Genomic DNA, 110,294 nt, shown 5'->3' with positions numbered 1-110,294 from the left:
TGACGGCCGCGCGGGACCTCGCCGCGAAGTCGGGCCTCGACGTCACCTACGTCCAGGCCAACGTGTACGACGCCGTGACGGCGCTCGAGGGCCGGCAATTCGACGTCGTCTACACCGGCAAGGGCGCCCTGTGCTACCTGCCGGACCTCGATCGGTGGGCGGACGTCGTGGCCAGGCTGCTGCGGCCGGGCGGGCGGTTGTACGTCGTGGAGTTCCACCCGCTGCTCAACGCGCTCGGCCCGACACCTGGTCCGGGTGAGGGGCCGGAGTTGCTGCTGCGCCACGACTACTTGGGCGGCTCCGGTCCGGTGCATCGGGATGCCACCTACACCTACACCGACGGCCCGGCCGTCGAGGGCGCCACGGACAGTTACGAGTGGATGCACGGCATCGGTGAGGTCGTGAACGCGTTGACGGATGCGGGAATGGGCGTCCGGCGACTGCGGGAGAGCGACGAGCTTCCCTGGCCGCGCTGGCCGCGGATGGTCCGTACGGACGCCGGCTGGTGGCGGTTGCCCGAGCCGCGGATCCCCCTTCTGTACAGCCTGCTGGCCGTTCGTTGAGCCCCCGTCCCCCGGCAGCCGTACCGTGCGAGCAGCACGCACGCTTGCCCCTGTCAGGCGCCGGTGCCGGTTCCTTGTGTGCGCATCAGGTCGGCCCTCAAGCACACGCCGAGCTCATGTTCGGCGGACTTGGGGCGAGCCGACCGGGCTTCGGTGTATTCCCGGCGGGCTCCCGGATGAACGCCGGTGCCCAGCGGCTGCGCCGGGCTTGGGGACCCGTGGGCTGCGCGGGCACGTAGACGAGGCGCCCTCAGCGGTAGCGGGCCCGGCCCGCCGCCGCGGCCACTGTCAGGGGCACGGTCAGGAGCGCCGCCAGCCAGAACAGGGGGCGGTAGTCGTGCGCTTGAGCTGTGGAGGCCGCCAGTCCGGTGGCCCCGGCGCTGCCCACGTAGAGGGCTACGCCGAACAGGGCCACGCCCGTTGCGCGGGCCGTCGGGGACAGGGCCGTCGCCCATGACTGGATCGTGGAGTGCATGAAGGACCAGCCGCCCCCGAGGAGCAGCGCGACCACGACGAGCGCCCCGGTGGACTGGCTGTAGCCGGCGAGGAGGTACGCCAGAGCCATCTGCACCCCACCGGCCACGATCAGGCGCACCGGCGACCACTGTCCGACGAGCCGTTTGACCACCTGCGCCGCCGCCATGGAACCGACCCCGTACAGGGCCGCGACCGCGCCGGCCAAGGTGGTGGGAACTCCGTGCGCCTCCAGGGCCGGGGCCAGGTAGGTCAGAAAGCCGAGAAGCACTGCTCCCTCCAGCATCGCCACGGTCATGACGAACCACTGCCACCGGGAGGACAGGACCACGCGGAAGGGCGCCAGCAGTGATCCGGAGCGGACCCGCTCGGGCTCAGGCAGACGACGCAGGACCACCGACAGATAGGCGGCGAGGACACCGGGCAGCGCGAACACCAGCCGCCAGGTGAGGTAATGCGCCAGCGCTCCGGCGACGACCGTGGCCACGGCGGTGCCGAGCGCGAACGCGGTCATCAGCTGACTGAGGGGGCGCTGGCGTGTCGCGGCCGGCACTGTGTCACCGACGTACGTCAACGAGGCGGCGATGGAGGCGGCGAAGAAGGTCCCGGCCAGGGCGCGGGCCCCGATCAGCACAGGGGCGTCGGGAGCGAGGGCCGAGGCAAAGGCGGCCGGTGCCGCGCCCGCCAGCGACACCCGCATCACCCACACACGGCCCCGGCGGTCGCTGGCCACTCCCCACACCGGCTGCATCAGCCCGTAGGCGAGGTAGTAGCCGCTCGCAGCCAGCACCACCGTGGGAAGCGGAGCTCCGAGCTGCGGACCGATGAGAACCAGCATGGGTGCGATGCAGAAGCGGTCGAAATTGCTGACGAATCCAGCGGTGCGCAGCAGGCGCAGAGAGGACGCCGGCAAGGTCGTCACCGGTGTCGACGCGGTGGTGGTCACGGGGTGGCCGCTCCCTTCCTGAAGGGTTCGACGAGAACGGGTGACAGAGAACCGCTCCTGGGCGGACGCGGTCTGTCACCAGTTCAGCACCGGGCCGTGCGGCGCACAGACCGCTGGCTATTACCATCACTCACAGCCTGCCGCTTCGGCATCGCCGCTGGTGACGGCAGCATCACAAGAGAGCGGCCGCGTTCGGGCGGACGCCCGTTGTCCTGAGGAGAGGCACGATGACGCGCGGCAGGCCGTCCCCCCGGGAGACCTGGACCTCGCCCTTTGCGGACCACGGTGCACCGCCGGCCGGGGCCGGTCGCCGGCATGGTGGACGGTGAGCGCCCTCCTCATGCCGTCGGGCGAGCCCCCCCGCCGTGAACTGGGGGCCTTTTTGCGGTCCCGCCGTGAGCGGCTGAAACCGAAGGACGTGGGCCTGCCGGAGGCCCCGGGGCGCCGGACCCCGGGGCTGCGGCGGGCCGAGGTCGCGGAACTCGCCGCCATCAGCGTCTCCTGGTACACGTGGCTGGAACAGGGCCGGGTGCGTACCTCGGAGCAGGTGCTGCGCGCGGTGTCACGGGTGCTGCGACTGGACGCCGCGGAAACCGCGCACGTGCTGTCGTTCTTGGAGGAGAGCAGGCCGCCCGCCGATGCTCCCACCTGGGTGTCACGCAACCTGCTCGGTCTGGTGCAGGCCATGACACCCCACCCGGCCGTGGTCCTCGACCCGCACTGGGACCTGCTGGCGTGGAACGCCGGGTATGCCGCCCTGCTGACCGATCCGGCGCGGCTGCACCCCAAGCAGCGCAACCTCCTCTGGCTGGTGTTCCGCTGGCCGCCGGCGCGCACCCTGCTCGCCGACTGGGAACACGAGGCCCGCGCCCTGCTCGGCCAGTTCCGGTCACGGGCCGCTCACCGGCCGAACGATCCCCGGTTCGCCGAACTGATCGGCGAGCTGCTGTCGGACGGTGACGCGGCCCGCTGGTACGAGCGCCGGGAGACAGCCGGATTCGAGCCCTCGGTCCGTCGTTTCCGGCATCCCGCCGTAGGCGAATTGCGCCTCCAGTACGTGAAACTGGCCGCTGTGGACGAGCCCGGCCACCACTTCCTGGCCTACCTGCCCGACGACCAGGACTCCGAGGTAGCCCTGCGCCGTCTGCAGGCAAGCGAGTGAGCCCGCGGTCCCGGACGTTCCGGGACCCGGACCCGCGGGGCTCACCTCGGTGTGCCGGCCGCGCGTTGCGGCACGCAGGCTGCCCTTCCTCGCCGCCTTTGTGTCCTCACCGGCGTCCTCAGACGCCCTGCGCTCGCGTGCCGAGCGCCTGGTGAAGCGCCTCGAGCCGCAGATGGAGAGGCACCCGGACATCGCCGAAATGCGTGAGCGCCACGAGGTGGCCGAGCGGGCAACCAGCACACCACGGGCAGGCCGTCGGGACGCTGGCGTTCCTCACGTGAACAACGTCATCGCCTGAGCGCTAGGCGCCGCTGGAGCTGCCCCCGCGAGTTCCGCCGGAGTGGGCCCGGGCCGCCAGGATGCGGCGACACCGTGGTGAGACCCGCCCGTTCCGCGCCCTGCAGAGCCCTCGATGAGCGAACGCCGGCCACCGCCGCCGACACCGCCCGGCAGCAGCTGGACCCCACGGCCGCCGACGCCGTACGCGCGTACGCCGCCCGCCCTCGGGCCACCGCTGACCAGTTCGCCGGCGCCCTGGAGCACATCGGCCTTCATCAGCGGCCCAGCAGATCCCGCGATTGCAGCCGTCAGGCGGAGGAGTGCACACGGACCACCCCTGTCCGAGGAGGCTGGTCCGTCGCTGGTGTCGTGGGCTCAGCCCACCTGAGGTCGGGCCAGGCCGTGGTCGTAGGCGAAGATCACCGCTTGGATGCGGTCGCGGGCGCCGATCTTGGACAGGACGCGGCCGACATGCGTCTTCACCGTGGACTCCGACAGGACGAAGCGCGTGGCGATCTCGCCGTTGGACCAGCCCTTGCCGATGGCCACGAGGATCTCTCGTTCGCGGTCGGTGAGGGAGGCCAAGCGTGGATTCTCCGCAGAGCCGTTGCCTCCGGAGGGTACGAGACGGGCGAACTCGTGCAGCAGGCGGCGGGTGAGAGCGGGTGCGATCACCGCGTCGCCCACCGCCACGGCCCGGATGCCGGCGAGGAGTTCTTCGGGGCGGGCGTCCTTGAGGAGGAACCCGCTGGCTCCGGCGCGCAGGGCCGCGTACACGTACTCGTCGATGTCGAAGGTGGTCAGGACGAGGACGCGGGAGCGATCGCCGGCGGCGACAATCCGGCGGGTGGCCTCGATGCCGTCCATGCCGGGCATTCGTACGTCCATGAGGACGACGTCGGGACGCAGCTCGGCCGCCATGCGCACCGCCTCCGCTCCGTGCCCGGCTTCACCGACCACGTCCGTCTCGGGCACGGAGTCCAGCAGCATGCGGAAGCCGTACCTTTGGAGCGGCTGGTCGTCCACGATCAGCACGGTGGTCACCGGGCACCGTCCTGGGGGGTGAGGTCGAGGTCGGCCCGCACCGTCCAGCCGGCGCCCGCGGGGTTCGCGCTGACGTGCCCTCCGTAGAGCGCCGCTCGTTCTCGCATGCCCACCAGGCCGTGTCCTTCCTCGTTCGCGGTACGCGGGCGGCCGGCCGGGACGGGCGGGCCGGTGTCCTGGACGGTGACGGTCAGCCGGGTGTCCTCCAGGACGATCGCCACGTTCGCACGCGCCCCGGTCCCGGCGTGTTTCAGGGTGTTCGTCAGGGCCTCCTGCACGATGCGGTAGACCGTGAGCTGCACCCCGCTGTCCAGGGCGTCGATGTCTCCGGCCGTACGGTAGACGACCTCCAGGCCGGCGGCGCGCACTCCCTCGCACAGCGCGTCGATGTCCGTAAGACCGGGCTGCGGGCTCAGCTCGGGCTCGGCCGGCGGACCGTCGGCCTCGCGCAGGACGCCGAGCACCCGGCGCAGTTCGCCCAGGGCCTGGCGGCCGGTGTCCCCGATGAGGTGCAGCGCCTCCTTGCCCCGTTCCGGAGCGACGCCGGCGGCGTAGGCCCCGGCGTCGGCGAGGGTGATGATGACGGACAGGTTGTGCCCGACGATGTCGTGCATCTCCCGAGCCACCCGGGCCCGTTCGGCGGCGACGGCGAGTCTGCCGCGCTGGTCGCGTTCGATCTCCAGCCGAGCCGCGCGGTCTCGCAGCCCGGCCAGCTGGGCCCGCCGGATGCGGATCACCAGGCCGAGTGCGAGGGCCGCGGTCGCCGTGCTGAGCAGGAAGAACAGTGCGTCCCCGACCGACACCGCTGCCGACACCCGCGCCGCGACCAGGCCCAGCACGCCCGCGCTGATCGCGCAGGCCCAGGGCAGCTGCCGCAGCCGGCCGTGCAGGGCGAGGCTGTACAAGGCGACGAAGAGGGCGACGTCCGCACGGAGGGCGGCGCCGAGGGACCACTGGAGGACGAACACCGCGGCGACGGCGCCGAAGGCGACCGCGGGCGCCCGGCGGCGCCACAGCAGGGGCAGCACCAGCCCGGCCTGCAGGGCGAGCATGCCCGTCACCGGCAACCGGGTGAACACGCCGCGGAGGCGGTGCGGGCCGTCGCCGTCACCGTCCCCGCCGGTCACGCCCATCGCGTGCAGGAGGTCCGGCAGACAGAACAGCAGGAAGACCCCGGCCACCACCGCGCTGTCCAGCACCCACGGTCGCGCCCGGTCGGCATGCCGGAACCGCTGGCCGGCCCGGCCGAGCCGGGCGACCAGCTGTCCCGTTCCGCTGAGATCTTCGGTGGTCATGGAGGTCACCGGACCATGATGCGGGTGGCTGCCGCTCAGACGTCGCTGCGCAGCAGCCGGTACGCCGCACCGGCCAGCGCCAGCGCCGTCCAGCCGAGGAAGACCAGCAGCCCGGCGCCCGGTGACAAGGTGGTCGAGTCATGGGTCAGGGCGAAGATCGACTCGCCCGCGTTGCTGGGGAGGTAGGGGCTGATGTCGCCCTGCCAGGAGCTGGGCAGCAGGGAGACCAGCCCGGGGACGAGCATGAGCGCGGCCACCAGGACCGAGATGCCACCGGCCACCGACCGCAGCAGCGCGCCCAGGGCGGTGCCGATCACCCCGACCAAGCCCAGGTACAGCCCGGCGCCCAGCAGACTGCGGACGACGCCGGCGTGGCCGAGGCCCATGGCGGCGGGCGTGCCGGAGACGATCCGGCTGCCGATGAGGAAGGCGACGAACGCGCCCACGGTCGCGATCACCAGCGCGACCAGCCCGTACACCGCCGCCTTGGACCACAGCACGGGCAGTCGGCGCGGCACGGCGGCCAGCGTCGAGCGGATCATGCCGGTGGAGTACTCACCCGCCGTGACCAGAACGCCGAGCACACCGAGGGCGAGCTGGGCGAAGTTCGTGCCGAAGAGGGACAGGCTCGCGGCGGTCGCGGTGGCGAAGTCGCGGTCCATGTGACGGCCGGAGCCGAGATTGGACTTGTAGTGGCTCGCGGCGATGACGCCGAAGGCCACGAGGAACACCAGGCCCAGGCCGAGGGTGATCCAGGTGGAGCGCAGGGACCAGAGCTTGGCCCACTCCGAGGCCAGCACGCGCCGTCCGGTCACCCGGTGGACGGGCCGTGACGCGGCCGGGGCGGTCTCGGGGGTCTCAGGGGTCTTCGGAGTTGCCGTGAGGGTGCTCATGCCGCGCTCCCGGAGGTCTCAGTGCCGGTCGTGGAGCCGTGGTACTCCACGGCGTCCCGGGTCAGTTCCATGAACGCCTCCTCGAGCGACACCGCCTTGGTGGTGAGCTCGAACAGGGGGATGCCGTGCTCGGCCGCCTTCAGGCCGATCTCCCGAGCGGGGACGCCGGTCACCTGCAGTTCCTCCGAGCCGATGCGCCCGGTGATCTCCACGCCCGGCCCCGCCAGCACGTCCCGCAGTCGCGCGGGGTCGTTCGTCGCGACGCGCACGGTGTCGCCGCCGGCCTCGCGGACCAGGTCCTGCACGGTGGTGTCGGCCAGCAGCCGCCCCCGTCCGACGACGATGAGGTGATCGGCCACCAGCGCCACCTCGCTCATCAGATGCGAGGAGACGAAGACCGTGCGTCCCTCGGCCGCGAGGGAGGTGAGCAGGTTGCGGATCCACAGGACGCCCTCGGGATCCAGTCCGTTGACGGGTTCGTCCAGCATCACGGTCTGCGGGTCGCCGAGCAGGGCGGCCGCGATGCCCAGCCGCTGGCCCATGCCGAGCGAGAAGGCACCGGCCCGCTTCTTCGCGACGCTGCCGAGACCGGCGAGTTCGACGACCTCGTCGACCCGGCGGCGCGGGATGCCATGGGTGAGCGCCAGGGCACGCAGGTGGTTGTGGGCCGAGCGGCCGGGGTGGACCGACTTCGCCTCCAGCAGCGCGCCCACCTCCTGCAACGGCGCCTTGTGGCGGGCGTAGCGCTGCCCGTTCACCGTCACGGAGCCGCCGGTCGGCGTGTCCAGTCCGACGATCATGCGCATCGTCGTGGACTTGCCCGCACCGTTGGGACCCAGGAATCCGGTCACCGTGCCCGGCTTCACGGTGAAATCCAGCCCGTCGACGGCTGTCTTCTCCCCGTACCTCTTGGTGAGCTGCTGTGCCTCGATCATTCGCGTTCTCTCCCTCGGACCCGGCGCCCGGACGCCCGACGCCTCCCTTCTCACGCTAGGGCCGTGACCTGCCGTTTCCGGTGGTACCAGGGGGCTGAACACCACCGGTCAGGTGGTACCGGGGTACTACGACCCGGCGGTGCGCACGGCGCGCCTGTGGTGCTGTGCTGCGGCCGGGCTGAGCCGGGGGGCTTGCCGAGCCTGTGGGTCAGGCCGGCTTGTAGCGGTCGATGATGGCGCGGGGCCGCTCGCGCACAACGGTCAGGGGGAGGCGCGCGGCCCGCCCGCTTCGACTTCGGCGGTGAGCTGGCCTGCCTACATTCCCTCGGATGCCGTCCGGGGTCCGCGGCGGCGCGGATGAGCTGGCGAAGGGCGCCGACGTAGACCTCGTGGTCGACGACGGCGGGCAGGACGGCGCCGAGCCATCTCCAGCTCGTACCGGCCGTCCCTGGACTCCGTGCGCGTGGCGATGGCGGCCTGCTTCGCCGCAGACGCCGTACGGCAGTCACGCCACTGCACCTCGTACTCCTCGCCGAGGAGGCCGGCGAGCTTCGCGCGCACCTGCACTTCACCTACTCGTCTTCGATGGGTCGCAGGGCGCCGGGGTCACCGAACACGATCATGGTGTCGCCGGCCTGCACGGCGGTCTCGGGATCGGGGTTGGGTTCCAGGGCGCCGTCGGCGCGGCGGATCAGCAGGGGCAGCGCTCCGCCGCAAGCCTGTCGCAGGGGCCGGCCCACGAGGTGGGAGCCGGCATCGAAGCGGATCTCCTCGATCCGGACGTCGGAGCTACCGGCCCGGGTGAACTCCAGGAAGTCCACCACGTGCGGGCGGACGGCCAGCAGAGCCATCCGCCGGCCGCTGGTGATGTAGGGAGAGACCACGCTCCTCGCGCCGGCGTGGGTGAGGCGTTCGGCCGACGCCGCCTCCGAGGCGCGCGAGACGATGGCGAGCGAGGGGTTGAGGGAGTGGGCGATCAGGGTGATGTAGACGTTCTCGGCGTCCGAGTCGACCGCGCAGACCAGGCCGCGGGCGTGCGTGATGCCCGCGCGGCGCAGCACCTGCTCGGAGGCGGCGTTGCCGATCAGGTAGGGCGCGCGCTCACGCTGCAGCTGCTCTTCCAGGGCGGCCTTGCTCTCGATGACGACGAAGGGGACGCCCTCGGCCTCGAACTCGCGGGCCACGGCCTGGCCGACCCGCCCGTAGGCGCAGACGATGAAGTGGTCGCGCAGCGTGTCGATGCGGTGCTGCATGCGCCGCCTCCTTCCCGCGGGCCCGAACCGCCCCTCCACCAGTGCTGTCCCGATCAGCCCCAGGGCCGCGACGAAGACCGCGACCCCCACCACCGCCAGCGCGGCGGTGAAGAGCTTGCCGGCCTCGGTGAGCCGGTCGGCGCCGGAGAACCCTTCCGTGGTCAGCGTCATCACCGTCATGTAGACGGCGTCGGGCAGCGAGAACCCGAGCAGCGCATACCCGCCGACGCCGGCTACGAGCAGCGCCAGGAGGGCGAACGCCGCCAGGAGCACCCGCCGGCCTGTGCGTGGCGGCCACACAGCGCCTCCTGACCCTTCGCCTTTGTCTTCAGTGTCCTCGCCGGGCATCGGGGAGCAACACGGAAGCGGTGCGGCGCCGTGGGGGTGGGCGGGGTACGCCGGATGCGCGGTGGACGTACGCCGGGTGGACGCGAAGGGGGCGAAAGGGGCCTGTTCAGTGCAGGATGCTGACGGCCCGCGCGATCACGAGGAGCGAGGTCAGGAGCGCGGAGATGCTCTGGATGGCCATCAGGATCTTGGCACGGGTCGACAGCGGCATGGTGTCGGTCGGGCTGAAGGCGGTGGAGTTGGTGGTGGACACGTACAGGTAGTCCATCAGGGTGGGGACCCAGTCCGAGGTGGCACTCGCGCCGTCGGCGACTTCCTGGACGGCGTCGTCGTTCTCATCCTGGGAGAAACGGAAGTCCGCCAGGGGCAGGGCGGAGCGGGGCGCCTGGGTGCGGCTGACCGGACCGCCCCGGTCCAGCTCCCAGTAGGCCAGCCCGAAGACGATGATGTTGGTGAGCCAGACCTGTAGCGCGGCCACCAGCAGGGACCGGCCGTCCTTCACTCCGGCGTACACCAGTTCGTGGATCAGGATGGCCAGCGCCACGAGGTTGCTGACCGCGATGACGCCCACGAGCGTCAGCGACAGCACGCGGAACGTCTTCGTCTGCCGGGTCAGCCGTTTGGGGTTGATGGCGATGAGCGGGATGAGCAGCAGGCATTCCAGGGCGGGCAGGACGTACCGGGGAGCGATCAGCAGCCGCTGCGGCAGCACCAGGTACAGGGCGATCGCGGCGAGGGTCGCGAGCACCGCCGGAAGCCGTGCCTCCCCTCTGCGCTCATGCCGCGGATGCCGGGCACTGGCTTCCGCCCGCGTACGTGCCATCCCACCCGGCCTTCCGGTCGTTGCCGCAACGGACCGTGCCAACGGCGCCTCGCACACCTTCTGCCGTGCCGGGCGCCGCGCACTCCCAGCATGTACCCCGAAGCACGCGGGCCGTGCCTGTGCGGGAAGGACACCGCCCGGCCGGGTGCCTGCCGGCCGCGCGAGCCGACTTTCGCTGCCCGGGGGTGCGTCCGCTCGTCGAACGGCTTCACCTGGGCAGCGCGCTGGGTGGTCTGCCTGCTGGCGATCGCGACGAACCTGTCCGAGGTCGCGATCACGGTGAGTGCGGCGATGGCCGGCCAGCTCGATGTCGCGGTCGGCAACATCCTCGGCGGGATCGCCATCCAGACGACCGCGCCGGCGGTCCTGGATGCGGCCGGGGTCCGCCCGCGCGCCCCGCTGACCCGCCTTGCGGCCAGTCTGCAGCTGGTCCTGGAGGAAGCCATGGTGGACGACGACCTTCCTGCCCGTCCTGTTCCTGCTCGCCACCGTCATCTCCGGCAAGCCGGTCCTGCCGGCCGCGCACGACACCGACATCTACCTCACCGCCCCCGGGTGTCCGGCGGCCCTGTCAGGCGTTGGCCGGGTGCGGCCCGGGCACCCGTTCACGGTTGTCTGCCGTGAGGGAGCCCGAGACCGTGGTCATCGTCGCCTGCCTGCTACTGCCGGTTGTGGCTGTACTGCTGTACGGCATGGACCGTGTCGAGGACTGGCTGTCGCGCACCCCGCGGCCACCCCGCCACGCCCGTACCCGGCACCTGCGTCTCATCGAGGGCGGCAGGCAAGGCTCTCTGACGCGTCCGCAGACCAGCCGGCGGCGGCCCGCCGCCTGACCGCGGGCCCGCACGCGGAACGTCCCGCTCGTGTCACCGCCACATACGCAGGGCCAGCTGCGGCAGGCGCCTGACCAGCCAGGCGCTGACGAGGCCGATGGCGGCGCCGGCGGCGACGTCACTGGGGTAGTGGGCGCCGGACTGCACCCGCTCCACGGTCACCGGGGCGGCCGGCACCGCGCAGACCGTAGCGGCCAGCGGCCAGGAGGGGGCGACCCCTGCGGTGAAGGCCACAGCTGCCGCGGTGTGCCCGGAGGGGAACGACGAGGAATCGGGCCGGTCCTCGACCTCGTCGTGAGGGATCCATTCCTTGGGTGGCCGCGGCCTGTCACTCACCTGCTTGCACACACCATTGGACACCAGCTCCGCCAAGGTGAGAGCCGCCAGACCGGCTACCGCCGCCTTACGGCCCCTCCACCCGCCGGCCCAGACCATCACCGCCGCGGCACCGCACCACAACTTGGTGCTCTCCGCCGTTTCCTCCACCGCCGACAGCGTGCGGTGAAGCGTCGGTTCCCGCCAGGAAGCCATTCGCTTGGTCAGACGGCGGTCCCTCTCGTGCACTGCGGCCAGCAACCTCATGACCTGCTGGTATCCCGTGCTCACCAGTTCACGCGTCCGTCGCGGTGGGGCTCCCGCAGCGGACCCTCCCGCAGATCCCTTACAGGCGCTCCCGCCGCGTCTGGGGTAGGGACGTCTTCTCGGCCGCGCACCCATGCCTGCGCCTGATCGATAGTCGAGGACCGGTCGCAGGTCAGATGGTGAGGGCTTGGCGGAGTGTTGCGCGGCAGTCGATGACGGCGTCGACGCCGACGATGCTGATGGTGCGCATCACGGACTCGCCGGGTGCGGCCAGACGCAGCCAGCCGCCGGCCTCGCTGAGGGCCCGGTGAGCGGCGATGAGGATGTTGATGCCGCTGGAGTCCATGAAGGTGACCTGGCGCATGTCCACCACGATGCGGGGGCGGGGAGTGCTGGAGGCGTCCAGGGCCTGACGGAGTGTGTCGCCGGTGTGGTGGTCGATCTCTCCGGCCAGGGTCAGCACGCGGATGCCGTCGGTGGCGGTGGTCACGACCGACAGCTGGCCGGCCTGCCCAGCGTGTTCCGTGCCCGTCATCTCTGCCTCAGACATGCCGTGATCCTGGCACACGCAGACCCTCACGCGCAGTGCCGCCCGGTAGGAGCGGTGCCGGTGTGTGGCCGATCCGACAGAAAGGGCATGGCGTGATCCGCGACGGCGCGGGTACGCGCTGGGGGATTGTGTGAACGGGGGAGCGAATGGCGGTTGTGATGGAATCAGACCCGGCGCCGGCAGGCGGCGCGGCGCCGGGCAGGCCGGTCATCCAGACCAGCGTGGCCCTGGTCGGAGACGGCACGGACATCGCCCACGCCCGCCACCTGGCCGCCGGCTTCCTCACCCGGGTCCAGGCCGAGCACGGCCTGCCCGTCTCGCAGCGTGCCATGGACCTCACCCAGCTGGTGGTCAGCGAACTGGTCACCAACGCCCGCAAGTACGCCCCTGGCCCGGTGCTGCTGGACCTGAAGATCATCGGTGACATGATCGAGGTCGTCGTGTGGGACTCCGACCCGGTGCTGCCGGTCGCCCGCGCTACAGACGCCGGCCGGGTCGGCCAACACGGCCTGGAGATCGTCATGGCCGTCGCCCAGGGCTTCGAAGCGCAGCGCGAACCGGTCGGCAAACGCATCACCGCCCGCCTCGCCCTGGCCGACGACCCGGGCGGCGCCATCTCCGGACGCCAGCCCCTGTAGAGCGACCGTCTGCCCCTCAAACGGGACCCGAGCCAACAGCATGCCGAGCCAAGGCCGCCTGCAGTTCCCCCAGCAGGACTTCGGGCAGGGCCGCGCCCTGAGCGGACTTGAGGACGTGTTCCGCGACGCCGGACAGCTTCATGTCGGTGTGCTGTGAGACCTCCCGCAGCACCGTGAACCCGTCACACGGCCTGATCTGGCCCAGCACGGTCAGGACGCCGATGGCCTGGTCGACAGCGGTCCCGGAGACATCGATGAGGACATGGCATACACCGCTTCAGAAGTGGGCGGAGGGCTTGTTCCGCCCCTGCCCCGGTTGCCTCTCGCCATACATTGCAGCACGTCACAGCACGTGAAGCGCGTAGATCGCCTCCCACTGGGCATGCGCGTATGGGGTAGTGGTGGAGTGACGCGGCGGCATGGCAGCGATGACCGTGCCGCCGCATGGCATACCACCCAGTTGGCTGCGGCCGTCACCGGTCAGGCACAGGTAAGAACGGCGGCACGCCCTGGGGAAGAGGACGGAATCGGATGATCGCGGATGACGAATGGGGAGCCTACGCGGCATGCCGCAGCAGTGCCCCGGACGAACTGTTCGTTGAAGGGGCGGCCCAAAATGAAGCGAAAGCTGTGTGCAGCGGTTGTCCGGTACGCACGGAATGTCTGGCATTCGCTCTGGACCGTCGCATCCAGCACGGCATTTGGGGAGGCATGACAGAGCGAGAACGCCGTGCCCTGCTGCGCCGGCGGCCCACCGTGACGTCCTGGCGCAGTCTGCTCGAAGCGGCCCGTGCCGAACATGCACGCCGCGCTTGTTCGGCCGCCGGTGCCTGAAGGCACCGGCACGGCGGCTCACCACCTCGCCTTCAGCGCCGCGCCCTGGAAGCCTTCCTAGAAGGGCTGGGGCGCGGCGGGAGGAACTTGATGATCTGGTCGATATCGCTGGGGCGCAGCAGGGTCGCGTCACCGGTGTGGAGCGGCTCGGGCTGGTGGTGCTGCCACAGCCGGTAGAAGCGACCGTCGGCGTCGTTGAAGCCGAGGTGCCGGTCGCCGTACGGGCTGATCAGGTGGGTGGTGAAGAACAGATCATTCGGGCCCGTCTGCCAGGGCTGTTCCGGCTGGCCCCACACGTCCTCCGTTGGCGTTCGGTGATCACAACATGCCGAGGGTTTCAGCGACGGTCCGGACCGAGCGGGGCTTCCAGCCACTTCGCCCACCAGCCCGGCACCCAGCAGGGCCTTCAGGAAGCGTTGCTCGGACGGGCGGAGTTCCGGTTCGGTCGTCCTTGCCGAAGCGTCCGGCGGGGCCGACGGCCCAGGTGTGGGGGACATTGACGAGCAGGATATCGGGGTAGGTGACGGTGCCATCGTCGGTGGCGAGTTGGAAGAGACTGTTGGTGGTGTCGGTGGCGCGCCAGGTGCCGTCACTGAACGGCGACCCGCGGAAACGTGATCAACTCGGGGGCTCTCGCAGAACTCTCGTAACCCGTCATTTATGAGAATCGCTGTCCGTGACGGCCTTCACGGACAACTACTCAGGATCACGAGCGTCGTCGGCTGCTGGGTTATGTACCTTCGCGGGCAGCAGTGACGAGGATGCCGACCCCGACGAGCGCGAGGAATGAGGAACTGGCGACTTCCAGGGCGCGCGCCACCCGAGGGCGCTTGAGCCATGCCATGGCGCGGGCGGCACCGACGGCGACGGCCGCGAGCCAGATGACGGCGACCACTGCGTCGATCGCGCCAAGAGCCATGACGGAGCCGAAGTCGGCTCCGTCAGCGGTGAGGAATTGAGGGACGACCGCCAGGAAGAAGAGCCCGACCTTCGGGTTGAGCAGGCAGGACACCAGGCCGGCCCAAAGTCCTGCCCTCACTCCGGGAGCTTCGCTCCGGGCGTCCAGCGTGGTGCCGCTGGTTCGGCGCAAGCCTTGCAGTCCCAGGTAGAGGAGGTAAAGACCCCCCGCGACCTTGACCAGCAGGAATGCCATGCCGGCGTCATGCAGCAAGGCACTGACACCCAGTGCGACGGCCAGCGCCCACAGCATCGAGCCCAGGCCGGAGCCGACAGCCACCGCGATCCCGGATCGGCTGCCGTACAGGCTGTACCTGAGCACGAGGAATGTGTCCGGGCCCGGCGTTATCGAAAGGAGCAGGCACAAGCCCGCGAAGGCCAGGAGTGTCGAGGTGGTCACGGGTCACCCTCCGATGGTGATCCCCATCCTCGCACCGTGGGCGCGCACCTCTGCGCGGGCCTGCGCCAGGTCTGCGAGGGTGAGTCCAGGCATGACTGATTCGACGTAATCGGCCATGGCCTGCTCCCGATCGATGATGTCCTTGTCCCGCCACTTGGCTGCGCGCTGCTCGTGCACACGGCGATCGGGAAGGGAGAGAGCCAATTCCTCAGCTCGCGCACGCGCCAGGCCGGGGTCCAGGAGCATGGTGAAGTCGAGCGAGCCCGGTTCGGGCGACAGCACCTCGACATCCAGCGAGGCGATGCTGCCGGCCCCTGACTCGAGCAGCGTCTTCATCGAGTCGACGTTCTCACGCAGCAGTGCCTCGTCCATGCCCAGGTGGCCTATGACGAAGCCCACCTTGAGGAGCAGACCCGTGTTTTTCGCCGCGCGCATCGCTTGGACGTTGTGCTCGAACATGCGGTCGGCGCGGAAGGCGGACTTCACGTCCCGCATGGAGGCGAGCGGCTTCTTCATGGCGTGCAGAGAGGTGGCCGTTCCGGCGTCCAGGCCGACCATCAACTGCCGCACTCCAAGGGAGCGCAGCATGGCGGCGTGCCGCTCGTTGGACAGGCCGTCTGCCCTTGCGTAGCCGACCATGACCGGGCGGTCGTCCTCCGGCAGGGACCGCCACCAGGCGGGCGGGGCTTCCTCCATGTCCCGCAGAAGTCGGCCGAACGTCAACGGCAGTTCGTCTGCGGTCAAGTACAGGTAGTCGTAGCCGCCCTGGTGCGCGGCACGGATCACCTCCCATGCGGCTTCCGCGGAGGGCACGGCATTGCGCCACATGCCGCCGAATTGTATGGAGCAGAAGGAGCATGCATCATTTCGGGCGAACTTGATGCAACCTCGCCCGATTTCGACGGGCATCCCGCGGTGGACCTGCCGCCCGGTCTCTCGGGCGAAGGTGGGCACGATCCGCCTGTTGAAGTTCTCCTGGTACAGCGTGGAGTGCTTGAAGACCCGGTCGATCAGGGTGTAGTCGACCTGCGTGTACAGGGGCTCCGGCTGCTGGGGAGTGGTCACCACGTGAGGTCCGCCGTACCAGCTCAGTCCGGGCAGGGGCTGCGTGTCGATGTCCGCGCCGACACTGAGGGCGGTGATCAGGTTGACGAAGCTCCCTACAACTTCGTTGCCCACGAACGCGTAGTCGATCACCCCGCTCTGTGAGCTCACGCACTCGCGGGTGAGCGCCGTGACGTGATCATTTCCGAAGATCGTGACAATTCGGCTGTTCAGGCTCTTCGCTGCCGAGCAGAGGCCAAGGCCCGCCTCGTACGTCGCGGTCAGGGCGCTGATACATAACGCCAGGATGTCGGAAGCGTTGTCCTCGACGTACTTCAGGACATCCGGCCAGGGAACCACGGTGCCGTCGATGTAGATCGGTTCGACGCGGGGAACGTCACGCAGGGCCGAGACCAGCGTCAGGATGCCCAGGTTCGGAAAGTCGGACCAATCGGTGTGCTCCTCGGGGTTCGTGACCGTGCACGAGGAACCGTCGATCACGGTGTTCGAGTTCGGAGGGCTGACAACAAGAACTTGCATCTGAGCCTTTCGCCCGTGGTGGATCCGCAGGTTCTCGAACTTCCAGCAGACGCTCGTGGTAGACGGCGTCCGCTGCTCTGCGGGAGGTGGGGCCTCAGTGCTGGGCGGCGTATGCACTACCCATATGCCCTTGGATACAGGATGGGCAGCTGCGGGCGGCGTGGGACGGTTGGGAACACGCCGCACCGAATGGTGCCCTGACGTGCGGATATCTAGGTGTAACTGTGTCGTTACACCTAGAAATGAGGCCGAAAACAATTCGGTGGTAAAGAGTCGCCACTTCTCTGGCGAGACCTCGTGCTGCGACTTGTCGCGGTGCTCATGGCCTGCACCATCCTGGTCCGCCTCCTCGACGGCGCCCTGGGGCTCTCCTACCTTCACGGCCAAGGCCTCGGGAACGGCGGGCTGGAGCGCCCCCACGATCGGGGCTGCCGACTGGAACGGGCCCGCCCCGGGTCGGACAGCCGGTGCAGGCCCGAGACGGTCGCCGACTCCCGGTTCCACTTCGCTCCGCCCACCGTCTGCGGGTTCTGCGGAGCCCGCCGCCGCGAGTACTTGAAGTCATCCAGATCGCCGGCCCCGGCCTGCCGCCAGCCCTTGCCCCGTCGCCAACGGATGTATCCCTTCAAAGCGCGTTCAACCGCGACCTTCGTCAGCGGAACGCCGAGAAGCCGGCTGGTGTCATCGGCGAACCTCCACAGGCCGTCGTCCTGGATGCCCGTGTCGGCGATCAGAAGGGTGAGGTGGCTGTCAATCTCGCCGGCACCCAGACCGCGTCACGGCCTGTCGCGGCGGTGTGCCGCCCACTTCCGTTCGAAGTGCGGCACCTGCCTGGACCGCCTTACTCGGGATGGCCGTACGCAAGCGCGGGCGGACGACGGAGCTGACCCACGGCTCGGTCGACGGTATCTCGGCCACCATTCAGGTGGACTACGGCGGCAGCATCGGCCTGCACGCCTTGCGCGACCAGGTGAGCATCACGGCCGCCACGCCCCCTGACGCCGTCTTCTCCGACCACGGTTGACTCGGGTTCCGTCATCGTCGACGACCAAGGGTTGGTGGTGGCGCTACTCTTCGCCGGCGCAGGGTCGAACACGGTCGGCAATCCGATCGCCACCGTACTTCAGGAGCTGAACGTCTCCATGTGTACGGGCGGGCCCGAGGGCCACCACTAGCCACGTACGCAGTCTGCCACGGGTACGGATGCGTCATGGCCTCGGGCGATGCAGACTGTTCATGGAGTGCGAGGCTCAAGCCCCTCCTGACACACCGCTCACACCTCGCTGGACAGAGGCGGGCGACGAAAGGTCGAGTCAGTGGACGGCATACGAGAGCATCGTCGGGCAACCGCCTGGTTGCACAAGACTCGCACCGCCGGGACCAGCGGCTCCTCGCCTGGAATCACATGCCCCACCAGCCGCGCGGTCGTGGCCGCCCTGGGCGACGCGGACGTCGACGACCGGGAAGCACCGAGGCTATACCGCTTCGTGATGGGCGTCGACCAGCACGCCCGTCCTCTGGCCGCCCAAGAGCTGGCGGAGCTGGGGGATCCGATGGCGGAGTTGTTCTTCCGCAAGGGCACCTTCCCGTTGACGGTGCAGGATCTCCTCGCTGGGCTGCCCGAGCCGGCGACGAAAGCGAACCAGTCCGTGTATCTGATCGGTGAGGCCGGGCAGATCCCGCTCGGCTCCGCCCCCGAGCTGCCGCGTGCCATGCGGTTCGCTGTCGCTCGCGCCGCCACCGGCCAGGACGTGGACCTGCTGGTGAGCACGGGGGCGAACGAGGATCCGGCGGCGACGTTTCTGCAGGTTGCCGCCTGGGATGCGGCCGCGAAGGTCTTCAACTACTACATGCGGATCAGCCCCGTGTGGGTGTGGGCGGGCAACTCGTGGTCCGCTCTGGCCCCCGGCTCCCGCGGCCATGGCTGCTTCGACAGCCACATCAATGGCAGCGTCGTGATGAAGGAGCTGAAGGCGCCCTGGAGCAACTGGCAGTCCCAGGCGGCGGGGATTCGGCTGGCCCCGGACGACCCTTTCCGTGACGACCCGCTCTATCAGCAGGTCATCGGTGCCGAGAACCTGGAACTGACCGTCCGTGCGCTGATCAGCCGCTGGACCGCCGCCCGCCTGGCAGCCGTCACACAGGACGGCACCGTGGAGCATCCCGAGCAGCTGATGCGCCATCTGTTCACCACGACCGCCGTGAACCTGGCGAGCACGGCGACCCAGAGTTCGACGATCACCCCCTCCAGCGGTGACCTGCTGCTGCCCCCGAGCTTCTGGCTGAACAGCGATGCGCTCCTGAGTGATCTCGAACTGCCCGTCACGGCCGCCCTTCCTCCCATGGCCCCGGCCGCCCACTACGTTGAGAGCCTTGCAACCTTCGGCTTCTCCCTGGAGGAGAAGAGCAGCGGCTTCTCCCAGCCGGGCGACACCTTCTTCGCTTTCGTCGTACCGGAGCCGGCCTGCGAGGACAACGACGTGGTACGGCAGATGGTGGAACAGGGCCTGATCACGGCCAAGTTCGCCGCCTGCGCGTTCATGGTCGATTTCACCAACCCGGTCTTCAGCCCGGACCGGGAGCAGTTGATGAACCATGTCCCCACCACGCCGACCGCCGTGACCGAGCTCCAGGAACACATCGCACAGGCGATCCTGGAAGCCGCCACGAGTCTGCCGCCCAGCAGCCCTGAACGCCGTTTCGCCGCCGACTGGGTCCTCGCCGACGACACCTGGCCCAAGGCCTTCGCCCAGCGGATCGACGACTATCTCGGTCACATCGGCCAACGAATCCGGGAGTCTGCCGGCTTTGACGACTACGTCCGGCTGGCAGAGTCCCGCCGCCGCGCCTTCAAGGTGATGCGGCTCAACGAGTTCGAGCTGACGCTGCCGACGACCAACATCCCCGCGAGCGCCCCGCGGCTCAGGATGAACGGCGACGGCACGGTCGCGTCCACCTCCTGACAGCCGCCATCCGCGGCTCATCCGCCCCCGGCCACCTTTCAGCGAAGGAGTGCCCCATGAGCCTACTCGCCTCCTACGGCCCGCCCGGACACCTCGACGATCTCGACGCGACCGGCCTGAAGGCCTGGAACATGTTCATCAGCGACCGGGTCGAGAACTCGATCACGGGCCCCCATCCCCATGAGGTGCTCAACGACAGCCCTCGCAGCCAGTTCTACAACCTCACCAAGACCGACACAGCGGCCGACGCCCAGGAGGCCACCGTCACCTGGACGGCCTTCCCCCGTCTGGTCAAGATCCAGTCTCTCGCCGACGCCCAGCGGTGGAAGCGGGGCGACGCCAGCCGGGACGTCCAGGACGAGTACTGCGAGTGGAGCGTCACCCGCAATGCCGCGGGGAAGATCACCAAGGTCATGTTCACCTGCGAGGGCCCCGAGTACTGGCATCTGCTCGCCCAGTCGAACCCCGCCAAGGTTCTTGAGCTCTACCAGAGGCATATCAACCCGAACGTCCAGCACAGCGACCTCTTCGGAGCCACCGGCACCTACAACCCCCGTAACCGATGGAACGACTCCACGACGGACGGCGCCATGCATCTGATCCAGTCCAACAACACCCTGGGCGCCGAGATCGAACTCGCTGCCGCAGCGACCATCGTGCGGGTCATCAACGGCAACGAGCTGACCACCGAGCAGGAACTCATCCACTGCAGCAAGTACGGCGAGCCCGAGCGCAACAGCGACCCGCACATCGGCGGAGCCGTGAACGACCTCGCCCGACAGAAGGCGGACGTCTCCCTCGCCGACCCGGTCGGTCTCTACTTCGACAAACTGGCCACGGACGGCTGGGCCACCCCGGACGGCTCCGATCCCAAGGACTACTGGATCAGGCAGCGCGGCGACGAGACCCACCCTGTGCGGTTCGTCTACGAGGTACCCCAGGACAAGGGCTTCACTGTTGGTGACATCAAGATCAACGGGAAGCGCATCGAGTTCGGCGCGCAGATCGCTGACTTCATCACTATCCGACTGACAGGTGTGGCCTGCCGATTCGGACAGAGCACCACGCAGCCCAAGACCGCCTGCGTGCAGATGGCCCCCGCGCCCGTTGAGCCGGCAGCGGTCGCACAAAACCTCAGCGCGGCATCGGTCCCCGGCTACCGGGCCGCTCCACTCGCTACTTCCTGGACCCGCCGCCGCTGAGCCGCCGGGCCACCGACCTCCGCCGACCCTGGGAGAAGCCGACGGAGCCGAACAAACTGACACCCGCCCGCGTCCGCGCGGGGTTCAGAAACCTGCACACGCAGACCGGGTCTCCGGCCGGTGCACCGAAACCGTCACGTCCCGGGCCAGGCAGGCGGCCGGGCTCGAAGAACCGCCGCCCGGCCACCCATCATGACGTGGGCATGGTGATCCTGGTCGCCCAGTGTGCCGCCTGGTTCGTCATGGTCCGTTCGTGCCGGCAGCTCAACGCGGCCACGTTCGAGGTCTTCGGCGCCTTCGAGCATAGGTTGCCGGCGTAGGCCGACTCCAGGGCGGAGTGGGCGGCCCTTGGCGCGGGGCGCGACTGGAGCCGGTACGTGCCGTTGACCCACGTCGAGCAGTGGGTGCCGGTCATTTTCACTGTCGCCTACGTCGTCGCGTTCTGCGCTCTGGTGGTCTGACGTTCAGCCCGACCACTGTGCTGCCCAGCAGGGGCTGCTGCGGCAGCGGGGAGGGGACGGGCAGCGGGGGAGGGGTGGTGACGACCGGTGCCGGCGGAGGGATCGTGACCGGGGAAGCCTGCCGCTGCGGCAGAGCCGCCCACGCGCCCACTACCGCGTCGATGCGTTCGCGCACCAGCCTGCGCATGGTCCAGACGTGACGAATCCGCGGGACCGTGACGACGAACCAGTGCAGGCTCGGCTGCCACTGCTGGTCGAAGGTGACGAAGGCCCTGAGCGGCGACTGCCACTCACGCTTCGAGGCCGGGGGCCGCGCGGGACAGTCGGGCAGCCGTGGTAGCGGAGCCCACGTGCTGCCCGGCTCCTCGGATTTCCGGACGGCGTACTTCTCCACGACGGCCGTACGGAAGGCGTCGTACTCCTCGGGTCCGCAGCAGACCATGAGCACCAGCCGTTCCGGAGGCATCGTGCGCAGTGCCTCGGTGAACTCCCACACCGTTCCCGGGCCCGGCGCCACGGACATGAGGACGGAGTGAGCCCCCTGGATCAGCTCGCTCACGGTCCTCTCCCAGCCGTCGAGCGGCAGGTAGCCCCGCTGTGCGCCGAGCAGAGGCAGTTCTTCGCCGGGTTCCCCCACCGCGACGACCCTGCCGTGCCGGGTGAACTGGCGGACGAGGAAGTCCTCCATGGTGAGTCCGGGAAGCTCATACGGGGAGCGCGTCCACCATCCTGGAGCCTCGGGAGGGGGCAGCGACATCCGGGTGTCGAGAGCGAACGGCCGTAGATACAGGATGTAGCGCTCGCCCCGTAACTCCTCGAAGGCGGTGATGACGCGGATGCGGTGCCGTCTGCCCCGGACCACCACCCTGCGACTGGCGCGGAAGACGAGCCATCCGCCCTCCAGGATGCCCAGCATGATCAGCAGGCGCAGGACCCAGGGGATGTGGCTGACCGGCGGTCCGGGCGCGATGACGAAGTGCTTCAACAGCAGGGACCCGCATCCGGTGGCCAGGGCGTACCCCAGGAATCGCAGGGTGCGGCCTGTCACGGTCAACGTGTTCCCGGAGGCACGCCGTTGGTGGGGAAGGATCGGGGTCGTCCTCGGTTGCTGTTCTCGCTCAGCACTCATGTTGCCTCCGGCCTCCGACGCCGTCGTGGACGATCGCAGCACTGCTCCTGCCCATGCTGGCCCGCGCGCGGAAGGAGCGTGCCCGATTCGGCGCAACGCGACGCCGGCAGCCCTGTTCCGGCGTCTTCGCCGACGCCGTTGAGCGGTCTGCCGGCCGTCTCCGGCACCAGCGGTCCGCCGCGCGGAGCCGCGTACCGCAGCCCGGCCTGGGGCAGCGACCCAACACCAAGGCCGCGACCAATCCCCATGCCCGATGCGCCCCGGCTCGCCGAAGAGGCCGGAGGAACCTGGCGTCACAATGCGCCCGGTGACCACACTCGCTGATCACAAGCCCACCAGCCGCCGCTTGACCCGACCGCTGGTGGCAGGGCTGAACGATGACCGGCATGGACAGCAGCACCGCACCCCAGGTCAGCAGGATCGTCGCCGTCACCGGGGCCGGCACCGGGATCGGCCGGCGGGCAGACTGCCGCACCGGGCGGCGCCTCCAAGCACGGTGATCAGCATGGTCGTGGCATCCATCGAGCCATCACGCCACGCACCTCGTGGCCGACAACCAGCGGCCGAGCCCGTGCCGCGTCCCTGCAAGGAGGCCCACCGGGCACGACGAGCCCGGCATCGGCCCGCCTGCGGGCAAGACTTACGCGGTCGGTCGCAGACTGTCGGCGGTCTTCCGGCCGGTCAGCGAGGAGAAGAGGTGAATGATCTACGGCAGTCACCGCGCCGAAGGCACGCCAGCCCTGGGTGCGCTGCCCGGCCAGGAGGGACCGTACGGCCACTGGCCCGAGCCGGGTGAGACGGACGACGCCGATGCTGAGGATGGCCTCGGCGAGCCGGCGGCCGCCGTGGTGCCGTCGCCCAGCAGGCATGGGCGAGAGGTGGCAGGGCATCCGGGGGAGGAGCCGGGGTTGCCGCCCCTCGACGTCATGGCCCTAGGAGGTGCGAAAAGGTGAAGGGCTTCCGCAGCTTCATCCTGCGCGGCAATGTGGTCGACCTGGCGGTCGGCATCGTCATCGGAGCGGCGTTCACCGCAGTCGTCAACGGCTTCGTCAGCGCCTTTTTGACCCCGCTCGTGGGGCTGGCCACCGGTGCCACCGGCGACATGGCCCACAAGACCTTCACCGTAGGCGCCACCAAGTTCCCTTACGGAGCTTTCATCAACGCGGCGATCAGCTTCCTCCTCATCGCCAGCGCCCTGTACTTCCTCGTCGTACTCCCGATCAACAAGCTGCACGAGCGCCTCGCTCCCCACCACGACGTCCAGGCCCCCAAGCGGGACTGCCCCGAGTGCCTCAGCCCCGTCCCGGCCCAGGCCCGACGCTGCGCCTCCTGCACCGTCCCCCTGCCCGCGGTACCCGCCCAGGCCGGGGAGACAACTCAGCGGGCCGGGTGACCGGACCCCTGATCGATCGGTGACAGCCGGACAACTTCGGTTCTCAACGCTTGGCCGGGTTGCCCCTGCAGCCGCGGCGCCGGCGTTCGGCATCCCCGCCCCCTGGGCTGCGGGCCTGCCGGAGACGGGCCGGGCGTATAGGCACTTCTCGGAGCGGATCACCGCCGCGACTGGGAGGCCCGCGAGCGGCAGCCCCGTCGTGACCTCGCTGTACTCAAGCCGGAGACGACCTGCTGGCCCCACCCGCGCCCTGCCCCTGCCGAGCAGGCGTCCCCGGTTCAGCTGACCGTGGCCGGCACTTCTGCTCGCGCGCGGGTGCCGGCGAGGCGGTAGGAGTCGGTGCCGGTCTCGATGATGGTGCCGTTGAAGGCGAGCCGGTCGACGATGGCCGCGCAGAGGCTTAGCCCCTCGACCCCGCCCTTCTCGTGGGCGCCGTCGATGCCCGGGCGGCAGGAGAAACTCTCGATGCCAAAGTGCGAACGAAAGGCGATGGGTGCAGCTCGGATGGAGTGATCGTTCGGGCGGGTTTCGTCAGGTCGTGGCTGAGTGCCATAGCCAGCGGAGCGCATCGGGGAGTAGTACTCCGCCGTGGTTGGGGCTGTGGCCACCGTCGCCGAGGACGAGACGGAAGTCGTAGCCTGCTTCCGCGAGAGCGGCTGCCACACGCAGATTGTTGGCGAGCCAGTTCCTTTCCGGCCCGTTCCAGTTGAGGTCGCGGTGGCCTGCTTGCATGAAGATGCGCAGCGGTTTGCGGGGGGCGTTGGGGATCAGGTCAGGGTAGGGGTTTCCGTTCGGCATCTGCGTGAAGCTGGAGAGGTAGCAGATGACTCGCCGGAACTTGTCCGGGCGCATCCACGCAGCCGTGAAGGCACAGTTGCCGCCGCTGCTGCCGCCGCAGATGCCCCATTGGTCGGCGTCCTCGGCGATCGAGTAGCGCCGTGTGACCTGGGGGATGATCTCAGTCAGGAGGAAGGTGACGTAGCGGTCGTTGAACGCGTCGTACTCGGTGTTGCGGTTCTTCGATTGTTCGGCGTTCTTGAGGACGCCGGGATCGACGAAGACACCGATCGTGACCGGGATTTCACCGCGATGGATGAGGTTGTCCAACACGATGGCACCGCGGACCTGCCCGTCCGGGTCCAGGTACCACCATCCGTCCTGGAACACCATCAGTGACGCGGGTTCGGAGGGGTCGTATTGCGCGGGCACATGAACCCAGTACCGTCTCGTGGTGCCGGGGTAGATCGTGCTCTCGCACCAGTGGAACTCCAAGGTCGAGCCGGCGGGGACGCCCGGCTGTAGATCCGAATCGGGCCCGTAGGCGTAGCGAACGTCTTGCTGGTCGATGGGGAGCGGACGAAAGGGCAGCTCGATGGTCACGTCCGCACCCTAGAGATGCTGTCCGGTCGCCTCAAAGGGATTGTGTCCGGTTTGCTCGGATCGACAGCCGCGATCAAGAGGTGAGGGCGTAAGTTCGCTGGTCGGCGGTGGGGTAGAGGCGTCCGGGCTCCGGGAAGACCCCAGCGGGCGCCGACTCGGCGGCGACCCGGGCGGCGTGGCCTGCCAGGATCGCTGTCAGACAGTCGGCTGCCCAGGACTCGGCCTCGGTGGTGCCGGGTTTCCACGGTCGCCATCTGCTCCCGGTTCGGCTTCTCGCCCGGCGCGAGCCGAGCGCGGTGGCCAACAACAGCTTTCTCGGCGGCCCGGCGGGTGGCCTCCCACAGGGCCGCCGGGCGCATGACCACGCCCTTGCCGTCCACCTGGACCACCAGTGGCATCTCGCGGCCGCACGGGACCGGGATCGTGGTCGGGTAGAAGCCGTCGACGTCGACCGCGGCGGCGACCACGAGCTCTTCGAGTCTGCGCTTGCCGAGCACGTTCCCGCAGCGGCGAGTCACTGCAGCGTGGGCCTGGTCGAACGAACCGCGGACGGCTTCGGTCACCGCGAGCCGTCGTCATCCCGTCGAGTGCCGGCCCGCCGGCAGCGACAGCACAGCGTCGGCAGGGTGGACGTTGCTCACGCCCTGGCCCGGTGGGCGACCCGGGTGACGCGGTGCCCAACCGGCACCCGAACGCAGCCGGCCCCGCCACCGTGCCTGCGCCACGGCGGCCTCCCGGTCGGTGCCGATCTGCGGATCGTCAACGGTGAACCCGCCGCTGGCCTTGATGGCGCGGCCGACGGCCTCTTCGTTGCCGTAGACGGCGGTGTCCAGCAGGCGGTAGCCGGCGGCCAGGGCCTCGGAGACGGTGCACTCGGTGCCCTCGGCGGGGAGCTGGTACACGCCGAAACCGAGGAGCGGCATCTCGACGCCGTTGTTGAGGGTGACGGTCTGCATGAGCGGGATGTCCTTCGCCGGAGCGCGGAGGCGGGCGGTCAGGGGCGGATGAGGGCCTTGAGGACCTGGCGGTCGGCCATGGCCCGGTAGGCGTCCGGTGTCCGGTCGAGGGTGAATTCCTGGTCGAAGACGCGGCCGGGGGTGATGGTGCCGCGCAGGACGTCGGGCAGCAGTTCCGGGATGTAGGCGCGGGCGGGGCTGGCGCCGCCGGTCTGAGTGATGTTGCGCATGAACTCGGCCGGACCGATCGGTCCCTGCTCGTACTGGGGGACGCCCAGGCGGCTGATGGTGCCCCCGTCCAGGACCGCCCCGAGTGCGGTGTCGAGGGCCTGGCGGGTGCCCACGGCCTCGATGACCTTGTCCACGCCGCCGGTCAGCTCGCGGATGCGGGCGATGCCCTCCTCGCCGCGCTCGGCGACCACGTCCGTGGCACCGAACTCACGGCCCAGGCCGGTGCGGGCCTCGTGGCGGCCGGCGAGCACGATCCGCTCGGCCCCCAGCCGCTTGGCCGCGATCACTGCGCACAGGCCGACCGCGCCGTCCCCGACCACCAGCACCGCATCTCCGCGGCCGACGCCGGCGGTGACGGCGCCGTGGTGGCCGGTGGTCATCACATCGCAGAGGGCGAGCAGCGACGGCAGCAGCGCGGAGTCGGCGGCCACCGGCAGCTTCACCAGGGTGCCGTCCGCGTACGGGACGCGAACGGCTTCGCCCTGCCCGCCGTCGACGCCGTCGAAGCCGTACCGGCCGCCGTTGCGGCAGGAGATGTGCAGGCCCTTGGCGCAGTAGTCGCAGGTGTTGTCGCTGTAGGTGAACGGGGCGACGACCAGATCACCGGTCTTCAGGCCGGTCACGTCCGCGCCGGTGTCCTCCACGATGCCGAGGAACTCGTGCCCCATGGGGCGCCCGGTGCCGGTGGCGGGCATCGAGGCGTAAGGCCACAGGTCGCTGCCGCACACACAGGACGCGACGACGCGCACCACGGCGTCGGTGGGCTGGAGGATCTTCGGGTCGGGCCGGTCCTCGACGCGGACGTCGCCGGCTCGGTACATCACTGCTGCACGCATGAAAGGTGTTACTCCAAATGATAGGCGGGGGGCACCACGCGAAGCGCGGCGTGCCGGGGTTGGGGTCAGCGTTCGAGCATCTGCGCCTGGGCCTCGGTGTGGGTGTCGCCGGCGGCGGGCGGCAGGCTGGAGAGCTTGCCGAGCTGCTCGGCGGTCAGCGTGACGGCATCGGCGGCGGCGGTCTCATCGATCGGCGTGTTCGGGTCCACCCGGTGCTGGTAGTGCAGGTCGATGTGGTCCGTGCCCAGGCGCTTGAGGGAGCCCTCGATGGCGGTGCGGATGTCGGCCGGGCTGGAGTCCAGGTTCCAGGAGCCGTCGCCGCCGTGCGAGACCAGGCCGAACTTGGTGGCCAGCACCACCTTGTCCCAGCGGCCCTGGAGCGTCCGCCCGAGCAACTCCTCGTTGGTGTAGGGGCCGTAGATCTCGGTGGTGTCGATGAGCGTGACGCCCAGCCTCAAGGGCTCGGTGCACGGTCCTGACCGACTCCGCGTCGTCGGTGCCTGAGCCGGTGTAGCCGTGGGACATGCCCATCGCGCCCAGCCCGATCCGGGAAACCTCCAGGTCACGCAGTTTGATGTAGCGCATCTCGCCCTCTTCCGATCATGGTGTTGCCTGGTCTCTCACTGGCGTCCGGCCCGGCAGGCCGAGCCGGTTGAAGTCCGGGCGGCGCGAGGGGCCGGCGTCTTCCTCATTCACCTTCGCCCGGATGGCTCGGGGGTGGCAGGGCGGGCTCTTCGGGGGTAATGGCAGGGCCTCCCTTCCGCCCGCGTAGTGGGTGCCCGGCGGGTGAGACTGGAGTCATGACTTCGACGAGTGCGCACAGCGAGGGCGCCGAGCTTGGCCGCTTCCTGCGTGCCCGCCGCACCCAGACCAGTCCCGAGCACGTCGGCCTCACCGTCGGCGCCGGTATCCGCCGTACCCCGGGGCTCCGCCGTGAGGAGCTGGCCACCCTCGCCGGGATCAGCATCGACTACTACGTGCGCCTGGAACGCGGCAAGGAGACCCGCCCCAGCCCCGCCGTCCTCGACTCCCTCGCCCGTGCTCTGCACATGGACGACCAGGAGCATCAGCACCTGCGTGAGCTCGCCGCGCGTGCCGCCCGCTACGCGCCCGAGCCACCGCCGGCCCCGAGCCGCACCGTGCGCCCCCACCTGAAGCTGCTGCTGGAGTCGCTGCGACCGAACCCGGCCTACGTCATCAGCCGCAGCATGGACATGCTCGGCTGGAATCCCGGCGGCCTCGCCCTGTACGCGGGCCTGGCGGACTGGCCGGTCAAGAACCGCAACCTCGCCCGCTACCTCTTCCTCCACCCCGCGGCTCGCGACCTTTTCACTGACTGGGACCGGCAGATCACCGGCTGCGTCGCCCGCCTGCGCGCCGTCGCCGGCACCGCCCCCGACGCCCCCGACCTGACCAACCTGGTCGGCGAGCTCCTCCTCAAGAGCCCCGACTTCGCCCGGCTGTGGGAACGCTACGAAGTGACCGGACGCAAGCCTGCTCACAAGACGTTCCGGCACCCCCAGGTAGGAACGCTCACGCTCACCTCGCAGTCCCTGCACGTGGAAGGCACCCCTGGCCAGCGCATCGGCGTCTATACCGCCGAGCCCGGTAGCCCCGACCACGATGCGCTGCTTCTGCTCGACATGACCGCGCCGCCTGCCGCCAGCCCCACGCAGCGGCACGCAGCGCGTCGACAGGGCTAACGGGCCTGGGGGAAATTGCGCTTCGGGCGTGCTGGGCTGGTGGGTGATCAGCAGGCGGTGTCGCGGACGAGGACGAGTCCGGTGCTCGTCGGCGGCGGGCGGCCCGCTGCGCGGATCGGTCGGAGACGAGTGAGGCGATCGCGAGCTGGGTCTCGGCGTGGGTGGCGCGGCGTCCGTGTGGCCGTCTCCATGTCCGCCAAGGCCGTAAACCGGTGGACAGCTCTCCGGCTCTGGGTGAGCATCACCGCGATGAACAACGAACCTCTCTCCGCGCCCAAACGCGTCCGTTTCGTCGAGCTCAGCGCAAAGGCACTGCGGGCGCTTGCCGACGGTGACCTCGCTGGCGGCAGCGCCGAGGCCGGGGTCGCCCTTGACGAACACTTCGTCGGTGAGCGAGCCCGCTGGATCTTCGGCTACCGCGCCGACCAGCTCGCCAAGGACCCCTCTGCCGCGCCCTGGATCACGCGTGCCGCGGTGTCCGAGCCGGACGGGGTCGTCGTTGGCGACGCCGGGTTCCACGGGCCGCCGGATGAGGCCGGCATGGTCGAGGTTGGCTATACCGTCGTGCCCGGGTACCGCCGCCAGGGCTATGCCCGCGCCATGCTGAGGGCGTTGCTCGTCAGGGCCGCGGCCGACCCCGACGTCAGGACCGTGCGCGCCAGGATCGGATCCGACAACGCCGCCTCCCTGGCGTGCATCGAGGGCTTCGGCTTCACGCGCATCGGCGAGCAGGGGGACGAGCGCGAGGGACTCACGATCGTCTTCGAGGTCCCGGCAGACGCCATTCAGGCCGGGTAGCTGTACGGTCTCGGCGGACATGGTGATCGTCCCGGTCGGGCCGTGACATGAGAAGGGCCATACGGGTTGGGTGAGTTGTGAAACTGACCTGGGCCGTACGGCCTGTTCCCATCCTGCCCCGTCCCGCGTCTGACGCGCACATTCCGGCGAGTTGTTCGCCGAACTGGCCACGGCAGGGGAGGCTGCGCGGCAGTCCGCGCTCCGCGAGGCCCGGGGCGGAGAGCGTCGGAGTGCGGAGGGTGCCGGCAGAAAGCCCAAGCTGGTCTTCCTCGATCGGCTGCTGGTCACCCTGGTCCATCTGCGCCATCAGTTGCCGCATGTGGTGCTCGCCGAGCTCTTCGAGGTGGATCGCTCCACCGTCTCCGCGGCCATCCGCCAGGTCCGCCCGCTGCTGGCAGCCCGTGGTTTCGCTGTGCCCGACCGGCCCCGCCTGCGGCTGAAGACGCTGGAGGACGTCTTCGCCTATGCCGAGGCGGAGGGCGTTGTGCTGCGGCTCGACGGGGCCGAGACCCAGGTCCGCCGACCGCAGGCCGACCGTCCTGGGCGCCGGGCGTTCGTCTCCGGCAAACGCAAGCAGAACACCATCAAGACCACCATGTTCAGCGACGGCCAGGGCCGCCCGCTGCTGTCCGGCTTGGTCCGCCCGGACCGGATGCACGACCAGACCGCCGTGCGGACCGAGGGCATTGCCGAGCAGTTCCGCACCCGTCCCGGCGTGGAGGCGAAGGTCGATTCCGGCTACCCCGGGCTGGCCAAAGAGTTCCCCGGGCAGGTCAGCGCCCCACCGAAGAAGCCCAAGGACGAGGCGTGCGACGGTGACGAGCATGCCTGGCGCGAGACACGGCGACGGCAGTCCTCGGCAAGGATCTGGGTGGAGCACACCAACGCCGAACTCCGCCACTGGGCACCCCTGCGCCGTTTCACCGGACGCCGCGATACCTACGCCGAGACCCATCTCGCGATCGCCTCACTCATCTCCGACCGATCCGCGCAGCGGGCCACCCACCGCCGGACGGGCACCGAACTCGTCCTCGGCCGCGACACCGTCCGCTGGTCACCCACCAGCCGAACCGCCAGGCCGGCACGCCCGAAGCGAATTTCTCCCCAGACCGCAAGGGGGAGTTGCAGAAGCTGAGCAAGGCGGAGCTGTACCAGCGGGTGACCGGCAGTGCCTTCCTGGCGGGTGGAAGAGGAGCCGTGAGGAACTCATCGATGCACTCGCCGGCAGCGGGCGCCGCCGGAAGAAGGCCGCCGCCTGACGGCTGCGGCGGCCGTCCCACGACCGTCCCGCCCACGCCCTGGAGAGCTACCTGCGTCGGCGCTGACAACACGGGGCCGGGTGGAGCATGTCGCGATTGGCTTTCGGTTGCGGAGCAGGCGGTGCTCGCGGATGTGCTGAGCGGCGGTTTCACTCGCGCCGCCGCCCGGCTGCATCTGGCTCAGCCCGGCCTGAGCGCCCAGATCCGCCAGCTGGAGAAGGAGTTGGGGCAGCCCCTGCTCGACCGCTCAGGCCGGTCGGTGACGCCGACCGAGGTGGGCCGGGCGGTCCTGCCGTACGCCCGCGCCGCACTGGCGGCGGCGGAGTCGGTGCGGCAGACGGTCGATGCGTACACCGGACTGCTGCGCGGCCGGGTCAGGCTCGGGCTGGTCTCCGGCGCTACCAACCACGCCTTCGACATCGCCGCTTTACTCGCGGACTTCCACGACGCCCATCCCTCGGTGGAGGTGGCTCTCACCGAGGACGCCACGGATCGGATGCAGGCCGCTCTCCTCGCCGGCGAGCTCGATATCGCCGTCCTTGGAACGGCGGAGGAGGCGCCCCCGCCCGGATTGGCCTTTCAGACGGTGATCGATGTCCCGCTGGTTGCCGCTGTCGCGCCCGGTGATCCGGTTCTCGATCGCCTCGACGGTACGAGTGTCCCGCTTGTCGATCTGCGGGATCGGCCGCTGATCTGCCTGCCGCGCGGCACCGGGGTGCGCGCGGCGCTCGAACACGGCTGCGCGCATTCAGGATTCCGGCCACGGATTGCCTTCGAGGCGGCGGCCCCACACGTACTCTCGCGCCTGGCCGCGCGGGGCCTGGGCATTGCCGTGCTACCTGCCGGTGAGGACGATTCCCTCCTTGACGGGCGGCTTCGCACCCTGCGGATCGTCCAGCCCGAGATGCGTGCCCGCATCGCGCTCGCCTGGCAGGCCAATGATCCTTCGAGTCCCGCAGCCCGGGTTCTCCTCGAGCGCCTACGCGATGCCCTCCCCAAGCCGCCCGCTTCCTAGAACGCCTCTGCCCGCAGATCGCCCGCGAGGAAGAACAACGCCGCGCCCGGGCCGCGTTTGTGCGGCGCTGGGGCGCGGCGGAGGGGTGAACCCTGCGGCGGCTGAGGGGAGTTGTCAGCAGCCTGCCGGATCGTTGTCGAAGAGGCTGGCTTTGGCGCTCAGAGGACGTCACTGCCTCTCAGTGCCGGTTGGTGAGGTAGTCGCCGGCATTGACAGCCTGGTGCGCGAAGGCTGGGATGTGACGAGGTGTGGCGCTCATCACGGATCTACCGCTGGATGGGACCGGCCGGTGCATGGTGGCTCAACGGGGGTGTGATGGAGGAGTTGCTAGCCACTGATCCAACGGTGGTCGGCGGCCGGTATCGGCTGCTCGGGCGACTGGGCAGCGGTGGGATGGGCGTCGTATACCTCGGGCGATCGCCGGGCGGGCGGCTGGTAGCCGTGAAGTGTGTGCACCGGGAGCTCGCCGCCGACCCGGAGTTCCGCCGTCGCTTCGCCCACGAGCTGGAAGCCGTGAGGCAGGTCGGCGGGTTCCATACGGCACAGGTCGTCGACGCTGCCCCGGAAGGTGACCCGCCATGGCTGGTCACCGCCTACATTCCGGGATCGTCCCTGGCCGAGGCGGTCGCCACCCACGGCCCACTGCCGGAGCCGGCGTTACGGGTGCTCGGCGCAGGACTGGCCGAGGCGCTGGACGCCATCCATGCCGTCGGGCTGGTCCACCGAGACCTCAAGCCGGCGAACGTACTGCTCGCCGACGACGGGCCGCGCGTCATCGACTTCGGTATCGCCCGCGCGCTGGACGGGACGGCGATCACGCGGACGCAGGTCGTCATCGGCACACCTGGCTATATGGCGCCGGAACAGATCGCGGGCGGCGCGATCAGCCCGGCCTGTGACGTGTTCAGCCTCGGCCACGTCCTCTGCCACGCTGCCGGGTGCGCGCCGTTCGGTCACGGCGAAGCGCAGGTGATGCTCTACCGGGTCATGCACACCGAGCCCGACCTGAGCGCCGTCCCGGAGCCCCTGCGGCCGACGATCGCCGCCTGCCTCGCACGGAACCCCGCAGACCGGCCCACACCCGCTCAGCTGTTGGAGCGGTTCGCATCGCCCGCCCACGACGAACCCGGCAAGGCGTGGCTGCCTGCGCAGCTACGGACGGTGCCGGCTCCGGTGCCGACGGGGGTTGCGGGGGATGTTCGGTCGGTTGATCCGGACCCGATCAGCCGTGCATCGCCGCCGGCCGGGCGCCCCGACAACCGGACCCTGACCGCGATCACCGAGCCCCGGGATACTCTCGGCTCACAGGCGCCCGGGGGCCGGAAGCGTTGGCCTTACTGGCTCTTGGTGCCGCTCGCCCTCGTGCTCATCGCCGCTGCCATCTGCGTCTCCCTGTTCGTGCTGGACGGCGACGGCTCCCGGCCACCGAACTGCTTCCCGTCCAGCGCCAGCGGGGACGGCTCTCGGCACGAGGTGACCAGTCTTCCGATGGGGACGCCGCACCCGCCCGAACCCGTCGGGCCCGCCGACCGGACGACCATCGAGCTCGGCCAGTCGGTCACGCTCAGCTGGGATCACGCCGGCGCCGTGTCACAGGTCGCCGCCATGCTCGGCGACGCCCCCCGGTTTTCCGCCTGGCTGACCACCACATCCTGCACTTTCACGCCCAACGCTGCCGGCGTCTACCACTGGGAGGTGAGCAGCGCGAACGCAGCCGAAGGACAGGCGGGCAGCGCATGGTCGCAGGATCGGTACCTGTTCGTCAGGCCGAAGGGCTCCTCGACACCCAATCCGGTGCGCGACGCTCCGGACGTCCCCCGTCCGGTGGCCCCGGCGGACCAGACGGTGGTCAAGGCTGGCCAGCCGATCACCCTGAGATGGATGGCGAGCGGCGGCAATTCGTACGTCTCTGTGCTGCTGCCCGGCGGGAAGTGGCAGACCATGCCCTGGCAGAAGACGTCGACCTACACATACACCCCGCCCTCGCCCGGGATCTACGTCTGGACGGTGCACACTGCGGACAACGTCGCCTGCGTCGTCGGCACCTGCATCAGCGGGGGGAGTGCGCAGCGGTACCTGATCGTGGAATGAGGTTCGCACTCGCAGGTCGTTGTCCCCGGAAGTCCTCTCAAGACCTGGGTTCGACCCTCCGTGCGCCGTCCACGAGACCAGGGGCTCCGGCGGCGGCTTCCGCCTCCCAGACGGCGCCCTGGTCAACCAGGCTTCCGTCGGCATGGCTGTGGAAAGAACCAACACCCCGCTACGCGACGCCCTTCAGCGTGCCGACGTCGGTCGGTCGGGGCGGTCGGTGAAAGTGCCATCGCATGGTGATCAACGGAATTCTGTGCGACGTACGGACCGGTATCCCGTGGCGTGACTTGCCGTCGCGGTTCGGGAAGTGACAGATCGTGTACCCCGTAAGCCGCTGGGCGGCGGATAGGACAGGGGAGGAGCTTCTGCGTGTGGTCCAGCGTGACGCGACGCCGAGGCTTGAGTGACCCGAGGCCGCCCGAACAACGGGGGCCTCGGCTCACCCTCGGACCGGGTGGACGGTGGCTGTCTACTCTTGTGTGCTGGACACCGCCGGGATTCGGTGGCGCATGGGGAGAAGGAAGGCAGTCCGGTGGAAGACCGGGGCGTCGCCGATCCCTGGGAACGGCGTAGACGGCAGGGCGCCAGGCGTGCCACCCCCGGACTGGCACCGCACACACCACCTGCTGCGCATCTACCTCGCCACCGGCGCCGACCCGGCCACCCTCACCCGCGACACCCAGCTCGCCGGCGTGAAGATCGGCTCCTGGCTGCACCGCCAGCTGGCCGCCTGGCCCGCCCTCACCCCCGGCCAGCAGCAGCTGATGACCGCCCTCGACCTCACCCCCGACACCAACCCGCTCACCCCCGCCCGCCGAGCCCGCTGCACCTTCGCCGAGACCGTCCAGCTCCTGGAACTCTTCCTGCATCGCGAAGGCCGCGCCCCCGCCGCCCGCGAGACGATCCGCGTCGACGGCGACACCGTCAAGATCGGCGCCTGGCTCGCCAAGACCGGCCACCGGCACCGCTCAGGCCAGCTCCCCGACGACCATGCCCGCCTGCTCGCCACCCTCTTCGACGGCGACTGGACGTTCGACGACGCCGTTCCCGCCGTCCTGGCCTGAATGCTGTGCCCCGGCAAAGGGGGAATGATCGCCGGGCCCGTATGCTGCGCTAGCCCGGCGAACCGCCTGCTGAAAGGAATTCTCCACCGTGTTCTCGCAGACTCCCGTCTACGACCGCCTCGTCGCCGAGCGCGGCGACATCCCCGTCCAGGTCCGAGGGGAAGCCGACCGGATACAGCGCGACTTGGCACAGGTCCTGTTCCTGGCGTCCACCTCCCAGCGGAGCACCCCGCAGAACGTCTTCGAGCCGAAGCAGCTTCCCAGCGCCCTGTAAACCGGCGACCGTTGCCACCGGAGAGCAGCACACAGGCATGCGGCCGTCCCCCTCCCGCCTGGCCGCCCGGCGCTGTGCGGTCAGGCAGGTCCGGCTGGTCACCCAGCCCTCCCCGACTCCGTGATGTGCTGCTCCTACCGGGTCGCTGTGCCCGTCCTGAAGGGGCTCGGCGGCGGTGGCGTGTACCCGCGGCGTGGCCCGCGCATCAGGACTACCGGCCGCATGACACTGGTCAGTAGCGGATGTTCCAGCCCAGCGCCTCGGCGACGACCTGGAGACCGACCTCCAGGGTGAAGCAGACCCCCAGATCGTGGGCGTCGAGGCTGCTGCCGATCTGACGGAAGTGGCCGGCCAGCGTCCCCGGCTCGAAGGAGTCGGACAGTACGTGCCAGGGCGGGCGATACCCCGGGCGTTCCTGCTCCTGGGTGGCCAGGGTGACCGCGTAGGCGATCACCGCGGGCCACAGCTGCTCGACGAGGTAGTCCCGGCCGTCCTCGTCCGACTCCTGCTCCAACTCTTCGGCCAGCTGCGCGCGGAAACGCTCCCGCAGGTCCGGGTGGGCGGCTTCGACGGCCTCGACCACCCTCGCCAGGCCGGCCCCCGGCCCAAACGGATCCTTTCGGCGGCCGGGGCAGGACGGATGATGTGGGTCGTCGTGGGCCCGACGTCAGGTGAGGGCGCTGCGAAGGTAGGCGGGCAGCGCCTGGCAGACGGCCGGGTCTGCTTCCCAGCCGGGGGCGGTGAGTTGGTCGGCAGTGATGACGACGTGGTTGCCGTGGTCGGTGCGGACGACGACGCGGAACGTTTCGCCCCGGCTGTCCAGGCCGGCCAGGTAGGCGGCCAGAACGGCCCGGCCCACCTCGGCGGGGTCCGCACGGGTGGTCGCGCGGCCGAGGTCTTTGCAGATCCACACGCCGCTGAACCGTTCGTGCATCAGGATCTCCCACCGCACGCTAGCGGGCATGTCGTCGCGCATCACAACCGCGATCATGCCCCCACCAGCCGGTCTCCCGTACCGCTACCTGTGAGTACTGGCCAGAAAGCGCGCCTTGCCCCCCCGGACGAGCGGCTGGCACCAGCCCAGCTCACGTCTCACCGGCGCGCCCCGACCAAGGGCATCGAAACGGCTACCTCGCGCGGCCCTTGCGTTCTACCGTTGCCGGGCATGAGCACGCAGGCCTTCCAAGGCGTCTACCTTCTGCCGCTGTTCCACGCGATCGAGCAGGCCCGCGGTGAGGACGCCTACCAGCAGCTCCCCGCGCCCGCCCCGGCCAGCAGCCTGGCCGCCGACGACGCCCCGCTGGGCCCGTAGCCTGCGGCGGGTGCGGCGAGGCGGGCCGGCCTCTCGCCGACCGCCGCCTCCTCCGGTGGTACGTGCTCCCTGACGAGGTCGACTGGAACCAGGTGGTCGGCTGGGGCGCGCGGGGCGTGACGGCTCGCTGGCCGCCGCCTTTCATCTGGTCGTGGGTCCTGTCCACCCAGTCCTGAAGTTCGACCCAGGCGGTACTGATAGCCGCAGGGATCCGGCCGAGGATGAAGTTCTTCAGGGCGTGCTCGTCCGCCGCACTGTAGGCATGGAGCGCCTTGAGGAACCCCTGTTCCCTGCAGATGCGAAGACGCTTCCGGCTCAAGAGCGATCGCGTCACGCCGACCGGCGGACCGAGGAGCGGCACCTGCTTGCGAACGGGTGGGATTGGCGGTTCGTACGGCGAGTGGTGAGGCGACTTGCCTGGGCTGTGGCGGCATGAAGGGGCGGCGTCCGGCGACCGCCTCACGAAGGCTGCGGGGAGCACGGGTGGAGCCCTACAGCAGGCACGGCACGTTGGTGCGGGACCGGTTTCCGCAGGTTATCCGGGAGGACGGTGCCGAGCCGGTCACCTGCACCGCGGGCCGGGAGGAATTACGCAGCCGGCTGCGGGACAAGCTCGGCGAGGAAGTCGCCGAGTTCCTTGAGGCGGATGAGGACTCGGCGCCTGAGGAACTCGCAGACGTGCTGGAGGTCGTGCGCGCGCTCGCCGCGGACCTGGGAGTCGATGCGGATCAGATGGAGAAGATCCGTGAGGCCAAGGCTGGTGAGCGCTGCTTCCCACTATTCAGGCTGCGGAGCGGTTACGGCGCATCTCGGCAAGCCGCGCTTGGCCGGTGGGCCCGGCGCACACCCGTGCCCGGGAGGATCGGCGGTAGACAGGGCTCACGAAGAGGAGTTCGGCCGCCTCGTCGCGACTCGCGGCGACCCGCGGATTACCGATGAGGCGCTTGCCTTCGGCAGGATGGGCGCATGACCGAGATCCGCACACCCCGCCTCCTCCTTCGTAGCTGGCACGACGACGACCTTGCGCCGATGGCGGACATCAATGCGGACCCACGGGTTATGCGCTGGATCGACGACGGCTCGGTGCGCGACCTGGACCACACGGCCGATGACATCGAGCGGTGGGAGGAGGAGTGGGACGAGGAGGGCTTCGGGCTCTTCGCAGTCGAGCTGCTGGCCTCGGGCGAACTGATCGGCTTCACGGGACTGACCGTGCCCGAGTTCCTGCCGGAGGTGATGCCCGCCGTGGCGATCAGCTGGCGGATCGGCTCACAGTTTTGGGGCCAGGGATATGCGTCCGAAGCCGCGCACGCCACGCTTGAGTTCGCGCTCCAGGACCGCGGCCTGGACCGCGTCATCAGCATCAACCGGGTGGGGGACAACGCCTCCGAGAACGTCATCCGCAAGCTCGGCATGGTGCCCGAGCGGGAGACGGCACACCCGGTGTACGGCTACCCCCTGCATGTGCACGCCATCGATCTCACCGAGTTCCAGGCGTGAACCGCGGTGGTTCTTCACCAGCCGCTGCTGCAGGCGAGCAGGTGCCGTACCGTGAGCGGCTCGTCAATGCGAGGGTTCTCGTGCCAGCGTGACAGCAGCCGTACGATGCGGCTGGCGTGTTCGCCGCGGCACAGCGCGGCCAGGACGTCCCAGGTGGCCAGGCAGTCGCCCAGAGCGGTGTGCGCGGCGAGGTTTCCGGGGGAGTACAGGGCCGCCAGATCGCTCAGTGCGTGACTGCCTCGACGCCTGGTTTGCTGGCTGATCCGCATCGGATCCACGGCCTGGACATGCTGACCGAGTCGGTCGGCTAGCGTGGGAAGTCCGTGGCGCCGGCATTCCGCGTCCAGCAGTGGCAGGTCGAAGGTGCGGTTGAAGATCACCAGTGTGGCGCCGTTGCTGATGTGCTTGGCCAGGACGCTGACGAGTGCGTCAAGGGCTTCAAGGGGGGCCGCACCTTCGCTGCGGGCCAGTCTGTCGTTGATGCTGTGGACGTTGTAGGCGTCCTCGGGGATAGGGACACCCGGATTGATCAGCATGCTGTCCCAGGCCAGGGCACGATGGTCGGCCAGCAGCCAGGCAGCCTCCACGACGCGGGCCGTCTCTGTGTTGAGACCGGTCGTCTCCAGATCGAGAACGATGATCCGTCCGCCAGGGAACCATCCGGCCCTGTGGCGTCCCTCGGCTGAGGCCTCCTGCAGTTCTTTCTCGATCGTACGCCGGTCCGCGGCACGGGCCATCCGGCACAGGACGTGCGCCACCTCGCCGGGAGTGCTGGTGCGGGGCAGCCTGTGGAACTCCCCCTCCTCATCCGCTAGCCCGCCAGTAGAGGAGATGAACAAGGACGGTGCGTCGTCCGGTCTCGACAGCGATCCCACAGTGACTCCGTAGCGGACTACGTCGTCACCCAAGGACAGCATCAGCCGTTCGCCGGGCCCCGTGGCTTCACCCGGCCAAAGAAAGCGAGCCCAGGCCCGGGCGTCGTGGGCCAGATCCCGTTGACGCAGCAGCTCCTGGTGGCTGTCGGGCAGTTGAGGACCCGTGCAGGATCCGTTCCATGCGTAGGGCAGCTCCTCTATCAAGGCGTCAAGGAACGGCTCGGGGGCGCGAGAGTCGAAGAACATGCACCTGTCCTGTGGGCGGGGCACCAGGCCGGACCGCCCGGTGCAGACTGGCTGATCGTAAAACCACGGAGCGAGCCCCTGGCAGCGCCCTGCGGTCCGAGTACTCGCCCTAGGCGGTCGACGAAACGCATGATGATCGACACCGCGTCAGCAGCCCTCCTCCTCTGCGTGCTCTGCCCATGGCATGGGGCCCGGGGCATCGCCGCCAAGGCAAAGGTCGCGGCCGCCGCGCCCGCGGGCGAAGTTCGGTGGCCTGGCAAAGCGAGGCAATGACGGGACGGGGCAGGACCGATGGTGCCAGTCATGCCGTCATAGGCTCAACCGGGGGAAATGGCCCGGCCCTTGCCTGGTGTGCCTCTAGCATGACGTTCTGCGTCGGTGCCTCACACGCCTCCTCGGTACCTGTAAGCCTCTCCGTGCGCGGATTCCGCTCTCTGGCTCGTGTGGAGGACATCCCGGTCAGTAGCCCGACCATCCTGGCCGGTCACAACGACGGCGGGGAAAGCGCTGTGCTGACCGCTCTGGGCCTTTCTGCTGGGAAGCCATCGCTGGGTGGAAGGCGTCTTCATCCTGGACACGGGGGAGCAGGCAGCCACCGGCGGCACCGATGCGGCCGACTGGTCCGACGAACGGATCTGGGACGAGCTCGACGCCCGGCTCCCACTCGCCAGGAACCGGGCTGGAAGCCGGCGCGCGGCCCGATCACCGCCAAGTCGGTGCTGCCGATGCGCGCCCACGTCACCGAACCGATGCGCCCCGAGCGGGTGCTCCTGGCCGGCGACGCGGCCCACATCATCCCCCGACCGGCGCCAAGGGCCTCAACCTCCCCGCCACCGAGGTCATCGTGCTCGCCCAGGCGTTCGCCGAACTCCACAGGACCGGATCCACCGAACTGCTCGACACCTACTCCGACACCTGCCTCGAACGCGTCTGGCGGGCCGAGCACTTCTCGTACCATCTTCTTCTGACGTACGATCAGGTATGGGTTCCTCGACTCAGAGGTCCAGGACCAGCCGCTCTCCCCGGCAGCGGGAGACGCAGATCATCATGGTCTCCCCGGCCGCCCGCTCCTCCGCCGTGAGCAGTGAGTCGCGGTGGTCGGGGACGCCCTCCAGGACGTCCGTCTCGCAGGTCCCGCAGGTGCCCTCGGCGCAGGAGAAGAGCACCTCGACACCCGCGGCTCGAACGGTCTCCAGGACGGAGGTGTGCTCCGGGACGGACAGGGTCAGGCCGGAGCGGGCCAGTACGAGTTCGAACGGGGCGTCAGGAGAGGCAGCCTGAGCCCGCGGCTGGAAGCGTTCCATCCGTGGCTCCGGCCCGCCGTTCGCCGCACAGTACTGCTCGACGGCGTCAAGCAGCGGGCCCGGACCGCAGCAGTAGACGGCGGTGTCCGGTTGCGGGGCGCCCAGATAGGCGGACAGGTCCAGCAGACCGGTCTCGTCCTGCGGCCGGACTGCCACCCGCTGGCCGTAGCGGCCGGTCAGCTCGTCGAGGAAGGCCATGGAACCTCGTGTGCGTCCGCCGTAGAGCAGGGACCAGTCGGCGCCGGCCGCCTCCACCGCCCGCAGCATCGGCAGGATGGGGGTGATGCCGATCCCACCGGCGATGAAGAGGTACCGATCGGCGGGCCGCAGCGGGAAGTTGTTGCGCGGTCCCCGCACCCGTACGGTCTCGCCGACCCGTAGCCGCTCGTGCACGAAGGCCGATCCTCCCCGTCCCTCGGGTTCGCGCAGCACGGCGATCCGCCAGACGTCCCGTTCCGCCGGGTCCCCGCACAGCGAGTATGGGCGCTCCAACCCGTCGGCGAGGATGAGATCGAGGTGCGCGCCCGGCTCCCAGGGGGGAAGGCCGCTGCCCCGCAGGGCCAGGGAGATGACGCCGTCGGCCTCCCGGCGGCGGTCGGTGACGACGACGGTGTGCAGGTTCTCAGTCATCCGGAGCCTCGCTCGGGTGTCCTTCCGGGTGGGCCAGCAGCCAGCTCCACAGCTCGACCGGATCGTCGGCTGTGTGCTGCGCGCCGCAGTGGCACGTGCCGTGCAGCAGGTCGGTGCCCGGCTGCCAGTCGATGCGGTTGACCGTGTCGCTGGAGGGGCCGGTCATTCGGCGGCCAGCTTGGCGAGGATGCGGCGGGCGGCGAGGCCGCCGGTGTCGATGTTGATGCTGAGCTCCTGGTAGCCGGCCGGCTCGCTGTCCAGTGCGCGCTGCAGCAGGTTCAGGGCGTCGACGTCCTGCATCACCACCTGGTGGTTGAAGTCCCGTAGGAAAGCGGTGACTTCGGCGTCGTCGGTCGCGAAGTCGCGGGAGACGGCCCAGAAGTCGTAGACCTTGCCGGGTTCGGAAGGGGTGATGGCGTAGGTGATCTCGGTGCGGAACACCGGCGCGTCCTGCCCGACCGGCATGATCCGGCTGTGCAGCAGGTAGAGGCAGGGAGCGAAGTACTCGATGTCCTGCAGGCGGGTGATCCGGCCCTCGATGCCCGTCGAACGGGCGTAGAAGGGCGGGCACTCGGCGTTCGGCATGTGGCGGGAGACCCGGACGATCCCGGCGGCCTCGTCGACCTCGGTGGTGATGGGCGTCCCGGCGACCTCCGGCGTGCCGATGTGGCCGGCGTGCAGATAGGTCTCGTGGGAGAGGTCCATCAGGTTGTCGACCAGCAGCCCGTAGTCGCCGTCGATCGGTTCCATGCCGCAGACGGTGACCATCTCCGGGTCCGCCAGGTGCGGGGCGCGCGGGATCAGCTTCTCGTCGGCCAGCGCCGGATCGCCGACCCAGACCCAGACGAAGGAGTCGAGCTCGACCGCGGGATAGGCGGCGACCCGGGCTGTGCGCGGGATGCGCTGCTGGCCGGGGACGAACACACAGGTGCCGGTGGTGTCATAGGTGAAGCCGTGGTAGCCGCAGACGATCCGGTCGCCGTCCAGGCGGCTCGCCGAGAGCGGGTAGCGGCGGTGCACGCAGCGGTCGGCGAGAGCGACGACACGCCCGTCCTCCTCGGTGCGGTAGAGGACGAGCGGCTCGCCGAGGATCGACCGTCCGAGCAGCTCGCGGCCGATCTCGCTGCCGTAGGCGGCGACGTACCACTGGTTGCGGGCGAATGCGGTGGCCATGGGGCGCTCCCGTCACTGACAACTGGGTGTGGGTGCGACGAGGTTCGCAGGGCCGCGACACCGCCCACAACGGGACTTCCGTCAGGTGGAAGTCCGTCCCAGAGCGCGGGAGATGCCCAGCCCGGCGACCCGGACGGCGAGAACCAGCGCGCTCGGCGCCGAACCCTCGACCGGCACCACGACGGACACCGAAGCCACCACATCTCCCCGCGCGTTCCGCACCGGCGCCGCCACCGACAGCGCGTCATCGGTTATCTGACGGTCACTCACGGCGAAGCCGGCGCGGCGGACCTCGGCGAGCATCCTGCGCAGCCGCACCGGATCGGTCGTGGTGAACGGAGTGAAGCCGGCCAACTCCCCTGACAGATACTTCTCCTGTACCTCGGCGGCGCTGTGGGCGAGCAGCACGAGACCGACTCCTGTCGCGTGCAGCGGCCATCGCGCGCCGACCTCGGTGCGCACGCCCACGGCCGAGCGGCCGGAGATCCGCTCGATGTAGACCACCTCGAGACCGTCCCGCACCGCGAGTTGGACGTTCTCATGGGTGGCCTCGTACAGGTCCTCCAGAAACGGCATCGCGGCCTCGCGCAGGGCGAGGCCGCGAGGGGCGAGGGCGCCGAGCTCCCACAGCCGCAGGCCGATGTGGTAGACGCCCCCAGGGTCGCGCTCCAGTGCACCCCAGGCCGTCAGTAGGCCGACGAGGCGGTGCGTGGTCGGCAGGGTGAGGCCGGCGCGCCTGCTGATCTCGGTCAGCGACAGCGCCGGGCCGGCATGCCCGAAGGCCGCCAGTACGGCGAGCAGCCGGTCGGCGGCCGAACGGGGGGCCGGGTCGGTCATGCGTAGAAACGGTAGACGGCCTGGGCGACGACGGCGGGCTTGGGCTGTCCGTCGATCTCGACGGTCAGATCGACGGTGACCTCCGCGCCGCCCTTGACCTCGACGACTGACGCGATTGCGCCCTGGGCGCGGATCTTGGCGCCGACGCGGACCGGTGAGGGGAAACGGACCTTGTTGAGGCCGTAGTTGACGGCCATGCCGACGCCCTGGACCTTCAGCAGCTCGCTCCACAGCGGGATGAGCAGCGAGAGGCTCAGGTAGCCGTGGGCGATGGTGCCGCCGAAGGGGCCGGTCCTGGCGCGTTCGACGTCGACGTGGATCCACTGGTGGTCGCCGGTCGCGTCGGCGAAGGTGTTCACCCGCTCCTGCGTGATCTCCAGCCACTCGCTGTGGCCGAGGTCGGCGCCGCCGAGCTCGAGCAGTTCGGCGATGCCGTTGACGGTACGGGACATGGGGAGGCCTCTCCGAGGGGTCAAAGGGTGGTCAGCGCTGGCTGTAGGTGGCCCGGAGCGGGCCCTTGAGCAGCTTGCCCGCGCCGCTGCGCGGGAGGGCGTCGGCGAACAGCACCGACTTGGGGATCTTGTAGCGGGCGAGCCGCCCGTCCAGGTGGGCGATCAGTTCCTCGGCACCGGCTTCGGCGCCCGGCCGCAGGACGACGACGGCGCGGCCGACCTCGCCCCACTTCTCGTCGGGTACGCCGAAGACCGCGCACTCGGCGACGGCCGGGTGCTCCAGCAGGGCGTCCTCGACCTCGGCCGGGTAGACGTTCTCGCCGCCCGAGATGAACATGTCCTTCAGCCGGTCCACCAGCCGGATGTAGCCCTCCGCGTCCACCGCGGCGATGTCGCCGGAGCGGAACCAGTGGCCGTCCCGGAAGGCGGCAGCGGTCTCTTCCGGGCGCTCCCAGTAGCCGGGCGTGACATGGGGCCCGGCGATCAGCACCTCTCCCGGCTCGTCCACCCCGACCGGATCGCCGGCCGGGTCCGCCAGCCGTACGTCGGTGAAGAAGTGCGGTACGCCCGCCGTTCCGGCGTGGGAGAGCGCGTCCTGCCGGTCCAGGAGCAGGACGCCGGGCGAGGCCTCGGTCATGCCGTAGCCCTGGACGAAGGCCAGGCCCCCCTCGAGGTAGCGGCGGATGGTCCGGGTCGGCACGGGCGCGCCCCCGCACAGCAGGTTGCGCAGGCTGCCGAGGTCCGCCTCCGCCCAGCCGGGCTCCGCGGCTACTGCGTCGTACATCGCCGGGACGCCGAACAGGCAGGTGATCCGGTGGCGTTCGATCAGCTCCAGGGTGCGGGCCGGGTCGAAGGCGGACTCCAGCACGGCCGTGCCGCCCTTGAGCAGGGTGGGCAGGCAGGTCATGTTGAGTGCGGCGGTGTGGAACAGCGGTGCGCTGACCAGGGTGACCTCGTCGGTCGACAGGTCCACGTCGACCAGGACGTTGAGGCTGTTCCAGAGGATGTTGCCGTGGGTGAGCATGGCGCCCTTGGGGCGGCCGGTCGTCCCCGAGGTGTACATGATCATGCACAGGTCGTCCGGACCGACCGGCACGTCGAGCGGATCGGTCGAAGCCCCGGCCAGGAGCGTCTCGTAACCGTCACCCTCAGCCTCCAGCACTTCCACATGCGCGGAGAGTTCGGCGGACCCGGGCTGACGCACCGTCAGTAGCAGGCGGCTGCCCGAGTCCCGCAGTTGGTAGCGCAGCTCCGGTGCGGCGAGTCGGGTGTTGAGCGGGACGAAGACCGCGCCGAGCTGCCCGGCGGCGAAGAGGGTCTCCAGGAAGGCGGGGTGGTTCGGCCCCAGGAAGGCCACACGATCGCCCTGCCGCACGCCGCGTGCGCGCAGCAGGTGGGCGAGGCGGGTGGTCCGGTCGTGCAGCTCGGCGTAGCTGGTGGCGCGCTCTTCGTGGAGCAGGGCGGTGCGGTGGGGGGTCTTGCGGGCCCTGCGGGCGGGCCAGGACCCGATGCCTTGGTTCTGCAACGCGGGACTCCCTTGTCTGGCGTCACTGCTGCTTGTCGAGGCCGAGCAGCCTGGCGGCGTTCTCCTTGAGGATCTTCGGACGGACCTCGTCCTTGACCGGGAGCCCGGCGAAGTCGGCGAGCCAGCGGTCCGGGCTGATCAGCGGGTAGTCGGAGCCGAACAGCACCTTGTCCTTGAGCAGGCTGTTGGCGTACTGGACCAGCTGCGGCGGGAAGTACTTCGGCGACCATCCCGAAAGGTCGATGTACACCTGCGGCTTGTGGGTGGCCACCGCCAACGCCTCGTCCTGCCAGGGGAAGGACGGGTGGGCGAGGATGATCGGCATCCCGGGGAAGTCGGCGGCGACGTCGTCGATCAGCATCGGGTTGGAATACTTGAGCCGGATGCCGCCACCGCCGGGGGCGCCGGCGCCGATCCCGGTCTGGCCGGTGTGGAAGACGGCGATCGCGCCGGCCTCCTCGATGGCCTCGTACAGCGGGTAGGCCATGCGGTCATCGGGGTGGAATGCCTGGACGTTGGGGTGGAACTTGAAGCCCTTGACCCCGAACTCCTCGACCAGCCTGCGGATCTGCCGCACGGCCATCTTCCCCTTGTACGGGTCGACGCTGGCGAAGGGAATGATCACATCGGGGTTCTCCCGCGCGGCCTCGGCGACCTCCTCGTTGGGGACGGCCGGGGTGCCCGTGGCGGCCTCGGCGTCCACGGTGAAGACCACGCAGGCCATCCTCCGCTCGCGGTAGTACGCGGCGATCTCCGGGAGGGTCGGGCGGCGGTGCTCCGCCTTGAAGTACGCCCCGGCGGCGGCGTCCAGCTCCTCGGAGAGCGAACCCTGGCCGCGCGAGGACACCTCGGCGTGCGTATGGACGTCGATGGCGACGAGCTCGTCCACGTTCATGGGGTGACTCCCTTCGTATTCTCTGGCCTTCAGATCCTCGGGGCCGGGATGCCGTAGGTCTCCGGCACGCGCCCGACGGTGACCGGCCAGGCGGCGGCGATGGCCTCCGCGCTCCAGCCGCCGTCCGCGTAGGCGACGGAGATCTCCTGCGGGTGCGACCACAGGGCCAGCTTGTCCCCGCCGATGCCGATGCACTGCCCGGTGATCGCGGCCGAGGCGTCGGAGGCGAGGAAGGTGATCAGCGGGGCGACGTCCTCCGCGGTGCCGAAGCCCTCGCCCTTGCGCAGGCTGTCGGGCAGCGGGGTGCCGTGCTGCTCCAGAGCCTCGACGTGCGGGGCGAAGACCGGGATGGTCTTGGTCATCGCCGTGGCGGCGACGGGGATCACGGCGTTGGCGGTGATGCCGGCCTTGGCCAGCTCCATCGCCCAGGTGCGCACCATGGCGGCGATGCCGGCCTTGGCAGCCGCGTAGTTGGTCTGGCCGAAGTTGCCGCGCTGCCCGGCGGGGGAGCCGGCGACGATGATCCGCCCGCCCTCTCCCTGCTCGCGCATCCGCTCCACGGCTGCCCGGACGCAGGTGAAGGTGCCGCGCAGATGGACCTGGACCACGGTGTCGAAGTCCTCGTCGGTCATCTTCCACAGCACCCGATCGCGCAGCACGCCCGCGTTGGTGACCATGACGTCCAGCCGCCCGAAGGCCTCGACCGCGCGCGCGACCAGGGCCTCGGCGGCCTCGGTGGTGCCGACCGCGGCGACCTCGGCGACGGCTCGACCGCCGGCGGACCCGATCTCCTTGACGGCGGTGGCCGCGGCGTCGCCGTCCACATCGTTGACCACGACGGCCGTGCCCGCAGCGGCGAGGGCCTTGGCATAGGCGAGTCCGAGTCCGCGACCGCTGCCGGTGACGACGGCGACCTTGCCGCTCAGATCCATGGGAGTGCTCCTTGGCTAGGGGGCGGTGCGCTCAACTTAGGCAGGTTCCTGTCGGCGGTCAATGGACCTGCCGAATATTTGGGCGCATTCACACGCGGGTCGCCGGGCGCCCTACGCTGTGCCCGTGACCAGTCCCGATCTCGCCCCGCGCCCCCAGTCGCTGATGCTCACCTTCTTCGGCATCCATGTGCTCGGCCGGGACATCGCCCTGTCCTCCGCCTGCGTGATCGACGTGTTCGCGAGGATCGGCGTCACCGAGGAGGCCGTTCGCTCGACCCTCACCCGCATGGTCAACCGCGGCCTGCTCGAGCGGCACCGCCAGGGTCGGAAGATGTACTTCGCGCTGACCCCTCGCGCCGTCGCCGTACTGCAGGACGGGCACGACCGCGTCTGGCGCACCGGCGCGGTCAACCGCGACTGGGACGGCCAGTGGACGCTGGTCGGCTTCTCCCTTCCCGAGGCCTGGCGGCGCGAGCGGCACGATCTGCGCTCCCGCCTGACCTGGGGCGGCTTCGGTCCGCTGCAGAGCGGCCTGTGGGTCGCGCCGGGCGTCGTGGACGTCAAAGCGCTCCTGGCGGACCTCTCCCTCGCCGCCCACCTCCGGGTGTTCCGCGGCACCGTCCTGGAGCCGACGGAGGCGGCGCAGGTGGTGGAGTCGGCCTTCGACACCGCCTCGATCGCCGCCGAGTACCACGCCTTCCTGGACCGCTGGAGCGAGCCCGACGCCGGCGGTGCGGACCCGCTGGGCGGGCAGCTGCTGCTGCACACCGACTGGCTCGAGCTGGTCCGCCGCGACCCGCACCTGCCCGCGGAACACCTGCCCGGCGACTGGCCCGCGATCCGCGCCGAGGAGCTCTTCCGCGCGCTGGCTGGGCGCTGCGCCTCCGCCGCGCGGGCGGAGGCCCAGCGAGTTCTGGACACGATCCCGGTGCACTGACGCAATCTCCCGCGATGTCGGTCCGCGGCATGGCCATCGGCAGATCTTGGGCAATCTTTTGACCCTCGCCAAAAAATCGCCCTACATTCGACGCGTTCTCGGCCCGCTCGGCGCTCCTGCTGAGGCGCCCCTGCCGCTCCTTCCGAACCCACCCCGCGAGAAGGACCCCTCACCATGCGCACATGCCTCGCGCGCCGACTCACCGTCGGCTGCACCGCCCTCGCCCTCGTTGAGAGGATCCAAGTCGCCATGAGTACCTGTGAGATTGAGCCCGGCGAACGTTCGTCGGCGGGCAGTGGCATGAGTCGGCCGGCGGCACGCGGGCCGAGGTGATCGACCCGTCCACCGGCCGGGTGGCCACCACCGTCACCGAGGCCGACGCGGCGGTCCGCGCCGCCCGGGAGGCCTTCGAGCAGGGCCCGTGGGCCGCGACAAGCGGGCGCGGGCGCGGCCGGGTGCTGCACCGGATCGCCCGGCTGATCAGGGAGAACGCCGATGAGCTCACCGCCCTGGAGAGCCTGGACGTCGGCAAGCCCGTCTCCCTCTATCGGCCCGTGGACGTCGAGACCGCCGCCGACCAGTACGAGTACTACGCCGCCCTCGCCCAGACCTTGGACGGAGCGAACCGCGACACCCCGCTCAACGCCTTCGCCCACACCCGGCGCGGTCCGCTCGGCGTCGTGGCGGCCATCACCCCCTTCAACTTCCCGCTGATCCTCTCCAGTTCGAAGATCGCGCCCGCTCTCGCGGCCGGCAACACGGTCGTCCACAAGCCCGCCGACGAGACGCCGCTGAGCGCGCTGTTCATGGCCGGCCTGTTCCAGCGAGCCGGCCTGCCCGACGGCGTCGTCAACGTCGTCACCGGCACCGGCCCGGTGGCGGGTGAGGCCCTGCTCAGGCACCCCGGGATCGACGAGGTCGCCTTCACCGGCTCGACGGCGATCGGCCGGCACGCCGCGAGCGTGGGCGGCGAGGCGCTCAAGCCGGTCACCTTCGAACTCGGCGGCAACGCGGCTCATCTCGTCTTCGAGGACGCCGACCTGAACAAGGCGATCGGCGCCGTCATCAAGGGGCTTCGTCTTCAACACCGGCCAGTTCTGCATGGGCGGGCCCCGGCTGCTGTACGAGACGGTGCTGGGGATCCTCGCGGAGGCCGTCCCCGGCGTCCCGGTCGGCGCCCCCCCCGGGACCCGGACACCGTGGTCGGGCCGATGGCCGGCGACCGGCATCTGAAGAAGGTCGAGGAGTACGTCGCCCTCGCCCGCCAGGAGGGCGGTCGCATCGTCTGCGGCGGCGAAGGCCTCGAACTGAACGGCGGCTGACCGGTCGGCCATGCCGGCCGTCTGATGACGTCCGGTCTCTGCCCCGGTCACCGAGCCCGCCTGGTCTGCCCCGGGCATGACAGCGCCGTCCCGGGAGCGGTGCCGCTCGCCGCCCCGCACTGCCAGGCTCACCAGGCAGACCAGACCCGCATGTCCTCACCGCCTCCTCGGTCCGCCGGCGCGGTCACCGCATGACAGCGGTGCGCGGCGGCGGCTCCGGTGTGAGGACAGTGCTCCTGAGCGCTGGGGTCTCCGGCCCATGGGGTGGGGGAGTGGGGCAGTGTCTGCCCAGGTGCTGGTCACGGGTGAGGGGTCGTCATGGGTTCGGGTGGTCGTGTGGTTCCGCTGGTGGTGCTGTCTTCTCTGGTCGTGGCGGGGTGCTCTTCCTCGACCACTCATTCGGGTGGGGCGGGGAAGAGCGGGGCGCCGTCGTCGGTTTCGGCGGTGCCCGCGGGTCGGTCGGAGAGATCCCGGTGGCTGCGGGTCCGCAGAAGACGTACACGGTGCAGCAGCGGCCGCCCGCGGGCAGCTGCCACTACCGGCACGAGCAGGGCGAGCCGCTCCAGGACCTGAAGTGCACCCCGGGTGCTACGTCGCCGGCGGTGGCGCAGGCGAACCTGGCTTCGACTATCTGCCGCAAGGGCGGCTACACCAACCTCACCGACACCCGGAACGCATCCTGCGCTGCATCCGGCGGACGATCGCCGGCCATCGTCCAGGCCCGGCCGTGTGGGGGAGAGGTAGCGCGCCTTGCCCCTTCGGGCGACCGTCGGAGGCCGGGTACCTCGGTACTCTTGCCGCTGCCTGACCAAGTGATTTATGCGGGTACGGCGTCAGTCGGCGATGAACTCGCGGACCAGCTTGGTGAAGTCGTCCCGCTTCTCGAAGAACGCGACGTGACCGGCGTCGATCTCGGCGTAGGCGCTGCCCGCTATCGCCGCGTGCAGGGCCCGGCTGTGCTCCACCGGCACGGTGGCGTCCTGAGAGCAGCCCACCACCAGCGTCGGTGCCTGGATGCGTGGCAGCAGGTGACGGATGTCCACGCGCAGATCCAGGTCGACATGGCGCAGGGTGCCGGGGGTGGGCGGCATGTTGGGCACGAGCTTCTCGACCTCGTCGCGGCCGATGGCGTTGAGGAAGCCGCGGCTGAAGCCGGTCATGGTGACGCTGCGGCCGAAGCTCTCGGCGTCCACCTGGCCCAGCCGCAGCCACAACGTGAAGAGGTTCCTCATGTATTCGTCGGCGTCGGTGTGCGCCCAGCCTGCCACTGTGATCAGGCGCCGCACGAGATCGGGCCGGGTGGCCGCGACGGCGGCGACCACGGGTGCCCCCATGGAGAAGCCCAGCAGGTCGACCGGGCGCGCCCCGGCGTCCTCGATGACGGCGATGACCTGCTGGGCCAGGCCGTCGACAGTCAGCGGCGCGCCGTCGTCAGTGGTCCGCTCGGTGCCGGAAAGGTCGGGCGTGATGACGGTGTGCCGATCGGCGAACGCGGGCACGATCTGACCCCACGTCAGCTCGGCGCCCGCGGAGCCGGTGCCGTGCACCAGAACGAGGGTCGGTCCGGTGCCGGTCACGTCGTAGTGGACCTGGGCGTTGCCTGCGGTGACTGTTGCCATGGTCGTCTCTCCCCCTGAGGATGGGCGCGCCGGTTTAGTTGCGGCGCGGAAGTTTCGATGCGGGATTCTATGCATGACGATATTCCTCATGTCAACTATCCGCAGCGCAAGCACTCCTGCTAGCCTTCTGCCATGCCCACACCCGATCTCTTCGACGACGCCCGCTTCACCGCCATGGGCCTGCTCCTGGAAACCCACGACGGGCTGCTCGCCCGGCTGGCGCCCAGCCTGGGAGGTATGTCGCCGCTGGACTTCGACGTCCTGGTACGGCTGAGCCGTTCACCCGGCCGGCGGCTGCGGCTGAGCGACCTGGCCGCCCAGACCTCCCTCTCGACCAGCGGAGTGACCCGTGTCGTCGACCGCCTCCAGCGCCGCGGCGAGGTCCGGCGCGAGGCCCGCGTCGACGACCGCCGCAGCACCTACGCTGTGCTGACCGCCGAGGGCGTGGACCTCCTGGAGCGGATCCTTCCCGGCCATCTCGAGGCGATCGAGCACTGGTTCACCAGTCGGCTGACCACCGAACAACTCGACGCGCTGAACAGCGCTCTGCGCATCGTCCGCGACGCTGTCCATCCGGACGCCGCCGCGCACTGAGCCGAATCGAGCGCAGGCGCCACGTGTCGCGGCGCGCAGCCCACGAGGCGGATCGGGGGGGGGCGGGCAGCTCGCGAGGGCAGCATGCTGTCGACCGTCTCCCCGGGGCCGAGCAGGTCCGGCACCCCCAGCGGGGCCACCTTCCCCTCGCCGGGCTGCATCCGCAGTGCCCGGCCCACGGCCTGGACGAGGTCGGGCATAGAGCCGCAGACGTCAGCGAAGGAGACGCAGTCGCAGTTCCTGGTGCCGAAGCCCTCGCCAAGCACCCGCACCGAGCCCAGGAAGCTCTTCTCCATGACCGCGCCGTCCCTGGCGATCCCGGCCGCGAACTCGCCGAGCACTCGACGCTGGGGGAGTCGTTTGTGCTCGCCGCCCGGCCAGTCGGCCTACACCACACGCGGGTACAGCTCAGGATCCGCACTTTGCAGTCGGCCGACGACGCGGGGGAGGCCGGCCGCGAAGGCTTCGGTCTCCTCGACGACGTGGTGGAAGACCAGCGTCCTGCGGAACCCTTCCTCGGCCGACGCCACAAGCGCCGTCTGCAGCGCGGCGAGCCGCGCCCCGCGCACCTCATCCGAGCGGCCCTCAGCGCCCAGGAGCTGGGCGGCTTGAAGCTGGGTGCCGGTGATGGCGACCGGGCTGCACCTGAACCTGGTCCGTCACCGCCCCCGTCTGCCGGCCACCCTGCAGCGGGCCCTGCACCGCGTCCCGCACACCATCACCGAGGGGCTTAACGCCGCCCCGGCGGGGCTTCGGGCCGCCCGCCCAGGCCCCGCCCGCACCCTCCCGCCGGACCGCGAATCGCTGGATCACACTGCCGGCCCTTGAGCGGTTCGACTCTCTCGACAGTTCCAGCCACTGCATCGGCACCTGTACTGCGCCGATGATCAAATGGAGACACCGGCCCAAGCCCCGACCGCGCACCGAGCCCACCCTGAGCAAGATCCCCGTCGATGTCGTACAGCACGAAGTACAGACCGGCGGAGGAGCCGCGGCGGATCTGGCGCGAGCGGATCAGCGGAATCACCGTGTTGCGGACCGCGTCGTGCACGCTGTCGTTGACTGTGGGGTCCGGGGCGGTGAGCGTGTCCGCCTTCACCGTCCACCGAGGGCCCTGGCGCTCCACCCCGACGAACACCGCGCGCTGTTGCTTGGCCCGCCGGTATGCGGCGTTGAAGGCATCGACGCCGGTGGCATCCGGGACCAGGCTGGCGGGGCACGGAACGGGCGGCGGCTGCGTGAACAGCATCGTGCCAGGCAGCGCTCAGGGCTGTACGGCCGACTGCATGAGCGAGGCGGCTGCCGGACCGGACAGCCGCCTCGTTCTACGCTCTCCTGCCCGCTCAGCCGCGTACGATGTTCTGCGCCTGCGGGCCCTTCTGGCCCTGGCCGATGTCGAACGTGACGTGCTCCCCCTCGGTCAGCTCGCGATACCCGCTGCCCTTGATCTCGGAGTAGTGCGCGAAGACGTCCGGACCCCCGCCGTCCTGCTCGATGAAGCCGAAACCCTTTTCGGCGTTGAACCACTTCACGGTGCCGCTGGCCATACCGGTTGATCCTTCATTCAGGCCCAGGAACAGCCCTACCACCGGGCATGCTCCGGCTCGCGCAACCACACGAACCAACAGCCGTTCTACCCCGCAACGCCACCTCCACACGGCTGCCGACACGACCAAGGAACCAGATGTTCGCCTGGGGGCGATCGGATCGCGTAGCCGTCACCCGGCCGGCGCCGCCCCTTTGCGTTCCCACCCACGCGGCCGTACGGCACCGACTGGAGCAGAACACCTGGTCAGAGCGGGTGAAGTAGCGGGGGGCCAGACGGTGGCCGCACACCGGGCAGGTGGGCCCGCTCCTCCAGCCATACCTACGGTCTACGCCCCTTCGCCCCCGCGCACCGGCCTGTTTTCCACCGCACAGCGCGTGACCTTGCGGGCCGGCTGGGTGTTGAGCCGGTGACGCGCGTTGGTCTGGACGCCCCACGTTGGGCCGGTGCGGTCCGCGGCCCTTCGATTCCGCGCTCTGGCGTCGGGGCCGCGTCAGCTTCCCTCCGAGGCCTACAAGGTCCTGATCATCCCCGAGCGGTCAGGGCCTTCGTCGTGCCGGGCGCCGTTGCATACCCCGGGGCCGGTTGACTGACTGGCGGGGCTGCCGGACCGGGGCCCAACCACGGTGACGGCTCGGCAGCCCGGGAGCACGGGCGCCGTACCGGTGCTGGCGGGTTCCCTGGGGGTGCGGTGCGGGTGGCGGTGGCCGCACCGCGCGGTCAGCGCCCCGGCCAGCGGTATCTGGTCGGCATCGACGTCAATATGGCCTCCGCCGCCGGCACGAACGGGCTCAACGTCGGCCTCGGCGAGGCGACGCACGTCAAGGCCCCCGCGTTCGACCCGAAGCTGCCCGGCTCGTGGCTGGTCGACCTGTCCCACGTCGACCTGTCAAAAGTGAAGGTCGGCAAGGAGTGGGTGGAGCTGGACGGCTCGCTGCTCCCCAGCCCGTTCACGCCGAAGGGCGAGCGCCCGCAAGGGCCGGGCCTTGTACGCGACGCCCACCGTCGCCTACGCCCAGGAGCTCGGCTACGAGGCGCGGCCGATCGAGGCGTGGGTCCGCTACGACAACGGCCGCTACCTGAACGGCTGGTACAACCGGCTCCGCGACGCCTACCTCGCCACGATGGCCGACCTCGCCCCGGCCGGCTTCCTCACCGCGATGGACAGCTACAAGGACCGCGACCCGGACCCTGCGATCGTCGTCTCGGCGATCAAGGCGACGGTCACGGCGGCCGGGGCAAGCTGCGCGAACGGCCCCGGGGCGAAGGCTGGCGGCCGGGCCAGCCATGGCGCGCCCTGTCCCGCCCGACGTGGCGGCCGGACATGTGCGCGGCGGTCATCTCCCGCACCCGGAGCAACCTCCACCGCAAGATCGTCAAGCACGCCGCGTTCACCGGCCAGTACCCCGTCGCGATCCTGTCCGACTGCGTGGTCCACGCGGCCAACGGTCCGAGCCCGTTGGACTTCCTGCCGTACCGGGACGGCAAGCCGCTGCCCGGCGGTTTCAAGCTCGGCGTCAACCCGGCCTGGTCAAGCACGAGGGCACCCAGAACGTCCTGTGGGGCGAAGAGATCCGGGAGCGGTTCAACGCCCCGGAGCTTAACCTCGCCCGGTACATCAAGGACGGCACCGTCACCGACGTCGACAACGGAGAGCAGGAGTAGGCCACGATGAGCCTGCTCGGGGACGGCCTGGAGAAGGCGGTGCAGAAGGCGTTCACCCGCCCGGCGCCGAAGCCGGCCGGTGCGCAGAAGCGGTACCTGGTCAAGCAGCTCAAGGGCACGAAGGTGGTCGCCCAGATGCTGCGGGTCTCCCAGCGCACCGTCGAGCGGTACGTGAAGGACCAGATCAAGAAGCCGCGCCCCGAACTTCGCCGAGCGCCTGGAGCGCGAGGTGAAGAAGCGGTGGCAGCCGCAGATCCGGGCCAAGGCCCGGCGGAAGGCGGCCACCACCGGTGGCATCGTCATCGACACCCAGGCGCGCATGGGCTACACCGCGCCGATCGGCTCCACGGACGAGGACCGCGTCCGGCACCTGACCGTCGCCCTGCCGCCCGCCTACGCCGCCCGCCTCTTCGAGGCCCAGGAACAGGGCGCCACCGACCAGCAGCTCCAGCAGATCGTGGCCGAAGGACTCAAGGAGTGTTACTCCAGGACGGCGGCCGCCGCGCCGGCAGCCTCGAGGAGGTCCACTTCACAGACATCGAGCACCTCGAGTTCGACCTGTAGTGGCCTGCGCCCTGAGCAGCCGAGAGCCCCGGTGTGACTGAGCGCTTCACCTGCCAAGTTTGCGTTCGAACTGGCCAGCTGTGCTTTCCGCGCGAGGACGGTGCTCTCCGATGCTCCGCCAGAACTCGCGGAGCGCGGTGACGAGTGCCTCGGGTGCCTCTTCGGCGATGTGGTGCCCGGAAACGATCGGGCCACCGACCAGCCGGTCGCCCGCCCAGTCGCGCCAGACGCTTCTCACGTCGCCGTACAGGTCGGCCATGTCGTCATGGGTGGCCCACAGGACCTGCAGCGGAGAGCCGATGCGTCGCCCGGTCTGCCGGTCGGCGTCGCCGTGCTCACGGTCGACACCGAGTCCGGCTCGGTAGTCCTCGCACATGGCGTGCACGGTGGCCGGGTCGTGGATCGCACGGCGGTAGTCCTCGTACGCTTCGGTGCCCATCTGCTCAGGTGTGGCCTTGTACCAGGCGTCGGGGTCGGCGTTGATGATGCGTTCGGCGGGCTTGTCGGTCTGTCCGAGGAAGAACCAGTGCCACCAGCTTGCGGCGAACGTGGCGTCGCAGCGCTGCAGTGCCTCCCCGATGGGGACGGCGTCCAGCACGCTGACGGCGGACACGGCCTCCGGATGGTCCAGGGCGAGGCGGGTGGCCACGTACGCGCCCCGGTCGTGTCCGACGACGGCGAACCGTTCGTGCCCCAGTTGGCGCATGACAGCCAGGCAGTCACCGGCCATGGCCCGCTTGGAGTACGGCCTGTGCAACTCGTCGGTCGGCGGCTTTTCGGACTCGCCGTAGCCGCGCAGGTCGGGGCAGACCACCGTGTGACCTGCTGCGACAAGCCGCGGAGCGACGCGGTGCCAGGTCACGTGCGTACGCGGGTGGCCATGCACGAGCAACACCGCTGGCCCACTGCCGCCGTAACGCACCCGCAGCTGCGCCCCGTTCCCTTCAACTCGAGTCAGCTGGAACCCCTCGAACATGGCCTCCTGGCCTCCCTTGTATGGGACCTCCAGCTCCTCTGCCCCAGAGCACTCGGACCATGCGAGGGTCGCTCGCGCGGTGAAGTAGGCCGCGCTCAACTGGCCGACTCACGCGCTCAGTCACAACTGGGCCCTTCACTTGGCGGATGAGCGGTTGAGTTGGCGAGTTGCGTTTCCGCGCGTTGACAGGTTGCGATGTGCCAGGTTGGCATCCTGCTGGGGCTGCTGGCATCTGCCGCCGCGCCGGATGGGCGTGTGCTTGCGCCGCCTTGGGTGAACACCTGCACAGGTGGCGGTACCGTTCCCAACGTGCCCTGCGGGCACTACGCAGTGCCGCGTGCCGTTGGGGCACTGGCCGGCCCTGACGGCCTGGCCAAGGCCCCGTGCGGTAGGAGGAGGGGAGGTGTCAGTTTCATGATCGGCCCTACCGCCCCACGAGGACGGCGGATCACTCGCCCCGATGTGATCCTGCGCGGAGAGGAAGTCGGTGCCGGACCGACCTTCCTGCTCCTTCACGCCGGTGGCGAACGCCGTCAGGTGTGGGGACCGGTCAGCGAGGTCCTCGTCGACGCCGGGTACCGGTGTGTGGCCTTCGACCAGCGAGGCCACGGCGACAGCGAGGGCAGTGCTCGCACGCTGTCCGCGTGCGCGGATGACGTCGCCGCGATGGTGCACACCGAGCCACCGGAAAGCGTGGTCGTCGGTGCCTCACTCGGCGGGCTCGCCGCCATCGCCGCTCTCGCGGATCCGGCAGTGCGAGCCAGGGTGGCGGGGCTGGTGCTGGTCGACGTCGTACCCTGCCTCCACCCCTCCAGGGTCCGCCGCTTCCTCGCTTCCGTCGGTCCGCTCGGCGCCCACACCGAGCTCGTCGAGGACATCCTCGCCCAGGTCCCACGGCTACGGCAGGTCACCGAGGAACTCGACCTGCCCCTCCTGCTCGTCCATGGCGACGACGGCTCGTCGCTCACCGACGAGGACATCGACCAGTTGCTGCACCTGGCTCCTCACACCACAGTCCGGCCCATCCGTGGCGCCGGGCACCTCATCGCCCGCAGTCAGCCCGTGGCCTTGGCCCAAGCAGTCATCGCCGCCACCACCGCCTGGCGGTGAGCACGCCGCTGGTTTCCAGTACCCCGCGAAGGAGGGTGACGTCATCGCAGGCGAGGCCACGGGTCTGGCCGATTCCCTCAACGACAGGTGCCCGGCCAACGCGCAACTCGCCAATTGAACTGCTCAGTCAAGCACCGTCACGGTCGTAACGCAGCGCGGCGAACAGCTCGTTGAAGCAATCGTCGGGCAGCCGCCGCGGCAGACGCTGAGGAAGCGAGGGCCGGTACCTGCCTCCCGCCGACTGCCGGGTCGTCCGGCCAGCTGCCGTCGGCAACCGGCGGCGTTCCCGAGCTGAGGGAAACGGGTTGGTGATCGGGCCGGTGCCCTCCTCCAGATGGAAGTCGTAGAACGATCTCAGCACGGTCTCGCAGTGCGCCCGCGTCGACGCCAATAAAGCAAGCCCGGCGCGGCCCGCCCTGTGACCGGCTTCTGCACACCCGCCGCGGGCCGTGTCAACGCCTCTGCGGGACCCTCACCGAAGGCCCGGTAGCGCCAATGCGCCCGAGAAGCCTTCGGCACGATCTGCTGGCGCGGGCATCCTGTCCGACCTCGCCTACGAGCTGCTGTGGCTCACCGACGCCCGTGGTGCCGTGGCCATCCTCGAACACGCCATCCCGCGCGCCCAACACCCCACCGCACGCTCCCTCCTCCATCTGCGCCAGGCCCGCGTCCTCGCCGTCCTCGGCGAGGACGCGCGGGTGCCGCCGGGCTCTGACCGCCGCGGAGAAGTCACTCCAAGCCCCCTCCTGCGATCCGGCACCCGCCTGGTGCTCCTGGATGGGGATGGCGGACTTGGCCGCGGACAGCGGCAGGTGCCTTGCCGATCTCGGCCAGCGACGGCGGGCTCACCAGCTCATGGACGAGGGCATCGCCCTTCTCCCAGCCACCCGCTCCAAAACGCGCGCGGTGTTCCTCACCTACCAGGCCGAGACCTACCTCCGCGACGGCGAAGTGGAGATCGCAGCGGAGACCGCCACCCGTTCCCTGGACTTGGCCAACCGCATCAACGCTCCTTGGCGCGTCACGATGGTCCGTGACCTGGAGCCAGCACTGTCTCCCTACGCTCACACCGCAGCCGTGGACGACCTCCTCGAGCGGCTGCGGGCCACCGGCTGAAGCGGACTGCGACGTGTATCTGGGTCACACCTCCTCGAGGCCCTGCCGCAGATCGGTGTACATCCGCAGCCGTACGGGCTGGCCAGCAGCCCGGGTGTCGATGACGAGCAGGCCGGGCTCGGACAGGTGCGCTTCTCGGATCGGGTCCACGTCTGTCACTACGTGTTCGTGGACGGCCCGGGTTCTGTCCAGACTCCGGATTCACCTGGCCGGGTGAGTTGTCAGTGGCGACGCCTACCGTTCCCTGTATGACCAGTTCGCCGAACTCCCCCGACCGAGCATGGGTGTTGGAAGCCGCCATCCGGACAGCTCCGGTCGCCGATCCTCAATGGCAGGAACAACTCAACAGGCTCGCCAAGTAGCCACGTACGACCCGGAGACCCAGACGTGGCATGCCCGTCTCGGTGCGCTCGACCTGGCGGGCATGCAGCTGCTGCAGACCCTCTTCGACGCCGCGCGCATCCACGGCACCGAGGTGCGCCTCACGCCCATGGCGGTCCCGGCGTCCTGGGACGGCCCCACCTTCACCACGGGGCCGGACGTTGCCGCTGAGCTGGAGGCTCAGGCTGATCGTGGTCGGCCGCTCGGACAGCTTCCTCTGGCCTGACCAGCACGCGCCGGACGGGGACTTCGAACTCGTTGTCGGCGACGTGGAGGTAGTTGGTGCGGGTGCAGCGCTGGGGATGCCCACCATCCCTAGGTCTGTCCCGCCTATGTGGCACGACGTCCATGCGCGTCGTCTGGGCGATCGCCTCGGTCCCACTGCCGGGCTGACGGGGGAGGGGAGCTGAGGGCGACGGGGTGGCGGGGTAGAGCACTTGACGCCCGTAGCGGGCGCGGGCGCGGTCGGCGACGGTTTCAATCGCGAGCGGTTTGTCGTCGCTCGCGTCGAGGGTGAGCGTCTTTTCGATCTTGAGGGATGCGTTTCGAGCGGGGCGCCTCCAGTACACCGTACGCCTCGTCCTCGCCGGCATAGTCCGCATCCATCATCTTCTCCACCAACGCAACGGCCGTTGCACGAGCTGTCACCGTCACAGCCACCCCTCCCCCAAGAGGGTCGGCCTAGACAGTCACATGATCGGCCGGGCAGGCCTTAGCAGGCAGACATGCTATGTATGACCGGGGATCAATAGTCGGATAGCTATAGATAAAGGTAAAAAAGGGGCAGCTGAAAGACCGCATTCATCCCTGCACGCCCGTTGACAGGGGCATGGTGTGTGCCGCAACTTCATGCGAGACACAGGCACGCACGGCGCAGGGTCGCACGAGAGGCTCCGGGCGGCGAAAGAGTCATGCGGCGGCGCTGCCGTACGGGAACCGAGTGAGGAGGTGCGGTCGGGAAACCGCTCCGCCGCGAGTTCCCCGGGGCCCGCGGACGCCGTCGCCGTTCACAGCCGGTGGCGCGCTCCTCGCCGGCACAAGTGCCACCGGCCACCCGCCCTGGTCTTCCACCACAGCTCTGACGGAGGTACCACCATGATCAGTAGACGCCATTTCCTGGCGAGCGCTACAGGTGTCGCGGCGGCGGTGGCCGCAGGCAACGTCCTCGCCGCCGGCACCGCCCGCGCCGCGACCACGTACACCCCTACGTGGGCCTCGGTGGATCAGCACAACGCGGCTCCCGAGTGGTTCAAGGACGCCAAGTTCGGTATCTACTACCACTGGGGCGTGTTCAGCGTGCCCGCCTACGGGAACGAGTGGTATCCGCGTCGCATGTACATCAGCGGCGATGTGTGCAACCAGCACCACATCGCCACGTACGGCGACCCGTCGGCGTGGCCGTACCACAACTTCATCAACGGCGCGAAGGACCTGAACGGCAACTTCACCAAGTTCGCCCCGAAGCTGAAGTCCGCCGGCGGGAACTTCGACCCGGACGAGTGGGCGCAGTTGTTCGTCGACGCGGGAGCGAAGTTCGCCGGCCCGGTCGCCGAGCACCACGACGGGTTCTCCATGTGGAACAGTTCGGTCAACGAGTGGAACTCGGTTGCCAAGGGCCCCCAGCTCAACCTGCTCCAGCTGTTCACCGACTCCATCCGCGCCAAGGGGCTGAAGCTCCTGGTGGCCATGCACCACGCGTACAACTTCAACGGCTATTACGACCATGCGCCCGCGCAGTCCGACCCGAGCCTGCAGAAGCTGTACGGGCAGTTGGGCACCACGGCCGAGAACCAGCTGTGGTACGGCAAGCTCAAGGAGGTCATCGACCTCGCCCAGCCGGACATCATCTGGCAGGACTTCGATCTCAACAAGATCGACCAGACACAGCAGCTGAACTTCCTGTCGTACTACTACAACCAGGCGAACACCTGGGGCCGCGAAGTCGTCGCCACCTACAAGGACGGCTTCAACCCGCACGGCGAGGTGTTCGACTACGAGCGCGGCGGCCCCAGCGACATCACCGCTCCCTACTGGCTCACCGACGACAGCATCTCCAGCTCCAGCTGGTGCTACACGGACGGCATCGGCTACTACAGCGTCCAGCAGATGCTGCACTCGCTGATCGACCGGGTCAGCAAGAACGGCAACATGCTGCTCAACATCGCCCCGATGGCGGACGGCACGATCCCCCAGGCCCAGAAGGACATCCTCCTCGGCATCGGCGACTACCTGCGCCGCTTCGGCGAGTCGGTGTACTCGACCCGGGCCTGGACCACGTACGGCGAAGGTCCCACGCACATGGGCGGCGGCGCCTTCACCGCCCCGAAGGTCGGAACGGCGCAGGATATCCGCTTCACCCGCAGCAAGAACAACACCGTCCTGTACGCCACGGTCCTCAGCTGGCCGGGCAGCACTCTGAACATATCGACGCTCAGCTCCGACCGGATCGACGTCGGTTCCCTGGCCTCGGCGCAGCTGCTGAACCCCACCGCCGGCACGTACACGAACCTGCCCACGCCGACGCAGGACTCGGCCGGGCTGCACGTGACCCTGCCGTCGTCGTCGGCGCCGTTCTCCGCCCTCGCCTACGTCGTGAAGCTGACCTTCTCCGGCTTGATCCCGGTTCTGAAGCCACTGACCGGGGCCGTGGTCTACCAGGACGTCAACTACCTGGGCGGCTCCTCCGTGCTCCAGGTCGGCTCCTACACCGCCGACCAGCTGACGCTCGCCGGCCTGCCCAGCCGCAGCCTGTCCTCGCTGAAGCTGGCCCCCGGCTACCAGATCATCGGCTACTCCGGTGACAACTTCACCGGCACCGCCTGGACCTTCACCGACGACAACGCCGACCTGCGGGTGACCGGCAACAATGACGCCGTCGTGTCGATGAAGGTGCAGCTCAACCCCTCGGCGTGGTTCAAGATCACCAACGTCACCGACGGGCTGGTGCTGGACAGCGGCGGCAACGTCCCCAGCGGCTCCAACCTCAAGCAGTGGACCTGGAACGGCAGCAGCAACCTGCAGTGGCAGGCCGTTGAGCTCGGCACCGGGTACTACAAGCTGGTCAACCGCGCCAACGGCATGGTCGCCGACGGCGGCGGCGCCACCACGAACGGCTCCCCCGCCGTGGAAGCTCCCTGGGACGGCGGCAACAGCCAGCAGTGGCAGCTCAAGTACCAGGGTGGCGGCTGGTACTGGATCGTCAACCGCGCCACCAACCTCGTCCTCGACGGCGGCGGCAGCGTGCCCTCGGGCTCCGTGACCAAGCAGTGGTCCGGGAACAGCAGCACCAACGTGCAATGGACCTTCACCAAGGTCTGAGCGGACGGGAGGGCAGGGGCCCCCGGGCTGTGAGCGCTCATGCCTGTGCTGCACATTCGCCATCGGCTGCAGCGAAGGCTGGTCGTCTTCCTGGCGGCGGTGGCGCTCGCGTTCGCCGGTCTGGTCGCCTTCGGCGGTGCCTCGCAGGCTGCCTCGCAGGGGCCGTGTGACATCTACGCGGCGGGTGGTACGCCGTGTGCGGCGGCGCACAGCACCACCCGCGCGCTGTTCGCCGCCTGCAACGGCCCGCTCTACCAGTTGCAGCGCACCTCGGACAACGCGTTCAAGAACATCGGGGTGCTGTCCGCCGGTGGTGTCGCCAACGCGGCGGCGCAGGACTCGTTCTGCGCGGGCACCACCTGCACCATCACCCGCATCTACGACCAGACCGGCCACGGCAACACCCTTGTCTACCGGGGCCCGGGCGGGACCGGAGGCGCCGACACGGCCGCCACCGCGACCACCGAAGCACTCAGCGTCGGCGGCCAGAAGGCCTACGCGCTGTACATCAATCCCGGCAACAGCTACTTCGCCTACAACTCCGCCGGCGGCGTGCCCACCGGCAGTGCACCCGACGGCGAGTACATGATCACCAGCGGCACCCACGTCAACAGCGGCTGCTGCTTCGACTACCGCAACACCGAGACCAACAACCACGACACCGGCAACGGTCACATGGAGGCCATCTACTTCGGCACCGAGAACCACTGGGGCACCGGCAGCGGCAATGGCCCCTGGATCATGGCAGACCTGGAGAACGGCCTGTTCTCCGGCGTGAACCAGCACCTCAACGCGGGCGACCCCACCGTCACCAACCGGTTCCAGACCGCCATGGTCAAGGGCGGCCCGAACCAGGGGGCCATCCGCGGCGGCAACGCCCAGTCCGGCAGCCCATCCACCTACTACAGCGGCGTGCGCCCCAACGTCTCCGGCTACAACCCCATGCACAAGGAGGGCGCGATCATCCTCGGCATCGGCGGCGACCACAGCGTCGCTGGGCCCATTCCACGCAGGACGCGACGATGTGCTTGGCCATGACCTCCTGGGCCGGACGGCCGGAGCTGAAGGACGGTTGGGCTCCCTCGTATGCCTCCCAGAGGGAGGCATGGACGAGATGGAGGGGCAGACCGTGCCGTGCCGCTTCGTCCACGGCCCAGTCGACCGCTGCCAGACTGGAGTCGGATCCGTCGACGCCCACGACGAGTGGGAGTTCCATAGCCGTCCACCGCCTTCTCGCCCGGCAGCCGAGATCCTCCTGTGAATACCGTCGCACCGCGTGCCTGTCGCCGCGACACGCCACCGGGTCCCGGGCCGGGGTGGCTCTCCGGCCGGTTTGCGAGCCGTGAGGTCCTGGCGATGCTTGAGGCATCGGCCGAACTGGGCTCCCCGGCCGCCCCTCGAGGACCGAGACATGCCCGTCACTGTTCCGCACATCGTGAGCGATGTGATGACCACGCCCGCGCTCGCCGTCGGGCGCGACGCGCGGTTCAAGGAGATTGTGCCGGTCATGGACGAGCGGCAGGTGAGTGCCGTGCCGGTCGTGAGCGGTGAAGGGCGGGTCGTCGGCGTGGTGTCCGAGGCCGACCTGCTGCCCAAGGAGGAGTTCCGGGAACGCCGGCCCACCCGCTCCGAGCGCAGGCGACTGCGGTCCGACCTGGCCAAGGCGGAAGGTGCGACCGCTGAGCAGGTGATGAGCGCGCCCGCTGTCACGGTCCGCTCGGACGAAACCTTGGCCCGGGCAGCTCGCCTCATGGCCGTGCACCATGTCAAACGGCTCCCCGTCGTCGATGCCGAGGACGGATTGCTCGGCATCGTCAGTCGTGGCGACCTGTTGAGGGTCTTCCTGCGCTCGGACGAGGACATCGAGGAGGAGGTCCGCCGCACGGTGGTGTCCTATCTGTTCCCCAAGCACGCCCACGCCCTCCACGTGTCGGTGCGAGACGGCGTCGTCAGGCTCCGCGGACCCGTCCACGACACCTCGCTCATCTGGGTCGCCAAGCGCCTCGTGAACGGGTTGGAGGGCGTGGTGGGCGTCGAGTCCCGCCTGAGCTGCGAGGGCTCCGAACCGGACAGCCCTGAGTCCGAGGCATGATCGTCTACTGATCGGCAGGGGTGATCCGGCGGCCCGTGAGATCTGTGGGCTCGATCGACACCCACATCTCGCGCTCGCCGCCCGCCCACGGCGTGGTGTGCGCGCGTCGGGCGAGCCCGCGTACCGCCTCGGGGTCCGTCACCACACGTGCCGGTCCGACGGCGAGCACGCTCCAGCCCTGACTCAGGGCGTCGTCCACGTGGTCGACCTCGAAGGCGACCTCCCTCTCCGCTGCCCGCGCCGCCACGGAGTCTGGCGCGGTCCGGAAGACGATGGCGTCATCGACGACCTCGTAATTGACCGGGACGACCACCGGACGGCCGTCGGACGTGGACACCGCGACGCGCCCCACCCCGTGCGTGGAGAGCAGGCTGCGGCATTCCTGCGGGCTGAGGTCTCGAAGCCGGGGGTGCAGCAGTGCGCGGCCCTGACCCGGTGGGAGACCGGTGCCTCCGCCACGCAGCTCGGCGACCGAGGTGCCGAGCGCGTCGGCCAGCCTGATAAGCGTCGCCAAGGTCGGATCGGCGGGCCGTTCCTCCAGGTAGGCCAAATAGTAGGGCGACATGCGTGCGCGGCCGGCAGTTTCTTCTCGGCTGAGCCCCCGCCTTCGGCGTTCGACGGCTACCCGCCGGCCGATGTCACCGGCATGGCCCGTCCCGGGCGGCCTGTACGCCGTGGACGCGGCCGCCGCCTCGTCGGCCGTCGTCGCCGCCCCGCCCGCTTCCGTAGGCTGCTGCACATCCTCGAGATGGCGGATGTGGGCGTCCGGCCCTGGAAACACGAGCGTCACGTCGTGGGTGTCGGACCAGCGCACGTCGTAGGGGGGTGTTCCGTCGTCGTGGTGCAGTCCGACGATCTCGCCGTCGCGCCTGGCGCCGCCGGTCGCCGGACTCTCGATGACGAGTTGGTCGCCGAGGTGAGCTCGCATGATCGCCGCCCTCTCCTCAGAATGGTGCTGTATCCAACCTGCCACGCGGGCCACACCGCCGCACGGGGTGGCCTGGTGTCCGCGAGGTGGGTGCCCCGCACCCGGGAGGCACCATGCATCACCGAACAGTCGAGGAGCTCATGTCCCGGAACGTCGTTCGGGCACGGCCCGACACGCCGTTCAAGGAGCTCGTCAGGCTGCTGGAGGAGAACGGGGTCACCGCCGTACCGGTGGTGGACGAGCTCGGCCGCCCGATGGGCGTGGTGTCCGAGGCCGACCTGCTGCGTAAGAGTGCCGACCAGACCGACCCGTCCGGCCGAACCCCCATCCCGCATCTGGAGGCCTGGGAGCGGGCCAAGGCCGAGGGGGCCCGGGCCGAGGAACTGATGTCCGCTCCCGCGGTGTGCGCACGGCCCGAGTGGACGGTGGTCGAGGCCGCCCGCCTCATGGAAACCCAGAACGTCAAACGCCTGCCCGTGGTCGACGAAGCCGATCGGCTGCTGGGCATCATCAGCCGTGGTGATCTGCTGCGGGTCTTCCTCCGCCGTGACGAGGCCATCCGCGAGGAGATCACCGGAGACGTTCTGCGGCGCACCCTGGGGCTCGATCCGAGGGACGTGACCGCGGAGGTGCACGACGGGCGGGTCGCCCTGACGGGCACCGTGGAGTACAGGAGTCTGATCCCCGTCATCGAGCAGTTGTGCCGGGGCGTCGACGGCGTCGTCTCGGTCACCGCGCAGATCGCGTCCCGGACGGACGACGCCCGGGACACACCTACCGGGACCTTGTGAGGCGACTGGGTTTCACAAGGGTTGACCGGCGGTCTGACGGATGCCGGGCCGCGGGGCCGCCATGCCCTCGATGTCGTGTTCGGCGGTCTCCAGCAGCTGGTGAGCGAGATCCACCAGGGCCCTGCCCGCCGCCAGCTCGTCGCCGATCTCCGGCACGTTCGTGTCCGCCGGGTGGCAGTGCGCGGTCCCGTGTCCGGTGAGCGCCGTGGTGCCGGTGTCCAGCACCAGATGAGCCTTCGTCGTTCCGTCGTCGTCCTCGAAGAGGTCGAGACGTACCTTCCACTGTCCTGTGTGCGACATCGTTCTCTCCTTGCCTCCGCGTTTCCACGATCGGACGACGGCCGTCGGGGATCACGGGGCCAAAGGTCCCCGGAGTATCGGCGACCGGCCCTGGCAGCCGGTCCTGCGGCGGTCACATCTGAGGGACGACGGCCACGGGACACGGTGCGTGATGCAGCAGCGCATGGTTGGTCAGGCCGAGTTGCAGCCCCGGATGGCCAAGTCGCCGCCGCGCACCCAGGATCAGGAGATCTGCGGTCGACGCGGCCTCCAACAGCGCCTGGCGCGCAGGTTTCTCGATCAAGCGCCGGCTCACCGTGGCGTCGCGGTACCTTTCCGCAGGACGGCGCAGAGCGTCCTCCAGTACCTGCGCCGGAGGACGCCGATGAGCCGCCAGCTGCCATGAAGGCGCCTGGGGTGTAGTACACGCACCGGACGGTGCGCTCCAGGCGTGCACGGCCTCGAGCCGACAGCGCCGCACCTCGGCCTCGCGCATCGCGAAGTCCACGGCCGTGCCGCTGCCCTCCCCGTCCTCGACACCCACGACGACGGTTCCGAACCGGGCAGCACGGTGCTCCGGGGTGCCGCGGACCACGACCACCGGGCAGTCGGCGCGTGCGGCCACGGCGAGGCTGACCGAGCCGAGGAGCATGCCGGAAAGTTCTCCGAGTCCCCTGTCTCCCCATACCAGCGCGTAGGCATTGCGGCCATGGCCGACCAAGGCGGAAGCCGCGTCCTCGTGCGACACCTCGCTGGACAGCCGCACCCCTGGTGCACCCGTCCGGGCACGTTCGACGGCAGCGTCGATCACCTCGGAGGCTTCCTGCTCACCGGCCGCCGCGTGCAGCAGGTGGAGCTGGATCCCGTGCCGGGCCGCCTCGTCGGCGGCCCAGTCGACGGCCTCAAGGCTCGCATCGGATCCGTCGATGCCCACCACCAGAGGAATCGTCACCGCTCCTGACTCCTCTCCTGCCCGCACGCCCCGCCCGCCGCCCGCGGGATCCACATGCGCCGTGGCGAGGACCGGGAGATCCTCGAAGGGGAGAAACACGTCGATCCCGGTATGCAGGCGACGTCCGGAGCGTCCACGCGATCGGACTCGTTCGCCGTCCCCTCCAGCCTCTTACGAGACGGAGACCGCCGCCATGCAACCAGTCGTAACCGTGGGCCTCGACGGCTCGCCGGCGAGCCTGGCCGCCGCTCGCTGGGCCGCCGACGAGGCCGGAAGGCGAAAGCTCACTCTGCAGTTGCTGCACGCGTGGCCGACGCTTGCCCCGGAACCGGCTCGTCTCCCCGCGGAGGCCGACCAGAACTACTGGGCGAGGCTTCTCGTCGACACGGTGCGGGCGGAACTCCGGAACCGTCACCCGGGCCTGGCCATCGGCAAGGTCCTGGTCGCCGACGATGCCCAGCACGCGCTGCTTCGAGCGGCCTCCGAGTCGGAGATGGTCGTCCTGGGCTCCCGGGGACTCGAGCCCGTCGAGAGCTACTTCCTCGGGGACGTCAGCCTGCCCGTCGTGGCACGGGCCGAGCGGCCCGTGGTGCTGGTGCGCGCCGAACCCCGGGACGAGGGGAGACCAGCCACGTCCGCGCGCCCTGTCGTCGTGGCGCTGAAGCTGAACGGATCACCGGACGGCCTACTCGACTTCGCCTTTCAGACCGCTGCGGCCAGGGGCGTTCCCGTCCTCGCCGTCCACGGCCGCAGTGTGCCGCTGTACGCACGGACGCCCTGGGGGGTGGACCACGGCTTCAGCGAGAAGACGACCCGGGACGCGCACGAGCAAGTGAGTAGAGCGCTGCACCCGTGGCACGAGAAGTACCGGCGGGTGGACGTGGTCGAGAGCATCCGTCTCGAAAGCCCCGCCAAGGCCGTCGTACAGGCTGCGGAGGGCGCCTCACTGCTGGTCGTGGGCCGCCGCAGGCACCGTGCCGGTCTGGCGCCCCACCTCGGTCCGGTGGCGCAGGCCGCCGTCCATCATGGCCGCTGCCCGGTCGCCGTGGTTCCCCATGACTGAGCCCGGTCTCCGCGAGCCGCGTGCCGACGTGTCCGCTCTCCGGGCGAGTGCCCCGCACGAGGGGGAGCGGCTGTCGCGCGCGGCGGTGTGCGAGACCCACACCGCGACGCTGTTCTTCGTCGGTGACCGGGCCTACAAGCTCAAGAAACCAGTTGATCTGGGGTTCTTGGACTACACCACGGTCGCGGCGCGCCGGACCGCGTGCGAGCGCGAACTGACGCTCAACCGTCGTTTCGCCCCCGACGTCTACGTGGGACTCGGCGAGTTCCGCAGTCCCGATGCGGAGTCACCTGAACCACTCGTGGTGATGCGCCGTATGCCGGAGGAGCGCCGCCTCTCCCACCTGGTAAGGGCAGGGGCTGCGGTGGACGACGTCCTTCGCGCCGTCGCGCGGCAACTGGCGGCATGGCACGCGCACGCACCCCGTGGCCGTGACGTGGACGAGCAGGGCACGCGGGACGCGCTGTCGGCACGATGGGAGGCGAGCTTCGCGCAGGTCCGGGAGCTGGCCGCGCACGGCGCCGTGCCCGACTGCCTGACAGAGATCGAGGGGCTGGTGCGCCGGTATCTGGCCGGTCGCAAGCGGCTGTTCGACACGCGCATCGAGCAGGGACGGGTGGTCGACGGCCACGGTGACCTGCTGGCCGAGGACGTCTTCTGCCTCGACGACGGCCCCCGCGTCCTGGACTGCCTGGAGTTCGACGACCGCCTCCGCTACGTCGACGGCCTGGACGACGCCGCGTTCCTCGCCATGGACCTGGAACACCTCGGCGCCCCGGAAGCCGCGGCATACTTCCTCGCCCGGTACGGCGAATACTCAGGGGACCCCGCGCCTCCGTCCCTGTGGCACCATTACGTCGCCTACCGCGCCTTCGTCCGCGCCAAGGTCTCGGTGATCCAGGCCGGACAGGGTGCGTCCGGCGCGGAAGTGGCGGCGCGGCGGCTTGCCTCCATGGCACTGCGCCACCTGCGCACCTCCGCAGTCGGCCTCACCCTCGTCGGCGGACTGCCGGGCAGCGGGAAGTCCACCCTCTCCGGAGCCTTGGCCGACCGGCTGGGAGTCGCCCTGCTCAGCAGCGACCGCATGCGCAAGGAACTGGCCGGCATTCCGGCGGAGCAGTCCGCTGCGGCCGGCTACGGCGAAGGGCTGTACACGCCCGAGTGGACGGCCAGGACCTACGCCGCCCTGCTCGACCGCGCGTCCGCACTGCTCTGCTCCGGTGAATCGGTGGTCCTCGACGCCACCTGGTCCGACGCCGCACAGCGCGAATCCGCTCTGCGCGTGGCCGACCGAACCAGCGCCGAACTGGTGGCCCTCCACTGCCAGGTGCCGGGCGAAGTGTCGGCGGCCCGCCTGAGCACGCGCGCCCCCGGCATCTCCGACGCCGGCCTCGACGTCGCCACCGCCATGGCCGCCAGGGAGCCGCCGTGGCCCGAAGCCGTCCCGGTCGACACCAGTGGCGCCCTGGAGTCCGCGGTCACCCAGGCGCTCGCGGCCGTACGGCCGTGGGGCAGCGGTCAGGCACCCGTCTTCCGCCGCCCTTACATGGAGCCGGACTGAGGTGTCGCGAGTGGCCGTGTCGCCCGAGCGCAGTGCGGGGGTGACCGTGGAGGTGGGGGAGCGAGGGAGCGAATGCGGTGTGAGCGCCCGTCCACCACGGCCCGGCACACACCTCCTGGGACACCGTCCCCGACCCGGTGATCGAGGAGCCGACCGACGCGATCGTGCGGATCGATGCCACCACCGTCTGCGGCACTGACCTGCACATCCGGCGGGGCGACTTCCCCGAGGTGAAGCCGGGGACGGTCCTGGGCCGCAGGTACGGACAGTGCCATGGGGGCGGCGGATGGATGTTGGGGAGCCTGGTCAACGGCACCCAGGCCGAACTGGTGCGCGTCCCGTTCGCCGATCACTCCACCACCCGACGGCCCCCCCGACCTCCCGCTCGCTGACGCGGTCTTGCTCGCCGAACTCCTCCCCACCGCCTACGAGGTCGGGGTCCCTCTGGCGCAAGAACGTGACGATCAGCACGGGCCAGGTCGACACGTCCTCCACACCTTGGCTGCTGGAGCCTTTGAAATTCGGCCGTCTGCCCGTCTCCCCTTTGGTCACCCACACCTTCGGCCTCGACCGGAGGGAAGACGCCTACGAGGTGTTCGCCCGCAGTACCGACACAGGCGCCCTCAAAGTCCTGCTGCAGCGGGAGTGAACAGGCAGGGACGGGCCGTGGGCCCGCCGGGCACGCGCGGCCTCGGTGCGGCACACGGTGGTCATGACCCCTGCCTCGTCCTTTCGACCAGGAATTGTGTCGTGTCTGACAGTGTGGTCAGTTCTGGATAGTCGTCTTCGTCGATACGGACGCCTGCCCGCCCGGACAGCAGCTCGACCAGGCTGAGGAAATCGAGCGAATCCAGTTCGAGTACATCGCGGAACTTGTCGTCCGGTTCGACCAGGGTGAAGTCGGCGTCGGGGATGATCTGCGTGATCGACTCCTTGATCAGCGACAGAGCCTCCTCGTCGTTCAGTGGCTTCATCTGACTCACAGCTCCTCCGGTCTCTGCAGAAGTCGGTCGACCGCCGTGAGGTAGCGCGCCCCCACGGCGCCGTCCGTGGCTCGGTGGTCGGCGGCCAGGGTCGCGGTCACCACCGGACGCACTCCGAGCATGCCGCCCGCGGCCCAGGGTCGCTCGACGACCGTGCCGAAGCCCACCAGGGCCACCTGGGGCGGGTGGATCACCCCGAACACGGCCTCCACGCCCTGGTCTCCCATGCTGGTGACGGTCAGGGTGGCGCCGACCGTCTCGGTCCCGCGCAGCCGCCCTCGTCGGGCATGCTGTACCAGCTCCTTCAGACGGGACATGAGGGCGTCTGGCGGCAGTGTGTCGGCGTGGTGGATCACCGGGGCGAGCAGTCCGCCCTGCCGGAGCGAGACCGCGATGCCCAGGTTGATCTCGGACGCGGGGGCGAATCCGCCGTTCTGCCAGTAGCCGTTGAGCGCCGGCACCTCGCGTGCCGCCACGGCGGCGGCTTTCAGGAGCAGGGCTGCGGGCACGAGGCGGTCGGTGGGCGCACGAGTGCGGTTGATCCGCCGGAGCCAGTCCTCGGACGCCGTGAGGTCGATGGTGGTGGACAGATAGTAGTGCGGGATCTCCCGCTTGGAGCGGCTCATGAGGTCGGCGATGGCACGGCGCATGGGGTCCGTACGGTCCTCCGGGCTGCTCTCTTTCCGTGGGGAGGCGGCCGGTCGCCGGTCGCCGTCCAGCGGGCCTCGATCGGCTCGCTCGGGTCCGGTTCCTTCGGCAAGGGTGCGCATGGCCGCGCGTACGTCCGTCGCCCGCACGGCTCCGCCGTCCCCGGTGCCCCGTACCACCGCCAGGTCGACGCCGAGGTCATGGGCGAGGCGCCGCGCGTACGGGGTGGCCCGAACCCTGGGGACGAGAGGCGGCTGGGCGTGCTCCACATCGGCACGCGTGATCCGGCCGCCCCGGCCGGTGCCGTGCAGTGTGGTCAGGTCGACACCGCGCAGCACAGCCAGGTGCCGCACGAGCGGACCGGCGCCGATCACCGGGCCGGCTCCACCGGACGGCTCGGGGGGCGCGTGTACGTGTTGGTCGGTCTGCTCCTTCCGGGATGCGGCGTGGACCGGCTCCGGAATGGCCTTGGGCTTGCGGGCCGTTTTCGTCCGAGGCGTCGGGCGCTGGTGCCGTGCGACCGGTTCTCGGCGGGCCGCCGCACGTGTGGGTGCCTTGCTCACGACGGCCTCCTCGACCGGCTCTGCGGACCTGGCCGGGACCGGCTCCGCCTCGGCCGTCACCGGCCCGTCGGCGTCGGCCCTCACGTCTGGCACGGCTTGGTCGTCGATCAGCGCGAGCGGTGTGCCCACCGGTACCCGAGTCCCCGGCTCGACGAGCAGCCGTCCCACGGTCCCGGACTCGAAGCACTCGACCTCGATGGCCGCCTTGTCCGTCTCCACGACCGCCATGACATCGCCCTTGTGTACCCGGTCCCCGGGGCTCACGAGCCATTCCTGCAGCAGTCCCTCGTCCATGTCCGCGCCGAGTGAGGGCATGGTGAACGCGGTCATCTCAGCCCGCCCTCCCGGCGACCGGCTGCCGTTCCGTGTCGTCGGCCGACTCCGGCACCGGCTCGCCGACGGCGCGCTGCGCGGCTGCGACGATCGCGCCGACCTGTGGCAGCGCGGCCTCCTCCAGTCGGCGTGCGTACGGTATGGGCACTTCGGCGCTGCACACCCGCTCGACGGGGGCGTCGAGGTCGTAGAAGTGCTGCTCCGAGAGGCGCGCCGAAATCTCCGCGGCGAGGCTGCCGGTGCGCCATGCCTCGTCGACGACGACGGCTCGGTGGGTGCGCGCGACCGAGTCGCCTACGGCGACGTCGTCCAGGGGGCGCAGTGTGCGCAGATCGATGACCTCGGCGCTGATGCCGCCGCTCGCGAGGTCGTCGGCGGCGGCCAGCGCCTTGGGCAGGGAGCCGCCGTAGGTGATCAGTGAGACGTCCGTACCGGGTCGGCGAACGGCCGCCCGGTCGATGTCGACGGGCCCGGCGGCGGCGGGCAGATCGCCCGAGACGTTGTACAGGGTGCCGTGCTCGAAGATCAGCACAGGGTCGGGGTCGGCGAGCGCGGGCGCCAGCATGTAGCGGGCATCGGTGAGGGTCGCCGGGGTGAGGACCCGCAGGCCGGGGATGTGCGCGTACCAGCCCTCCAGGCTGTGCGAGTGCTGGGCCGCGAGCTGTCGTCCCGCACCCGTGGTCATCCGGATCACGATCGGTACGGGCAGTTGGCCACCCGACATGTGGAGCAGGGTCGCCGCGTTGTTGAGGATCTGGTCGAGGGCCAGCAGGCTGAAGTTGACCGTCATGATCTCGACGATCGGCCGCATGCCCGCCAGGGCGGCACCGATGCCGGCGCCGACGAACGCCGACTCGGACAGCGGGGCGTCGCGGATCCGCTCGGGCCCGAACTCCTCCAGCAGGCCGAGGCTGACCCCGAAGCAGCCGCCGTACCGGCCGACGTCCTCACCCATCAGGAACACCCGCTCGTCGGTGCGCAGCGCCTCGCGCAGGGCCTCGCGCATGGCCTCCCGGTAGGTCGTCTTCCGTTCGGAGGGCGCGGGGGCTTCGGCGCCACGCGTGCGTGTCGTGGTCATGGCCGGGTCACCTCCGCGGGGCTGGTGACGTACTTCAGCAGCTCTTCGACGGGCTCCTCCGGAGCCTGCTCGGCGGCCTCCACGGCTGCGTCGATCTCGGCGGCCAGACGGTCTTCCAAGGTGGTGCGGACCTTGTCGGAAAGCTCCTCAGCCTCCCGGAGCCGCTGCGCGAGCCCCTCGACCGGGTCGCGTTCCTTCCAGTGCTCGATCTCGGCCTTGTCGCGGTAGCGGTCGGAGTCGTACATGGAGTGGGCGCGGAAGCGGTATGTGCGCATCTCCAGGAAGTGCGGCCCGGTTCCGGCCCGCACCCCCTCGGCGGCCCGCCGGGCGGCGTCCTCGACGGCGAAGACGTCCATGCCGTCTACGGCCCAGGAGACCATGCCGTACGCGGCCGCGCGCAGCGCGAGGTCCGTCTGGGCCTGGTGGCGGGCCAGCGCGGTGCCCATGGCGTACAGGTTGTTCTCGCAGACCAGCAGCAGCGGCAGTTGCCAGAGAGAGGCGAGGTTGGCGGTCTCGTGGAACTCGCCCTCGGCGAAGGCGCCGTCGCCGAAGAAGCAGCAGGTGACACGATTACGGCCGGTCATGCGGTCGGCGAGGGCGAGGCCCGCCGCGAGGGGGAGGCCGCCGCCGACGATCGCGTTGCCGCCGTAGAAGCGGCGGCCGGCGTCGAAGAGGTGCATCGAGCCGCCGCGGCCACGGCTGCAGCCGGTGACCTTGCCGAACATCTCGGCCATGATCGCCTCGGCCGGAACCCCGCGGGCGAGTGCGTGCCCGTGTTCGCGGTACGTCGACACGACCGCGTCGTCGGCGGTGAGTGCCTCGTTGACGCCGACGGCCACGGCTTCCTCACCGATGTAGAGGTGCATGAAACCCCGGATGCGCGCCGCGCTGTACAGCTCCACGCAGCGTTCCTCGAACCGGCGGACGCGCAGCATCGACTCCAGCAGGGCCAGGCGATGTGCCGCCTGACGGTTCGGCCGGGCGGCGGGCCGTGCAGCGCGAGCGGTGCGTGTGGTGGTCATGCGGGCTGCTCCGTCCTCGCCGCTGAGGTGGCCTCCGAAGTGGACTCTTCCAGGGTGGAGATGTCGCCCTCGGGCAGCCCGAGTTCCCGTGCTCGCAGCAGGCGGCGCATGACCTTGCCGCTACGGGTGTGCGGAAGGTGCGGGGCGAAGGCGATCTCGCGGGGCGCCACGGCCGGGCCCAGCCGACGCCTGGCGAAGGCGAGCAGATCCCGCCGGGTCGCGCTGCTCGCGTCGAAGCCCGGCCGCAGTGTGACGAACGCCTTGACGATGTTCCCGGCGACCGGGTCCGGTCGGCCGATGACTCCGGACTCGGCGACGGCCGGGTGTTCCATCAGCGCGCTTTCGACCTCGAACGGCCCGATGAGGTGTCCCGCCGATTTGATGACGTCGTCGGCCCGTCCGACGAACCAGTACCAGCCGTCGGCGTCGCGTCGCACCAGGTCGCCGGTAAGGTACCAGCCGTCCGCGAAGGCGGCAGCACTGCGTGGCTCGTCGTGCAGATAGCCGCGGAACATGGACGGCCAGCCGGGCCGGAGCGCCAGCTCACCCTCCACCCCGGGCTCCTCCAGCACGGTGACGTGGCCGCCCGCGACCTCGGCCCGGCCGTCCTCCCCGCGCCGCAGCACCGCCGCATCCACACCGGGCAGCGGGCGGCCCATTGAACCGGGGCGGATGTCGCAGGCCGCGAAGTTGGCGATCATGATGGCGCCGGTCTCCGTCTGCCACCAGTTGTCGTGCACCGGCAGCCCGAGCACGTCCCGCCCCCACACCACCGCCTCAGGATTGAGCGGCTCGCCGACCGATGCGATGAACCGCAGCGCACGCAGGTCGAACGAGCGGGGCAGATCGTACGGCCCGGTCCGCGGGGTCGTCCGCATCAGCATGCGCAGGGCCGTCGGCGCCGTGTACCAGACATTCACCCGCTTTTCGGCGAGGATCCGGTACCAGCGGCGGGCGTCGTAGTCGCCCTCGTCCACCACGACCGTCACGCCGTGCATGAGAGGGGCGATGATCCCGTAGGACATGCCTGTCACCCAGCCCGGGTCCGCGGTGCACCAGAACACGTCGTCCTCGTGGAGGTCGAGGGCGTACAGCGCGGTCATGTAGTGGGCTACGGCTGCCTCGTGCACGTGCACCGCGCCCTTGGGGATGCCGGTCGTGCCGCTCGTGAAGTGGAGCAGTGCCATGTCGTGGGGCGAGGTCGGCGGGATGGTGAAGGTGTCGGCCGCGTCGGCCATGAGGGCGTCGAGGGACAGGGTGCCGGGCAGGTCGCCCGCGTCGTCGCCGACGATCAGCACGTGCCGCAAGGCGGCGAGCCGGCCGTGTTGTCCGGCGATCTTCCTGCGGAACAGATCCGCGGTGGTGACCAGCACCTGCGCGTCGCTCAGCGTCATGCGCTGGAAGACCGGATCCGGTCCGAAGGCGGAGAACAGCGGGCACAGGACACTGGTGTTCTTCAGCGTGCCGAGGACCACGGTGTACAGCTCGGGGCAGCGCCCCAGCAGGGTCACCACCCGGTCGCCGTACCCGATCCCAAGGCCGCGGAGCACGTTCGCGAATCGTGCCGTGGAGCGGGCCAGCTCCCCGTAGGTCACCGAGGTGACGGCATCGTCCCGCCCGACACAGTGCAGCGCGACCGCTGTGGCCCGGTCCGATGCCGCGTGCCGGTCCACGGCCTCGTGCGCGATGTTCAGTCCCCGCCCGTCGGGCAGCCCCTGCAGCCTGCGGCGCGCTGCCTGCCACGAGAAGTCCGCGCACTCCTTGTCGTAGTCGCGGAGATTGGGGACTGCGCCCGCCGGGATGTCCTTCCGGATGGTCTCCCATGGCATGGCGGGCCCTCCTTCCTTGGGGGCTGCTTCTACCCTCGGCCCGAGCCGCGCCCGCCGCACTGGGTCGAAGGGCCCCGTCCGCGGCCGGTCGGCACCGGTCGTGCCGCTGCCATGCCGGCGTGCCCGCCCGCGGCCTGAGCCTGGCGATCAACGCGGCGGCCCGCGGTGAGCAGCACTGCCCGTTGCCGCCGGCACCCTGGGTGTCCGGTCAGCGTGGCCTCGGCCGGTGAGCGGCGAGGCGTTCGCGGGCCTCCGTGTAGGCGTCCGTGTCGATCTCGCCCGAGGCATAGCGCCGGTCGAGGATCTCCTCCGGGGTCTCCCGGGGCTCGCCGTCTGCCCAGCCGCGGCCGCGAGCGGAGGCACCGCCGGTCGTGGCGTGCGTCAGGCGGATCACGGCCCACACGGCGAGGACGATCAGCGCGATCCACAACAGGGGCATGAATAGCATCCAGGCCCAGTCGCCGTACCAGTACATCCGGGCCCACCTCCACCTGCGAGAGATTTCGACACTGTCTCGTGTGTTCATGGTGAGCCTTGGCCGGCCGGGGTCACCAAGGGCCCTTCGGCCTCGCTCCCGGGCCGCTCGGCACATCGTCGGCGCGGCGGCGTACCCGGAATGCTGCGATCGTGGGTAGGAGGGGACGGTGGCGATTCATGCACCGTCTGCTGCGTTTGAAGGAGGTCGGTCATGTGTGCCGACGCCCGGTCCTCAAACGTGCCGCCGACCAGGCCCTCATCGGTGTCGCCGCCAACGACCCTGCGGAAGCGGTCTACTTGCTCAACTTCGATGACGCGGACGGCAACAAGCTGACCTCGGGTGGCCGGTACGAACTGCACTTCCCTGGCGACGCGCTGCCGCCGGTCGACGCCTTCTGGTCGCTGACCGCCTGTGGGGAGGACATGAACCTCATCCCCAACCCGGCCGACCGCTACTCGGTGGGCGACCGCAGCCCCGGCCTGCTGCGGGACCCGGACGGTGGACTGACCATTCATCTGCAGCGCGAGTCGCCCGGTCAGGAACAGGAGGCCAACTGGCTGCTCACCACCGAGGAAGGCACCTGGTTCGTCGCCCTTCGGATGTACCGGCCCCGTCCCGAGGTGATCGACGCGACCTGGAGTGCCCTCCGCTGACCCGCATCGCCTGACGTTTCGGCATGGCTGAGGACGGCACGGAGACGCCCGAGAACGACCTCGCCCTACGGGCCTCGGCAGGCGAAGGGCACATCCTCCAGGGCGAACTGCAGGGGCTGGGCCGAAGGTCCTCCGATACAGGACGATGTGCCCCTCGCAACGCCCGGAGCGCAGGGTCAGGGTGAAGTTGCACCCCACTGTGCCGCACGAGACGGCAGACCCTGAAAGGCGGTGGGCAGATGTCACTTCCTCTGGTGGTGGGCGTAGATGGATCGGACTCGTGTCTGACGGCGGTCGACTGGGCCGTGGACGAGGCCGTGCGCCACGGTGTTCCGCTCAGGCTGGTGTACGCCTCGCTGTGGGAGCGCTATGAGGCCGACCTTCCCTCGGTGGGCCCCGTGCGCCCTTCCGAGCAGGTGCTGGCCGAGCACATCGTGGCTTCGGCGGCCGAACGCGCCGAACGGCGCAACTCGGATGTGAAGGTCACCACCGACATCATCCCGGAGGACGCGGTGGCCGCGCTTGTTCGCGAGGGCGGGCAGGCCTACACGCTGGTGACGGGTTCGCGTGGCCGGGGCGCTCTCAAGGGACTGCTGCTGGGGTCGGTCGGTCTTGCCGTGTCGGCCCGGGCGCACTGCCCGGTGATCGTGGTCCGGGGCGATCCGGCTGGGCTCGCGGGCACGCACGAGCGGATCCTGCTGGGCGTCGGTGACGCCGACGACACGAGCACCGAGGCCGTGCGGTACGCCTTCCGGGAGGCCGAGGTGCGCGGCTGTGTCCTGGACGTCATGCATGCCTGGCGCAGGCCCGCCTTCGGCAGGAGCGGCAACCCGGTACGTGCAGGAGGGCCGGAGGACACCTGCGAGGAGCGTGCCTCCGCTGTCCTCGACGCTCGGCTCAAGGCCGCGATCGGCGAGTATCCGCAGGTCCGGACGCGCCCGGCAACGCCGGAGGGACCGGCCGCCAAGATCCTCGTGGATCGGACGGCTGCTGCCGACCTGGTGATCGTCGGGGCACGGCGCCGCACGAGCACCTTCGGGTTGCAGCTCGGCCGCGTGAGCCACGCCCTCCTGCACCATGCCCAGTGCCCGGTCGCGGTCGTGCCCGTACGGCAGTGAAGCGTCGAGGCATCGGCACACGATGGAGAGCTCGGCATGGACGCCGCCGGCTCTCAGCCGAAGAGATGCCGGACTCTGATGGTCTCGACGATGGTTTCGACGCGCCTCCACGTGCCGCCGGGCAGCAGCATCCGATCGCCGTCCGCGCTGCAAGCGACCGAGCGGACGGTTCCGGCGGCCGGGCGAGTGGCCCGCCGCCGAGCGCTCCTGGCAGCACCCGCCGGAGCACTGCCCAAGGTGCGCTCGGCCTCCGGAATGGCTTGGGCGCGCCGGTTCATCGGCGACATCCAGCATCGATCCCCTGGGCACCATGACGGACGGTGCCGAACGGCACCCACAAGGACCGTGAGACCCATGTCCGCCGGTTGGGCGAGGCGGGACGGTGTCGAAGGGCGCGCCGGAACCGAGGTCTGCTGAGTGGAGGACCGTGCCCCGTCCGTCATGCCGCCGGATGCGCATCTCTGGCAGTCGGGCGAGGCGGCCCGCAGTGTGGAGAACAGAGGTGCAGAGGCCGGGCGGGGACGGACACCGAAGGAGAGGTGGGTACGCATGGACAAGGACGCCTCCGAGCGCCGGGTGGTGGTCGGTGTCGACGGGTCCCAGTCCTCGTACGAGGCCCTGCGCTGGGCCGTGCGGTACGCCGACCTGGTCGGCGGCGCCGTGGAAGCGGTCGCGGTGTGGGAGCTGCCGGGCCTGTACGGCTGGTCGGGGCCCGCTGTGGACATGGACGTCGATGAGGACGAGACCCGGCAGAAGATGAGCCAGGAACTGACCGATGTGCTCGGAGCCGGCGCTGCCGGCTCGGTTCGGACCCACGTGGTGCACGGCAATGCCGCCGACGTCCTGCTGAGAGCGGCCGAAGGAGCCGAGGTCCTGGTCGTCGGCAGCCGGGGCAGGGGCGGGTTCGCGCGTGCCCTGCTCGGTTCCGTCAGCCAGCATGTGTCGCAGCATGCGAGCTGCCCGGTCGTGATTGTGCGCTGCCAGAAGCAGTGACGCGAGGCCGGTCCCCCCCGGGGCGGCTCACTGGAAGGCAGCGTGGATCTCCTGTTCGGTGGCTTCGTGCGACACGAGCAGCAATTCGTCGCCGGGGAGCAGCCGCACCTCGGGACTTGGGACGGTGGGCTGCCCCTCCCGTACGACGGTGGCGACCACGGTGCCTGGGGGCAGGGAGACCTCGCCCAGGGCGTGACCGGCGGCCCGGGACCGTTCGGTGATCGCGGTCTCGATGACCTCGACACCGGCCTTGCTCAGTCGCAGCAGTGCCACCGTGTCGGTGGCTCCGGTGGCCTCCTCGATGAGGGAGATCAGCGGGGTGGCGGCGGGCACTGCCGCGTCCACGCCCCACCGCTGGTCGAAGAGCCAGGCGTTCTCCGCCTCGTTGACGCGCGCGGCCACACGGCCCACCCCGAACTGCCGCTTCGCCAGCAGGCTGATGACCAGGTTGTCCTCGTCGCGGCCGGTGACCGCGATGACGAGGTCGCAGGCCAGCGCGCCCGCGCTCTCCAATAGGCCCGGCTCGCAGGCGTCCCCGGCCACGAGGCACACGTGCGGCAGGCCGCCGAGTTCCGCCACACGCTCGTCGTCGTACTCGACGAGGGTGACGTCGTTGTGGGCGGCGGACAACACCTGGGCGATCTGGGTGCCGAGTCGGCCCGCGCCCGCGATAAGGACCTTCACGTTCCCAGCTCCTTGTCGAGAAAACCGCTCAGTCGGCCAAGCGCCGTTGCGGCGACCCCGAAGGTGACGAGGTCGCCGGGCTCGGCCAGGACCCCGTGGGCGGGGAGCAGCGACCGGCCGCCGCGGGTGATCTCCACGATCCGGATCTCGCCGTCGACGTCGAACTCCGTGACCTGCCGCCCGGTGAGATAAGACGGCAGCTGGGAGCGGACGAGGAGTGTCTCGCCGTTGCCGAAGGAGACTTCGGTGGTGAGGTGCCGGTGCAGCAGCATCTGATGGATGCGGCCCACGGCCCAGCGGACGCTGGAGATGGTCGGGATTCCCAGGTGCCGGTAGATGTCGGCGCGGCGCGGATCGTGGATGCGTGCGAGGACGATCGGGACCCGGTACGTCTCCTTGGCGGTGCGCGCGCTGACGATGTTGCTGTTGTCCCCGGAGGTGACCGCGACGAACGCGTCCGCGTGGGCGATCCCGGCCCTCTCCAGTGCGGAGCGGCTGAAGCCGTTGCCCACGTGGAAGGCGCCGGGGAAGCCCGGTGACAGTTTCTTCTCGGCCTTGGGCTGTCGGTCGATGAGCCGTACGTCGTGGCCCTCGGCGACGAGTTGCGTGGCCAGGGTGGCGCCGACCCGACCGCAGCCCGCGATGATCACTCTCATGGCGTTCCTCCCTTCGGGGACGGCCTGCGGTGCCGCAGTGCCCATTTCCTGAGTTCTTCGGCCGCCAGCAGCAGTGCTCCGAACGCGGTCAGGACCGCCCAGTCGGCGGGGGCCAGCGGCGCGGTGTTGAACAGGGCCTGCAGCGGCGGCGCGTAGCTGATGGCGGCCATCAGCCCGATGCCGAAGCAGCCGGCGGCCAGGAGCCACGGATTGCTCAGCAGACCGGCCCCGAAGACGCTCTGCCGGTCGGTGCGCACGGCGAGGGCGTTGAAGAACTGGCTGACGACGATGCCGGCCTGGACCATCGTGATCGCCTCGCGGTAGACGGGGTTGTCCTTGGTGAAGTCCGCGTAGGGGATGCCGGAGGCGTGGATGTGCCAGAAGAAGACGGCGCACACGCCGAGAGCCTGGATACCGCCCAGGAAGAGGATGCGGCCCATGACGGTGGCTGAGAAGAGCCGCTCCTGTCGGGGCCGCGGCGGGCTGTTCATGACGTCGGGTTCCATCGGTTCCGCGCCGAGCGCGAGGGCGGGCAGCACGTCGGAGCCGAGGTCGATGGCGAGGATCTGCACGGCCGTGATCGGCACCAGGGGGAAGCCGGCGAAGGTCGCCGCGAGGATCGGCACGAGTTCGGCGATGTTGTGGCTGAACAGGTAGATCAGGAATTTGCGGATGTTGCGGTAGACCGAGCGGCCCAGCCCGACCGCGGTGGTGATGGAGGCGAAGGAGTCGTCGAGCAGGACCATCACCGCCGCCTCGCGGGCGACGTCGGTGCCGGAGGCGCCCATGGCGACCCCGATGTCGGCGTGCTTGAGGGCCGGGGCGTCGTTGGCCCCGTCGCCGGTGACGGCCACGACCTCGCCGCGCCGCTGCAGCGCGGTGACCACCCGCATCTTGTGCGCGGGGCTGACCCGGCACAGCAGCAGTTCGGCGGAGTCTGCCAGCAGGTCGTCCAGGCCGCTGTCATCCATCGTGTCCAGCTGGGTGCCGGTCGCCACGGCCGGAGCCGTCCCGCGCACGATGCCGACGCGACGGGCGACGGCCTCCGCGGTCAGGGGATGGTCACCGGTGACCATGACGATGCGGATACCGGCCTGCCGGCACGCGTCCACCGCGTCCCGCACCTCGGGTCGTGGCGGGTCGTACATCCCGGCGAGCCCCAGCAGGGTCAGCTTCGATTCGACGTCCGCGATCGGCGGCCGAGGCCCGGAGACCTGCCGCCGGGCGACCGCCAGCACGCGCAGGCCCTGCCCGGCCATACCGTCCGCGGCTGCGATCACCCGGCTGCGATCGGCGGCCGTCAGCGGCGTTCTCCCGTCCCCCTGGTCCAGGGCGTCACAGCGGGTGAGCAATTCGAGGGGAGCACCTTTGGCACATGCGACATAGGTCCCGTCCCTGTCGCGATGGACGGTGCTCATCAATTTCCTTGCCGAGTCGAAGGGATACTCCGCCACCCGGGGTGCCCGGGTCTCCTCCTCGAGGGGATCCAGACCGGCCTTCATGGCCGCCACCAGCAGCGCACCCTCGGTGGTGTCTCCCAGCACCCGCCACGCGTCCCGCCCGGCGGTCCGTACCAGTCGGGCGTTGCTGCACAGAGCCGCCGCCCGCAGCAGCTCCCTTACGGGCGGGGCATCGGTGATCTCACCGACCGGGGCGTACCCCACGCCCGTCACGGCGTGCGACACCCCGTCCGCCCACAGCTGTACGACGGTCATCTCCGCCTGTGTGAGGGTGCCCGTCTTGTCGGTGCAGATCACGCTGGTAGAACCCAGGGCCTCCACGGCGAGCAACTGCTTGACCAGCGCGTGCCGACGGGCCATGCGACGGACACCGATCGCCAGCGACACGGAGAGCGTGGCCGGCAGTCCCTCGGGCACGAGAGCGACCATCACACCCAGTGAGAAGACGAACGTGTCGACGAACGGCTGCCCGCTGGGCACGCGCACCGCGAACAGAACAGCCCCGGTCGCAAGCGCCACGCCCGCGACTCGGCGGGCCATGACGGCGACCTGCCGCTGCAAGGGAGTCTGCTGCCTGGGGGCGGCGGCGGTGAGCCGGAAGATCCGCCCGAACTCGGTGGCCGTACCGGTGGCGAACACCACGGCCTTGCCGGTGCCCGCGACCAGGTCGGTGCCCATGAAGACGCAGTTGCGCGCCTCCAGCGGCGGCCCCGGCGGCACGGGTTCCGCGATGCGCGTGACGGGATCGCTCTCGCCGGTGAGCGCGGCGTTGTTGACGGCGGCTTCCTGGGCCTCGACCAGCCGGCAGTCGGCCGGCACCGCGTCCCCCGCCTCCAGGACCACCACATCGCCCGGCACCAGATCCCGGGCGGACAGCTCCCGCCGCTCTGCGTCCCGCAGTACCCGGCAGGTGTGCGGCACCATCGCCTGCAAGGACTCCGCGGTGCGCTCGGCGGAGTACTCCTGTGCGAAGCCGATACCGGCGTTCAGCAGCACCACGCCGAGGATCGCCAGGGCCAGTTGCAGGGTGGCCGGATCCCGGGGCTGTCCCAGCCCGTAGGCGAGGAACGTGATCGCCGAGGAGACGAGCAGGACGACCGCGAAGAGGTCGGTGAACTGTGCGAGGAGCCGACGCCATACCTGGCCGCGGGGCGCTCCTGGCAGTTCGTTGGGGCCGTAGCAATTCCGCCGTGCGGCGATCTCGGCCGACGTCAGACCGCGCGGGGAGCTTTCCAGAGCGGCGAAGACCGCGGGAGCCGGCAGGGAGGGGACCGACGGCGCAGAGGCGCCCGGCCGGTCCGCAGGCGGCGCCTGTGCCGCGGCCTCGCCGCCCGCCGCCGGACCGCCCTCGTGGAGTGCGGTCGTACCCTGCCGGGCCTGTTCAGGGCTCATCCGGTGGCTCCGGCCTCCTGGGACGGTCCCGGAGGCTCCTGCAGGACGCTCCAGGCCACCGGCCCCAGCAGGTCGGCGAACCGACGGAACAGGTCGAGGAACAGGTCGTCGATCGCCAGCACGCCCACCACCCGGCCCGCGCCCAGGACCGGAAGCCGGCGGACCCCCGTGCGACGGAACGCGCGATAGGCAGCCTCCAGACCCTCGACGGCCTCGACCGTGACGACGCGGGCCGACATGATCGCGTCCGCCCGGGCCCTCGCGTCCAGTCCGCCGCCCAGGCCACGAACGACGAGGTCGCGGTCGGTGACGATGCCGTGCAGGGCCCCGTCCTCGACCACCAGCACAGACCCGACGGCGCTCTCGGCCATCAGCCGGGCCACCTCGACCAGGGTGGTGTTCGGCGCCACGCACACCGGAGGAGCCGTCATCACCTCGGAGACCTTCATGCGCTCCTCCTCGCTGTCCCGCGGCCCGCCGGGTCCCACTCAGAGAACGTCGAGCAGATCGGACACCGCCCGCCGTGGGCTCGCGGGACCTTCGGGGCCGCGACCGAGCCGGATGATCATCTGTACATGGGCCATCGCAGAGACGGGGTCGCGGACGGCCCACCGGATCTCGGGCCACTCCAGGGGCTGGGAAGTGACCGAGGCGACGAGCCCGTCCGCCGTGGCCTGGAGGAGGACCCGCTCCAGTGCCTGCCCGGCCGACAGCCAGTCCGCGGGCCCGTCGCGGACCGTACCCAGCAGGGCGATGTTCGGTTCCGTCTCGAAGAGCGCCCAGATGCGTTCGGGCAGCGGACGACCGACGGCGAAGTCACGCACGGGGACCGAGGTGCGGCGCTGCCGCGGACCGAAGGCCTCGGCGGTGATACCGTCAGCGGCCCCGGCGTCGCCGGAAGAGCCGGCGTGCGCCCAGCGCGCCGTCTCCTCACACACGTCCGGCGCGAGCGCCTCCCTGTCCTCGGCGTCCCGCACCAGCTCCAGGATCAACTGCACGTGCCATGCGCCGGGAAACAGCAGTTGTGCGCCCTCGGCGAGCGCGGCTTCCCGCAAGGTCTCCTGCTCCGCCGGCGGGAGCGTCTCCTCGCGGAAGGGGAAGCGGCTGGAATGGCGGCGGTGGATCGCCGGGCTCAGCCGGGCGAGCGCCCCGTCGGGGGTTCCCGTGCCGCACAGATGCGCCTCGGCCAGGAACTCCGGGTAGGCCGGGTCCGGTAGCAACCGGACGACCGGCGCGAGACCGGCCGCCGCGGCGGCCACGCGCAGGTTGAGGAGCGCCGCGCCGCACCCCACGTACAGGCCGCGGTTCTCGGGGTCGGTTCGCGGCAAGGCCCGCTCCAGGTCCGCGTACAGCCGCAGGACACCGGTGTCCCGCAGGTAGCGGAAGGTCCAGGGTTGTGCGTTGTGCAGCGAGGGTGCCGCCGCGGCGTCCGCCACGAGCCCGGTGACGGTGTTCACGTCGAGAGGTTGTGCAGTCACGGCGGCTGGCTTCCCTTCGTGCCGGGGTGTCGGATCACTCGCTGGTCGGTACGGCGATGACAGGGCAGCGGGCGTGGTGCAGCACGCCCTGACTGACCGAGCCCAGCAGCATGCCGGCGAAGCCTCCTTCTTGCGGTGGCGCGGAAGGATGCCGCCGCCAATTCCATGGAAGGCGTCGGCAGCGCCCGACTGCCAGGGGCCAATGGTCCCCACCGGAGGCCTGCCGACCCTCCGCCGTCCCGCGGCAGGGTCAGGGTCCGGGGACCGAGAGCGCGGCGGAATGCAGGCCGGCGGTGTCCGACGGCGCGGCGCGGTGCTCGGGGCCCTGGCGGACTTCGATGGCGGCTCGCACCGCGGCCGTCAGACGGTCGAGCGCCTCGGACCGCACCGGCCGGACCGGCTCGGGATCCTCGATCCGGCGCGCCGAGTCGGGCAGGTCGGCCAGGTCCTCGCGGAACCGCTTGCGCGCGTCCAGCCAGTGGTCCGGCGCCCCCGTCCGCCGCCCGCCCCGCATCACCGTGGGCAACAGCGGCTGTGCGGACTCCGGTGGTTCCTCGGCCGCCAAAGCGATGACGTCCGGCCGTCCGGGCCGACGGAAGACCTGCTTGCGGCCCGGAGCCGTGACCTTCGCCGAGGACAGTTTCATCACGGGCCGGCCGTCGTACTCGACGAGCTTGTACGCGGCGTCCAGGTACGGGGCGTCCGCGGCGACGCCCACCTTCGTGCCCACGGCGTACACGTCGATGGGGGCTCCGGCGCGTACGAGCCGGTCCACCCCGTACTCGTCGAGCCCGCCGCTGGCCACGATCCGTACGTCGGTCAGCCCGGCGGCGTCGAGCAGGGAGCGCGACCGTCGCGAGAGTGCGTCGAGGTCTCCGCTGTCCAGGCGGATCGCGCAGCCGGGACCACGCCGCAGATCGGCCAGGACCCGGGCCGCGATCCTGACGCCCTGTTCCGTGTCGTAGGTGTCGACGAGGAAGGTGACCGGACCGGGGTGGCAGCGCGCGAAGGCGCGGAACGCCACTTCCTCACCGGAGAAGGCCTCGATGTAGGAGTGGGCCATGGTGCCCGAGGCCGGAATGCCCAGGGCCGTGGCGGCGGCGACATTGCTGGTGCCTGCGAAGCCCACCATGGCACCCAGCCGGGCGGCCTGCAGCCCCGCCCATGGGCCGTGCGTGCGGCGCAGCGAGAAGTCCACGACTGCTTTGTCCGCCGCGGCCAGGACGCAACGTGCCGCCTTGGACGCCACCACGGTCTGGTGGCAGAGCTGGTTCAGCAGGTACGTCTCCACCAACTGGGCCTGGGGGAGCGGCGCGGTCACCTCCAGCAGGGGCTCACCGGCGAAGACCACATGGCCCTCCGGGATCGCGTGCACATCTCCCTCGAAGGAAAGACCGAGGAGCGGTTCGAGGTCCGCGGCAGGCCGGTGCAGGGCGTCCGCGAACCTCTCGACGTCGTCCCTCTCCACACGGAAGCGGGCCAGGAAGTCCAGGGCGGACTCCAGGCCCGCGGCCACGAGAAAGCCCCGGCCGGGCGGAAGGCCGCGGACGAAGAGGCTGAAGGTGGCCGGCGCCCGCATGTCCTCCTGAAGGTAGGACATCGTCATGGTCACCTCGTAGAGGTCGGTGGTGGTGACGTCGGACATGGTGATCGCCGCCGAGTGTCGGGGTTCCCTGATCCCAGTCTGGTCGCGACCGTGCGGGAGGAAAGGGACTTCAGGGCCCGGCGCATGGGCTCTTCGGCCCCAGCGCGGGGCATTCCACCGCGCTGAACTGGATGTGCCCGCAGAGAGGACCGATCCGGGAGGTAGGGCGATGAGCACACTCGCACGCAGGCAGAGATTCGCGTTCCCGGAGATGGCGGACTGGTTCGAGGGCGTCCCGGCCCGCTTCGCCATGCCCACGATGAGTGAGCTGTCCACGGTGCGGATCGAGGATTACACGGAGGACGACCGCTACGTGATGCGGGCGGAGCTTCCGGGCATGTCACCCGAGGACATCGACGTCTTCCTCGCCGACGGAGTGCTGACGGTCCAGGCCGAACGCACCGACAGGGACGTCACGAAGAATCACAGCGAGATCCGGTACGGAGCGATGAGCCGCAGCGTGGCGCTGCCGACCGGTGCGGACGAGGACGACGTCAAGGCCGAGTACACCGACGGCATGCTCACCGTCAGTGTGGGCCTGGGCGCCAAGAAGGCGGAGGCGAAGCATGTGGAGATCCGGCACGGCAACTGACACCGTCCGGTGACGGCCGGCGGGCCCGGGCTGGGCCCGCCGTCGGTGAGCCGAGGCGCAGTTATCGGTCCGTGCGGGTGGCGGCCCAGCGGCGCCGTACCGCCTCTTCGTGTTCGGCTTCCTCCAACGCCAGTTCCACAGCGGCCAGTTCGGCCTGCAGTCGCGGGATCCAGTGTCTGCGGAGGGCACGGACTCGCCGGCGTGTCCGTTCGGCCTCGGCGGCCAGCAGGTCGGCGGCTGCCTGATGGGTGGCGAGTTCCGCCGCGGCGCGGATTGCGGCGCGGTAAGCCGTCTCGGCATGGGCGAGCGCCGTGTTGGACGGGGTCGGTTCCGCCGGGGAGCGTACGGGCGCTGCGTACTCCACTGCTGCCGGGTGGCGTACGCCCATCAGCGCGGCCCACCGGATGTCGACGCGAGCGCGGTCCGCGGGCGCCGCCTCGACCAGCGCGCGTTCGCCTCCGAGCAGCACCCCGCGCAGCAGCCAGGTTTCCGCGTCGGCAAGCTTCTCTTCCCACACCCGGCGCGCGTCCTCAGCAGCCCGGCGTGCCGTGTGCTCGCGGTCCAGCAGGAGCCGGAGCTTGCGTTCGAGCAGGTCCGCTCCGCGCAGCGCCGTGGCGAGACCGCGGCGCAGCCGGAGGCGCGCGGCCCGCCCCGCCGCGACGCGTCGTCCTCGCGGACTCATCGCCGTTCCTCGTGCTGCGGTGGAGCGTGGGTGTCGAGCAGGCCGGCCGGGAGCATGCCCAGTTGGCCGCGCGGCAGGGTCAGCAGCACCTCCCAGGCCCGGTCCAGGGAATCGTCCAACGGCCGGTCCTCGTCGGTGCCCTGCGTGAGAAACCGGTCCCGGAAGGCGTCCTGGAGGTCCAGGTGGCGCAGATCGGTCGGACTGAGCGCGGCACGGCCGATCAGGTCGGCGAGTTCCGCGACCTGCCGGGACCGGGCCAGCGCCGCGATCAACTGTGCGGCGACGGCCGGATGATCCGCGCGGGTGCGTCCCGCCCCGGTTCCCTTGCGCATCAGACGCGACAGCGAGGCCAGCGGATCGACGGGCGGGTACGTGCCGGCTGCTTGGACTTCGGCGGACAGCACGATCTGACCTTCGGTGATGTAACCGGTGAGGTCAGGGACAGGGTGTGTGATGTCGCCCGCGGGCATGGTGAGCACCGGCAGGACGGTGACCGATCCCGGGCGGCCCCTGATTCTGCCGCAGCGTTCGTAGAGGGAGGCGAGATCGCTGTAGAGGTAGCCGGGATAGGCACGCCGTGCCGGTATCTCGCCCCGTGCGGCGGACACCTCGCGCAGCGCCTCCGAGTAGGCCGTCATGTCCGTCATCACCACCAGGACGTGGCGGCCCTCCGTGAATGCCAGGTGTTCGGCGACGGTCAGGGCGAGTCGCGGAGTGAGCAGCCGCTCGATCACCGGGTCGTCGGCGGTGTTGAGGAACAGGACGAGTTCCCGTGCCGCGGAACGCGCGGCCAGACCCTCACGGACGAAGGCGGTGTCGGCGTGGGTGAGCCCCATCCCGGCGAACACGACGGCGAACGGCTCACCCCCACAGGTGGCCTGGGCCGCGATCTGCACGGCCAGTTCCAGGTGCGGCAGCCCGGCGGCCGAGAACACCGGCAGCTTCTGGCCCCGTACCAGAGTGGTCAGCACGTCCACCGCGCCCACCCCGGTGAGCACCGGTTCGTTCGGCGGCTCCCGGCGCACCGGGTTGATCGGCGCGCCGCCGACCGCCTCGTACGACCCGCCCAGCACCGGCGGTCCACCGTCGGCCGGTTCGCCGCGCCCGTTGCACACCCGCCCCAGCCACCCGGCACCGACCGGGATCCGCATCGGCGACCCCGAGAAGGCGACACGGGTGCCGGAGCGGTTCATGCCGGCCGTGTCCTCCAGCACCTGCACCACCGCGAGGTTGCGGTCCACCTCCAGGACCAGCCCGTGTCGCCGTTCACCGGAGTCGAGCACGATCGTGGCGAACTCGTCCCAGCCCACCCCACTCACTCCTTCGACGACCACGAGCGGACCGCGCAGTTCGCGCACGCCCGTGTACTCGATCTCCGCCGGCCCGGTCATGCTGTCTCTTCCAGCCGGGCCAGGACGATGTCGCGGGCGGCCGTCACCGGAGCCGTCTCCGCGGGGGCGGCTACCTCGCGTGCCCGCAGCAACGGGCTGAAGTCGACCGCCTCGACGACCTCGGCCTGGGTACCGGCGTCCACCACCTCCAGACAACGGTCGATCACCGCCAGCACGGCATCGACCAGAGCCGCCGTCTTCTCAGGGGCGCTGTAGGCGTCCGCCGGGGACAGCGCGTTCTGCTGGATCGCGGCCTCGCGCAGCAGCCGTCCGGCAAGCACACTGATGCGTTCCCGGGGCGGCAGGGCGGTGATGCCGACCAGCTCGACGAGGTCGGCCAGCCGGTCCGCCTCCGCCAACTGCCGTGCGACGCGCCCGCGCCGCTCGGCCCACTGGGGGTCACCGGCACGCGCGTGCGCGACGGACAGCGCGGCGGCGTCCCGCGAGAACGACTCCGACCAGGACACGGCCGGATAGTGCCGTGCGTAGGCGAGGTCGCGGTCCAGACTCCACAGACACCGCACGAACCGTTCCGTGTGCGCGGTGACGGGCTCGGTGCGGTCGCCGCCCGGTGGAGACACGGCACCGATCACCGTGACGGACCCCGTCGCGCCGCCCAGCGTGCGAACGGCAGCCGCCCGCTCGTAGAACGCGGCCAGCTGGGAGGCGAGCGAAGCGGGGTATCCCTCCTCGGCGGGCAGTTCGCCCATGCGGGAGGCGAACTCACGCAGCGCCTCCGCCCACCGGGAGGTCGAGTCGGCGATGAGGACGACGTCGAGGCCCATGTCGCGGAAGTACTCCGCGACGGTCGCGCCCGTGTGCACACTCGCCTCGCGTGCCATCATCGGCATGTTCGAGGTGTTCGCGATCGTCACGGTCCGCTCAGCCAGCCGTCCACCGGTCCGTGGATCGGTCAGCTCCGCCAACTCCTCGATGACGTCCGCCATTTCATTGCCGCGCTCGCCGCAGCCCACATAGACGATCACGTCTGCGTCGCACCATTTGGCGATCTGCTGCAGCAGCATGGTCTTGCCTGTGCCGAATCCGCCGGGGACAGCGACCGTGCTGCCGCGGGCCACGGGGAAGAGCAGGTCGACGGCACGCTGTCCGGTGTTCAGGGGCGTGTCCGCCGGCAGGCGCCGCGCGACCGGCCGCGGCTCGCGCACCGGCCACGACTGAGCCATGCGCACTTCGTCCCCGCCTACGACGGCGAGCGGGGCGTCCGAGGCGTACGATCCCGCCGACGCGATCCGTGTCACCTCGCCCGACAGGCCCGGGGGTACCAGAAGCCGCAGTGGGACACTCGCGGCGATGTCGCCGAGGACGTCACCGGGCCCGGCCCGTTCCCCCCGGACCACCCGAGGCGTGAACGCCCGTGCAGCCGCCTCAGTGGTGGCCGGCCCGCTCGTCGTCAGAAGATCGCCGGCGCCGGCCAGGGGGCGCAGGAGGCCGTCGAAAACGCCACCGAGCAGATCCGGGCCGAGCCGCACCGTCAGGGGCCGCCCTTGGGGTTCCGCAGGGTGCCCGGGTGCCAGCCCGCCGGTGTACTCGTACGCCTGGACGGAGGCGATGTCCCCGTGGAGGGCGACGACTTCGCCCGGCAACCCGGTGCCGCCCAGCAGGACGAGATCGTGCATGGCGACCGTGGGAGGGCAGGCGATCGCCACGAGGGAGCCGGCCACACGGAGGATGCGGGGGCGACCATCCCGGTCGGAGGTCGGGGCACCGCCCGCGACGTCTGTGGGCGCGCCCCCACCGGACTGGTCCGGCTCCTGGTCGCCAGGAGTGATCATGGCGGCCCCCACAGCGTCTCGGCCCGGGCCCCCAACCGGTCCAGGGCGCGGTCGGCAAGGGCGTCCGCCGACAGATCGACTCGGCGGCCAGGCGTTTCGGCCGTCACCCCGCCTTGCGCGACGGTGGTGACCACTGCCTCCGGACCCAGTGCGGCTCGTGCCACGTCCGCAAGGTGTGACCGTGCGACCGCACCCTCCCGGGCCAGCGCCCGCCGCACGCCCCCTCGGACCTCGGCTTTGAGTGCCGCGCAGACCTCAGCGCGGACCGCGAGTTCGGTCTCCCAGGCCTCCTGTGCGGCCCGTACCTTTTCCCGGTCGGCCTCCTTGGCGCCGTCGACCTCGCCGAGTCTGCGGGCCTGCGCGAGCACTGCGTCAGCCGCGGTGCGAGCCGCGAGCAGGGTCTCGGCCGCGTCGGCGCGCGCACGGTCCAGGGTGGCGTCGGCAGCGGATCGCGCGGCGCGCAGCAGCTCGACGCGAACGGGGTCCAGCGCATCTACCGGCGCGGTCATGAGGGCATCACCACCGTCAACGGCTGGGCCGGGGACGGCGCTGTCGCCGCGATCGCCAGCACATTCGCGGCCTCGGCCGTGAGGATCACCAGGCCGACCGCGCCGGACAACGTCAGCCAGGCCCTGCGAACGGCGTCCGGGTCCTCCGCCACGAGGACATCGACCCCGGCCAGTGCCAGTCCGCACACCCTGGTCCGTGCGCCGATGGCGGCCACCGTACACATCGTCAGGCCTTTCCGATCAGCAGGATAGCGACGACGAGCCCGTACACGGCGATGCCCTCCGCCAGGCCGACGATCACCATGGCCCGTCCGAACATCTCCGGTCGTTCGCTCAGCGCGGCCAGTGCCGCGGCGCCCGTGTAGGCGACGGCTATCGCGGCGCCTATCGACGCGCCGGCCACCGCGATGGCCGCACCGATCAAGGCGGATCCGTTGACTGCACCGGATGCGGCGGCCCGCGTTGAAGCCTGCGCCGGACCCGTCAGCGCCGTGGTGAGGACGACCAGGGCGACGCCCAGCAGAGCGAGGTTCGTGACCAGGAGCCAGCGGAAGGCGTGTCTGGTCCGGCGCCGCCGTAGCAACCCGATGCCACCGAGCACCGAGGCCAGGACCGGCAGGACGATCAGCCAGGTGAGCATGGGATCACCTTCACAGCGGGGTCGGCAGGCTCCGCCGGGGGAACGTGCCAGGGACGGAACGGGCGGCCCTCGGTCTCGAAGAGCCGGGAGAAGAGTTCGTAGAACTCGAGCCGCAAGGCCTGCACGCCGGCCACCAGGGCCTCCAGGCCGAAGGAGACGGCCGTGCCCACGACGAACAGCACAGCGGCGCCCGCGACACCGGCCGCGCCACGCCCTGCCAGGGCCGTGGTGCCGCGCCACACGAGGTCGGCGAGCGCGGCGTGGGTGAGACCGAAGGCGGCGAGCCGGGCGAACGACAGGGTGTTGGTGCCGGTACGCACGACGACGTCGAACAGCCGCACCACCGTTTCGGCGACTCCCGCGCCGCCGCCCGCCGTGGCCCGGAACAGGCCGAACGCCACCAGCGCCAGCCCGGCCGCGGCGCACGCGGCCCCGGCCGCTGCCCAGGCGTGCCAGTGCAGCAGCAGGCCTGCCGCGGCCATCGCGAGCCCCAGGTAGAACAGCAGCCCGGCGCAGCCGGACGCCGCGTACAGGCCCCTGGCCCAGCCGTTCTCACGTACGCGGTTCACCGCGCCCGCGGCATGAGCGAGCACCAGCAGACCGGCCCCGAAGACCACTGCGGCAGCCAGCAAGCGAGCGGGCTCCTCCAGCGGGCTCAGCCACAACACCGGCAGTAGCGCGGTCGGCCCGAAGAAGTCGCCGTAGGCGGCGCCCGCGACCATGGCGGCGACTCCCGCGCCCGCCAGGAACGGCCACAGCCGAGTGAAACGCGCCAGGGGGCGAGGCCGGCCGAGGCGCAGGGCGAGTGCGCCGAGCACCAGCAGCGCGCCGTGCCCCACGTCACCGAACATGATTCCGAACATCGCGACGTAGGCCAGGCCGGCAGGCCACGAGGGGTCGATGTCCGCGTAGGCCGGTGTGCCGTACGTCGACACCAACGGGGTGAAGGAGGCGGCCCGGCCCGAGCGCAGCAGCGTCGGCGGATCCGTTCCGCGCGGCACGCGCAACGGCAACAGCGCGCCGCCCGCCGCAGCCAGGCGGTCCGCGACGTGGGACACCTCGGCGGCCGGGCACCATCCGGCCAGCGCGGTCACCTCCCCCCGTCGTACGGCGCCCTGCGCACGCTCCTCCAGTTGAGCCTCCCCAGCCAGCAGGGCGACCTGGCGCCGATCGTCGAGCATGTCGAGATCGGGCGCCGTCAGGGCCAGTACAGCTGGAGCGGCGCTCTCGGACCCGGAGGTCGCACCCTGCCCACGCAGTTGCTGCAGCCGCACAGCTGCCGCTCCCGGAACCGCCTCCTCGACGCGGTCCAGTTCCACGCAGCCCTCCTCGGCGATCCGCACCAGCGCGTCTCGCAAGCCCGTCTGCGGCACGACCACCGCCACGCGGCGCATCCGGACCGGTGTCATCGCCTCAGACCAGGGCATCGAACGCCTCTCCGGGCCGTCCGCCCCGCGCCGCCGACTCCAGCGCGGCCCGCACCCGCCAGGCGTCCACGGACAACAACGCGACCGCGCCGACGACGGCCGTGGGTCCGTACCGGCCTTGGCGCAGCATCACAGCGCCCTCGGTCTGCAGCGTGCGCCACCAGCGTGCCTCGGCCCGCCAAAGCTCACCGGGCTCGTCGATGTCCGCAAGGACCCACCGGGCGGCTGAGGGAAGGCTGTCGTGGAACTCCCGGTAGGAGGAGGCGGCCGACGACCGTGTCCCGAGCAGTCGTGCCGCATCGCGACGCACGGATTCCGTGAGAGAGCGGCGGTGCACGAAGAGTTCGCGTGCGGTCAGCAGGACCGCACGCCCCTGAGCCCAGCGGTGTGCGGGCGGGACGGACACGGCCGTGCGCCGCGCCGCGGCCATGCGCATGCCCGTGATCAGGGCCCACGGGGTGTCGTCGCCCGGGTCCCCCCAGGGCGAGGCGGTGAGTGCCGCCCTGAGTTCCGCGCGCGTCCCGGCACGCTCCAGACGTCGCCACGCCGTCTCCAGGGAACCGAGCCGGTACGGCTCCGGCGTCTCGGTGCGCCGGTCTTCCGTGACCGGCAGCCGGGAGACCACGTTGGCGATCTCGAATCCCGAGGCGAGCGGCACCAGCAGGCGGGCGCCACCGGGCGGCAGCCATCCGGCCAGTACTCGCAGATGCCACAGGAGGCCGGCGGCCACCGCCCGCTGAGCTTCGGGCAAGCCCACCGTCGTCCGCGTGTACCGTGCGTACGGCGTCGTGGCGAGGTGACGTACGGCGTCGTCGAGCGTCGGACCGCGCGCGATCTCACGTGCCCCCTCGCCGCCCGGATACCTTGCGACGAGGGCTCGCGCCCGCACCGCTCCGGCGACCCATCCGGCACTCACGGTTCTTCCGCCGTCCCGCTCGCCAGTCTCATCGCATCGGCCACGGCGAGGTCCACCAGGTGCGGCATGCGTTCCCCTGCCCGCTCGCGGATCCCCGAGGCCGCACGGTCTCCAGCCGCGCGCAGCGCGTCGGCCTCCTGGCGGGCTTCTCGGAGGAGGGGTTCCGCGGCCTGCCGGCGGACCACTGGAGCCTGTTCCCGTGCATCAGCCAGGAGACGTTCCGCCTCTCGTACGGCGTTCCGTCGAAGGGCCTCTGCCGTCTCCTCCGCGGCGGCCCGGATCCGTGCCACCTGCTGCTGAACATCCGTCAGCCGTGCGAGGGCGGGCTCCAGTTCCGCAGCGCGTTCCGCCATGCGGTCGGCGGGCACGCCGGTCGCGGACGCCCCTGGCGTTCCCGCCGGACGGAACCGCTCCAGGAAGTCCCGCAGGCTCATCGGCAGCCTCCTGCCGGTCGGTGCTCCTCCAGTTTCACCGTTCCGGGTCCACGCCGCACCGCATAGGGCCCTTGCGTCGTTCCACCAGGGCCGTTCGGCTCTTGGCACAGGTGGCGAGAACGGGAGACTGGGACGGTAGGCGACTCGACGGAGTCAGGAGGCCGCTGTGAACGCGCACGAGAACTTCCGCGCGCAGGCCGATGCTCGGCAGGGTGTGCCCACGCGTGCCTGGAGCCCGGCAGAAGCGGCTCGACAGGACATGCTGCTCCGCTACCTGGGGGCGGTCGCCTCAGCCGCGGCCAAGCACTCCGGCAGTGCGGCCGAGCGCTCGGACACCGCGGAGCGGGCACCGTCGACCGTAACGCCCACGCGGCGACCGGACCTCTCCCAGGAGCCTGGTGTGCCACTGGTGCGGGACGTGATGGACGTGCCCGCCGTCTCCGTCGGCGAAGAGCTGGCGTATCGCGACATTGCCCGGCTGCTGGCCCGTGAGCAGGTGGGCGCACTTCCGGTCGTGGACGCCGAGGACCATGTCGTCGGCGTCGTGTCCGAGTCCGATCTGCTGGCAAAGGTCGCGTTCGAGGCATCCCGCCACCGGCCGGGACGCATCGGTCGGCTGCGTGAACGTCGGATGCACGACAAGGCCCGGGGCGAGACGGCCGCCGACCTGATGACGAGTCCCGCGATCACCGTACTGCCGGGGGCGACGGTGGCCGAGGCCGCCTGGCTGGCCGCGTTGTCCCGGTTGAAGCGCATGCCGGTCAGCGATCGCGAGGGCCGACTCGTGGGCGTCGTGCGTCGTGACGCGTTGCTGGAGGCGTTGATCAGGGATGATGCCGGTATCCGGGCGGAAGTACAGGCCACGCTCGAAGCCTGCTGCCCACCGGCTGACCGGGAGAGTGTGGCCGTGACCGTGCACGACGGCATTGTGGAGCTGGCAGGCCGACTGGCGTCGTCGGCGATGGCGGCCCGGGTGGTGGCGGAGGTCGAGGGTATCGCCGACGTCGTCGAGGTGAAGAACCTACTCACCACCGACTGAGTTCGGCCGCTTTCCCATCGGATCACCGGGGGATGTGGTTCCCGGCATGGTGGGGGCCGTGCAGGTCGGAGTCGTGCTGGTCGTGGTGGGAGGCGAGGACGGCCGCCTGGACCCGGCGCTGCACTCCGAGCTTCGCCGGCAGCCGTGAGATGTGGTTCTTGACGGTCTTCTCCGAGAGGTACAGCCGCTTGCCGATCTCGCGGTTGGTCAGGCCGTCGCCGATCAGTGCCAGGATGTCCCGTTCCCGGGGGGAGAGCCCGGCCAGTTCCGCCGGGAGGGACGGGCTCTCGGCCGGGTCCGCGCGCAGGGAACGCATGAGCCGGGCGGTCGTCGCCGGGTCCAGCATCGACTGGCCAGAGGCGACGGTGCGTACCGCTGACACCAGGTCGGACCCCTTGATCTGCTTCAGCACGTATCCGGACGCGCCGGCCAGGATGGCGTCGAGCAGGGCTTCCTCGTCGTCGAACGAGGTCAGCATCAGACACGCCAGCTCCGGCATCCGGTCGCGCAGCTCCCGGCAGACCGAGATGCCGTCGCCGTCAGGCAGCCGGACGTCGAGGACAGCCACGTGGGGACGCAGGGCGGGGCCCCGGACCAGCGCGTGTTCAGCGGTGTCCGCGTCGCCGGCCACGGAGATGTCGGGTTCGGCGTCGAGGAGGTCGGCAAGCCCACGTCGTACGACCTCGTGATCGTCGAGCAGGAACACGCGGATAGGGTCCTCCTCGCTGAAGGCACGCATCTCTGTCATGGCGGCCCCACGTTTCGAAGATGATGGCCAGACCGCCGATCGCCCCAGGGACCGATCGTCACCTGTCGCCGCTGGACGCACCAGGGCCGACCGGCCCAGTCACCACGACGACATCGCCTCCGGTCAGCGCACGGCGGTGTGCTGGGCGAGGTCGAACTCCACCCCCACCACACCTTCGACAGCCCTGATCAGGCGGGCTGCGACGGGCACGAGGGCGCTGTCGGCAAGCCGGCCGGTGATTATCACGACCCCGTCGTGCACCTCCACGTGGACGGCCGACGGCGGCGGGAAGAGGTACGAGGCGATCTCGCGCCGCACTTCCTCGGCGATGTCCTCGTCGTCGCGCAGGAAGACCTTGAGCAGATCGGCCCGGCTGACGAGACCGGCCAGCAGCCCAGCGTCGTCCACCACGGGCAGCCTCTTGACCCCTTCGTGCGCCATGATGCGCGCGGCTTCCGCGAGGGTGGCGCCGGCCGGGACCGTGATGGCCGGGGACGACATGAGGTCGCCGGCTGTGAGAGCGGCCGCCTTCGCCACATCGACGGGCTGTCGCAGCTGGAGGTAGCCCGCGTCGGGTTCGTCCCGGAGTTCCTCCTTCGGCAGCAGGTCGGCTTCGGAGACCACGCCGAACACCCGGCCCTCGCCCTCGAGCACGGGCAGGGCGCTGACCTGCCAGTCCTGCATCAGCTGCACGATCTCCTTGAACGGGGCACGGCGGCCGACGGCGGCGACCGTCTGGGTCATCACGTCGCTGACGATGTGAGGAGTGCCGTACATGGTGACTCCGTACTGGCCTCGATGAGATGTCCGACTTTTTCCAGGGTGTGCCGGAGACGGTCGGTGGTGCCAGGGGTCGCACGGCCCTGGGGACGGGCCCATGCGGCTTCCGGGGTGCAGTGGGTCTCTTCCGGGCCACCGAGGGTCGGTCGGGCCCCGATGGGGCCGTGTGGCCCCTGATCCCTTCGGCATCACGGCGCCACGCTGGTGTCGGAACCCTCGCCCCGGGAGGTGGAGACCATGTCCCGCTCCGTCACCGTAGGTGTCGACGACTCGCCCGAGAGCCGGGCCGCAGCCGAGTGGGCGGCGCGAGAAGCGCTGCTCCGCGGCCTGCCCCTCAAGATCATGTACATCGCGGAGCCGACGCCCAGGTTCGTTGCCAGGACACCACTACTCGATCCTGACACCTACCGGCAGTGGGCAGAGCAGTTGATACGCGAGGCCGCGGAGGGCATCCGGCTCCGCTACCCGGGCATCGAGGTGACCACCGAGCAGCTGACCGGGACTCCGGCCGACCTGCTGTGCGAGGCAGCGGGCTTCGCCGATCTGCTGGTCCTGGGCTCGCGGGGCCTCGGCGGGCTGGAAGGGTTCATGGTGGGCTCGGTGAGTCTGGGCGTGGTGGCCCGCGCCGAGCGGCCGGTGGTACTGGTACGGGCGGGAGAGCAGGCCGCCGACGAGCACACGATGGATTCGGCGGGGGTGCCGTCCGCCGCGGCACCCTTCCGGCCCGTCGTGCTGGGACTCGACATCGACCAAGCGGACGACACCTTGCTGGAGTTCGCCTTCGACGCCGCCGCGCGGCGGAAAGCCGCCCTGCGGGTCGTCCACGCCTGGCCCGAGCCGCCTACCTCCTTCTACCGCTTCGCCGGCGACGCCGAGCTCTACGACACGCTCGAACGCGGACAGGCCACTCTCCTGAGCAAGGTGCTCCGTCCCTGGGTGCAGAAGTTCCCCGACGTCGAGGTGATCGAGGCGAGTCGGTGCGGAAACGCCGCGCAGGTTCTCGTCAACGACTCCCGTGACGCCTCCCTCGTGGTCGTCGGCCGGTGCATCCGCACCAGGTCGCTCGGCGCCCGCATCGGCCACGTCACCCACTCGGCCCTGCACCACATCGCCGCTCCCGTCGCCGTCGTTGCACACGGCTGACCTCCGCTCCGGAGAAGGAGACACGCCATGAGTGCACCAGCCGCACAGGCCTGTGGGGAGCCGCTGGACCTGCCTGTTGTCGTCGGCGCCGACGGCTCCGAGTCGAGCTTGCGCGCCGTGGACTGGGCCGCCGACGAGGCCGCCCTGCGCGGGACGTCGCTCCGGCTGGTGTATGCCTCCCTCTGGGAGCGCTACGAGGGCGTTTCTGTGGCTGCCGACCTCGCCAAGCCGTCCGAAGAGGTGAGGGCCGAGGACATCGTCCGGACCGCCGAGCGGCGGGCCCGGCACCGGGAACCCGGTGTCAAGGTCACCACTGACGTGCTGCCCGAGGAACCGGAGTACGGCCTGATACGCGAGAGCCGCAGCGCCCTCGTGATGGTGCTGGGCTGCCGTGGCCGCAGCGGGGTGACGGAGGCCCTCCTCGGCTCGGTCGGTGTCTCCGTGGCGGGACACGCCCACTGCCCGGTGATCGTGCTCCGCGGAAGTCACGACAACCAGGCACGCACCGGGACGCACGGCCGCATCGTTCTCGGGGTGGGAGAGAAGCCGGCGGGTTCGCCCGCGGCACGATTCGCGTGCGAAGAGGCCCTGCTGCGCGGGGTCCCGCTGGAAACCGTACGAGCGTGGCGCCGACCACTGCACGAGCCCCCCGCACCTCCCCTGACCGTCGGCGACCCCGCGCACGTGGAGGAGCAACAGGCTGCGGCCATGGTGGAAGAGGCGCTGCGGGAGGCCCCGACCGGCTTGCAGGTACAGCGGCGTACGGTCGAGGGCTACGCACGGGACGCCCTGATCGTGGTGTCCCGTGAGGCCGACCTGCTCGTCGTCGGTGCCCGACGGCGCCAGGGCCACTTCGGGCTCCAACTCGGCCGAGTCGCCCACGGCGTGCTGCACCACGCGGCCTGCCCGGTGGCGGTCGTACCCGAGCCCGCCTGAGCCTGCTGCTTCGGTACCCGGCCCGTGAGGCGTCGGCCGCTGGCACCGGTGCTCGGGTCCGCGTTCAGGTTTTGGAGAAGAATGGCCGGTGACGTGAGGTGAACTGCCGGGCGGCCACGATGAGCGAGGACAGTCGACAATCCAAGGCGTCGTTCGAGCCCAGACTGCGCTTGGGTGCCGAGCTGGAGCGGATAGCCGGGCAGCTCAGGGCACTGGCCCGGGCCCAGGACGAATTGCACGACCTGTACGAGGCCGTCCTACCCGCTCAGCACCATGAACCAGCCCAGTCCCCGGCCCGCCGCCGACGCTCCGCGAGTGGCCCGCAGCCGGTCTCCGGTGCGGTGCCACAGGTACGCCCGCAACAGCCGTCCCCCGTCGAGTGGTGCGGCCGGCAGTGCGTTGAAGACGGCCAGCAGGACGTTGATCGCGGACAGCAATACGACCGCCTCGACGACGAGCCCGGACGCGTGCAGCATGTACAGCCCGGCCGCGATGCCGGCGAAGACGCCGCCGGCGAGCAGACTCGTGAGCGGACCCACGGCAGCGATGCGCAACTCGGCGCCCGGTGTCGGGGCCTCGCTGTGCAGACGGGCGGCGCCGCCCAGCATCCACAGGGTGATGCCGTCGACCTGCACACCGTTGCGACGGGCCACCACGGCGTGCGCCAGCTCGTGCGCCAGCAGCGTAGCGAGGAAGACGATCGCCGCCAGCAGCGCCAGAACCCAGTACTGCAAGGCGGAATGGCCGGGGTGGGCGGCCGGGAACTCACTGTGCGCAAGAGCGACGGTCACCAGGGCAACGATGACCACCACGCTCCAGTTCAGGCCGACCCGCACGCCGGCGATCCGGCCGAGGGGCAGCGTCTCGTCCATGGACCTCGCCTCGTCCTCGTGTTGCGTGCCCAGGGCCCGCCGTGTCCGCTCGGCAGGCCCGATGGGGGCTTTGAGAGCCGTGGCTCAGCCCGCCCTGGGGCCCCACTGCGGTCCCACCAAGTCCCACTCCTGGTCCCAGTGGGCCGTACGGCGCCGGTCGAGCCGCGCTCGCGCGAAGGCTCCCGCGCCGAAGGCCGGGGCTGCGACGGCGAGGGCCGCCGCGCCACCGAAGAGAGCGGCCTCGACATGGCCCTCGCCCCGGCCCGTCGGCGCCGACGGACTGAGCCGGCCCCGATCGTCCTGCCAGACCGTCACCCGGGCTCCGGCCTTCAGGCCTTCGTCCACCAGCGTGCGCCCGGTTCGAGTGGTGCCGTCGGGAGCCGTCCAGCGCAGCGGTTGCTGTACACGACCGTCGGTCGAGAAGTCCCCCGTGACGCCGTGCCGGGCATCGGCCGGCAGGACCGCACCGACGGGATGCCGGTGGGCGCGCTCCTCCGCGAACTCGTGCTCGGTGCCACGGACGGTCACCAGCGCGGCAACGCCGCCACAGACCACCACGATCAGCCAGACCACCAGGACGATCCAGGCCTCGATGACGTCCTCGCGCCGCCTCAGCGGACTGCTCCGCCACCGCCACAGCCGCTTCGTGGTGCTCACGTCCGGACACCTCCTCGTCCTGGTGTCTGCTTCGACGATGACACCGGAGGCGGCGCGGCCAGGGGGGCCGGGAGGTTTCGCGGCCAGGCCGCCCGGAGCCGGAATCCCCGCACGAAAGGGTCCATTGGTCCCGGGCGGTGTACGAGGAGGGGCCGGGATCGACCCTGGCGTCGTCACCGGGTGCCGCATCGCTCGTACCGCGTTCGCCGTTGCAGACAGTCGTGACCCGGGTGTCGTCGCCCGTCCCGCTCGACGTCGTCAGCAGGACGCCGGCGACGAGTTCGGGACGGATGCGAACGGCCTGGGCCGCGCCTTCCCCGGGCGCCCAGGACCGCAACAGGTGCTGGACGTGCATCAGTTCGGACGGATCGGTGACCAGATGGGCGTACCCCGTGACGACCACGCTCCAGCCGAGATGGGTGTCGGGGTCGATGGCGTCGGCCTCGTAGGCGACGACCACGCCCGTGTCGTCCGCCTCCTCGGCATGAGACGTCAGGGCCGCGCCCTCGTGGGTGAGAATGACGATGTCCCCACGGTCCAGAACGTGGTTGACCGGCCGGACCGTGGGCAGGGCCTGCCGGGTGAACACGATCCTCCCCAGCGCCACGCTGCCCAGCAACCGCAGCGCCTCGGCCGGGTCGAGGTCGATGCGCCGGTGCGCGGGGGCGTGATCGAGGGGCATGTTCCGCTTCTTCGAGAGGGAGTGACTGTTTTCCCACCGACCCCGGTCGGTTCATCGGCGCCGAGGTGCGAGGCGTGCGGAGCGACACCGCGGGGGACCGGTGCCGCTCCTGTTCCCACAGTCGTCCATGGCGCACCTGCTCTCCAGTGCCGGTCGGTCCCGCTCAGGGACCGGAGGTCCCCGCTACCTGCTGTCGCCGGCCTCCACGCGGTGCAGCGCCGCCCGCCCGGCCTCCAGTCGGGCCACCGGGACCCGGAACGGCGAGCAGGAGACGTAGTCCAGACCCGTGGCGTGGAAGAAGTGGATCGACTCCGGGTCACCGCCGTGCTCGCCGCAGACGCCTGTCTGCAGATCCGGGCGGGCCGCTCGGCCTTCCTCGACCGCGATCCGGACCAGTCGGCCCACGCCCTCGCGGTCCAGTGTCTCGAACGGTGAGGCGGCGAAGACGCCCTTGTCGAGATAGGCGGGGAAGAACGCCGCCTCCACGTCGTCGCGGGAGAAACCCCAGGTGGTCTGGGTGAGATCGTTGGTGCCGAAGGAGAAGAACTGCGCCTCCTCGGCAATCCGGCCGGCCGTGAGCGCGGCCCGCGGCAGCTCGATCATCGTGCCGACCGGACAGTGGACGGCCACGCCGGTCTCCTCGCCGACCTCGGCCAGGACGCGCGTGACCTCTTCGCGGGCGAGCCGGAGTTCCTCGACGGCGCCGACCAGCGGCACCATGATCTCCGCCCATGGCGAGCCGCCCGCGCGGGTGCGCTCGACGACCGCCTCGGCTATCGCCCGCACCTGCATGGTGACCAGGCCGGGAACCACCAGTTCAAGCCGTACGCCGCGCAGGCCGAGCATGGGACTCTCCTCGCGCATCCGGTTCACTGCGCTGAGCAACTCCACGTCGTGCGCGTCCGGTTGTTCGCCGGCGGCCTCGGCCGCGGCGATGCGCACCGCGAGACCGGTGCGGTCGGGAAGGAATTCGTGCAGCGGCGGGTCGAGAAGCCGGATGGTGACCGGCAGGCCGTCCATTGCCTGCAGGAGCCTCGTGAAGTCCTCCCGCTGCAGCGGCAGGAGAGCTGCCAGCGCCTGATCGCGGTCGGCGTCCGTACGGGCGAGGATCATGTCCTCGACCAGCTTGCGCCGTTCTCCGAGGAACATGTGCTCGGTACGGCACAGCCCGATGCCCCGGGCCCCGAACCGGCGGGCGCGGGCCGCGTCCTCGGGGGTGTCGGCATTGGCCCGAACCTCCAACCGCGCGGTGAGATCGGCGTATTGGAGAGCCCGGTCCACCGCGCAGACCACGCTGTCGGCCTGCTCGCCGCTCTCCAGATATCGCATGGTCGCCGAGGCGACGAGTGGGACGGCCCCGAGGTACACGTCACCGGTGGAGCCGTCCACGGAGATGACGGTGCCCTCGCCGACGACGGTGCCGTCCGCGGTGGTGAATCGCCGCGCCTCGGCGTCGACGGTGACGTCCTGGGCCCCGCACACGCACACTTTGCCCATTCCGCGGGCGACGACGGCGGCGTGGCTGGTCTTTCCCCCTCGGCCGGTCAGCACGGCCTGGGCGGCGACCATGCCGGGCAGGTCGTCGGGCGTGGTCTCCTCGCGGACGAGGACCACCTTCTCGCCGCCGGCGGCACGCCGTACGGCCTCCGCCGAATCGAACACCGCCGCGCCCACCGCGGCGCCCGGCGAGGCCGGCACGCCGTGGGCAAGTGCCTCACCGGTGGCAGCGGTGTCGAAACGGGGGAACATCAGCCGGGCCAGCCCGCCACCGGTCACCCGCGCAAGGCCCTCGTCCGCGCTGATCAGTCCCTCCTCCACCAGCTCAGCGGCGATGGCGAACGCCGCTTCGGCCGTGCGCTTGCCCACCCGGGTCTGCAGCATCCACAGCGTCCCGCGCTCGATGGTGAACTCGATGTCGCACAGGTCGCGGTAGTGCCGCTCCAACGTCTGCGCGTGATCGCGCAGCCGCCGGTACGACAGTGGGTCCAGCCGCTCGAGCTCGGCCAGCGGTACGGCGTCCCGCACACCGGCCACGACGTCCTCGCCCTGTGCGTTCGGCAGGTAGTCGCCGTACAGACCGGGGCGTCCGGTGGCCGGGTCGCGGGTGAAGGCCACGCCGCTGCCGGAGTCCGGACCGAGGTTGCCGAACACCATGCGCTGCACGGTGACGGCGGTCCCGAGGTCGTCCGGGATGTGCTCGCGGCGTCGGTACAGTCGGGCCCGCTCGGCGTTCCAGGACCGGAACACGGCCAGGATCGCCTGCTGGAGTTGTTCGGCGGGGGTTTGCGGGAAGTCCCGGCCGGTGGCGTCGCGGACGATGCGCCGGTACGTCTCCACGAGCCAGGCCAGGTCACCCGCGTCCAGGTGAAGATCGTCGGGAGCCCCGCGGGCTTCCTTCAACGACGTCATGGCTTCGTCGAACCGGGCCTGGTCGACGCCCAAGACCGTGGTGCCGTACATCTGGACGAGCCGGCGATAGGAGTCCCAGGCGAAGCGCTCGCTGCCGGACACATTGGCCAGGCCGAGGACGGACTCGTCGGTCAGGCCGATGTCCAGGACGGTCTCCATCATCCCGGGCATCGAGAAGCGGGCTCCGGAGCGGACGGACACCAGCAACGGATCGTCCGCCTGCCCGAGCACCCGGCCGGAAATCGTCTCCAGCGCCGACAGGTGCCGGGACACCTCCGCCGACAGGCCCGCAGGCTCCTCACCGGTGGCGAGGAAAGCCCGGCAGGCTTCGGTGGTGACGATGAATCCCGGAGGCACCGGCAGGCCCAGTCGCGTCATCTCGGCCAGGTTCGCACCCTTGCCGCCGAGCAGACCGGCCAGGTCACGGCCGCCGTCCTGGAAGTCGTACACATAGCGGACCATGACGCCACTCCTCGGCTCCGCGGTAGTCGGTGCCTTCTCAGCCTGTGGCGGCGTCGGTGCGTCTGGGAGGTGCCCTCGGTCCCTTGGGGCGGGCCGATCGGCCTACGAGGCGAAGGGCGTGGTCGGCCCTGCCAATGAGGCGGGCCGAGGAAGTCGACGAGGGCGTGGTCCTGGCCAGCGAGCTCTCCCGGTGGCCCGGCCACGCAAGCACGTGTCCTGTACGACCCCCGTGCCGGCGAACCCTGCACACCCGGCCCCGGGGGCAGATGCCGCTTCTACTACTCCGGCGACACGCCCTGGCGCCTGCCAGCACCGCTGCCTATGGCCTGCCGCCGGTCAGATGGGCGGCGGTGGGTGGCTCCCCGCTGGAGGAAGGTCATCACGGTGTACAGGTCCTGCCTCGCGGCGTGCTCCAGGAGCGCGGTCTGCGGCAGTGCCATGGGCCGGCCGTGCTGCGCCTGTTCCGTCTTCCTGTCGGCGGGGGAGAGGTTGCGGATCGGGGCCGCCGACGAGGAACCCGGTCTGCGGGAGCGGTTCGCGCAGCTCTGGCAGCGGGCGAGCCGGGGTCGCTTCGAGCGGCGCATCCTGCGGCACGGTGCCGCCACCGCTCTGGCCGCGCTCACGGCACCGGACCGCCACGTCCCCGACCGCGACCTGCCGGCCCGGCCCGGTGGCCGTGAGCTGGAGCTACCGGCCCGGCAACGGCGAGAAGGTCTGCGTGGTGCTGTGCGGAGCGAACACGGACCCGTCCGAACTGGTGAATCGGCCCACCGCACACTGATGAGCGGCCCAAGGGAGCAGTGACTTCGGTGGTGCTGGCGGCAAGGGGCCGGTCCGGGTTTGTTGGCTGCGATTCGTTCCCGGATGCCGGGGCAGGCGGCTCGCGGGTGGGCTCAGCGGCTGCCCCGGCGTTCCGGCCGCCTGCACCCGCTTGTCGGCCGGGCGGTGATGCGGGCGGTCTTGGTGCCCGGCCGCTCGCCCCGGGCCTCACCAGGTTCGGCCCTTTGGTGATTTTCTCGCGAGTGTTGGTGATCTTTCGGTGTTCTGGCGTGCTGAGTGAGGTCCTGCTCCTGCCGTCTCTTTCACCGGTGTCGGCCTGCCCGGGGGGGGGGCGTGCGGGGGCAGCCTGGTTGGAGGCGGTGCGGGTTCTGTGTGACGGGGTGGGGGGAAGCGGGGGTGGGGGTGGGTGCTGTCCGGTCAGCTGCGTTCCCGGCTGGGCGGACAGCGGCTGGCCCGCACGGAGTGCCTCCTCGGTCAGTTTCGAGGACTTCAAGGCCGGAGGGCGGATGCCGCCCCGACTTGCCGAGCAGTTCGGCCGCCTCCGCCACGGGCTTGGCGACTTGTCCGACTGCGTGGTGGGCCTGGCCCGGCTGCGGGTGATGCTGGCCGGCCCGGCCCGGCCCGGCCCGGGCCTGGTATCCGGGCGTCCTCAAGGACTGCTGCTTCGTGCCGTCCACCGGGCTCTGTCTCTGGCGTCATCGGTTGGCGCCTGCCTGTTCTGTGATCACGAGCCATGGGCACCAGGGGAGGACGGGCGGTGGTCTTCTTGCTCGGACCCGTGATGCGATGGGGCGCGGCGGACTTCCATCACGATGCGACGCCATGACCGGATCACATCAGGGATCTGGTCGAGCAGGCCCTTCAAGGCGAACAAGAAGATGGACACAGCGCCAGCCGCTGCCAGAATCCCTAGGACGATCTGCGCATCCATACGTGGGCCTCTCCTCCGGGTGGAGGGCGGCCGAGCTGAGCGCAAGACTGCATGCGAAGTGGCAGGTGTCTCAGGTCGACCACCCTGAAGACGAGTGATCAACTGAGGCCCTGCCGACGTACAGGCCGTGTCTGAAGTTGTCGCGATTGACGCGGTGTCACCTTGGTGACATACACGCCCGAAAGGGACGTCGGACCCATTCCCGTCGCAGCCAGCTCCGCTGGCCGTGCCGTACCAACTCTAGGTGCTCGTTGCCCTGTTGTCTGCCGTGTAGCCGGTTTCGGAGGCTCTCAAGCTGGAGAGGGCCGCCCGCCCGCCTGCCTGCCGGTCACGATGTCGTTGGCCTGGTGCGGGAGCTGGTGCGCATGCGGCGAGATGTGCCGCTGGGCCGGCGCGGTAGGCCAAGTGCTCGCGGGCCGGCTGCGCCGCGATGTCGAGGCGGTCGCCTGGGCCGCCCGCGCGCGTGGTCTCGGCATCCATCTCGGCGCCTGTCTGTGTCCGGGAAGGATGTGTCTTCCTCGGCCCGTTCCTGGCCGGACCGCCGTCTTCGACCTCGGCCGCAGCCGACGCTGCGGCCGAGGTCCCCCGCACCGGGCGGATGCGGGCGTGGCCGTGGATCGCCGCCGCGGACTTGCACCTGCACGATCGGCTGCTCGCCTCCCCTCCCGGCCGCGCATCCGTCCGCCGCCGGCACCACCACCATGGGCGCCGAGACGGTGGGGGAACAGTGAGCATGCGATCGACGTCACCGCGAGGCTGCTGGCCGGTGGTGCTGGAGACCGCGCTCGCCCGGGCGGGCGGCCAGCCTTCAGCAGCGGGCCGCGCACCGTCACGCTCGATATGGGTGACCTGGCCGAGCTGGCTGCCGCGACCGGCTTGCTCGCGGCTGCTGGCGAACTGGCCGCGGCCGCGGCCACCGACGGTGGCGACGTCGGCCACGCGATCGTGCTGCACCACCTTTCAAAAGGATCGTTGATGACAACCGAGGGGCGGTCGAGGCCACGTGCCGAGCGTCGCCTGGCCCGGGTTATGGGCGGCGTCGCAGGGGCGGCTTGCCTGGGGCCGGGAGTGGTCCGGCCATCTTGATCGTGCGCAGCACGGGCGCGGTCTCCAGGGTGGTGATCGCCTTCAGGGTGCCCAGGCGTTCGGTGAGGTAGCGGTGCAGGCCCGCCGGGTCGGGGCACAGGGCATGGGCAGTGAGATTGTGAGGGCCGGTGACGGCGGCCACGTAGGCCAGCTCGGGGTGTCGGGCCAGGGTACGGGCGACATGATCGAGGTGGGCGGGGGCGACGGCCATCCACAGGAGCGCCTGCGTGGTGACGCCCAGCAGGGTGGAGTCGAGTTCGACGTCGAAGAAGAGCTGTCCGTGGGCCCTCAGTTGCTCCAGCCGGCGCGCGACGGTGGCGGGCGACCAGCCGGTGGCCGCGGCAAGGCTGCTCAGGCTCGCCCGACCGTCGCGCTGGAGGGCAGCGAGCAGGTCGGAGTCGGCATCGCTGAGGTCCGCCCGCACTCCAGGGGCGGCGGTGACAGGCGCCGCCTCGGCCACGGCGGTGCGCAGGCGGCGCTGCTGCGTGGCGTCGAGGGCCTGTTGATGGCCGGACCATGCGGTGGGCCCGCCGAGGTAGGTGTGCAGCACGCAATGCGCGGAGACCGCGGTGATACCGGCGGTGCGCGGGATGTCGTGCAGCAGCAGCGCGTGCCCGTCGGCCCCGGCGGCGGTGGAGGTGTGCACGATCGCGACGATCTCGGTGCCGCCCGAGGCGAGCTTGACCCAGGACGTGTCGGCGCGGCGGGCCAGCGCGTCGGCGACGTCCTGAGCGGCGCGCGGGCCCGTGGTCAGTCGCAGCAGCCATTGGGTGCGGTCGCTGCGCTCCGGCTCGGCCAGGCCGACCACCCGCAGCCCGGCGTCTGCGCACAGCCGCCGGTAGCGGCGGGAGATCGTCTGCGCCGAGACGTCGAGGACGTCGGCGATCGCGCTGAACGGCGCCCGCCCGGCGATGCGCAGGGCGTGGATGAGACCACGGTCGATGTCGTCCAGCATGTGAGAATCATGCACCACAGACACTCTGATGGAATGTTTCCTCGATCCAGCCGCTCGAAGTGGAGATGGCCCGGCGGCGGCGCGCACTGTCGAGCGCATGTCGTACTCCACCATCACTGCGCCGCCGCAGCGGCGCTGGGCCGCACTCGGCGTGTTGCTGATCGCCGAGGCCATGAACCTCCTCGACGCCACCATCATGACCGTCGCCGCCCCCGTGATCCGAGCCGGTCTGGGCGGTCCGGCTTCCAGCATCCAGTGGTTCAGTGCCGCGTACACCTTGCCGTTCGCCGTCTTCCTGATCACCGGTGGACGGCTGGGTGACATCGTCGGTCGGCGGCGGGTGTTCCGCCTGGGCATGGGCGGCTTCGTCCTGGCCTCGTTGGGGTGCGCGCTCGCGCCGTCCACGGCGGCGCTGATCGCCCTGCGGGCGGTGCAGGGTGCCGCGGCCGCACTGATCATCCCGCAGACCATCGGCATGATCCGCGCCATGTTCACCGGCTCGGCACTGGCCCGGGCCATGGGCACCATCGGGCCGGTCATGGGGCTCGCCGCGGTGACCGGCCCGATGGTCGGTGGCGCGCTGACCCAAGCGAATGTGTTGGGTTCCTCCTGGCGGGCGGTCTTCCTCGTCAACGTCCCCCTCGGCGCCGCCGTGCTGGCGGCCACGCCGCTGCTGCACGAGGACCGTGCCGCGCTCCGGCCGCGGTTGGACCACGCCGGCACGGCGCTGGCCGTCCTGGGCAGCAGCCTGCTGGTCTATCCGCTCATCGAGGGCGGCGCGTACGGCTGGCCAGGCTGGTGCTGGGCCATGCTCGCCGTCGGCGGCGCGGTGTTGGCGGGCTTCGCCGCACATCAACGGCGGCGAGCCCGCGGCGGCCGCAGCCCGCTGATCGAACCGGGCCTGTTCGCCGACCGCGGCTTCACCGCCGCGCTGGTGTCCAGCGTGCTGTTCTTCGCGGTGGTGGGCGGCCTCATGCTGGTGGCCGTGCTCCAGATGCAGCTGGGTTTGCACCGCGACGTCCTCTCGGCCGGCTTCACCCTGCTGCCGTGGTCCGCGATGATGGCGCTGTCGTCCTGGGTCGCCGGCGCCTGGCTCGTACCCCGTTACGGGGCCCGGGTCATGAGCGTTGGCCTGCTGGCCCTGCTCACCGGAGTCGTATCGGCCGCCACCGTGTACGCCACCAGCCCGCCCGCCTCCTACCCCTGGCTGCTGTTGCCCGCACTGGCCGTGGCCGGGATCGGTCAGGGCCTGTACGCCGTGCCGTTCTTCACCACCGCCCTGCACCGAGTCCGCCCCCACGAGACGGGTTCCGCCGCCGGCCTGCTCAACGCGGTGCAGCAACTCGGCGGCACTCTCGGCGTCGCCCTGCTCGGCAGCCTCTTCTTCCATGCCGCCGCGCGCGGCGCCCCCACCCCGGCCGCCGCGCTCACCGGCGCCCGCAACGCCTTCTGCCTCGCCGCCGCGCTCATCCTCGCCACCGCGGTGACCACGGCCATGATGCTCCCGCGGCGCTCATCGCCCACGAGCCCGGATCAACGCTTCGTTCCCGACGCCACGGACAGGTGACCCCTTTGAGCGGAGCGCCGTCACGCCATGAGGGCTTAAGGAGCACCTTTTTGCCTCTGTGCAACGTATCTGGGTCGCACATCACCGAACCCCTTTCGTGTGCAGCGGGCTGAGGCTACCCGTCCTCGGGGGGGGGGGGGGGGGGGGGGGGGGGGGGGGGGGGGGGGGGAAAGGGGGGGGGGGGGGGGGGGGGGGGGGAGGAAGGGA

Annotated in this window: 106 protein-coding genes and 12 pseudogenes (1 of these 118 only partly in view); 47 read left to right on the top strand and 71 right to left on the bottom strand. The window is 70.5% G+C overall.

The window, feature by feature from the left end; translation table 11 throughout:
* On the top strand, nt 1–563 hold the 3' portion of the coding sequence (locus ACZ5CZ_RS22440; protein WP_385845382.1) for a class I SAM-dependent methyltransferase. The gene continues 265 nt to the left of window position 1, outside the view; only the last 563 of its 828 coding nucleotides appear in the window; its start codon lies off the left edge, out of view; the stop codon is at nt 561–563.
* A 250-nt stretch (nt 564–813) separates the two neighbouring features.
* On the opposite strand, the gene ACZ5CZ_RS22435 is transcribed toward ACZ5CZ_RS22440, so the two are convergent.
* Nucleotides 814–1,983 (bottom strand): MFS transporter, encoded by a 1,170-nt coding sequence (locus tag ACZ5CZ_RS22435; RefSeq protein WP_385845381.1) that lies wholly within the window; start codon nt 1,981–1,983, stop codon nt 814–816.
* Nucleotides 1,984–2,308: 325 nt separating this feature from the next.
* Between ACZ5CZ_RS22435 and ACZ5CZ_RS22430 the strand changes: the two genes are divergently transcribed.
* Nucleotides 2,309–3,145 (top strand): helix-turn-helix transcriptional regulator, encoded by an 837-nt coding sequence (locus ACZ5CZ_RS22430; protein ID WP_468945360.1) that lies wholly within the window; start codon nt 2,309–2,311, stop codon nt 3,143–3,145.
* Nucleotides 3,146–3,799: 654 nt separating this feature from the next.
* Here the strand turns inward: ACZ5CZ_RS22430 and ACZ5CZ_RS22425 are convergent.
* The 6 genes from ACZ5CZ_RS22425 to ACZ5CZ_RS22400 all read right to left on the bottom strand — a co-directional run bounded on the left by ACZ5CZ_RS22425 (nt 3,800) and on the right by ACZ5CZ_RS22400 (nt 9,940).
* Nucleotides 3,800–4,468 carry a response regulator gene (locus tag ACZ5CZ_RS22425; RefSeq protein ID WP_385845379.1) on the bottom strand — a complete coding sequence of 223 codons (669 nt, stop codon included), beginning with the start codon at nt 4,466–4,468 and terminating at the stop codon, nt 3,800–3,802.
* Entirely contained in the window at nt 4,465–5,763 is a 1,299-nt protein-coding gene (locus ACZ5CZ_RS22420) for a sensor histidine kinase (RefSeq protein WP_468945358.1), read from the bottom strand. Before ACZ5CZ_RS22420 ends, ACZ5CZ_RS22425 begins: the two co-directional genes overlap by 4 nt.
* A gap of 35 nt (nt 5,764–5,798) precedes the next feature.
* Complete coding sequence (locus ACZ5CZ_RS22415; protein ID WP_468945356.1) at nt 5,799–6,656, bottom strand: ABC transporter permease; 858 nt, start codon at nt 6,654–6,656, stop codon at nt 5,799–5,801.
* A complete protein-coding gene (locus ACZ5CZ_RS22410) occupies nt 6,653–7,591 on the bottom strand; it encodes an ATP-binding cassette domain-containing protein (protein WP_468945354.1) in 939 nt (312 codons plus the stop codon). The genes ACZ5CZ_RS22415 and ACZ5CZ_RS22410 overlap by 4 nt, the downstream gene beginning before the upstream one ends.
* 572 nt (nt 7,592–8,163) lie before the next feature.
* A complete protein-coding gene (locus tag ACZ5CZ_RS22405; protein WP_385845374.1) occupies nt 8,164–9,117 on the bottom strand; it encodes a potassium channel family protein in 954 nt (317 codons plus the stop codon).
* 181 nt (nt 9,118–9,298) lie between these two features.
* Entirely contained in the window at nt 9,299–9,940 is a 642-nt protein-coding gene (locus ACZ5CZ_RS22400; protein ID WP_385845372.1) for a hypothetical protein, read from the bottom strand.
* Nucleotides 9,941–10,105: 165 nt separating this feature from the next.
* Here ACZ5CZ_RS22400 and ACZ5CZ_RS22395 point away from each other — a divergent pair, with 165 nt between their 5' ends.
* The gene (locus ACZ5CZ_RS22395) at nt 10,106–10,639 is read left to right on the top strand and encodes a hypothetical protein (RefSeq protein ID WP_468945350.1); all 534 of its coding nucleotides are present in this window, start codon (nt 10,106–10,108) and stop codon (nt 10,637–10,639) included.
* The gene (locus ACZ5CZ_RS22390; RefSeq protein ID WP_385845369.1) at nt 10,636–10,848 is read left to right on the top strand and encodes a hypothetical protein; all 213 of its coding nucleotides are present in this window, start codon (nt 10,636–10,638) and stop codon (nt 10,846–10,848) included. The genes ACZ5CZ_RS22395 and ACZ5CZ_RS22390 overlap by 4 nt, the downstream gene beginning before the upstream one ends.
* Before the next feature lie 33 nt (nt 10,849–10,881).
* On the opposite strand, the gene ACZ5CZ_RS22385 is transcribed toward ACZ5CZ_RS22390, so the two are convergent.
* Nucleotides 10,882–11,184 (bottom strand): phosphatase PAP2 family protein, encoded by a 303-nt coding sequence (locus ACZ5CZ_RS22385; RefSeq protein ID WP_468945347.1) that lies wholly within the window; start codon nt 11,182–11,184, stop codon nt 10,882–10,884.
* Nucleotides 11,185–11,602: 418 nt separating this feature from the next.
* The gene (locus tag ACZ5CZ_RS22380; RefSeq protein ID WP_385845367.1) at nt 11,603–11,980 is read right to left on the bottom strand and encodes an STAS domain-containing protein; all 378 of its coding nucleotides are present in this window, start codon (nt 11,978–11,980) and stop codon (nt 11,603–11,605) included.
* Nucleotides 11,981–12,138: 158 nt separating this feature from the next.
* On the opposite strand from ACZ5CZ_RS22380, the gene ACZ5CZ_RS22375 reads away from it, so the two are divergent.
* A complete protein-coding gene (locus tag ACZ5CZ_RS22375) occupies nt 12,139–12,618 on the top strand; it encodes an ATP-binding protein (protein ID WP_385845366.1) in 480 nt (159 codons plus the stop codon).
* A gap of 16 nt (nt 12,619–12,634) precedes the next feature.
* On the opposite strand, the gene ACZ5CZ_RS22370 is transcribed toward ACZ5CZ_RS22375, so the two are convergent.
* Nucleotides 12,635–12,874, bottom strand: a complete 240-nt coding sequence (locus ACZ5CZ_RS22370) for an ANTAR domain-containing protein (RefSeq protein ID WP_468945424.1) — start codon at nt 12,872–12,874, stop codon at nt 12,635–12,637.
* A 275-nt stretch (nt 12,875–13,149) separates the two neighbouring features.
* Here ACZ5CZ_RS22370 and ACZ5CZ_RS22365 point away from each other — a divergent pair, with 275 nt between their 5' ends.
* Nucleotides 13,150–13,452 (top strand): WhiB family transcriptional regulator, encoded by a 303-nt coding sequence (locus ACZ5CZ_RS22365; protein WP_468945344.1) that lies wholly within the window; start codon nt 13,150–13,152, stop codon nt 13,450–13,452.
* 32 nt (nt 13,453–13,484) lie between these two features.
* Here ACZ5CZ_RS22365 and ACZ5CZ_RS22360 read toward each other — a convergent pair whose 3' ends face one another.
* From ACZ5CZ_RS22360 to ACZ5CZ_RS22350, 3 genes are all read right to left on the bottom strand, one after another.
* On the bottom strand, nt 13,485–13,748 hold the full coding sequence (locus tag ACZ5CZ_RS22360; protein ID WP_468945341.1) for a hypothetical protein: 264 nt from the start codon (nt 13,746–13,748) through the stop codon (nt 13,485–13,487).
* Between the two features lie 434 nt (nt 13,749–14,182).
* Entirely contained in the window at nt 14,183–14,809 is a 627-nt protein-coding gene (locus ACZ5CZ_RS22355; protein WP_468945339.1) for a LysE family translocator, read from the bottom strand.
* Nucleotides 14,810–14,812: 3 nt separating this feature from the next.
* A complete protein-coding gene (locus ACZ5CZ_RS22350) occupies nt 14,813–16,354 on the bottom strand; it encodes a B12-binding domain-containing radical SAM protein (protein ID WP_468945336.1) in 1,542 nt (513 codons plus the stop codon).
* A gap of 889 nt (nt 16,355–17,243) precedes the next feature.
* Here ACZ5CZ_RS22350 and ACZ5CZ_RS22345 point away from each other — a divergent pair.
* The 4 genes and pseudogenes from ACZ5CZ_RS22345 to ACZ5CZ_RS22330 all read left to right on the top strand — a co-directional run.
* A complete protein-coding gene (locus ACZ5CZ_RS22345; protein WP_468945333.1) occupies nt 17,244–17,417 on the top strand; it encodes a hypothetical protein in 174 nt (57 codons plus the stop codon).
* A gap of 403 nt (nt 17,418–17,820) precedes the next feature.
* Entirely contained in the window at nt 17,821–19,356 is a 1,536-nt protein-coding gene (locus ACZ5CZ_RS22340; protein ID WP_468945331.1) for a hypothetical protein, read from the top strand.
* Between the two features lie 56 nt (nt 19,357–19,412).
* Entirely contained in the window at nt 19,413–20,558 is a 1,146-nt protein-coding gene (locus ACZ5CZ_RS22335; RefSeq protein ID WP_468945328.1) for a hypothetical protein, read from the top strand.
* Between the two features lie 8 nt (nt 20,559–20,566).
* Nucleotides 20,567–20,878, top strand: a pseudogene (locus ACZ5CZ_RS22330) (hypothetical protein); the annotation flags it as partial.
* A gap of 97 nt (nt 20,879–20,975) precedes the next feature.
* Here the strand turns inward: ACZ5CZ_RS22330 and ACZ5CZ_RS22325 are convergent.
* On the bottom strand, nt 20,976–22,067 hold the full coding sequence (locus tag ACZ5CZ_RS22325) for a hypothetical protein (RefSeq protein ID WP_468945325.1): 1,092 nt from the start codon (nt 22,065–22,067) through the stop codon (nt 20,976–20,978).
* Nucleotides 22,068–23,097: 1,030 nt separating this feature from the next.
* On the opposite strand from ACZ5CZ_RS22325, the gene mscL reads away from it, so the two are divergent.
* Nucleotides 23,098–23,541, top strand: a complete 444-nt coding sequence (gene mscL / locus ACZ5CZ_RS22320; protein ID WP_385845355.1) for a large conductance mechanosensitive channel protein MscL — start codon at nt 23,098–23,100, stop codon at nt 23,539–23,541.
* 278 nt (nt 23,542–23,819) lie between these two features.
* On the opposite strand, the pseudogene ACZ5CZ_RS22315 reads toward mscL, so the two are convergent.
* The 6 genes and pseudogenes from ACZ5CZ_RS22315 to ACZ5CZ_RS22290 all read right to left on the bottom strand — a co-directional run.
* Nucleotides 23,820–23,939: pseudogene (locus ACZ5CZ_RS22315) on the bottom strand (IS21-like element helper ATPase IstB); the annotation flags it as partial.
* Nucleotides 23,940–24,072: 133 nt separating this feature from the next.
* Nucleotides 24,073–24,921 carry an alpha/beta hydrolase gene (locus tag ACZ5CZ_RS22310; protein ID WP_468945321.1) on the bottom strand — a complete coding sequence of 283 codons (849 nt, stop codon included), beginning with the start codon at nt 24,919–24,921 and terminating at the stop codon, nt 24,073–24,075.
* A gap of 242 nt (nt 24,922–25,163) precedes the next feature.
* Nucleotides 25,164–25,594: pseudogene (locus tag ACZ5CZ_RS22305) on the bottom strand (ISKra4 family transposase); the annotation flags it as partial.
* 100 nt (nt 25,595–25,694) lie between these two features.
* Nucleotides 25,695–25,877, bottom strand: a pseudogene (locus ACZ5CZ_RS22300) (aldo/keto reductase); the annotation flags it as partial.
* 38 nt (nt 25,878–25,915) lie between these two features.
* Nucleotides 25,916–26,944: a zinc-binding dehydrogenase gene (locus ACZ5CZ_RS22295; RefSeq protein WP_468945318.1), complete on the bottom strand. Its 1,029-nt coding sequence runs from the start codon at nt 26,942–26,944 to the stop codon at nt 25,916–25,918.
* 83 nt (nt 26,945–27,027) lie between these two features.
* A pseudogene (locus ACZ5CZ_RS22290) lies at nt 27,028–27,529 on the bottom strand (aldo/keto reductase); the annotation flags it as partial.
* A 215-nt stretch (nt 27,530–27,744) separates the two neighbouring features.
* Between ACZ5CZ_RS22290 and ACZ5CZ_RS22285 the strand changes: the two are divergent.
* From ACZ5CZ_RS22285 to ACZ5CZ_RS22250, 8 genes are all read left to right on the top strand, one after another.
* Nucleotides 27,745–28,647 carry a helix-turn-helix transcriptional regulator gene (locus ACZ5CZ_RS22285; protein WP_385845351.1) on the top strand — a complete coding sequence of 301 codons (903 nt, stop codon included), beginning with the start codon at nt 27,745–27,747 and terminating at the stop codon, nt 28,645–28,647.
* Between the two features lie 249 nt (nt 28,648–28,896).
* Nucleotides 28,897–29,445, top strand: coding sequence for a GNAT family N-acetyltransferase (locus tag ACZ5CZ_RS22280; RefSeq protein ID WP_468945314.1), 549 nt, complete (start codon nt 28,897–28,899; stop codon nt 29,443–29,445).
* A gap of 151 nt (nt 29,446–29,596) precedes the next feature.
* Nucleotides 29,597–30,580 (top strand): transposase, encoded by a 984-nt coding sequence (locus ACZ5CZ_RS22275; protein WP_468945312.1) that lies wholly within the window; start codon nt 29,597–29,599, stop codon nt 30,578–30,580.
* Between the two features lie 245 nt (nt 30,581–30,825).
* Nucleotides 30,826–31,719: a LysR family transcriptional regulator gene (locus ACZ5CZ_RS22270; protein ID WP_385845346.1), complete on the top strand. Its 894-nt coding sequence runs from the start codon at nt 30,826–30,828 to the stop codon at nt 31,717–31,719.
* Between the two features lie 315 nt (nt 31,720–32,034).
* Nucleotides 32,035–33,810 (top strand): serine/threonine-protein kinase, encoded by a 1,776-nt coding sequence (locus tag ACZ5CZ_RS22265; protein WP_468945309.1) that lies wholly within the window; start codon nt 32,035–32,037, stop codon nt 33,808–33,810.
* 233 nt (nt 33,811–34,043) lie between these two features.
* The gene (locus ACZ5CZ_RS22260) at nt 34,044–34,121 is read left to right on the top strand and encodes a hypothetical protein (protein ID WP_385845466.1); all 78 of its coding nucleotides are present in this window, start codon (nt 34,044–34,046) and stop codon (nt 34,119–34,121) included.
* A gap of 279 nt (nt 34,122–34,400) precedes the next feature.
* Complete coding sequence (locus ACZ5CZ_RS22255) at nt 34,401–34,874, top strand: hypothetical protein (protein WP_468945306.1); 474 nt, start codon at nt 34,401–34,403, stop codon at nt 34,872–34,874.
* An 88-nt stretch (nt 34,875–34,962) separates the two neighbouring features.
* Nucleotides 34,963–35,148, top strand: coding sequence for a hypothetical protein (locus tag ACZ5CZ_RS22250; protein WP_385845342.1), 186 nt, complete (start codon nt 34,963–34,965; stop codon nt 35,146–35,148).
* Between the two features lie 232 nt (nt 35,149–35,380).
* Here ACZ5CZ_RS22250 and ACZ5CZ_RS22245 read toward each other — a convergent pair whose 3' ends face one another.
* Nucleotides 35,381–35,731 carry a hypothetical protein gene (locus ACZ5CZ_RS22245; protein ID WP_468945303.1) on the bottom strand — a complete coding sequence of 117 codons (351 nt, stop codon included), beginning with the start codon at nt 35,729–35,731 and terminating at the stop codon, nt 35,381–35,383.
* 84 nt (nt 35,732–35,815) lie between these two features.
* Nucleotides 35,816–36,139, bottom strand: a complete 324-nt coding sequence (locus tag ACZ5CZ_RS22240; protein ID WP_468945301.1) for a hypothetical protein — start codon at nt 36,137–36,139, stop codon at nt 35,816–35,818.
* A 174-nt stretch (nt 36,140–36,313) separates the two neighbouring features.
* On the opposite strand from ACZ5CZ_RS22240, the gene ACZ5CZ_RS22235 reads away from it, so the two are divergent.
* The 3 genes from ACZ5CZ_RS22235 to ACZ5CZ_RS22225 all read left to right on the top strand — a co-directional run bounded on the left by ACZ5CZ_RS22235 (nt 36,314) and on the right by ACZ5CZ_RS22225 (nt 37,960).
* Entirely contained in the window at nt 36,314–36,460 is a 147-nt protein-coding gene (locus tag ACZ5CZ_RS22235) for a hypothetical protein (RefSeq protein ID WP_468945298.1), read from the top strand.
* 483 nt (nt 36,461–36,943) lie between these two features.
* Nucleotides 36,944–37,399: a nucleoside triphosphate pyrophosphohydrolase gene (locus ACZ5CZ_RS22230; RefSeq protein WP_468945296.1), complete on the top strand. Its 456-nt coding sequence runs from the start codon at nt 36,944–36,946 to the stop codon at nt 37,397–37,399.
* Between the two features lie 27 nt (nt 37,400–37,426).
* Entirely contained in the window at nt 37,427–37,960 is a 534-nt protein-coding gene (locus tag ACZ5CZ_RS22225) for a GNAT family N-acetyltransferase (RefSeq protein ID WP_468945293.1), read from the top strand.
* 14 nt (nt 37,961–37,974) lie between these two features.
* Here the strand turns inward: ACZ5CZ_RS22225 and ACZ5CZ_RS22220 are convergent, their stop codons facing one another.
* Nucleotides 37,975–39,081 (bottom strand): exonuclease domain-containing protein, encoded by a 1,107-nt coding sequence (locus ACZ5CZ_RS22220; protein WP_468945291.1) that lies wholly within the window; start codon nt 39,079–39,081, stop codon nt 37,975–37,977.
* 600 nt (nt 39,082–39,681) lie between these two features.
* Here ACZ5CZ_RS22220 and ACZ5CZ_RS22215 point away from each other — a divergent pair.
* A pseudogene (locus ACZ5CZ_RS22215) lies at nt 39,682–40,162 on the top strand (FAD-dependent monooxygenase); the annotation flags it as partial.
* Here ACZ5CZ_RS22215 and ACZ5CZ_RS22210 read toward each other — a convergent pair.
* From ACZ5CZ_RS22210 to ACZ5CZ_RS22175, 8 genes are all read right to left on the bottom strand, one after another.
* On the bottom strand, nt 40,077–41,015 hold the full coding sequence (locus ACZ5CZ_RS22210) for a PDR/VanB family oxidoreductase (RefSeq protein ID WP_468945289.1): 939 nt from the start codon (nt 41,013–41,015) through the stop codon (nt 40,077–40,079). The pseudogene ACZ5CZ_RS22215 and the gene ACZ5CZ_RS22210 sit on opposite strands and share 86 nt — an antisense overlap.
* Complete coding sequence (locus ACZ5CZ_RS22205; RefSeq protein ID WP_468945287.1) at nt 41,008–41,181, bottom strand: hypothetical protein; 174 nt, start codon at nt 41,179–41,181, stop codon at nt 41,008–41,010. Before ACZ5CZ_RS22205 ends, ACZ5CZ_RS22210 begins: the two co-directional genes overlap by 8 nt.
* Nucleotides 41,178–42,188 carry an aromatic ring-hydroxylating dioxygenase subunit alpha gene (locus tag ACZ5CZ_RS22200; protein ID WP_468945284.1) on the bottom strand — a complete coding sequence of 337 codons (1,011 nt, stop codon included), beginning with the start codon at nt 42,186–42,188 and terminating at the stop codon, nt 41,178–41,180. The genes ACZ5CZ_RS22205 and ACZ5CZ_RS22200 overlap by 4 nt, the downstream gene beginning before the upstream one ends.
* 81 nt (nt 42,189–42,269) lie before the next feature.
* Complete coding sequence (locus ACZ5CZ_RS22195; protein WP_468945282.1) at nt 42,270–43,025, bottom strand: IclR family transcriptional regulator; 756 nt, start codon at nt 43,023–43,025, stop codon at nt 42,270–42,272.
* On the bottom strand, nt 43,022–43,477 hold the full coding sequence (locus tag ACZ5CZ_RS22190) for a MaoC family dehydratase (protein ID WP_385845330.1): 456 nt from the start codon (nt 43,475–43,477) through the stop codon (nt 43,022–43,024). Before ACZ5CZ_RS22190 ends, ACZ5CZ_RS22195 begins: the two co-directional genes overlap by 4 nt.
* Before the next feature lie 31 nt (nt 43,478–43,508).
* Nucleotides 43,509–45,002 (bottom strand): acyl-CoA synthetase, encoded by a 1,494-nt coding sequence (locus ACZ5CZ_RS22185; RefSeq protein WP_468945279.1) that lies wholly within the window; start codon nt 45,000–45,002, stop codon nt 43,509–43,511.
* A 22-nt stretch (nt 45,003–45,024) separates the two neighbouring features.
* Nucleotides 45,025–45,897: an amidohydrolase family protein gene (locus ACZ5CZ_RS22180; protein ID WP_468945277.1), complete on the bottom strand. Its 873-nt coding sequence runs from the start codon at nt 45,895–45,897 to the stop codon at nt 45,025–45,027.
* Nucleotides 45,898–45,926: 29 nt separating this feature from the next.
* Nucleotides 45,927–46,829 (bottom strand): SDR family NAD(P)-dependent oxidoreductase, encoded by a 903-nt coding sequence (locus ACZ5CZ_RS22175; RefSeq protein WP_468945275.1) that lies wholly within the window; start codon nt 46,827–46,829, stop codon nt 45,927–45,929.
* A gap of 118 nt (nt 46,830–46,947) precedes the next feature.
* Between ACZ5CZ_RS22175 and ACZ5CZ_RS22170 the strand changes: the two genes are divergently transcribed.
* Together ACZ5CZ_RS22170 and ACZ5CZ_RS22165 are read left to right on the top strand one after the other, a co-directional pair.
* Nucleotides 46,948–47,766, top strand: coding sequence for a PaaX family transcriptional regulator (locus ACZ5CZ_RS22170; RefSeq protein ID WP_468945273.1), 819 nt, complete (start codon nt 46,948–46,950; stop codon nt 47,764–47,766).
* 329 nt (nt 47,767–48,095) lie between these two features.
* Nucleotides 48,096–49,088, top strand: a complete 993-nt coding sequence (locus ACZ5CZ_RS22165) for an aldehyde dehydrogenase family protein (protein WP_468945270.1) — start codon at nt 48,096–48,098, stop codon at nt 49,086–49,088.
* Between the two features lie 833 nt (nt 49,089–49,921).
* Here ACZ5CZ_RS22165 and ACZ5CZ_RS22160 read toward each other — a convergent pair.
* On the bottom strand, nt 49,922–50,707 hold the full coding sequence (locus ACZ5CZ_RS22160) for an alpha/beta fold hydrolase (RefSeq protein ID WP_468945267.1): 786 nt from the start codon (nt 50,705–50,707) through the stop codon (nt 49,922–49,924).
* 132 nt (nt 50,708–50,839) lie between these two features.
* Between ACZ5CZ_RS22160 and ACZ5CZ_RS22155 the strand changes: the two genes are divergently transcribed.
* Nucleotides 50,840–51,301 (top strand): MarR family winged helix-turn-helix transcriptional regulator, encoded by a 462-nt coding sequence (locus ACZ5CZ_RS22155; RefSeq protein ID WP_468945265.1) that lies wholly within the window; start codon nt 50,840–50,842, stop codon nt 51,299–51,301.
* Between the two features lie 730 nt (nt 51,302–52,031).
* Here ACZ5CZ_RS22155 and ACZ5CZ_RS22150 read toward each other — a convergent pair.
* Both ACZ5CZ_RS22150 and ACZ5CZ_RS22145 read right to left on the bottom strand, forming a co-directional pair.
* A complete protein-coding gene (locus tag ACZ5CZ_RS22150; RefSeq protein ID WP_468945262.1) occupies nt 52,032–52,550 on the bottom strand; it encodes a hypothetical protein in 519 nt (172 codons plus the stop codon).
* Nucleotides 52,551–52,644: 94 nt separating this feature from the next.
* Nucleotides 52,645–52,848, bottom strand: coding sequence for a cold-shock protein (locus ACZ5CZ_RS22145; protein ID WP_055711351.1), 204 nt, complete (start codon nt 52,846–52,848; stop codon nt 52,645–52,647).
* A gap of 735 nt (nt 52,849–53,583) precedes the next feature.
* On the opposite strand from ACZ5CZ_RS22145, the pseudogene ACZ5CZ_RS22140 reads away from it, so the two are divergent.
* Both ACZ5CZ_RS22140 and tpg read left to right on the top strand, forming a co-directional pair.
* Nucleotides 53,584–54,512 (top strand): annotated as a pseudogene (locus ACZ5CZ_RS22140) (telomere-associated protein Tap); the annotation flags it as partial.
* Nucleotides 54,513–54,518: 6 nt separating this feature from the next.
* A pseudogene (gene tpg, locus ACZ5CZ_RS22135) lies at nt 54,519–55,076 on the top strand (telomere-protecting terminal protein Tpg).
* 46 nt (nt 55,077–55,122) lie between these two features.
* Here tpg and ACZ5CZ_RS22130 read toward each other — a convergent pair.
* Complete coding sequence (locus tag ACZ5CZ_RS22130; RefSeq protein ID WP_468945259.1) at nt 55,123–56,052, bottom strand: alpha/beta fold hydrolase; 930 nt, start codon at nt 56,050–56,052, stop codon at nt 55,123–55,125.
* Between the two features lie 414 nt (nt 56,053–56,466).
* Here ACZ5CZ_RS22130 and ACZ5CZ_RS22125 point away from each other — a divergent pair, with 414 nt between their 5' ends.
* Together ACZ5CZ_RS22125 and ACZ5CZ_RS22120 are read left to right on the top strand one after the other, a co-directional pair.
* The gene (locus tag ACZ5CZ_RS22125) at nt 56,467–57,162 is read left to right on the top strand and encodes an alpha/beta fold hydrolase (protein ID WP_468945256.1); all 696 of its coding nucleotides are present in this window, start codon (nt 56,467–56,469) and stop codon (nt 57,160–57,162) included.
* Between the two features lie 855 nt (nt 57,163–58,017).
* Nucleotides 58,018–58,278, top strand: coding sequence for a hypothetical protein (locus ACZ5CZ_RS22120; RefSeq protein WP_468945254.1), 261 nt, complete (start codon nt 58,018–58,020; stop codon nt 58,276–58,278).
* 24 nt (nt 58,279–58,302) lie between these two features.
* On the opposite strand, the gene ACZ5CZ_RS22115 is transcribed toward ACZ5CZ_RS22120, so the two are convergent.
* Nucleotides 58,303–58,437 carry a hypothetical protein gene (locus ACZ5CZ_RS22115; protein WP_468945252.1) on the bottom strand — a complete coding sequence of 45 codons (135 nt, stop codon included), beginning with the start codon at nt 58,435–58,437 and terminating at the stop codon, nt 58,303–58,305.
* Nucleotides 58,438–58,702: 265 nt separating this feature from the next.
* Between ACZ5CZ_RS22115 and ACZ5CZ_RS22110 the strand changes: the two genes are divergently transcribed.
* The 3 genes from ACZ5CZ_RS22110 to ACZ5CZ_RS22100 all read left to right on the top strand — a co-directional run bounded on the left by ACZ5CZ_RS22110 (nt 58,703) and on the right by ACZ5CZ_RS22100 (nt 63,015).
* Nucleotides 58,703–58,885: a hypothetical protein gene (locus ACZ5CZ_RS22110; RefSeq protein ID WP_468945250.1), complete on the top strand. Its 183-nt coding sequence runs from the start codon at nt 58,703–58,705 to the stop codon at nt 58,883–58,885.
* Between the two features lie 869 nt (nt 58,886–59,754).
* A complete protein-coding gene (locus ACZ5CZ_RS22105; RefSeq protein ID WP_468945248.1) occupies nt 59,755–61,977 on the top strand; it encodes an alpha-L-fucosidase in 2,223 nt (740 codons plus the stop codon).
* Nucleotides 61,978–62,016: 39 nt separating this feature from the next.
* Nucleotides 62,017–63,015, top strand: a complete 999-nt coding sequence (locus ACZ5CZ_RS22100; RefSeq protein ID WP_468945246.1) for an arabinofuranosidase catalytic domain-containing protein — start codon at nt 62,017–62,019, stop codon at nt 63,013–63,015.
* Here the strand turns inward: ACZ5CZ_RS22100 and ACZ5CZ_RS22095 are convergent.
* Nucleotides 62,966–63,193 (bottom strand): annotated as a pseudogene (locus tag ACZ5CZ_RS22095) (universal stress protein); the annotation flags it as partial. The gene ACZ5CZ_RS22100 and the pseudogene ACZ5CZ_RS22095 overlap by 50 nt on opposite strands.
* 231 nt (nt 63,194–63,424) lie before the next feature.
* Between ACZ5CZ_RS22095 and ACZ5CZ_RS22090 the strand changes: the two are divergent.
* The gene (locus ACZ5CZ_RS22090) at nt 63,425–64,069 is read left to right on the top strand and encodes a CBS domain-containing protein (protein WP_468945243.1); all 645 of its coding nucleotides are present in this window, start codon (nt 63,425–63,427) and stop codon (nt 64,067–64,069) included.
* A gap of 4 nt (nt 64,070–64,073) precedes the next feature.
* Here ACZ5CZ_RS22090 and ACZ5CZ_RS22085 read toward each other — a convergent pair whose 3' ends face one another.
* A complete protein-coding gene (locus ACZ5CZ_RS22085; protein ID WP_468945240.1) occupies nt 64,074–64,997 on the bottom strand; it encodes a pyridoxamine 5'-phosphate oxidase family protein in 924 nt (307 codons plus the stop codon).
* Between the two features lie 113 nt (nt 64,998–65,110).
* On the opposite strand from ACZ5CZ_RS22085, the gene ACZ5CZ_RS22080 reads away from it, so the two are divergent.
* The gene (locus tag ACZ5CZ_RS22080; RefSeq protein WP_385845310.1) at nt 65,111–65,788 is read left to right on the top strand and encodes a CBS domain-containing protein; all 678 of its coding nucleotides are present in this window, start codon (nt 65,111–65,113) and stop codon (nt 65,786–65,788) included.
* Between the two features lie 12 nt (nt 65,789–65,800).
* Here ACZ5CZ_RS22080 and ACZ5CZ_RS22075 read toward each other — a convergent pair whose 3' ends face one another.
* Nucleotides 65,801–66,088 carry a DUF1876 domain-containing protein gene (locus ACZ5CZ_RS22075; RefSeq protein ID WP_385845309.1) on the bottom strand — a complete coding sequence of 96 codons (288 nt, stop codon included), beginning with the start codon at nt 66,086–66,088 and terminating at the stop codon, nt 65,801–65,803.
* 112 nt (nt 66,089–66,200) lie between these two features.
* Complete coding sequence (locus ACZ5CZ_RS22070) at nt 66,201–67,019, bottom strand: universal stress protein (protein WP_468945237.1); 819 nt, start codon at nt 67,017–67,019, stop codon at nt 66,201–66,203.
* Between the two features lie 193 nt (nt 67,020–67,212).
* Here ACZ5CZ_RS22070 and ACZ5CZ_RS22065 point away from each other — a divergent pair, with 193 nt between their 5' ends.
* The 3 genes and pseudogenes from ACZ5CZ_RS22065 to ACZ5CZ_RS22055 all read left to right on the top strand — a co-directional run bounded on the left by ACZ5CZ_RS22065 (nt 67,213) and on the right by ACZ5CZ_RS22055 (nt 70,292).
* Nucleotides 67,213–68,082 carry a universal stress protein gene (locus tag ACZ5CZ_RS22065; RefSeq protein ID WP_468945235.1) on the top strand — a complete coding sequence of 290 codons (870 nt, stop codon included), beginning with the start codon at nt 67,213–67,215 and terminating at the stop codon, nt 68,080–68,082.
* 85 nt (nt 68,083–68,167) lie between these two features.
* Nucleotides 68,168–69,643: a bifunctional aminoglycoside phosphotransferase/ATP-binding protein gene (locus ACZ5CZ_RS22060; protein WP_468945422.1), complete on the top strand. Its 1,476-nt coding sequence runs from the start codon at nt 68,168–68,170 to the stop codon at nt 69,641–69,643.
* A 137-nt stretch (nt 69,644–69,780) separates the two neighbouring features.
* A pseudogene (locus tag ACZ5CZ_RS22055) lies at nt 69,781–70,292 on the top strand (MDR/zinc-dependent alcohol dehydrogenase-like family protein).
* Between the two features lie 61 nt (nt 70,293–70,353).
* On the opposite strand, the gene ACZ5CZ_RS22050 reads toward ACZ5CZ_RS22055, so the two are convergent.
* From ACZ5CZ_RS22050 to ACZ5CZ_RS22025, 6 genes are all read right to left on the bottom strand, one after another.
* A complete protein-coding gene (locus ACZ5CZ_RS22050) occupies nt 70,354–70,617 on the bottom strand; it encodes an acyl carrier protein (protein ID WP_468945233.1) in 264 nt (87 codons plus the stop codon).
* A 5-nt stretch (nt 70,618–70,622) separates the two neighbouring features.
* Nucleotides 70,623–72,167, bottom strand: a complete 1,545-nt coding sequence (locus ACZ5CZ_RS22045) for a 2-oxo acid dehydrogenase subunit E2 (RefSeq protein ID WP_468945231.1) — start codon at nt 72,165–72,167, stop codon at nt 70,623–70,625.
* 1 nt (nt 72,168) lies between these two features.
* Nucleotides 72,169–73,248 carry an alpha-ketoacid dehydrogenase subunit beta gene (locus tag ACZ5CZ_RS22040; RefSeq protein WP_468945228.1) on the bottom strand — a complete coding sequence of 360 codons (1,080 nt, stop codon included), beginning with the start codon at nt 73,246–73,248 and terminating at the stop codon, nt 72,169–72,171.
* Nucleotides 73,245–74,270: a pyruvate dehydrogenase (acetyl-transferring) E1 component subunit alpha gene (pdhA, locus tag ACZ5CZ_RS22035; protein WP_468945225.1), complete on the bottom strand. Its 1,026-nt coding sequence runs from the start codon at nt 74,268–74,270 to the stop codon at nt 73,245–73,247. The genes ACZ5CZ_RS22040 and pdhA overlap by 4 nt, the downstream gene beginning before the upstream one ends.
* Nucleotides 74,267–76,099: an acetate--CoA ligase gene (acsA, locus tag ACZ5CZ_RS22030; RefSeq protein WP_468945223.1), complete on the bottom strand. Its 1,833-nt coding sequence runs from the start codon at nt 76,097–76,099 to the stop codon at nt 74,267–74,269. Before acsA ends, pdhA begins: the two co-directional genes overlap by 4 nt.
* Nucleotides 76,100–76,307: 208 nt before the next feature.
* Nucleotides 76,308–76,538: an SHOCT domain-containing protein gene (locus ACZ5CZ_RS22025; RefSeq protein WP_468945220.1), complete on the bottom strand. Its 231-nt coding sequence runs from the start codon at nt 76,536–76,538 to the stop codon at nt 76,308–76,310.
* Nucleotides 76,539–76,753: 215 nt separating this feature from the next.
* Between ACZ5CZ_RS22025 and ACZ5CZ_RS22020 the strand changes: the two genes are divergently transcribed.
* The 3 genes from ACZ5CZ_RS22020 (at nt 76,754) to ACZ5CZ_RS22010 (ending at nt 79,341) form a co-directional block, all read left to right on the top strand.
* Entirely contained in the window at nt 76,754–77,230 is a 477-nt protein-coding gene (locus tag ACZ5CZ_RS22020) for a DUF1214 domain-containing protein (protein WP_468945218.1), read from the top strand.
* A 239-nt stretch (nt 77,231–77,469) separates the two neighbouring features.
* On the top strand, nt 77,470–78,348 hold the full coding sequence (locus ACZ5CZ_RS22015) for a universal stress protein (protein ID WP_468945216.1): 879 nt from the start codon (nt 77,470–77,472) through the stop codon (nt 78,346–78,348).
* Between the two features lie 549 nt (nt 78,349–78,897).
* Nucleotides 78,898–79,341, top strand: coding sequence for a universal stress protein (locus ACZ5CZ_RS22010; RefSeq protein ID WP_468945214.1), 444 nt, complete (start codon nt 78,898–78,900; stop codon nt 79,339–79,341).
* A 27-nt stretch (nt 79,342–79,368) separates the two neighbouring features.
* Here ACZ5CZ_RS22010 and ACZ5CZ_RS22005 read toward each other — a convergent pair whose 3' ends face one another.
* From ACZ5CZ_RS22005 to ACZ5CZ_RS21975, 7 genes and pseudogenes are all read right to left on the bottom strand, one after another.
* Nucleotides 79,369–80,025 carry a potassium channel family protein gene (locus ACZ5CZ_RS22005; RefSeq protein ID WP_468945211.1) on the bottom strand — a complete coding sequence of 219 codons (657 nt, stop codon included), beginning with the start codon at nt 80,023–80,025 and terminating at the stop codon, nt 79,369–79,371.
* Entirely contained in the window at nt 80,022–80,681 is a 660-nt protein-coding gene (locus ACZ5CZ_RS22000) for a potassium channel family protein (RefSeq protein ID WP_468945209.1), read from the bottom strand. Before ACZ5CZ_RS22000 ends, ACZ5CZ_RS22005 begins: the two co-directional genes overlap by 4 nt.
* Entirely contained in the window at nt 80,678–83,533 is a 2,856-nt protein-coding gene (locus ACZ5CZ_RS21995) for a cation-translocating P-type ATPase (protein ID WP_468945206.1), read from the bottom strand. Before ACZ5CZ_RS21995 ends, ACZ5CZ_RS22000 begins: the two co-directional genes overlap by 4 nt.
* Nucleotides 83,530–83,982: a CBS domain-containing protein gene (locus ACZ5CZ_RS21990; RefSeq protein WP_468945204.1), complete on the bottom strand. Its 453-nt coding sequence runs from the start codon at nt 83,980–83,982 to the stop codon at nt 83,530–83,532. Before ACZ5CZ_RS21990 ends, ACZ5CZ_RS21995 begins: the two co-directional genes overlap by 4 nt.
* Nucleotides 83,983–84,021: 39 nt before the next feature.
* Nucleotides 84,022–85,011, bottom strand: coding sequence for an Acg family FMN-binding oxidoreductase (locus tag ACZ5CZ_RS21985; protein WP_468945201.1), 990 nt, complete (start codon nt 85,009–85,011; stop codon nt 84,022–84,024).
* A gap of 34 nt (nt 85,012–85,045) precedes the next feature.
* Nucleotides 85,046–85,138 (bottom strand): annotated as a pseudogene (locus tag ACZ5CZ_RS21980) (universal stress protein); the annotation flags it as partial.
* Between the two features lie 123 nt (nt 85,139–85,261).
* Nucleotides 85,262–86,656 (bottom strand): nicotinate phosphoribosyltransferase, encoded by a 1,395-nt coding sequence (locus ACZ5CZ_RS21975; protein ID WP_468945198.1) that lies wholly within the window; start codon nt 86,654–86,656, stop codon nt 85,262–85,264.
* Nucleotides 86,657–86,825: 169 nt separating this feature from the next.
* Here ACZ5CZ_RS21975 and ACZ5CZ_RS21970 point away from each other — a divergent pair, with 169 nt between their 5' ends.
* Nucleotides 86,826–87,248, top strand: a complete 423-nt coding sequence (locus ACZ5CZ_RS21970) for an Hsp20/alpha crystallin family protein (protein WP_468945196.1) — start codon at nt 86,826–86,828, stop codon at nt 87,246–87,248.
* Between the two features lie 61 nt (nt 87,249–87,309).
* On the opposite strand, the gene ACZ5CZ_RS21965 is transcribed toward ACZ5CZ_RS21970, so the two are convergent.
* From ACZ5CZ_RS21965 to ACZ5CZ_RS21925, 9 genes are read right to left on the bottom strand one after another with little or no spacing between them, the layout of a single operon-like run.
* Complete coding sequence (locus ACZ5CZ_RS21965; RefSeq protein WP_468945193.1) at nt 87,310–87,930, bottom strand: V-type ATP synthase subunit D; 621 nt, start codon at nt 87,928–87,930, stop codon at nt 87,310–87,312.
* The gene (locus ACZ5CZ_RS21960) at nt 87,927–89,321 is read right to left on the bottom strand and encodes a V-type ATP synthase subunit B (RefSeq protein WP_468945191.1); all 1,395 of its coding nucleotides are present in this window, start codon (nt 89,319–89,321) and stop codon (nt 87,927–87,929) included. The genes ACZ5CZ_RS21965 and ACZ5CZ_RS21960 overlap by 4 nt, the downstream gene beginning before the upstream one ends.
* The gene (locus ACZ5CZ_RS21955; protein ID WP_468945189.1) at nt 89,318–91,114 is read right to left on the bottom strand and encodes a V-type ATP synthase subunit A; all 1,797 of its coding nucleotides are present in this window, start codon (nt 91,112–91,114) and stop codon (nt 89,318–89,320) included. Before ACZ5CZ_RS21955 ends, ACZ5CZ_RS21960 begins: the two co-directional genes overlap by 4 nt.
* Nucleotides 91,111–91,623: a hypothetical protein gene (locus tag ACZ5CZ_RS21950; RefSeq protein WP_468945186.1), complete on the bottom strand. Its 513-nt coding sequence runs from the start codon at nt 91,621–91,623 to the stop codon at nt 91,111–91,113. Before ACZ5CZ_RS21950 ends, ACZ5CZ_RS21955 begins: the two co-directional genes overlap by 4 nt.
* Nucleotides 91,620–91,847, bottom strand: a complete 228-nt coding sequence (locus tag ACZ5CZ_RS21945) for a hypothetical protein (RefSeq protein ID WP_468945184.1) — start codon at nt 91,845–91,847, stop codon at nt 91,620–91,622. Before ACZ5CZ_RS21945 ends, ACZ5CZ_RS21950 begins: the two co-directional genes overlap by 4 nt.
* A gap of 2 nt (nt 91,848–91,849) precedes the next feature.
* Nucleotides 91,850–92,263, bottom strand: coding sequence for an ATP synthase subunit C (locus ACZ5CZ_RS21940; protein WP_468945181.1), 414 nt, complete (start codon nt 92,261–92,263; stop codon nt 91,850–91,852).
* Entirely contained in the window at nt 92,248–93,690 is a 1,443-nt protein-coding gene (locus ACZ5CZ_RS21935; RefSeq protein WP_468945178.1) for a V-type ATPase 116kDa subunit family protein, read from the bottom strand. Before ACZ5CZ_RS21935 ends, ACZ5CZ_RS21940 begins: the two co-directional genes overlap by 16 nt.
* Nucleotides 93,677–94,606: a hypothetical protein gene (locus tag ACZ5CZ_RS21930; RefSeq protein WP_468945176.1), complete on the bottom strand. Its 930-nt coding sequence runs from the start codon at nt 94,604–94,606 to the stop codon at nt 93,677–93,679. Before ACZ5CZ_RS21930 ends, ACZ5CZ_RS21935 begins: the two co-directional genes overlap by 14 nt.
* Complete coding sequence (locus ACZ5CZ_RS21925) at nt 94,603–95,040, bottom strand: hypothetical protein (protein WP_468945173.1); 438 nt, start codon at nt 95,038–95,040, stop codon at nt 94,603–94,605. The genes ACZ5CZ_RS21930 and ACZ5CZ_RS21925 overlap by 4 nt, the downstream gene beginning before the upstream one ends.
* Before the next feature lie 166 nt (nt 95,041–95,206).
* Here ACZ5CZ_RS21925 and ACZ5CZ_RS21920 point away from each other — a divergent pair, with 166 nt between their 5' ends.
* On the top strand, nt 95,207–96,079 hold the full coding sequence (locus tag ACZ5CZ_RS21920) for a CBS domain-containing protein (RefSeq protein WP_468945170.1): 873 nt from the start codon (nt 95,207–95,209) through the stop codon (nt 96,077–96,079).
* A gap of 22 nt (nt 96,080–96,101) precedes the next feature.
* Here the strand turns inward: ACZ5CZ_RS21920 and ACZ5CZ_RS21915 are convergent, their stop codons facing one another.
* A complete protein-coding gene (locus tag ACZ5CZ_RS21915; protein ID WP_468945167.1) occupies nt 96,102–96,827 on the bottom strand; it encodes a response regulator in 726 nt (241 codons plus the stop codon).
* 123 nt (nt 96,828–96,950) lie between these two features.
* Nucleotides 96,951–97,604 (bottom strand): CBS domain-containing protein, encoded by a 654-nt coding sequence (locus ACZ5CZ_RS21910; protein WP_468945165.1) that lies wholly within the window; start codon nt 97,602–97,604, stop codon nt 96,951–96,953.
* 240 nt (nt 97,605–97,844) lie between these two features.
* Here ACZ5CZ_RS21910 and ACZ5CZ_RS21905 point away from each other — a divergent pair, with 240 nt between their 5' ends.
* Nucleotides 97,845–98,750 carry a universal stress protein gene (locus ACZ5CZ_RS21905; RefSeq protein ID WP_468945162.1) on the top strand — a complete coding sequence of 302 codons (906 nt, stop codon included), beginning with the start codon at nt 97,845–97,847 and terminating at the stop codon, nt 98,748–98,750.
* A gap of 27 nt (nt 98,751–98,777) precedes the next feature.
* Nucleotides 98,778–99,686, top strand: a complete 909-nt coding sequence (locus ACZ5CZ_RS21900) for a universal stress protein (RefSeq protein WP_468945160.1) — start codon at nt 98,778–98,780, stop codon at nt 99,684–99,686.
* A 257-nt stretch (nt 99,687–99,943) separates the two neighbouring features.
* Here the strand turns inward: ACZ5CZ_RS21900 and ACZ5CZ_RS21895 are convergent, their stop codons facing one another.
* From ACZ5CZ_RS21895 to ACZ5CZ_RS21875, 5 genes and pseudogenes are all read right to left on the bottom strand, one after another.
* Nucleotides 99,944–100,558, bottom strand: coding sequence for a site-2 protease family protein (locus ACZ5CZ_RS21895; protein ID WP_468945158.1), 615 nt, complete (start codon nt 100,556–100,558; stop codon nt 99,944–99,946).
* Nucleotides 100,559–100,642: 84 nt separating this feature from the next.
* On the bottom strand, nt 100,643–101,215 hold the full coding sequence (locus ACZ5CZ_RS21890; RefSeq protein WP_468945156.1) for an Rv1733c family protein: 573 nt from the start codon (nt 101,213–101,215) through the stop codon (nt 100,643–100,645).
* Between the two features lie 238 nt (nt 101,216–101,453).
* Nucleotides 101,454–101,897, bottom strand: a pseudogene (locus ACZ5CZ_RS21885) (pyridoxamine 5'-phosphate oxidase family protein); the annotation flags it as partial.
* Nucleotides 101,898–102,080: 183 nt separating this feature from the next.
* Nucleotides 102,081–104,768, bottom strand: coding sequence for a pyruvate, phosphate dikinase (gene ppdK / locus ACZ5CZ_RS21880; protein ID WP_468945153.1), 2,688 nt, complete (start codon nt 104,766–104,768; stop codon nt 102,081–102,083).
* A 278-nt stretch (nt 104,769–105,046) separates the two neighbouring features.
* Nucleotides 105,047–105,352 (bottom strand): hypothetical protein, encoded by a 306-nt coding sequence (locus tag ACZ5CZ_RS21875; RefSeq protein ID WP_468945151.1) that lies wholly within the window; start codon nt 105,350–105,352, stop codon nt 105,047–105,049.
* Nucleotides 105,353–105,363: 11 nt separating this feature from the next.
* Between ACZ5CZ_RS21875 and ACZ5CZ_RS21870 the strand changes: the two genes are divergently transcribed.
* Complete coding sequence (locus ACZ5CZ_RS21870; protein ID WP_468945148.1) at nt 105,364–105,549, top strand: hypothetical protein; 186 nt, start codon at nt 105,364–105,366, stop codon at nt 105,547–105,549.
* A 723-nt stretch (nt 105,550–106,272) separates the two neighbouring features.
* On the opposite strand, the gene ACZ5CZ_RS21865 is transcribed toward ACZ5CZ_RS21870, so the two are convergent.
* Together ACZ5CZ_RS21865 and ACZ5CZ_RS21860 are read right to left on the bottom strand one after the other, a co-directional pair.
* Nucleotides 106,273–106,479, bottom strand: coding sequence for a hypothetical protein (locus tag ACZ5CZ_RS21865; RefSeq protein WP_468945146.1), 207 nt, complete (start codon nt 106,477–106,479; stop codon nt 106,273–106,275).
* Nucleotides 106,480–107,506: 1,027 nt separating this feature from the next.
* On the bottom strand, nt 107,507–108,520 hold the full coding sequence (locus tag ACZ5CZ_RS21860; RefSeq protein WP_468945143.1) for an Lrp/AsnC family transcriptional regulator: 1,014 nt from the start codon (nt 108,518–108,520) through the stop codon (nt 107,507–107,509).
* Nucleotides 108,521–108,617: 97 nt separating this feature from the next.
* On the opposite strand from ACZ5CZ_RS21860, the gene ACZ5CZ_RS21855 reads away from it, so the two are divergent.
* Nucleotides 108,618–110,087 carry an MFS transporter gene (locus tag ACZ5CZ_RS21855; protein ID WP_468945140.1) on the top strand — a complete coding sequence of 490 codons (1,470 nt, stop codon included), beginning with the start codon at nt 108,618–108,620 and terminating at the stop codon, nt 110,085–110,087.
* The last annotated feature ends 207 nt before the right edge of the window (nt 110,088–110,294 follow it).

It is taken from the genome of Streptomyces sp. NPDC031418 (assembly GCF_055581605.1).
Note: the sequence above shows the minus strand (reverse complement) of the source record. Positions and strands in the feature narration are given on the sequence as shown.

Bases quoted from the DNA above. Each gene is read 5' to 3' on its own strand.
- ACZ5CZ_RS22395 (WP_468945350.1), top strand. From the start codon at position 10,106: ATGTACCCCGAAGCACGCGGGCCGTGCCTGTGCGGGAAGGACACCGCC.
- ACZ5CZ_RS22150 (WP_468945262.1), bottom strand. From the start codon at position 52,550: ATGCTGTTCACGCAGCCGCCGCCCGTTCCGTGCCCCGCCAGCCTGGTC.
- ACZ5CZ_RS21950 (WP_468945186.1), bottom strand. From the start codon at position 91,623: ATGACCGCGCCGGTAGATGCGCTGGACCCCGTTCGCGTCGAGCTGCTG.
- ACZ5CZ_RS22410 (WP_468945354.1), bottom strand. From the start codon at position 7,591: ATGATCGAGGCACAGCAGCTCACCAAGAGGTACGGGGAGAAGACAGCC.
- ACZ5CZ_RS22190 (WP_385845330.1), bottom strand. From the start codon at position 43,477: ATGTCCCGTACCGTCAACGGCATCGCCGAACTGCTCGAGCTCGGCGGC.
- ACZ5CZ_RS22365 (WP_468945344.1), top strand. From the start codon at position 13,150: ATGATCGCGGATGACGAATGGGGAGCCTACGCGGCATGCCGCAGCAGT.
- ACZ5CZ_RS22130 (WP_468945259.1), bottom strand. From the start codon at position 56,052: ATGTTCGAGGGGTTCCAGCTGACTCGAGTTGAAGGGAACGGGGCGCAG.
- ACZ5CZ_RS22125 (WP_468945256.1), top strand. From the start codon at position 56,467: ATGATCGGCCCTACCGCCCCACGAGGACGGCGGATCACTCGCCCCGAT.
- ACZ5CZ_RS22260 (WP_385845466.1), top strand. From the start codon at position 34,044: ATGGTGATCAACGGAATTCTGTGCGACGTACGGACCGGTATCCCGTGG.
- ACZ5CZ_RS21925 (WP_468945173.1), bottom strand. From the start codon at position 95,040: ATGAGCCTGCGGGACTTCCTGGAGCGGTTCCGTCCGGCGGGAACGCCA.
- ACZ5CZ_RS22240 (WP_468945301.1), bottom strand. From the start codon at position 36,139: ATGATCGCGGTTGTGATGCGCGACGACATGCCCGCTAGCGTGCGGTGG.
- ACZ5CZ_RS22065 (WP_468945235.1), top strand. From the start codon at position 67,213: ATGCAACCAGTCGTAACCGTGGGCCTCGACGGCTCGCCGGCGAGCCTG.
- ACZ5CZ_RS21940 (WP_468945181.1), bottom strand. From the start codon at position 92,263: ATGCTCACCTGGCTGATCGTCCTGCCGGTCCTGGCCTCGGTGCTCGGT.
- ACZ5CZ_RS22160 (WP_468945267.1), bottom strand. From the start codon at position 50,707: ATGGCAACAGTCACCGCAGGCAACGCCCAGGTCCACTACGACGTGACC.
- ACZ5CZ_RS21945 (WP_468945184.1), bottom strand. From the start codon at position 91,847: ATGTGTACGGTGGCCGCCATCGGCGCACGGACCAGGGTGTGCGGACTG.
- ACZ5CZ_RS22415 (WP_468945356.1), bottom strand. From the start codon at position 6,656: ATGAGCACCCTCACGGCAACTCCGAAGACCCCTGAGACCCCCGAGACC.
- ACZ5CZ_RS22225 (WP_468945293.1), top strand. From the start codon at position 37,427: ATGACCGAGATCCGCACACCCCGCCTCCTCCTTCGTAGCTGGCACGAC.
- ACZ5CZ_RS22025 (WP_468945220.1), bottom strand. From the start codon at position 76,538: ATGCCCCTGTTGTGGATCGCGCTGATCGTCCTCGCCGTGTGGGCCGTG.
- ACZ5CZ_RS22345 (WP_468945333.1), top strand. From the start codon at position 17,244: ATGGCCGTACGCAAGCGCGGGCGGACGACGGAGCTGACCCACGGCTCG.
- ACZ5CZ_RS22175 (WP_468945275.1), bottom strand. From the start codon at position 46,829: ATGGATCTGAGCGGCAAGGTCGCCGTCGTCACCGGCAGCGGTCGCGGA.
- ACZ5CZ_RS22110 (WP_468945250.1), top strand. From the start codon at position 58,703: ATGCAGCTGCTGCAGACCCTCTTCGACGCCGCGCGCATCCACGGCACC.
- ACZ5CZ_RS21960 (WP_468945191.1), bottom strand. From the start codon at position 89,321: ATGACCGGGCCGGCGGAGATCGAGTACACGGGCGTGCGCGAACTGCGC.
- ACZ5CZ_RS21965 (WP_468945193.1), bottom strand. From the start codon at position 87,930: ATGAGTCCGCGAGGACGACGCGTCGCGGCGGGGCGGGCCGCGCGCCTC.
- ACZ5CZ_RS22265 (WP_468945309.1), top strand. From the start codon at position 32,035: ATGGAGGAGTTGCTAGCCACTGATCCAACGGTGGTCGGCGGCCGGTAT.
- ACZ5CZ_RS22090 (WP_468945243.1), top strand. From the start codon at position 63,425: ATGACCACGCCCGCGCTCGCCGTCGGGCGCGACGCGCGGTTCAAGGAG.
- ACZ5CZ_RS22200 (WP_468945284.1), bottom strand. From the start codon at position 42,188: ATGGCCACCGCATTCGCCCGCAACCAGTGGTACGTCGCCGCCTACGGC.
- ACZ5CZ_RS22040 (WP_468945228.1), bottom strand. From the start codon at position 73,248: ATGACCACGACACGCACGCGTGGCGCCGAAGCCCCCGCGCCCTCCGAA.
- ACZ5CZ_RS21935 (WP_468945178.1), bottom strand. From the start codon at position 93,690: ATGCCCTGGTCTGAGGCGATGACACCGGTCCGGATGCGCCGCGTGGCG.
- ACZ5CZ_RS22220 (WP_468945291.1), bottom strand. From the start codon at position 39,081: ATGTTCTTCGACTCTCGCGCCCCCGAGCCGTTCCTTGACGCCTTGATA.
- ACZ5CZ_RS21995 (WP_468945206.1), bottom strand. From the start codon at position 83,533: ATGAGCCCTGAACAGGCCCGGCAGGGTACGACCGCACTCCACGAGGGC.
- ACZ5CZ_RS22000 (WP_468945209.1), bottom strand. From the start codon at position 80,681: ATGAGAGTGATCATCGCGGGCTGCGGTCGGGTCGGCGCCACCCTGGCC.
- ACZ5CZ_RS22100 (WP_468945246.1), top strand. From the start codon at position 62,017: ATGCCTGTGCTGCACATTCGCCATCGGCTGCAGCGAAGGCTGGTCGTC.
- ACZ5CZ_RS21895 (WP_468945158.1), bottom strand. From the start codon at position 100,558: ATGGACGAGACGCTGCCCCTCGGCCGGATCGCCGGCGTGCGGGTCGGC.
- ACZ5CZ_RS21910 (WP_468945165.1), bottom strand. From the start codon at position 97,604: ATGTACGGCACTCCTCACATCGTCAGCGACGTGATGACCCAGACGGTC.
- ACZ5CZ_RS22015 (WP_468945216.1), top strand. From the start codon at position 77,470: ATGTCACTTCCTCTGGTGGTGGGCGTAGATGGATCGGACTCGTGTCTG.
- ACZ5CZ_RS21855 (WP_468945140.1), top strand. From the start codon at position 108,618: ATGTCGTACTCCACCATCACTGCGCCGCCGCAGCGGCGCTGGGCCGCA.
- ACZ5CZ_RS22420 (WP_468945358.1), bottom strand. From the start codon at position 5,763: ATGACCACCGAAGATCTCAGCGGAACGGGACAGCTGGTCGCCCGGCTC.
- ACZ5CZ_RS21955 (WP_468945189.1), bottom strand. From the start codon at position 91,114: ATGATCACTCCTGGCGACCAGGAGCCGGACCAGTCCGGTGGGGGCGCG.
- ACZ5CZ_RS22080 (WP_385845310.1), top strand. From the start codon at position 65,111: ATGCATCACCGAACAGTCGAGGAGCTCATGTCCCGGAACGTCGTTCGG.
- ACZ5CZ_RS22155 (WP_468945265.1), top strand. From the start codon at position 50,840: ATGCCCACACCCGATCTCTTCGACGACGCCCGCTTCACCGCCATGGGC.
- ACZ5CZ_RS21970 (WP_468945196.1), top strand. From the start codon at position 86,826: ATGAGCACACTCGCACGCAGGCAGAGATTCGCGTTCCCGGAGATGGCG.
- ppdK (WP_468945153.1), bottom strand. From the start codon at position 104,768: ATGGTCCGCTATGTGTACGACTTCCAGGACGGCGGCCGTGACCTGGCC.
- ACZ5CZ_RS21900 (WP_468945160.1), top strand. From the start codon at position 98,778: ATGAGTGCACCAGCCGCACAGGCCTGTGGGGAGCCGCTGGACCTGCCT.
- ACZ5CZ_RS22210 (WP_468945289.1), bottom strand. From the start codon at position 41,015: ATGACTGAGAACCTGCACACCGTCGTCGTCACCGACCGCCGCCGGGAG.
- pdhA (WP_468945225.1), bottom strand. From the start codon at position 74,270: ATGACCACCACACGCACCGCTCGCGCTGCACGGCCCGCCGCCCGGCCG.
- ACZ5CZ_RS22145 (WP_055711351.1), bottom strand. From the start codon at position 52,848: ATGGCCAGCGGCACCGTGAAGTGGTTCAACGCCGAAAAGGGTTTCGGC.
- ACZ5CZ_RS22380 (WP_385845367.1), bottom strand. From the start codon at position 11,980: ATGTCTGAGGCAGAGATGACGGGCACGGAACACGCTGGGCAGGCCGGC.
- ACZ5CZ_RS21905 (WP_468945162.1), top strand. From the start codon at position 97,845: ATGTCCCGCTCCGTCACCGTAGGTGTCGACGACTCGCCCGAGAGCCGG.
- ACZ5CZ_RS22075 (WP_385845309.1), bottom strand. From the start codon at position 66,088: ATGTCGCACACAGGACAGTGGAAGGTACGTCTCGACCTCTTCGAGGAC.
- acsA (WP_468945223.1), bottom strand. From the start codon at position 76,099: ATGCCATGGGAGACCATCCGGAAGGACATCCCGGCGGGCGCAGTCCCC.
- ACZ5CZ_RS21860 (WP_468945143.1), bottom strand. From the start codon at position 108,520: ATGCTGGACGACATCGACCGTGGTCTCATCCACGCCCTGCGCATCGCC.
- ACZ5CZ_RS22235 (WP_468945298.1), top strand. From the start codon at position 36,314: ATGAGCACGCAGGCCTTCCAAGGCGTCTACCTTCTGCCGCTGTTCCAC.
- ACZ5CZ_RS22195 (WP_468945282.1), bottom strand. From the start codon at position 43,025: ATGACCGACCCGGCCCCCCGTTCGGCCGCCGACCGGCTGCTCGCCGTA.
- ACZ5CZ_RS22205 (WP_468945287.1), bottom strand. From the start codon at position 41,181: ATGACCGGCCCCTCCAGCGACACGGTCAACCGCATCGACTGGCAGCCG.
- ACZ5CZ_RS22020 (WP_468945218.1), top strand. From the start codon at position 76,754: ATGCACCGTCTGCTGCGTTTGAAGGAGGTCGGTCATGTGTGCCGACGC.
- ACZ5CZ_RS22375 (WP_385845366.1), top strand. From the start codon at position 12,139: ATGGAATCAGACCCGGCGCCGGCAGGCGGCGCGGCGCCGGGCAGGCCG.
- ACZ5CZ_RS22285 (WP_385845351.1), top strand. From the start codon at position 27,745: ATGACTTCGACGAGTGCGCACAGCGAGGGCGCCGAGCTTGGCCGCTTC.
- ACZ5CZ_RS21865 (WP_468945146.1), bottom strand. From the start codon at position 106,479: ATGGATGCGCAGATCGTCCTAGGGATTCTGGCAGCGGCTGGCGCTGTG.
- ACZ5CZ_RS22180 (WP_468945277.1), bottom strand. From the start codon at position 45,897: ATGAACGTGGACGAGCTCGTCGCCATCGACGTCCATACGCACGCCGAG.
- ACZ5CZ_RS22335 (WP_468945328.1), top strand. From the start codon at position 19,413: ATGAGCCTACTCGCCTCCTACGGCCCGCCCGGACACCTCGACGATCTC.
- ACZ5CZ_RS22280 (WP_468945314.1), top strand. From the start codon at position 28,897: ATGAACAACGAACCTCTCTCCGCGCCCAAACGCGTCCGTTTCGTCGAG.
- ACZ5CZ_RS22050 (WP_468945233.1), bottom strand. From the start codon at position 70,617: ATGAAGCCACTGAACGACGAGGAGGCTCTGTCGCTGATCAAGGAGTCG.
- ACZ5CZ_RS22010 (WP_468945214.1), top strand. From the start codon at position 78,898: ATGGACAAGGACGCCTCCGAGCGCCGGGTGGTGGTCGGTGTCGACGGG.
- ACZ5CZ_RS21875 (WP_468945151.1), bottom strand. From the start codon at position 105,352: ATGCGCCGCTCGAAGCGACCCCGGCTCGCCCGCTGCCAGAGCTGCGCG.
- ACZ5CZ_RS22105 (WP_468945248.1), top strand. From the start codon at position 59,755: ATGATCAGTAGACGCCATTTCCTGGCGAGCGCTACAGGTGTCGCGGCG.
- ACZ5CZ_RS22295 (WP_468945318.1), bottom strand. From the start codon at position 26,944: ATGCGTGCAGCAGTGATGTACCGAGCCGGCGACGTCCGCGTCGAGGAC.
- ACZ5CZ_RS21975 (WP_468945198.1), bottom strand. From the start codon at position 86,656: ATGTCCGACGTCACCACCACCGACCTCTACGAGGTGACCATGACGATG.
- ACZ5CZ_RS22045 (WP_468945231.1), bottom strand. From the start codon at position 72,167: ATGACCGCGTTCACCATGCCCTCACTCGGCGCGGACATGGACGAGGGA.
- ACZ5CZ_RS21990 (WP_468945204.1), bottom strand. From the start codon at position 83,982: ATGAAGGTCTCCGAGGTGATGACGGCTCCTCCGGTGTGCGTGGCGCCG.
- ACZ5CZ_RS21915 (WP_468945167.1), bottom strand. From the start codon at position 96,827: ATGACAGAGATGCGTGCCTTCAGCGAGGAGGACCCTATCCGCGTGTTC.
- ACZ5CZ_RS22085 (WP_468945240.1), bottom strand. From the start codon at position 64,997: ATGCGAGCTCACCTCGGCGACCAACTCGTCATCGAGAGTCCGGCGACC.
- ACZ5CZ_RS22120 (WP_468945254.1), top strand. From the start codon at position 58,018: ATGGACGAGGGCATCGCCCTTCTCCCAGCCACCCGCTCCAAAACGCGC.